Here is a 111,400-nt window from a genome sequence, read left to right on the forward strand (position 1 = left end):
TCACCTTGCGGCCGTTGATGCCGCCCTTGTCGTTCAGCATCTGGAAATAGGCTTCGCCGACGCGGCCAAGCACGCCATAGAGCGAGCCCGGGCCGGAATGCGGCACGGTCTGGCCGAGCTTGATCTCGGTGTCGCTCGCGCCCGGATCGTACTTCTTGTCGGCGGCCCGGACGAACGGCGCGGGCAGCACGGACGCTGCGATGACGGACAATGCGGTGGCGCCGAATTCGCGCCGCGTATGCTTTTTCATTGTTTCTCTCCCTGAGGCGAAAAGCTCTCGCATTCCGTCCAGCGCCGGGCAAGCGCGAAGTCACGGCTGTGTGGCGCAATGCCGCGTCACGGCAAATGCGTAGCGTGTAGACTCAAGTTGGAGGGCGTCAGATGACCATGCACCCTCTCCCCTTGTGGGAGAGGGTGGCGAAATCGAGCGGAGCGAGATGTAGCCGGGTGAGGGGTCTGTCTCCGCGGATGCAGACCCCTCATCCGGCGCTTCGCGCCACCTTCACGGCTTGATGGCGACGGCGACGAGGCCGGGCGCCGGGATGTTGTCTTCATTGCGCGCGGAGAGATCGTCTAGCAGAGCCAGCGTCAGCCCCGCGGCCGCAACGGTCGCGCGCACGTAAGCCGCGCTGTGTGCGTAGCGCAGCCCATCGCCTAAAATGACGCCCTCGCCGTCATGGGTCTCCGTCGTGAAAGCGACCACGCCACCCGCGACCAGCACGCGCGCAGCCTCGGCAAGCACAGGCGCGAGATCGGCGACATAGACCATCGCATCGGCGGCGAGGATCAGTTCGGCGCTGGCGTCCGGTTTGCCCGCAATGCCCTGCAGCATGTCGTCGACCTCGAGCTCGGCATAGAGTCCGGTGGCACGCGCCTTGTCGATCATGCGCGGCGACAGGTCGATGCCGATGAAGCGGTCGACATGCTGCGCGAATGCGCCGGCTGCCAATCCGGTGCCGCAACCGAGATCGATCGCGCGCTTGAAGAAGGCCGGCTTCTTCGCAGACGCGCGCACCGACAGCACCGCCTTGAACAGCAGCGCCGGGCCGCGATAGCCGAGATCGCCGACCAGCGCAGCCTCGAAGCGCGGCGCATATTGATCGAACAGCGTCTGCACATAGCCCGGCGGCATCGCGCTGACCGCCTCGACACCGAGCTGCATCAGATGCAGGCCGGCGCCATGACGGTCCTCGGGATCGGCATCGCGCGCGGCACGAAAGGCTGCGATCGCGGCTTCGCGCTGGTCGAGCTCGAGGCGGATCTTGCCCAGCGTGTACCAGGCCGACGGGAATGTCGGCACCAGCTCGATCGCCTGTTCGAGCAGCTCGGCGGCAGCCGGCAGATCGCCCTTCAATTGCAGGTCGCGCGCGAACTCGTAGCGGCGGTCGGCAACGAGGTCACCGGAGGATAGAAACAGGCGCGGGGCCATTCTCTTTAAGGAACCAATCTCGGCCGGGTCAGGCCATCCAGAAAGCACGAACTTTTTCCGGAGATGGATGCGCCGGTCAAGCCCGCGCATGACGATTAGATATCGCGGAATCAATGCCTATATGTGCGGCATGCGCCCGCAAGACATCCTGATGCCCGTCCCGGCCGGGCTTTGCTGCAAGCCCGGCGGCTTCCACATCGATCCTGTCAGGCCGGTCGAGCGGGCCCTGATCACGCACGGGCATTCCGACCATGCGCGCCCCGGCCACGGCGCGGTGCTCGCGACCCAGGAAACCCTCGACATGATGCGGCTGCGCTACGGCGAGAATTTCGCCGGCTCCGTGCAGGGGGTCGCCTATGGCGAGGAGATCAGGCTCGGCGACGTCACGGTGTCCTTTCATCCCGCTGGCCACGTGCTCGGCTCGGCCCAGGTCTCGGTCACCTGCAAGGATACGCGCATCGTTGCCTCCGGCGACTACAAGGACGCGCGCGATCCGACCTGCGCGCCGTTCGAGCTGGTGCCGTGCGACGTGTTCATCACGGAAGCAACCTTCGGCCTGCCAGTGTTCCGCCATGGCGACGCCGCCGGCGAAGTGAACAAGCTGCTTGCGTCCGCAAAACTGTTTCCGGAGCGCGCGCATCTGGTCGGCGCCTATTCGCTCGGCAAGGCACAGCGCGTGATCGCGCTGCTGCGCGAGGCCGGCTACGACGCGCCGATCTACCTGCACGGCGCGATGGAGAAGATCACCTACTATTATCAGGAGCGCGGCATTGCGCTCGGTGAGCTCAGGCCGGTACGCGGCATGAAGAAGGCCGAGCTTGCCGGCACCATCACGCTGGCGCCGCCGAGCGCGACTTCGGATGTCTGGACGCGGCGCTTTCCCGACCCGGTCACCGCCTTTGCGTCGGGCTGGATGCGGGTGCGCGCCCGCGCCCGGCAGGGCGGCGTCGAGCTGCCGCTGGTGATCTCGGACCATGCCGATTGGGACGGGCTGACGGCGACGATCGTCGCCACTGGCGCCGGCGAGATCTGGGTCACCCACGGCCAGGAAGACGCGCTGGTGCATTGGTGCAAGACCAAGGGCCTTGCCGCGCGACCGCTCGATCTGGTCGGCTATGGCGACGAGGACGAGGGCGAGACGGCGGCCACCGGCGACGCTCCGCCCGACGGTGAGGCAAAAGCATGAACCGCTTTGCCGAGCTGCTCGACCGCCTCGCCTACGAGCCCGGTCGCAATAACAAGATCAAGCTGCTGGTCGGCTATTTCCGCGAGACCGAAGATCCCGACCGCGGCTACGCGCTGGCGGCACTCACCGGCGCGCTGTCGTTCAAGCACGCCAAGCCGGGCCTGATCCGCGACCTGATCACCGAACGCGCTGACCCCGTACTGTTCAGCTACTCCTACGACTATGTCGGCGATCTCTCCGAGACCGTCGCTCTGATGTGGCCGAAGGCCGAACTGCCGCCCGGCCACAACAACCCACCTCCCCCAACCCTGACCGACGTGGTCACCACGCTGCGCACGCTGGGCAAGGCCGAGCTGCCGGCGCAGCTGGCGCGCTGGTTGGACGAGCTCGACGAGACGGGGCGCTGGGCGCTCTTGAAGCTCGTCACCGGCGCGATGCGGATCGGGATCTCCGCGCGACTGGCGAAGACCGCGGCGGCGGCGCTCGGCGATAAAGACCCGCATGAGATCGAGCTGATGTGGCCCGGCCTGTCGCCGCCCTATCTCGACCTGTTCGCATGGCTCGAAGGCCGCGGCGACAAGCCGGTCAACAGCGACCCGACACCGTTCCGCCCAGTGATGCTGGCACATGCGATCGAGGACGCGGACTTCGCCAATCTCGATGCCGCGGATTTCAGCGCGGAATGGAAGTGGGACGGCATCCGCGTGCAGGCTGTCGCCGGCCGTGACGCGCGCGGCCACATCCAGGCGCGGCTCTATTCGCGCACCGGCGAGGATATCACCGGCAGCTTCCCCGACCTCGTGCCGTCGCTGCATCTGCCCGGCGCGATCGACGGCGAATTGCTGGTGCTGCGCGACGGCCGCGTGCAGACCTTCAACGTCTTGCAGCAGCGGCTGAACCGAAAGGTCGTCTCGCCAAAGCTGATCAAGGAATTCCCGATCCACTTACGCGCCTACGATTTGCTCGGCGACGACGAGAACGATCTGCGCGAACTGCCCTTCACCGAACGGCGCGCGCATCTCGAAGCCTTCGTCGCCAAGCTCAGCGATCCGCGCATCGACCTGTCGCCGACCGTCCCGTTCGCGAGCTGGGAACAACTGGCCGCCGCGCGGGCCGATCCGAAGAGCGCGGGCGCCGGCGACGATGCCGACGCGGTCGAGGGCGTGATGCTGAAACGGCGCGACGCACCCTATCTGCCCGGGCGGCCGAAGGGCCCGTGGTGGAAATGGAAGCGCGATCCGCACATCATCGACGCGGTGTTGATGTATGCCCAGCGCGGCCACGGCAAGCGCTCGTCCTATTACTCCGATTACACGTTCGGCGTCTGGACCCGTGGCGAGGCCGGCGGCGATGAGCTGGTGCCGGTCGGCAAGGCCTATTTCGGCTTCACCGACGAGGAACTGTTGCAGATCGACCGCTTCGTCCGCCGCAACACCACCGAGAAATTCGGCCCGGTGCGGCATGTCGTGCATGAGCCGGATCAGGGGCTGGTGCTGGAAGTCGCCTTCGAGGGCTTGCAGCGCTCACCACGGCACAAATCCGGCGTCGCGATGCGGTTTCCCCGGATCAGCCGGCTGCGCTGGGACAAGCCGCCGCGCGAGGCCGACCGGCTGGAGACACTTGAACGGATGTTAATCTCCATGACAGGAAGTTAAACTCGCAAGCCGCATGGCAGCCATTGATCGCCGCTCACGGGTTTCCCATGTGCATCGCCGTGACTTATAATGCGGGCGATTCCGCAAGGAGAGTACGATGCCAGACAACATCCGGGACTTGCCGGCCGGCGGCCAGAGCGACGGCCTGTACCGCTTTCTCGGCGGCTCGCCGCTCTCGGTGGCGTTCCGGCTGATCCTGCTCTCGATCCTGGTCGGCGTCGTGCTCGCCGCGATCGGCCTCGATCCCTGGAACATTCTCACCAGCATCCGCAGGCTGTTCCAGAGCCTCTGGGATCTCGGCTTCGACGCGATCAGCTGGGCCTGGCGCTACTTCCTGCTCGGCGCCGTGATCGTGATCCCGATCTGGCTGCTGTCGCGGCTGTTCGGCGCGCCGCGCGGCCGCTGATCAAAGGAAAGCTCGCAGCCGATGCAATTGCAATTTGTCGGCTGCGGCGATGCGTTCGGCTCCGGCGGCCGCTTCAACACCTGCTTCCATGTCAGCGGCGAACACGCCAATTTCCTGATCGATTGCGGCGCCTCGTCGCTTCCCGCATTGAAGCGGCTCGATATCGACCGCGACGCGATCGAGCTGATCCTGATCACACATTTCCACGGCGATCATTTTGCCGGCCTGCCGTTCTTCCTGCTCGACGCGCAATTCTCCCGCCGCACAAGGCCGCTGGTGATCGCTGGCCCCGAAGGCATCGAGACCAAACTGCCCGAAGTGATGGAGGTGATGTTCGAACATTCCTCCAAGACCAAACAGCGCTTCGATCTGTCGGTCGTCACGCTGGCGCTGCGAGAGCAGCGCAGCTTCGGCGAGGTGACCGTGACACCCTACCCGGTGGTGCATGGCGAATCGGGCGGGCCGTTCCTCGCCTATCGCATCGAGGCGGAAGGCCGCGTCGTCTGCTACAGCGCCGATACCGAGTGGACCGACACGCTGATCCCGGCTGCGCACAAGGCCGACCTCTTCATCGCCGAGGCCTATACCTGCGACAAGATGGTCAAGAACCATCTCAGCCTGACAACGCTGGAAGCGCATTTGCCGGCCATCAACGCGAAACGCGTGGTGCTGACCCATATGAGCGACGACATGCTCGGCCGCATCGACGGCCTGCCCTACACGGCCGCAAGCGACGGCATGGTGATCGCATTCTGACCATGCTCGCACCCGTTCGGCTGCCGAGCCCCCTTGCCACCGCATTGCTCTGAGAACATTTCCAGCATGGCCGCGCGGCGGATGACGCGATAGAAGCGTACATTCATCACAATTGTAGCCATGCACGCCCCCGTTCACCAGAAGATCACGACCCGCCAGGTGTTCGCCATCGCCGGCCCCGCGATGGTCGCCAACCTGACCACTCCACTGATCGGGATCGTCTCGACCACCGCGATCGGCCGCCTCGACGACGCCGCGCTGCTCGGCGGCGTGGCTATGGCCTCGGTGATCTTCGACTGCCTGTTCTGGCTGTTCGCCTTCCTGCGCATGAGCACGCTGGCCTTCACCGCGCAGGCGCAGGGCGCCGGCGAGCCGCAGGAGTATGCCGCGATCCTGGTGCGCGGCTTCATCGTCGCCGGGCTGATCGGCACGGCGCTGATCGCGCTGCAGGTGCCGCTCGCCGCAGTCACCTTCCAGCTGATGGGCGGCAGCGAGGGCGTGACGCGCGCCGCGAAATCCTATTTCATGATCCGGATCTGGTCGGCGCCGCTGGCGCTCGCCAACTACGTCATCCTGGGCTGGCTGGTCGGGCAAGCGCGCGCCAATCTGGCGCTGGCGCTGCAGATCGTGATCAACATCATCAACATGATCGCAACCGTGCTGCTGGTGCAGACCTATGGCGCCGGCATCGCCGGCGCCGCGATTGCCGCCGTGCTTGCCGAGACCAGCGGCTTCGTCGTCGGCATCGTGGTGGCGTGGCGGATCTCGCAGGGCGGCTTCGCGGTGCCCGCGGCGACACTGTTCGATCGCGCCAAGCTGATGCGCATGCTGGCCGTCAACCGCGACATCATGGTCCGCACCGCAGCGCTGATCGTCGTGTTCCTGTTCTTCACCGCCAAGGGCGCGCGCGAAGGCGACGTGACGCTGGCGGCGAATTCGGTGCTGAACAATTTCCTCTTGGTCAGCGCCTTCTTCCTCGATGGCCTCGCCAACGCCGCCCAGCAGCTGTGCGGCCGCGCCTTCGGCGCGCGCGACGGACGCGGTTTTGCCGATTCGACCCGGCTGGTGCTGCTGTGGGGCATCGGCTTTGCGCTGGTCGTCTCGGTGCTGTTCGCGCTGTTCGGACCGGCGCTGATCAAAGTGATGACGACCAGCGAGGACGTGCGCCGCTATGCACGCGAGTTCCTGCCGTTCGTGATCCTGGCGCCGCTGCCCGGCGTGTTCGCCTTCGGCTTCGACGGCATCTATGTCGGCGCGACCTGGGCCCGCGAGATGCGCAATCTGATGCTGGCCTCGCTCGCGATCTTCCTCGCCGCCTGGTGGGTGCTCAGCGGCTACGGCAACACCGGCCTGTGGATCGCCTTGATCGGCTTCTACGTCGCACGCGGCGGCCTGCAAGGCCTGCGCTATCCGGCGATGTTGCGGAAGACGTTCGCTACCTCACCGGCCAATCCTCGGCAGTGATGGTCGCGGCATCCGCGCCGACGATCTCCGACAATGAGTCCCGCCCCGTCCGCAGCAGGGTCGAGGACAGGTCGCGCTTGATGTCGTCGACCAGGCCGATGCCCTTGTAGACCAGCGAGGAATAGAGCTGGATCAGGCTGGCCCCGGCGCGGATCTTGGTCAGCGCAGCGCCGCCGCTGTCGATGCCGCCGACGCCGACCAGCGGAAACGCGCCTTCGACGCGGACGTAGGTCTCAGCCACCATCCGCGTCGACAGCCGGAACAGCGGACGGCCAGACAGGCCGCCCTGCTCCTTGGCGCGGTTCTCCTCGCGCAAGGTCGAGGGACGCGCCAGCGTGGTGTTGGCGACGATCATGCCGTCGACGCGGCGCGAGCGGGCGATGTGCACGACGTCGTCGAGCTCGGCGAGGCTCAGATCCGGTGCGATCTTCAGCAGGACCGGCGAGTCGCCGGCGTTCTTGCGGACGCGCTCGCGGGTGTCGATCACCCGCGCCAGCAGATCGTCGAGTGCCGCCGATTGCTGCAGATTGCGCAGGCCCGGCGTGTTCGGCGAGGAGACGTTGACGGTGAAATAGCTCGCGACCGGGGCGAAGGTCTCGATCAGCTTCACATAATCAGCGACGCGGTCGGCAGAATCCTTGTTGGCCCCGACATTGACGCCAACGATGCCGGCTGCGCCGCCGCGCGCGGCGAGACGGCGCAGCACGGCGTCTGCGCCGTCATTGTTGAAGCCCATGCGGTTGATCACGGCCTCGTCGCGCTCCAGGCGAAACAGCCGCGGCCGCGGGTTGCCACCTTGCGGCTTCGGCGTCACCGAGCCGATCTCGACAAAGCCGAAGCCGAGCCGCAGCAGCGCGTCGGGCACTTCGGCGCTCTTGTCGAAACCCGCCGCCATGCCGATCGGATTCGGGAAGTTCAGCCCGAAGGCGCGCACCGCGAGCTTGGGATCATCCGCCCGCTGCCGGATCGGCGGCAGCAGCTTCAGGCCCTGGATCGCCATGCGATGGGCGTCTTCCGCATCGAACCAGCGCAGCAGCGGCAACGAGAAGGCATCAAAGGCACGGATCACGGCTTGAGCTCCGGAACGTCGTGGCCGCCGTCGGAGCGCGCGCGCAGGTCGAGGATCTCGGTGACCGCGCCGAGGTCGAGTTCGCCATAGAGATGCGGGAACAATTCGTCATTGCGCGAGCGCTCCCAGCGCAGGGCGTCGCCAAGCACATCGGCATCGACTGCGACTAGGAACAGGCCGGTTTGACCGTGATAGTGCTTGCGCGCGGTCTCGGCCACCTGGGCGGCGGTCGAAAAATGGATGAAGCCGTCGCGATTGTCGTCCGCACTGCCCCGGTACACGCCCTGCCGCTCAGCCTCGCGCCAGGCCGAAGCGGGGGTGATTTTGTAGATCATAGGCACGGCCCGGCCTTCCCTTTTGTCCTTGAGTCTCTTGGGGTTTTATCCGGATTTGAGGGGAAAGGCCCCAATCACCATCTGGCGAGCGACGGACCGTATCGGCGGCGGCGGCGCAACTCAAGCGGTGTCGGGTCACATCCGCCGGTAGATTTGCGAAAATCGAAGTTTCAGGCAATAATTCCTACCATCCGGGATGTCCTCGATGGCCAAACAGCCCAAAGCCGCGCGACCGCTGACCCACGCTCAGGTCTGGGCCGCGCTCGACCGGCTTGCTGAACGCGCCGGCCTGTCGCCATCAGGCCTTGCCAAGCAGTCCGGCCTCGATCCCACCACCTTCAACAAGTCCAAGCGCGTCACCGGCGACGGGCGCGAGCGCTGGCCGTCGACCGAATCGCTCTCCAAGGCGCTCGCCGCGAGCAATGCCAGCATGGAGACCTTCGTGCAGCTGCTCGGCGATGGCGCGCGCGGCGGCCAGTCGGTGCCGCTGATCGGCTTCGCGCAAGCCGGTGCCGGCGGCTATTTCGACGACAGCGGTTTCCCCGCCGGCAAGGGCTGGGATGAAGTGGCGCTGCCGGGGACGTCAGACGAGCACGCCTATGCGCTGGAGATCGAGGGCGACTCGATGAAGCCGGCCTATCGCGAAGGCGACATCATCGTGGTCTCACCGGCGACCGCGATCCGCCGCGGCGACCGCGTCGTGGTGCGCACCACCAGCGGCGAGGTGATGGTGAAGGAATTGAAACGCCGCACCGGCAAGGTGCTTGAGCTCGCCTCGCTCAATCCGGAGCATCCGGACCGCATGCTCGATACTGAGGAGGTCGCCTGGATCGCGCGCGTGGTGTGGGCGAGCCAGTAGCTGGGCGTCGCAAGCCGCCACACCAACGGTGTCGTCCCGGGCAAGCGCAGCGCGACCCGGGACCCATAACCACCGATGATTATTGGTTCACCACGCTGGGGCCACAGCTCGCTTCAACAACATGACCCTGTGGTTATGGGTCCCTGCTTTCGCAGGGACGACGGCGGAGTTTGACGCGAACTACGTCGCGAAAAAACTACGTCGCGTAGTCCGGTTCCTTGCGGTCCAGCATCCGCTTCAGCGCATCGAAATGCCGCTGCGCCGGGGATGGGCCGTTGTAGAGATGGTCGTCGCGGAAATCGCGCTTGGTCTTCTCCACCACATGCTGCGGCAATTGCTTCAGCGGCTGCTGGGTCCACATCGCGTAGATCTGCACCTGCGCGGCGCGCTCGATGTAATAGAGCCGGTCATAGGCATCGGCGACGGTCTCGCCGACGGTCGAGATGCCGTGGTTGGCCATGAACAAAATGGTCTTGTTGCCGATCACCTTGGCGAGGCGCGTGCCTTCCTCGGGATCGAGCGCAGGGCCGGTGTAGAGATCGTCATAGGCAATCGCCTCCGACAGCCCGACCTCGGTCTGGCCGATCTCCTTGATGCGCGGATCCTCGAGCCGGGTCAGCGCGCTGGCATACGGCATATGGGTGTGGAACACGGCCTTGGCCTGCGGCAGCGCCTTGTGGATCGGCGCATGGATGCAGAAGCAGGAGCGCTCGACCTCACCCTCGCCACGCTTCACCGCGGCATCGTCGATGCCGACCTCCATGAATGACGACGCGGTCACCTCCGACCAGTGCATGCCGAACGGAATCTGGTAGTAGCGATCGGTGCGGCCGGGAACCACGAAGGTGAGATGGTTGAAGATGCCTTCGGAAAAGCCGTGGATGTAGGCCAGACGATGCGCAGCCGCGAGGTCGACCCGCGCCTGCCATTCCTCGGCGCTCAAACTGTCCTGCAGCGATGTCGGCGAAACCCTGAACTGCATGCGCATGCTCCCATCTGTGCCGGCCTCTCTGCGGAGGCCGTGCTGATTTTATGGGAGCGAGTGTAGCGCAATCCGGCGTCAGCCCCCGCTGAAATTGCGGCAGGACTGCTATCTGGTTTTGCGGCTCTTTGTCTCTCCCCTTGCGGGGAGGGATCGAAGCCTATGACGAACGCGCCAATGCGCCGTCGATCATGTTGACGGCGTTCTGCACGCCGTAGACCGCGACGAAGGAGCCGAAGCGCGGGCCCTTCTCCTGGCCGAGCAGCACCTGGTAGAGCATGTTGAACCAGTCGAGCGAGACGCCGGGACGGCCGTCCTTGCCCTTCTTGACCATGTCGAGGAACGGCTCGCGGCGGCCGATCTCGTAGACCACGTTCTGGATGTCTTCCGCGGTCGCGTCCGCCGGCATGTTGGCGAGCGCATCGCGCAGATCCTTCAGCGCGGCGCGCTCAGCGTCAGTCGGTTCGCGGAACTGCTTGGTCGGCGCCACGAAGTCACGATAGTAGTTGATGGCGTAGCCGACCATCGCATCCAACTTCGGATGGGTCTGCGGCGTGACACCCGGCCGATAGCGGCCGATGAAGCCCCACAGCGTCTCGGCATTCTCCGCATTCGACGACGACACCAGCGTCAGCAAGAGCTGGAAGGTGACAGGCATGTCGGCCTGCGGCGGCTTGCCGGAATGGATGTGCCAGACCGGATTTTGCAGCTGCTGCCGCGCCTCCTGCCGCGTGAAACCGTCGAGGAACTGCTGGTAGTCGTCGACATTGCGCGGGATGACGTCGAAATAGAGCCGTTTCGCCGCCTTGGGCTCGCGATACATGAACAGCGAGAGCGATTCCGGTGAGGCGTAGCGCAGCCACTCGTCGATGGTCAGGCCGTTGCCCTTCGACTTCGAGATCTTCTGGCCCTTCTCGTCGAGGAACAGTTCGTAGTTGAAGCCCTCCGGCGGCGTGCCGCCGAGCGCCGCGCAGATCTTGGCGGACAGCTTCACCGAATCGATCAGGTCCTTGCCGGCCATTTCATAGTCGACACCGAGCGCGTACCAGCGCATCGCCCAGTCCGGCTTCCATTGCAGCTTGCAGCGGCCGCCGGTGACGGGAACGGTGACGGTCTCCTTGGTCTCGGGATCCTCGTAGGAAATCGTGCCGGCCTTGGCGTCGTGCGCTGTCACCGGCACGTAGAGCACGAGGCCGGTGCGCGGACAGATCGGCAGGAACGGCGAGTAGCTCGCCGCCCGCTCCTCGCGCAGCGACGGCAGCATGATCGCCATCACCTTCTCGATCCGCTCCAGCATGCGCAGCAGCGCGGCGTCGAATCGGCCGGAGGTGTAGTACTCGGTCGAGCTCGCGAATTCGTAGTCGAAGCCGAACTGATCGAGGAAGGTGCGCAGCCGCGCATTGTTGTGCTGGCCGAAGCTCGGATGGGTGCCGAACGGATCGGGCACCTTGGTCAGCGGCATGCCGAGATGCTGTTCCAGCAGCTCCTTGTTCGGCACGTTGTCCGGCACCTTGCGCAGGCCGTCCATGTCGTCGGAGAACGCGAGCAGGCGGGTCTTGATCTTGTCCTCGGTCAACACGCGGAAGGCGTGGCGCACCATCGTGGTGCGCGCGACCTCACCGAAGGTGCCGATATGCGGCAGGCCCGAGGGGCCGTAGCCGGTCTCGAACAGCACCTCGTCCTTGGGATTTTTCTTCAGCCGCGCCACAATCGCTTTCGCCTGCTCGAACGGCCAGGCGTTGGATTGTTCGGCGAGCGCCCGCAGGTCGCTCGGGCTGGCAGCAAGATCAATCACGGACATTTCTTCAGGCTTTCTCCAAAAAGGCCGCGAAACCTAACGCTTTCGCGGCAAAATGCAAAACGACGGCAGCGGCGCCTGCTCCCTCGCCCCGCCCTTGCGGGGAGAGGGTTGGGGTGAGGGGCTCGATCCGCATCAACGGCAAGAGCCGGAATCGCGGTGAGTCCCCCTCACCCGGAATTCAAGCTGCGCTTGAATTCCGACCTCTCCCCGCAAGCGGGGCGAGGTGAAGACATTCGTGGCTCAAAACGGGCTGATCGAGAAATAGCGCAGCCACAGGTCGGTGAAGCGGCCTTTTTCCCAGATCCGGAACAGCGCCCAGTTCAGCGACTGCCGCAGCAGGTCGTTGCCCTTGCGCACCGCGATGCCGACGCCCTCGCCGAAATAGCGGCTCTCGACAAAGGGGCCGCCGGAGAACGCGCAGCATTCGGCGGAATCGGTGCCGTTGATCCAGAACGCGAGCGAGATCGCATCGCCGAAGATGAAGTCGACCTCGCCGCGGCGCAGAGCCGCGCGGAGCGCGTCGTTATCCGGATAGGAATGGATCTCGGCGTCGGTGAACATCGCCTTGAGATAGGCCTCGTGCGAGGTGCCAGCGATCACGCCGACCTTCTTGCCCTCGAGATATTCGGGACGGATTTCCGGCATCACGTTGTCGCGGCGCGACACGAAGCGCGCCGGCGCGCGGTAATATGGATCGGTGAAATCGACCTTGGCGCGCAGCTGCGGCGTCACCGCCATCGACGCGATGATGGCGTCGCCCCGGTTGGTGGCCAGCGCATCGATCAGGGTCTCGAAGCGGCGCATCTGGATGGTACAGGTGACCTTGATCTCGTCGCACAGCGCACGCGCGAGGTCGACATTGAAGCCGGCCGGATTGCCGTCCGGTCCGGTGAAGTTGAACGGCGGATAATCGGTCTCGGTCAGGAAGCGGATCACGGTGAGGCGCGACAGGTCCGGACGGTCCGGACGGCGCCGCGGGTCCCAGAAGCCCGGCACCGCCTGCGGCGCGGCCTCAGTGGCTTTGGGTGGCTGGGTTGGCGGCAACGGAGCGGCAGCTGCCGGGGGCGATGCGGGTGCCGGTTGTACAGGGGCCGCCTTGGTGGACGGGGCCGGAGCGTTCTTGGCTGCCGGGGCCTGTGCCGGCGGCGTCTGCCCGGCCGCGGGCCCCACGATCGCCAGCACGGCAGCCGCCAGCATCCCCGCGGCCAGGCGAGACTGGCGCGAGCGGACGGCAAATGGCTGGACAGACAGATTGGGCATAACCGGCAATATCAGGAAATTGAGCGGCTTATAGCCCATCCGGCGCCTGATTCGAGCGCCGATTGGGTTAATTCCGAACCGGAAAAACCGGTCAGAGATACCGTTTGAGATCGGCTGCCGCCGCTTCCGGCGTCTGTTTGAGATTGAACGGCGCGACGAAATGGCCGTCGCGGTCCATCAGGTAGATCAGCGCGGTGTGGTCCATCGTGTAGTCGCCATCCTTCAGCGGCACCTTCTTGGCGTAGACACGGTAGCTCGACAGCACCTTGGCGATCGCCGCGGGATCGCCGGTCAGGCCCTTGAGGTGCGGATCGAAGCTCGACAGGTAATCCTTCATCGCCGCGGCGGTGTCGCGCTCCGGATCGACCGAGACGAAATAGGCATTCACGCGGTCGGCGTCCTTGCCCATCGCCTTCAGGACCTCGGAGATCTCGAACAGCGAAGTCGGGCAGATGTCCGGGCAATGGGTGAAGCCGAAGAAGATCAGCGTCGGCTTGCCCTGGAGACTCTTGTCGGTGACGGTCTGGCCGGCCTGGTCGGTGAGCTGGAACGGGCCGCCGATCGCGGCCGGTGCGGCGACGGTGCGCAAGCCGCCGACCGCCCACAGCATAAGGAACAAGCCGACCGCCAGGCTGCCCGCGAAGGCAGCGAAAATCACCAATGGGCGCGTGGTCCGGGGCATGATGTGAGGGCGTCCTTGTCAGAAGCAGGCGGCGATGCCGGCCGTGATCATTTCGAAAAACACCGCGGTCCCGTAGTGGAACCAGAGCGCGGCGGCGGCAAGCAAGGCCAATCCGCCGATGCCGGCAGCGCCCCACAGGATCGCAGACGCCACCCGGCCCTGTGGAGCCGCGACGAGCTCGGATCGGGTGGAGGTCGGCTGAACCATGGGGTTGAGATAAGCCGGGTTCCGGCAGGCAGCAAGCGCAATGGCGGTCGCAGGCCGTCAAATGATAGCGAGGCGATTTCCGGTGCTTATCCCGTCATGCCCCGGGTTACCGGGCATAGCGAGAGAAAGGCCGCCAAACCGAGATCAGCCGTTCAGTGCGCGGGTTTGGCCGCCGAGGCCTGGGCGTTGAGATAACACGGCTTGTACAGCGCCTGCAGTTGCTTGCCTTGCAGGAAGATCATGCGCCGGGTCAGGCCGCCGCGGTCCATGATCCATTTGCGCACCGCCGGCGGGTACATCAGGTACAGCATATGGGTGGCTTCGGGATTGGGCACCGGACGGCCGTCGTCGCCGTAGTCCCAGGCCGCATGGAAGCCGAGACTGGCGTGCGAGGTCACACAGATCCGATCGTGAGGAACCTTGCCGAGCACGATGGTGCAGGCCGAGGCGCACAGCCCGTCGATGATCACGGTCTCACCCGAGGTGCGCAGGTCCTGATATTTGTCGACATAGACGCCGATCTTGCCGCCGCGATCGTCGGCGATCCTGACCACTGCCTGCGACGCCCCCATTCCCGCCAGCAGGAGAACCGCAGCGAGCAACCCCGTCATCAACTTCATTTTGGCCAGCCCCAGTCGAAACCGAATCTGTTTGGTCTGTGATGCAAGACAATCGTGAGCGTGTTGCGGCCGCAGATTTTTGTCCAGACGAGCGAAGCCGGTCAAAACAAATTCAAATTGGGTGTTGCGCCCACGCTGCAGTGAGGCGTGGAAAAGGTCCCAAACTGGAACAGCTTGCAGCAACCATTTGGTGCCTCGCCGCCACAGGCAAGGTCCATTTGGCGTTGACCGCGCATAACGAGGCGGTTTTGAATCCGACCGGGACGGGGGAATCAAACATGGCTGACGATGCAGATGTGATCGTGATCGGCGCCGGACTTGCCGGTCTGGTCGCCGCGACCGAGATCGCCGATTCGGGCAAACGCGTCATCGTGCTCGACCAGGAAGGGGAACAGAGCATTGGCGGCCAGGCGTTCTGGTCGTTCGGTGGATTGTTCCTGGTCGATTCGCCGGAACAGCGCCGGCTCGGCATCAAGGATTCCGCCGACCTCGCGTTGCAGGACTGGATGGGCACCGCGGGTTTCGATCGCGAGGAGGATCATTGGCCGCGCAAATGGGCCGAAGCCTATGTCGCGTTCGCAGCCGGCGAGAAGCGCGACTGGCTGCGCGCGATGGGCCACCGCATCTTCCCGGTGGTCGGCTGGGCCGAGCGCGGCGGCTACGACGCCATGGGCCACGGCAATTCGGTGCCGCGCTTCCACGTCACCTGGGGCACCGGCCCTGGCATCGTCGAACCATTCGAGCGCCGCGCGCGCGAGGCTGCGAAAAGCGGACGGCTCGTGTTCAAGTTCCGCCATCGCGTCGATGCGCTCAGCGTCACCAACGGCACGATCGATGGCGTCAGCGGTGTGATCCTGGAACCATCCAGCGTGGAACGCGGCAAGAGTTCCTCGCGCAATGTCGTCGGCGATTTTTCGCTGCGCGCGCAGGCGGTGATCGTCGCCTCCGGCGGCATCGGCGGCAATCATGATCTGGTGCGGCAGAACTGGCCGAAACGGCTCGGCGAGCCGCCGAAGTTCATGATCTCCGGCGTGCCGGAACATGTCGACGGCCGCATGATCGGGATCACCGAGCAAGCGGGCGGCCGGCTGATCAACCGCGACCGCATGTGGCACTATGTCGAGGGCATCCAGAACTGGAACCCGATCTGGCCGCGTCACGGCATCCGTATTCTTCCGGGGCCATCGTCGATGTGGTTCGACGCCACAGGCAAACGATTGCCGGCGCCGCTGTTCCCGGGCTCCGACACGCTCGGGCAACTGCATTACATCATGGGCACCGGCTACGATTATTCGTGGTTCATCCTGACCCAGAGCATCATAAAAAAAGAATTCGCGCTGTCGGGTTCGGAGCAGAATCCCGACCTCACGGGCAAGAGCTGGCGCATGACGATCAAGCGCGCCACCAACAAGGGCGCGCCGGCGCCCGTGGAAGCCTTCAAGCAGCACGGCGCCGACTTCATCGTGCGCGACAATCTCGCCGACCTCGTTGCCGCCATGAACAAGCTCACCGGCAATGACCTGTTGCAGCTCGACGCCATCACGGCGCAGATCGAGGCGCGCGACCGCGTGATCACCAATCCCTATGTGAAGGATGCGCAGGTGATGAACCTGCACAATGCGCGGCGCTATATCGGCGACCGGCTAATCCGAACCGCGAAGCCGCATCGGATTCTCGATCCCGAACACGGCCCGCTGATCGCGGTGAAGCTCAACATCCTGACCCGCAAGACGCTGGGCGGCTTCGAGACCGACCTGGATTCCCGCGTATTCGGCAGAGATCACCAGATCATTCGCGGGCTCTACGCGGCCGGCGAAGCCGCCGGCTTCGGCGGCGGCGGCGTGCACGGCTATCGCTCGCTGGAGGGAACGTTCCTCGGCGGCTGCCTGTTCTCGGGCCGTAACGCAGGCCGCGCGGCGGCGAAGGCGGTGAATTAAAGCCCGCCGGGTTTGAACCGGCGGGCTCTTATCATTGAGTCCGAATTTCCTTAGCTAGGCGCTCACGCCAACTTGGTGAAGAGCGTGAGGATGCCGTTGCTGAGATTGACAGCGACCACCTGCGCCGAGCTCAGTCCCTTCGCCTTCAGCGCGGATGTCGCCTCCGTGGACGCGTCGATGGAACCCCGCAGGCTCTTCAGGTCTTCTTCGGTTGCCTTTGCGATGACAGCCTCGACCCTTGACCGGACTTCGGGCTTCAGCTCCTTCACGTCCACCACCTGGATGGTCTTGATCGTGGCGGGCTGTTCGGATTGGGCCTGCGGCATCGCCTTCGGTTGCGTTCCCTGCACTTGCGCCCAGGCAGGAGTTCCAAGCGAGAGTGCCGCAACGATGATGGACGCCGTAGAGATGCGGATGCGCATGAGCATTCCTTGTGTTGATTGCCCCCAACACATCCCGCGACAACGAGCTTTCCTCGCTGATGGTTCCGGCCGGAAATCCACTCTCCAGACTGGTTCCGTGCGAAAGTTATGGAACCGTCGCAGGCGGCGCGGCCAAAACCTCGAAAACAACCCCATGCAAAGTAGCCGGCGGTGACCGGCGTTCGACCAAGCGACTTGACACGTCGGGCAACTCAGGGGCACACTTCTAATATTCCGAAATCACAGTCTCACCCCTACTCCGCCTCCGCGCTGAGGAAGCGAACACCGAACGTGTCAGCGTTGGCCTCGCCCCAATCGTAGAGCGCCTGCAGCATCGGCTTCAGCATCTCGCCGCGTTTGGTCAGGCAATAGCGCGAGGAGCCGCCGCCGCGCTCCTGCTTGACGAAACCTGAATTGCAGAGATCGCGCAGCCGCTCGGTCAACACCTTGTCGCTGAGCTGCGGGATGTCGTGGCGCAATTCGCCATAGCGCATCGGCCGCACCTTCAGCCGGCTCAGGATCACGGTTTTCCATTTGCCGCTGAGCTGATCGATCGAGAACTCGACCGGGCAACCATATTTGCGCTTGGTCTTGCGGATCATCGCAACTCTCCCGCGGCACTTTCCATCTGGTTCGTTGAGCGCCGCCATCGATCCATCTAAGCACGCTTCGCACGGGTGGACGAGTTCAGGGATCATTGCAAGGCATGACAGACGACAATTCCGCCCAAGGCCCACACGACAAGCAATTTCAGCGTAAGCGCATCATCGTCAGACGCAACGGGCCGTATGAACCCGAGCCCGGCATTGCGATCGTCGATCATCTCGGCGTGCCAATCGCAGCCGAGGTGCCGGTACGGCTCTGCCGCTGCAGGCAATCGCAGACAAAACCGTTCTGCGACGACAGCCATGTCGCGCGCGGCTTCACCGACGGCAAGGATCCGCGGCGCGTACCCGACAAGCTCGACGTCTATGCGGGGCAGCAGGCCTATGTGTTCGACAATCGCGGGACCTGCGCGCATTCCGGTCTCTGCACCGACCGGCTCAACTCGGTGTTTCATCTCGGCGAGGAGCCGTTCGTCGCACCGAGCGGCGCGCGCCTCGACGATCTCATCAATGCGGTGCGCAGATGCCCGTCGGGCGCGCTCGGCATCGGCATGGGCTCGGAGCGCGACGCCAATTTGTCCGACGTCAGTCGGCCGCCGCAGATCGAGGTGTCGAAGGACGGGCCCTATCGCGTCACCGGGCATGTCGACCTGGTCGATGAGGACGACACGCCGATCGCGCAGAACGCGGGCGCATCACAGGAGCATCTCAGCCTGTGCCGCTGCGGCTCGTCGCTGAACAAGCCGTTCTGCAGCGGCATGCACTGGCATGTCGGGTTTCACGACCCGGTCCCCGATCCGCTGCGCGAGCCGACGCTGTTCGAATGGGCCGGCGGCTATCCGGCGCTGCTCGACATGACGCGGATCTTCTACAGCCGCTATGTGCCGGAGGATCCGCTGCTCGGACCGCTGTTCGCCGAGATGTCGCCGGATCATCCCGAACGGGTGGCGGCCTGGCTCAGCGAGGTGTTCGGCGGGCCGAGATTCTACACCGAGCGCTATGGCGGCTATCGGCGGATGGTGTCGCAGCACATCGGCAAGCAGATCAGGCCCGAGCAGCGCGCGCTGTGGGCCACCTACATGGTGCAGAGCGCCGACGATGCCGGACTGCCGTCCGACCCGGAATTCCGCGCCGCCTTCGTCGCCTATATCGAATGGGGCTCGCGCATCGCGGTGGAGAATTCCGGCCCCGGCGCGCAGCCGCCACCGAACATGCCGGTGCCGCGATGGTGGTGGGTCTGCAACGCAACGCCGGCCGCGCGGCCGTCCGCAACCGCCGGCGATGCGCCTGCCGCGAGCGAGACCACCGCGGCCCCGCCCGGTCCCGGCGAGGCCGTGCAGTTCGACCAGCACATCCGGCCGCTGTTCCGGTCGATGGACCGCAACTCGATGCTGTTCGCGTTCGATCTCTGGAAAGAGGAGGATGTTGCCAGGCACGGTCAGCAGATATTGGCTCGCCTCGAGGCCGGCACCATGCCCTGCGACGGCGCCTGGCCGCCCGAACGTATCGCGCTGTTCGCGCGCTGGGCGAATGGGCTGAATCCGCAGGTTTGATTGCGCCGAGGCGATCTCGGAGCAATTTCGAGCGATTTCGGTGAACGGTGCTGCAAATTGTGCAGTAGCGGTGGCCACATTGACGGGCTAGAGGTTTGGTTCTGATCAAATCAGAACCAAACCTGTCGATCTCTTGTTTTGACGCGTTTTCTTCACGCGAACCGGTAGCCACTTCGCTCGAAAACGCTATAGACATGCCCGCCATTCAAGTGGAGACCCAAATGAGCATTCAGCGTTTCGAAACCGGCCCGCGCATGAGCCAGGTCGTCGTGCACGGCAACACCGTCTATCTCGCCGGCGTCGTTGCCGGCAAGGCCGCGGGCGGCAGCGTCACCGACCAGACCAAGGATATCCTGTCGATCATCGACGGCCACCTCGCCAAGGCCGGCACCGACAAGTCGAAGCTGCTCAGCGCGACGATCTACATCACCGACATGAAGACGTTCCCGGAGATGAACGCGGCGTGGGATTCGTGGGTCTCGGAAGGTAACACCCCGGCCCGCGCCACCGTCGAGGCCAAGCTCGCGGCGCCGCAGTACAATGTCGAGATCATGGTCGTCGCGGCCAAGTAAGCGCGCGCACGCCGATCGAGTAAGAGTTCTCGAAGCCCCGGATTGCAAGCCGCAATCCGGGGCTTGTTTTATCCACAGCCTTACGCACCGATCCGTGGTCGTTGAGCCGAGGCATCACCGATGTCGGACTGAAGCCAGCGCGCGATCCGGCGCCATGAGCTGGTCAGCGCCTTGCAGCCCATGAACAGGCCGAGGTGCCCGCACGGTTCGGTGCTACGCTCCAGCCACATCGGCGGCGTGCCCAACAGTCGCGCGGTCGCAAACGCCTGATCGCGCGGAACAACAATGTCATCGTCAGCGGCCAGCAGGAAGGCCGGCGTCTTCACCTCGGCGAGATCGATCCTGCGGCCGAGCGCGACGAAGTCTCCGCGAGCGATCCGGTTGTGACGAAAAATCCAGTTGATCACCTCGAGATAGTAGGCACCCGGCAGATCAAGCGTCTCGCGATTCCAGCGCTGGAAGCGATCGAGCAGCGAGCCGGCATCGTCCGATCCGTCGCGCAGGCCCCGTTGCAGCACGGCTTCGACATCCTGCAGGCCAAAGGGAATGCTCCAGCATTGCAGCATGTGCGTGCCGCTGATGACGCCGGCGCCCTGATGCACCAGCGCCGTGAAGCTCTGCTCGGGTAGCGCGGCCACCATCCCGGAGAGCTGCGATGGCACCGAGACATCGATCGGGCTGCTCGCCAGCACGAGCCGCCGCACCTTGCCGGGGAAACGCGCGGCATAGAGCAGCGACAGCCATCCGCCCTGGCAGAGACCGACAAGATCGACCGGCGGTCCGATCGTGTCGACGGCGACGTTGAGATCGGAGAGATAGCTGTCGATCGAGAAGTAGCGCATTTCAGGCGTGGCCGAGCGCCAATCGGTGAGATACAGGCGCGCGATGCCTGACTGTTCGAGCGTCCCGATCAGGCTGTGGCCGGGCGCGAAATCCGCAATCAGCGCGCGGTGCAGCGCGTAGGGCGCACAGATCAACAGCGGCTGGCCATCGGCGCTGCGCGAAAAATCCAGCAGATGCATCGACGGCAATTCGAGCGCGATCCTGTTTGGCGTCGTCCAGGCGAGCTGCGCGTCACCCGGGTCTGCATGCCCGGGTGCGTGGTCGGCGTACCACTGCCAATAAGCGTCAAGCACCAACCTCGTGGCTTCAAACGGCCACAGCCAAGCGTGCTGCGCACCGACAGCGCCCGTCACCCGTTCCGGTAACTTCGCGTTTTCGGTCAAAATCATTCACCGATTGATCGCCGCCGAGATAGTCCGGCCAGCACGGGTCGAAACCTTGACCCCTATCAAGAACCGACGAATTCAGATCGCAAGTTCTACGCCAAATCAAAGGGAGGAGCGGCCATGCCGGGGTTCACGATCTCGCGACCCCAGGATGACGTTCCGGCCAGGGAGAGGGCCACCGGCCGCGCCAACTAGGCGGCGCGCGCCGCGCTTTTCTCGGCATCGAGCCTGCGGGCGAACAGCCAGCGGAAATAGGTCAGCGGCGCGTCGGCACCGATCGCGAGCAGCTGATAGTCCGGATCGGCGTCGAGCACCTTCTGCTGCGCCTCGATGAAATCCTTGTCCTCGTTGAAGGCTTCCTCCAGGGAATGCCGCAGCGACAGCGATATGTTCGGATTGTCGGTGTCGAAATCGTGCAGATAGTTCCAGAAGAAGTGCGTCGAGGATCGCGTCTCCGGCGTCATGAACTGCGCGTTGCGATATGACCGCGTGCCCGGAACCTGGACACCCTTCTCGACGCCCTGCCCGGCCGGCGCAAAGGTGGTATCGAGCGTGAAGATGCCCGGCACGATCATGCGGCCGATATTGCGGCGGTCGACCGGATCGGCTTTGTTCGCGATCACCTTCTTGTGGTAGGGCGGCGCATCGGCGCCCATATGCCAGCGCTCGACGCGGAAACCGTCGTCGAGCTTCTCGATCGCGACCGGCTTTGTCTTGTAGGCGTATTCCTCGGATCCGCCGAGCGTGTTGGTGTGCACGAAGGCGAGATGCGCGAAGTCGCTGAGGTTGTCGACGATCAACAGCCAGTTGGCCTTGTAGTGCATGTAACCCGGCAAGCCGCGCCACTTCGGGTCCTCGAGCGGCGGATAGTCGAGGATCAGCTTCGGATCGGCCTGCTCGGGATCGCCGGTCCAGATGAAGATCATGTTGTAGCGCTCGACCACCGGATAGCTGCGCACGCCGAGCTTGGCCGGGATCGCGTCCTGTCCCGGGATCTGGATGCACTTGCCGTCGGCCGCGAACTTCATGCCGTGATACATGCACCTGATATCGTCGCCCTCGACGCGCCCCATCGAGAGCGGCGCGGCGCGATGGCAGCAACGGTCGTCGAGCGCGACCACCTTTCCGCTGGCGCCGCGATAGATCACGATCGGCCGCTCCAGGATGGTGCGCGCCAGTTTCTTGCCGTCGATCAGCTCGTGGTTCAGCGCCGCCACATACCAGGCGTTGCGCAGGAAAATTCCGTCGTCGTTAGCCAAGTCACGTGCCATGTCACCCTCCCGATGCAATGTTGCTTGCAACGAGGTTTAAGTGATCCCGACCGCCGGGATAATCCGATTTGGCTGGACACACTGTACCGCTGGATGGACAATCGGCCATGGAGTGGCGCGATTGGGAGCTGTTTTGCGAGGTTGTCGAGCATGGCGGATTCACCGCGGCCGCGCGCGTGCTCGGACATCCCAAATCGAGCCTCAGTGCTGCGGTGCAGCGCCTGGAAGCCAATCTCGGGCTGCGCCTGATCGAGCGGACCACCCGGCATCTGCGGCTGACCGATTCCGGCGAGACCATCTATCGCAAGGTGCGCCCGCTGTTCACCGCACTGCACGACACCCACAGCGAGGCGCTGGCGATGTCCAGCGCGGTCGCGGGCACGCTGCGGATCAAGGCGCCGTACGAATTCGGCGCGCATCACGCGGGGCCGGTCGCCTGCGCGGTGATGGGCCGCTATCCTGAGCTTTCGATCCGGATCGACGTCGAGCACGACATCGTCAATCCGATCGCCGAGAACTACGACATTGTGTTCGCGATGCTGGAGGCGCCGCTACCGTCGGCCGGCATCGTGATCCGCCGCGTCTTCACCCTCGAACGCGGCCTGTTCGCGGCACCAGCGCTGCTTGAGAAGATCGGCGAGCCGCGCACGCTGGATGAGTTGAGAAAGCTGCCGCTCTTGACCGGCCCGAGCGATCCGCCGTGGGCGATTACCGCACCTAGCGGTGCCGTCGAGCACCTTGCGGTCGATCGCGCGCGGCTCACCAGCTCGAATGCCCATGTCCGGCTGCAGGCGGCGCTCGCCGGCCACGGCGTGCTGCGGGTCACCGCGAGCTACACCCGCGCCGCGGTCGCCGCCGGCGAATTGCGGCGGGTTTTGCCCGACCATGCCTGCGAGCCGCTCAACGTACACGCGCTGTTGCCGGCGCGGCAATTTGTCCCGGCGAAAGTGCGCTGCTTCCTCGATGCGATGGAGGCGCATGCGCACGGCGATCCCGAGGCCTACATCAAGCCGTAACCGCTGATCGGTCTTTTTGGCCAATCGCCATTTTGTCGGGAACCTGTGCGTCCGGTCGGCATCCAATGGTATTATTCCGCCAATAGTGAGGGCGAACCCGCCATGCGCCAGGCCCATGTCACGTCGCTGCTGCCGATCCGCGCGGCCGATGCCGAGCTCGTGCAGCGCGCGCTAGCCCGCGACGAAGCGGCGATCCGGACCATCATGCAGGCGAACAATCGCCGGCTGTTCCGGCTGGCGCGCGGCATCCTCCGCAACGACAGCGAAGCCGAGGATGTGGTCCAGGACGCCTATATGCGCGCCTTCACCCATCTGGACCAGTTCCGCGGCGACTCCAGCCTCTCGACCTGGCTATCGCGGATCGCGATGAACGAGGCACTCGGCCGCCTGCGTAGCAAGCACACAAACGTGGAGTGGTCCGAGCTGCCGAAAGGCGCCCTAGAGGCAGAGATCATCCAGTTTCCCCTGTCGTCAACGGACGATCCGGAAAAATCCATGGCCCAACGCGAGATTCAACATGTCGTCGAGCACGCGATCGACGAACTGCCCGAAGCGTTCCGCCTCGTCTTCATCACCCGCGTGATCGAGGGCATGAATGTCGAGGAGACCGCAGACATCCTCGGCCTGAAGCCGGAGACCGTGAAGACCCGCCTGCACCGCGCCCGGACCATGCTGCGCGACAATGTCGAGCGGAAGATCGGCCCCATCGTGATGGAGGCCTTTCCCTTTGCGGGCAGGCGCTGCGAGCGATTGACCGAGGCGATCCTGAAACGGCTTGGCATCACGGCATAGATTTTTTGGGAACCTCTGCCGGTCCGCGCCATCCAACTCCTGTGCAAGCAACGACGTGCCGCGCGCTACGCCGGCGCAACAGGAGTGTCAAACCATGTTCGTTCGATTGAGCATCGCGGTCGCCGCGCTCAGCGTTCTCAGCGGAGCAGCGCTGGCGCAGGGCGCAAAGCTGACCGATCCGCAGATCGCGCACATCGCCTATACGGCTGGCGTGATCGACATCAATGCCGCCAAACAAGCCGAGGCGAAAGGCTCCAACAAGGAGGTCAAGGCGTTCGCCAAGGACATGGCGCGCGATCATGAGGCGGTGAACAAGCAGGCACTCGATCTCGTCAAGAAGCTGAAGGTGACGCCGGAGGACAACGACACCAGCAAGGCGCTGTCGAAACAGGCGGCCGACAAGCTCGCCGAGCTCGGCAAGCTGAAGGGGGCCGCCTACGACAAGGCCTATATCGACAACGAGGTCGCCTACCACAAGACCGTCAACACCGCGCTGGAGACGCAGCTGATCCCCTCGGCCAGCAATCCCGAGCTGAAGAGCCTGCTGCAGACCGGTCTGAAGATCTTCCAGGGCCATCAGCAGCATGCCGAGCATGTCGCGGCCAGCCTGAAGTAAGGAGGCGCGCGATGTTGCCAGGACGCTATCTCGCGACGCTCGCATTATTCGCGCTCGGCGCGATGGCCGTCCCGGCGCACGCGGCCACCATCCAGATCGTGATGGAGAATCTGGTGATCTCGCCGGCCGAGGCATCGGCCAAGGTCGGCGACACCATCGAATGGGTCAACAAGGACGTATTGGCCCACACCGCGACCGCGAAGAACGGCGACTTCGACGTGACGATCGCGCCGAAGAAGACGGTCAAGTCGGTGCTGACCAAGGCGGGCACGATCGACTATTACTGCCGCTACCATCCCAACATGAAGGCCGTTCTGAAGATCGCGCCGTAGCTCGCGCGATGACCTCCGAGGTAATCGATCGGCGCAAGCAAACCTTCGATAGTCCGGACAGCCGCACAGTCCGGCCCATCAGAAGGAGAGCACCATGACCGACCACGCCACCGTCGCCCGCCGCTACATCGAGCTCTGGAACGAGCGCACGCCGAGCCGGCGCCGCGAAATGCTGAGCCAGAACTGGACCGCCGATGCGCGCTACATCGATCCGCTGATGAGCGGCGACGGCCATGAGGGCGTCGACGCGCTGATTGCCGGCGTGCAGCAGAAGTTTCCGGACTTCTCGTTCAAGCTGATCGGCGAGCCGAACGGGTTCGGCGACCATGTCCGCTTCTCCTGGGGGCTTGGGCCCGACGGCGTCGACAGCCCGATCAAGGGCACCGACTTCGCCATGCTGAAGGACGGCCGGATCAGGAGCATCACCGGGTTCCTCGACCAGGTGCCGGGCACCTGAGGCGATTTCCCCACGGCCGTCATTCCGGGACGGCGCGCAGCGTCGAGCCCGGAATGACGAGGGGATGGGACGCGGCCGCTTCCACCCCCGCAATGTCGCTGCTAGTCTTCCCGAAACACAGGGAGGACGCCATGAAGGCCGATTACGCCTTCAAGACTTCTGTCATCAGCGACATCACGCCGGCATTGCTGGCGATCGGCCGCGACGGCTTTGCGCAGGCGCTGATCGGCACGTTACGCCGCGTCGCCGGCGTCGGTCACTGCATGGTGTTTTCGTTCACGGGCCCGCGCTCCGCCGCATGCCTGCTCGACGTCGGCAACATCCCGACCGGGCGCGATCTCGGCATCGCCTATTCCGAACATTTCCATCAGGCCGACCCGAACCGCGATGCGGTGTTCGAGGGTCAGGCGCAGGCCGCGCCGATCCTGCTGCCGACCTTCGCCCGCCGCATGTACAGCGACGGCTACCGCAAGATCTTCTTCGACGATTCCGACATCGTCGACAAATTCGCCTCCGCGATATGGACCGGCGATACCTGCTTCTACGTCAATTTCTACCAGATCACCGAGCAAGGCCGCTTCAGCCGCGAGCAGATCGCGCGCCTCGCCGCGGTCGCGCCCGCATTGACCGCAGCCGTGGCGCGGCACTTCCAGCGCGATACGGCGGCAGAGACCGATCCGGTCGCGCGGCTGAAGACCCTGTTTGCGACCAGTGAGCCGCTCGCCAGATTGACCGGGCGCGAGAAGGACGTCTGCCTGCGCATCCTGACGGGCCTCAGCTCGGAAGCAATCGCGGCCGAGCTCGGCATCGGGCTGCACTCCGCCCTCACCTATCGCAAGCGTGCCTATGACAAGCTCGGCATCTCCTCGCAGAACGAGCTGTTCGCGATCGCATTGCGGCTGATGGCATCGGGACGCCGGCTGAACTGAGGGTGCCCTAACGGTGGCCTGTCCCAAACGGTAGGGACAGACCGGCAACGACCGGGCGCCTATGCTTGGTCCGAAACCTGAGGCCAACCCCGAGACCGCGCCGTGAGCACCGCCCCCCATTTCGACATCGACGTCACAGCCTTCTGGCAGGATCCCTATCCGGCGCTGGCGCGCATGCGCAAGGAGGCGCCGATCGCCTTCGTGCCGCAGCTCGGCAGCACGCTGCTGTGCAATCGCGACGATATCTTCGTCTCGGAGAAGCAGATCGACGTGTTCTCGTCGCACCAGCCCGAAGGGCTGATGAACAAATTGATGGGCCACAACATGATGCGCAAGGACGGCGATGCGCACATGAACGAGCGCAAGGCGATCTTTCCGACGATCTCGCCGAAGACAGTGCGATCACACTGGACCGCGCAATTCGCAGGCCACGCAAAGCGCATCCTCGACGAACTGGAGCCTGACGCCGTGGTCGATTTCGTGCAGGCCTTCGCGCTGCCGTTCTCGGCCGAATGCCTGAAATCGATCACCGGCCTCACCAACATGCGCTTCCAGGACATGAATGCCTGGTCGCAGGGCATGATCGACGGGGTGGCCAATTATATCGGCGATGCCGCGATCGAGGCGCGCTGCCATGCGGCGACCGCGGGCATCGACGCCGCGATCGACGACATGGTCCCCAGGCTGCGCAAGACGCCCGACCTCAGCCTGCTCGGCGTGCTGCTGCAGACCGACATGCCGATGGAGAGCGTGCGTGCCAACATCAAGCTCGCGATCTCGGGCGGACAGAACGAGCCGCGCGACGCGATCGCCGGCACGGTGTGGGCGCTGTTGACCCATCCGGACCAGCTGGCGCTGGCGATCAGCGGCGCGATCCCGTGGTTGCAGGTGTTCGAGGAATATGCCCGCTGGATCTCGCCGATCGGGATGTCGCCGCGGCGGATCGCAAAGCCCTGGACGATCCGGGACGTCGCCTTCGAACCCAATGAGCGGGTGTTCCTGATGTTCGGCTCGGCGAACCGCGACGAGAAGCATTTCGACCGGCCTGACGCGTTCGACGTGCGCCGCGATGCCGGCAAGAGCATCGCGTTCGGCGCCGGTCCGCATTTCTGCGCCGGCGCCTGGGCCTCGCGCGCCATGGTCGCCGACGTCGCGCTGCCCGCGATCTTCGAGCGGCTCAGGAATCTGCGCCTGATCGAGAACAAGCCGCCGCGGATCGGCGGCTGGGCCTTCCGCGGCCTGCTGGATTTGCCTGTGACGTGGGACCGCTAGGACAAAGCGTGGTGGCCGGTACCCGGCCTGGCGCCGCGTTTGTATAAAACCGGTAACACAGACATCTACAAGCATTGATAGATGGGCCCTCGGAGCGGCCTGCGGAGCCATTCGGACGCGGCCTCGGCCTGCAAAATCACCTCCTGCTGCGATGCGACACCATGCCGCCAGAACCGGTCGGACGGCTGTAATGAAAGTGTCACGAATCCATTTCAATCCGCCGTTATTGGTGAAACTGCAGTCAGTTGAGCGGTCACAAGGGATTTCCGATGAACCCGAACCACAATGGTAGCAGTCACGACGCCGGCCTCCACCATGACGCCCCCGAGCAGGATTCCGAGGAAGGCGGCGGCATCAACAAGACGGTCGCGGTTGTCGCGGTGGTGGCCGTGGGTGCAGCCGTGTTCGAAGCTGCTTTGCTCCCGGGACTTGCACTCGGCGTTGCTGCGGTCGCGGCGCCGAAATATCTGCCGAAACTGGCCGGCGCGCTCAATCCGCTGTTCAAATCCACCGTTCGCGGCACCTACAAGTTCGCGCAGAAATCACGCGAGATGTTTGCCGAGGCCCACGAGCAGGTGAACGACATCGTCGCGGAAGTGAAAGCCGAAGGCCAGGCGCAGGAAAAGGCGGCGGCGACAGAGGGCCGGGCGCACTCCGCGGCCTGAGCCGGGCGCCCAACGCTCCGGATACGACGCGACGAGGTGCGCCGGTGACCGTCCTTGCGATGGCGAGACCGGCGCTGCAGGCAATCGTGTTTGACGACGGCTTCATTCACGTCCCGCGCCGGCGCTCGAATGCTGTTAGAGGACGACGATGACCAAGATGAAGCTGCAGATTGCGCATCAGGTTCCCGGCCGGATTCGCATGAAGGTGCCGTCGGCGAAGGAAAACCCCGAGCTTCTTGAGCAGATCAAGCAGACCTTCAGCGTCATTCCCGGCATCGAGGAGGTCATCGTCAATCCGGCAACCGGAAGCATCGTGCTGCACTACGACACCGAACGGCACGACGAATTTCACGGCCGGCTCGAGCACCATACCGGCGGCCATTACAAGCCGCCGACCAACGAGATCGACGCGCTCGCCACCAAGATCGAGCAGGAAGCCGAGTACCTCGCCGAGCATTCGCATACGGCAAGGGTGATCGTCGATTTCTTCAAGGACTTCGACAACGGCATCAAGGTCGCCACCGGAAACGTCGTCGATCTGAAGATCCTGCTCGCCACCGGCATTGCCGGCTTCACCATCTTCGAGGTCGGCGCCAACGCCGCGACCCCGGTTTGGGTCACGCTGGCGATCTTTGCACTCAACCACATGATTCAGGCCAACATGGGCGCCGCGGAAGAGGCGGAGCCGGCAGGCGCGAAGGCCTGACCGCCAAGGGCGAGAGTGCGAATTCATGGATTTCCGCTTCTGCCACTCGATGCCAGGCCGCATTCGTCTCAGCATTCCCGCGCTCGGCCAAAATCGCAAGCTGGGTGAGAGCTGCCTTGGCTGGCTGCGGGCGCAGGACGGCATCAGGACCGCGCGGATCAACTACGACTGCGCGAGCCTCGTGCTGGAATATGATCCGGCGCACGAGCAGAGGCTGCTCGCGCTGCTGAACGGCTTCAAGGCGATGAGCCTGGCCGACGTCAAGGCGCTCTGCGCCAGCGCCGCGCCGGAAGTGGCTTCGGCGCGCGCCAGCGTGCCGGAAGTCTCCAAGCGCTCGCCGCTGACGCTGCCGACGCTGTCCTTGTTCATGGCCTTCAGCGCCAATCCGGTGATCGCGGCGGTCAACATGCCGCTGATGCTGTGGAATGCGATCCCGATCGCCAAGCGCGCCTGGAAGGTCTGGGCCAACGAGAACCGGCTGAACATCGATGTGCTCGACACGCTCGCGATCAGCGCCTCGGTGCTGCAAGGCAACCCGCTGGCGGGCTGCATCGTCACCTGGCTGATCAAGCTCGGCGACTGGATCCGCGACCTCACCGCCGCGGGTTCGCGGCGCGCGATCAACGAGCTGCTCGAATTCCAGTCGAAGACCGCCTGGCTGCTGCGCGACGGCGAGGTGGTGTCGATCCCCGCTGCCGAGCTCAAGAACGGCGACATCGTCGTGGTGTATCCCGGCGAGATGATCCCGGTCGACGGCGAGATCATCGACGGCTCCGCCACCATCGACCAGAAGACGATCACCGGCGAGGGCCTGCCGGTGCATCGCGGCAAGGGCGAAGCCGCCTTTGCCGCCACCGTGATCCGCGAGGGCCAGATCACGCTGCGGGCGCTGCGGGTCGGAACCGCGACCACCGCCGGCCAGATCGTGCGCTTGATCGAATCCGCGCCGATCGGCGACACCCGCATGCAGAACCATGCCGAGCGCTTCGCCGACCGGCTGGTGACCCCGACGCTGGCGCTCGCCACCGGCACCGCCATGGTCTCGGGCGACTTCAACCGCTTCCTGTCGCTCGTGATCGTCGACTACGGCACCGGCATCCGCGTCGCCGCGCCCACATCGGTGCTGTCCTCGATGACCTTGGCCGCGCGCACCGGCATGATCATCAAGAGCGGCGGTCACATGGAGAAGCTCGCCGGGATCGACACCATGGTGTTCGACAAGACCGGCACCCTCACCCACGGCACGCCCGCCGTGATCGACGTGATCTCCTATCAGAAGCAGATCACGCCGAACCATTTGCTCGGGCTCGCCGCGGCCGCCGAAACCAAGCTGCAGCATCCGGTCGCCGAAGCGTTGCGCACCCGCGCCCGGCAGCTCGCGGTGAACATTCCGCCGTGCAACGAGACCACCTACCGCCTCGGCCTCGGCGTCGAGGGCCAGGTCAACGGCTATTACGTCCATGTCGGCAACCAGCGCTTCATGCGCCAGAGCGAGATCGCGGTCGATGCCTCGGTGCTCGATCGCGCGGCACTCGACGAGCGCGGCTATTCGAGCCTCTATATCGCTGTCGACGGCAAGCTCGCGGGCCTCGTGCCCTATTCCGACGAAATCCGCGAGGAGAGCCGCTCGGTGATCCAGCGGCTGCATGCGCTGGGCGTCAAGAACAGCATCATGCTGACCGGCGACAATGCGGTGGTGGCGCGCGCCGTCTGCGAGAATCTCGGGCTGACCGAGCACTTCGCGGACATGCTGCCCGCCGACAAGGCCGGCGTGATCCAGGAGCTGCAGCGCCAGGGCCGCAGGGTCGCCATGGTCGGCGACGGCATCAACGATTCCCCGGCGCTCAGCTTCGCCGATGTCGGAATCGCGATGAAGCATGGCGCCGAGGTCACCCACGAATCCGCCGACGTCATCCTGATGGAGGATTCGCTCTGGAAGCTGGTCAAGGCGGTCGAGATCTCGCAAGGCGCCGTCAGCCTGATCAAGCAGAACTATGCCATCGTCGCCGCGCTCAACACGCTGGCGCTTGGCCTTGCTTTGCCCGGCGGCCTGATCACGCCCGAGATGACCGCGCTGATCAGCAATGGCTCGGCGATCCTCGCGAGCGTCAACGGCATACGGCCAATTCTCAGGTATCAATGAGCCAGGATGTCGCCCAGCTCGTTGTGCTTCCTCCCGGCGATCACGCCGCACTCCAAGCCGCGGTCAAGATACTGGAAAGCCCGAACCTGGCGGCGCGGATCGCTGACTATGCCGGCGTCCCTGTCAATCGCGTCCTGAACCTGCTGCCGAAAACCGCCAACCGCCAGCTCAGCGGGCTGGTGCGCACGGCGGTCATGAAGGGGCTGGAAGTGGCCGTCGACACGCTCGACGAAAAGCCGCCGCCCTCACCCGCGGTGACCTTCTCGTCGTTTCTCGCCGGCGTGACCGGAGGCGTCAGCGGCCTGTTCGGCTTCGGCGCACTCGCGGTCGAACTTCCCCTGACGACGACCTTGATGCTGCGCGCGATTGCCGAGATCGCACGGCACCAGGGCGAAGATCTCTCCAACATCGAGGCAAGGCTCGCCTGTCTCGAAGTGTTCGCCTACGGCACCAAGCGCACCGACGAGACTGTCGACATCGGCTACTATGCCGCCCGCGCCCTGATCAGCAAATACACCAGCGACGCCGCCGCCTACATCCTGGAGCGCGGCGCGGTCGATGCGTCCGCCCCGGTGATCTCCAACCTGGTCAGCGAGATCGTCTCAAGGTTCGGGCTGGTGGTCTCGGACAAGGCCGCGGCCGGCGCGGTCCCGATCATCGGCGCGGCGTTCGGCGCGACCGTCAATGTCATCTTCATGGACCATTTCCAGAAGATCGCGAAGGGGCACTTCACCGTGCGCCGGCTGGAGCGGATCCATGGCAGCACCGGCGTTCGGCAACATTATGCGGCGATTGCGGCCGGGCTCGCACCGCGGCGCGGCATCGCGACGGCATGAGGCGTTTGGCAGCAATTGGACATCGGCGCCGTGCTTCCGCCTGAGGACACCAGGCTGCGCGACCTTCGTCGCATGCGCTCGCTCGCCACGGCCCTGCTAGTGCTCATGCTGCTGGCGTTTGTGGCGACCTCGATGGCGCAGGCGCATTGGCCGTGGCTGGCCTATCCGCGTGCCTTTGCGGAGGCCGCCATGATCGGCGCCTGCGCCGACTGGTTCGCCGTCGTCGCGCTGTTTCGCCATCCGCTCGGGATCCCGATTCCGCACACCGCGATCGTTCCGCAGAGCAAGCAGCGCATCGCGGTCGCGCTCGGCCGCTTCATCGCCAACAACTTCCTGTCGCCGCGCGTGATCGGCGATCGCATTCGCGACGTCGACATCGCCGGCTGGACCGCGCAATGGATCGAGCGGCCGTCGCATGCCCGCAGCGCGGCACAGCGCACGGTCTCGGCGGTGCATCAGGCCTTGCAGGCGACGCCGAGCGCCGACATCAACGCCTTCCTGACCCGCCGGACACGGCAGGGGATCGCGGCGGTTCCGGTGGCGCCGCTCGCTTCGCGCCTGCTGGCGCTGTTGTGGGCGCATGGCGACGCGCAGGCGCTGGTCGAGCGCCTGATCACATCGGCCAGCGTCGCGCTCGCCAACAACAAGGAGACGATCCGCAAGAAAGTCTCACAGCGTTCCTACCGCTTCGTGCCGAAATGGGTCGATGGCATCGTCGCCGACCGCGTCATCTCCGGCATCGGCCAGACCCTCGACGAGATGCGCGAGCCGGACCATCCCTGGCGTGTCGAGCTCAAGGCCGAGATCGAGCGCCTGATCGACCGGCTCGCCACCGATCCCGACTACCTCGCCAAGGGCGAGGAGCTGAAGCAGAACATGCTGGATAATCCCGCCGTGATCCGGCAGATCGACGCGATGTGGCACGCCATCGAGGCGCGACTGAACTCCGCCGCGACCTCGGCTGCGATCGCCGACGCGATCGAAACCGCCCTGATCTCGGTTGCGGTGCGGATGCGTGACGATGCCGAGATGCGCGACCGCATCAACCGCTGGCTTCGCGTCGCCGCGCTGCGCGCCGTAGCATCGCGGCGCCAGGAGATCGCGGCCTTCATCCGCAAGGTGGTCGAGAACTGGGACACCGAGACGCTGATTATGCGGATCGAATTGCAGGTCGGACGCGATTTACAGTTCATCCGGATCAACGGCACCGTCGTCGGCGGGCTCGTCGGTCTGGTGATCTTCTCTGTGTCACGCTGGCTGTAACGCGTTCAGATTCTTGTATTGACGCGTTTTCTTCACGCGAACCGGTGTCCACTTCGCTCGAAAACGCTTTGGGTCAGGGAAAACGAATCCGAAGCAGCGGCAATTGCTGCAACCTGTCGAGCAGGCGCACGATCTGGCTTGCGGCCATGCCGAGGCAGCCGAGGATGAAGTGGCGGCGGGTCAAGCCTGGCTCACGGACCACCAATTCCAGTCGCTGGAGGTGTGGTTCGGGCGGGGTGTGCGCACGCAAGGCAGGAAGCGTCGTCATCTGCATCAGCCGATCGGAATGCGGATTTCCGGCGCCGCGGTCATCTGCTCGATCGTCGTGTCGAACGACAGGCAGTCCGGATTCTCGCCCGGCATCCGGCGCAACGTCTCGACCAGTTGCTCCTGCTCCAGCAGGAACGAGCGGCCGTCGCGCAGCCGGGCATAGGCCGCCCACGGCACGAATTTGGTGAACGGAAACCGGAATCCCTCGCGCGGCGACACGTCGATGTTCATGCCGGAAACGAACAGCAAGTTCTTGGTCGCAAACGCCGGCTCGCGCAAAATGCTGCGGTAGGTGCGGTCGAACTCGGCCTGGGTGACGAAGCGGGCGGCATCCAATGCGGGATGCGGCGAGGTCACCAGCGCCGGCATCACCGGAGCCAGCGCCGCCTCGAGAATGTCGTGACCCTCGGGACCTTCGGCCAGCGCGCGGCGGAAGTGGAACAGATCGGGCGACAGCGCCGCGCCGATCGGTTCCGGCGTCTCGCCAAAGCAGACCTCGCCGAGCCGCGCGCGGATCACCGGGTTCGCGCGAAACACCTTCGAGGTGCTCAGCACGGTCAGCGGCTGCACCGGCATCTCGACCATCCGCTCGAGCGCCAGGAAGAGACCGTCGCTGCGGCTGTCGTCGAGATACTGGTTGTCGATCTGGAACACCGGCACGCCATTGAGGCGGCCGCATTGCACCTGCTGGCAGGCGAGCGCGTAGTCATCCTCATACCAGCGCAGCACGCCGCAGAGCTTGCCGCAGCAATCCCCGAACCTGCAATCTTCGGTGCGGTGGCGCTGATAGACGCCAAAGCGGCCGTCATCGGGATTGTAGCCGACATGGCTGGCCTGGATCAGCACCAGGTCTTCGCCATGATGCGCATAAGGTCCGTGGCGGTTGATCGCAACCTTGCCGCCGACCCGCCCATGATCGAACGGAAACGTCCCGAAATGCTGGGCCAGCAGCATCACCGGATAGCCCTGGCTCTCATCCGAGCAAAAGGCGCGCGACGGCAGCATATGCTGGCGCTCGAAGCCGAGCGAACGGCAGTAGTTGTAGAGCCGGGGCACGAAATGCCCGTAGCGCATCGCGAAACGACCAACCCGGAAGGTTTCGATCATCTGCTTCCGCCTGACCAGTCCGACATATCCAGCGCGCGCGGGAAACGTCCCCGCTCCCGCTACCGGCGGGAACGGTAGATGCCGTTGTTGACGGTTATGTGAATGCGGCAGCCGGGTGGAGAGCTCAGCGCCCCCAGCGCAGCACGACCGGGTCGAGCGTGCGCGCGATCTCGATCAGGCCTGCGCGCGTCGCCGGATGCAGCGGCTGCAACGGGTGACGCACCGCGTCCGACTTGATGACGCCGCCCTCGCGCATCAGCACCTTGCAGGCTTGCAGCCCGCATTGCCGGTTCTCGTAATTGATCAGCGGCAGCCAGCGCGCATAGGCCTGCACGGCTTCGTCGCGGCGGCCGGCGAAGAACGGATCCATGATCTGGCGGATGCCGTCGGGATAGCCGCCGCCGGTCATCGCGCCGGTGGCGCCGGCATCGAGGTCGGCCATCAGCGTGATCGCCTCCTCGCCGTCCCACGGCCCCTCAATCACGCTGCCGCCCTTCTCGATCAGGCCGCGCAGCTTGTTGGCGGCCATCGGCACCTCGATCTTGAAATACCTGACATTGCCGAGTTCCTTCGCCATCCGTGCCAGGAAATCGATCGAGAGCGGCGTGCCGGCGACCGGCGCGTCCTGGATCATGATCGGAATGCCGATCGCATCCGAGACCACCCGATAGAAGTCATAGATCGCCGGTTCGCCGACGCGGAAGGTCGCGCCGTGATAGGGCGGCATGATCATGACCATCGCAGCACCGGCGGCCTCCGCCTGGCGGCTGCGCTCGGCACACACCGCGGAGGAGAAATGCGTGGTGGTGACGATGACGGGGATGCGGCCCGCAACATGTTCGAGCACCGCATGCATGACGGTCTCGCGCTCGGCATCGGTCAGCACGAACTGCTCGGAGAAGTTGGCCAGGATACAGATGCCGTGGGAGCCGGCGTCGATCATGAAATCGATGCAACGGCGCTGTCCGTCGAGGTCAAGGTTGCCGTTCGCGTCGAAGATGGTCGGCGCGACCGGGAAGACGCCGCGATAGGGACGCTTTGCGATTGTTGTCATATGACGACCTCCCAAGTTTCTGTCAGCTGTTCTTATTAGACGCTACGGAACGGCAGCGGCGGGCCTTCGAGCCGGCGCAGACCGGGCTCGCGACGCTCCAGCCACCAACCATACTGCTTCGGCCAGGATGCGAACACTTCACCGCTTCCGCCGCCGAGCGCAAGCTCGGCATGCAGCGGCCAGTTCGGATCGAACAGCGCCTCGCGGCCGATCGCAATCAGATCGGCCTGGCCGTTGGCCAGAACGTCTTCGGCCTGTTGCGGATGCAGGATCAGGCCGACCGCGATGGTAGCGACCTCGGCGGCGCGGCGGATTTCATCCGCATAAGGCACCTGGAAGCCGTAACCGCGCGGAATCCGTGCCGCGGTCGCCGAGCCGAGCAGGCCGCCCGACGAGCAATCGATCAAATCGGCGCCGCGCGCCTTGGCGGCCTTGGCGAACGCGACCTGGTCCTCGAGCGTCAGGCCGCCATCGACGCCATCGACCGAGGAGATCCGCACCGACAGCGGCCGCTCCGCGGGCCAGGCGGCGCGCACGGTCTCGATGATCTCGAGCGGATAGCGCATCCGCCCGGTGCGGTCGCCGCCGTAGGCGTCGCTTCTGTGGTTCGACAATGGCGAGAGGAATTCATGCAGCAGATAGCCATGGGCGCAATGCACCTCGACGAATTCGAAGCCGGCCTCCACCGCACGCAGCGTGGCGCGTCGCCATTGCTCGCGTAGCGCCGCGAGTTCCTCGATCTCGAGCGCGTGCGGCATCAGCCAGCCTTCCTCCATCGGGATCGCGCTCGGCGCCACCGTCTGCCACGGCAGATCGCCGCGGGCGTGGTCGGCGTCATCGAGCGCCGCATTGCCGTACCAGGGTCGTTGCATGCTGGCCTTGCGGCCGGCATGTGCGAGCTGGATCGCCGGCACCGCGCCGTTGTCCTTCAGGAAGGCCGCGATGCGCTCCAGCGGCGCGATCTGCTCGTCGTTCCAGATGCCGACATCACCATGGGTGATGCGGCCCTCGGCGGCCACCGCCGCGGCCTCGACCATCACGATGCCGGCGCCGCCCTGGGCAAATTTACCGAGATGAACAAGGTGCCAATCATTGGCGACGCCGTCGATCGCCGAATACTGGCACATCGGCGAAATCAGGATGCGGTTTCGGGAGGTTACGCCGCGAAGCGTGATCGGCTGAAACAGAAGCGGCTGCGGCATCGGGACCTGCGGGAACGTGGTGGCGGGAGAAATCGTGGCGGAAAGCTAGGCGGCGCGTCTCCAGATCGCAAGTCACGCTGTGGCGCGGGCGGCAAGACCTGCACGCATGCGCAGTTGCGCAGCGGCGCGAACCGCGCAACCCGCAACATCTGCTGCAGAAAGATTTCCCGGCCGGTAAACACTTTTCGTCATGCGGGGGATGATTTCCGTCACCCCAGCGGCCGCCACCGATCGCAATTCGCGCCTGATATGCCTACATTGCCGACATGAAGAAAATCGGATTCCTCTCGTTCGGGCACTGGACGCCCTCGCCGCAATCCCAGGCCCGCTCGGCCGCGGATGTGCTCCTGCAATCCATCGACCTTGCGGTCGCCGCCGAAGAGCTCGGCGCGGACGGCGCGTATTTTCGCGTCCATCATTTCGCCCGCCAGCTGGCCTCGCCCTTCCCGCTGCTGGCGGCGGTGGGCGCGAAGACCAGCCGGATCGAGATCGGCACCGCCGTGATCGATATGCGCTACGAAAATCCGATGTACATGATCGAGGACGCCGGCGCGGCCGACCTGATCGCGCAGGGACGCCTGCAACTCGGCATCAGCCGCGGCTCGCCCGAGCAGGTGATCGATGGCTGGCGCTATTTCGGCTATCAGCCGGGCGAGGGCCAGACCGACGCCGACATGGGCCGGCGTCATGCCGAGATCTTCCTCGAGCTGCTGCACGGCGAAGGATTCGCGCAACCGAATCCGCGGCCGATGTTTCCCAATCCGCCCGGCCTGCTGCGGCTCGAACCGATCGCGGAAGGTCTGCGCGAGCGGATCTGGTGGGGCGCCGGCTCGAACGCCACCGCGGTCTGGGCGGCGAAGCTCGGCATGAACCTGCAGAGCTCGACGCTGAAGAACGACGAGACCGGAGAGGCCTTCCACATCCAGCAGGCCGCGCAGATTCGCGCCTACCGCGCCGCCTGGAAGGAGGCCGGTCACAGCCGCGAGCCGCGGGTCTCGGTGAGCCGCAGCATCTTCGCGCTGGTCGACGATCGCGACCGCGCCTATTTCGGCAGCGGGCAGGAGGAAGATCAGATCGGCTTCATCGACGAGCGGACGCGCGCGATCTTCGGCCGCGGCTATGCCGCCGAGCCGGACAAGCTAATCGAGCAGCTCAAGACCGACGAGGCGATCGCCGAGGCCGACACCCTGCTGCTGACCGTCCCCAATCAGCTCGGCGTCGCCTACAACGCGCATGTGATCGAGAGCATTTTGACACACGTCGCACCCGCGATGGGATGGCGCTGAGTGTGTGCGGTCTGGACCCGCGGCGGCCGTCCTTCTAGGGGGTGTGGTTGAAAGCGGACGACCGGCCGCGGGCTTGAACCGACCGTTCTCTGCCGGAGGCTGGCCGGTTCTACAGGGCCAATGCCGGAACCCGCGAGATCGTTCCGGCGGAACTCCGTTCTCAAACGCGGAGAACTACGGAAACATAACTGCGCGTTGTGAGAAGAACAGGTTGAGTACGGTTCGTTAGTTGCGCACGTTGCGTGAACAAACTGCCGTAATATCCCGGGACAATCGCGGCGCGCCTGCCCGCGGGTGTGCCCGCCTCAGGAATCCTGATCGCGATCGCGATCACGCTCGGCGAGATCGTGGCGAAGGCGATCGACGCGCTCGTCGAGTCGCCGGTTCAGTTCCTCGTCCTCGTTCGACGAGCTGCCGCGACGGGCGCGAAGGACAAATACGCATCCGATCAAAACGATCGCAACCAGCGCGTAGAACCACCATCCCATGCATCGATCTCAAATGGACGCTCGCAAGGACGAGCGGAAAAAATCATCGTTCACGGCGCGCCGATCTCGGCGCAGAGGCCGGCGCGTAAAAGGGGTTGACCAGACAGGAGGCCGGAAGTCCCGCCGCGCCGGCCTGGCACTGAGCGAATGACGTGAAGTCGCAGTCCATTCGGTCGCCGAGCAACACACCATACACGTGCATGCAGATCGGATAGCGAGGATCGTACATTTGTGCGGATGCCGGCCTTGTCATCCAAAGCGCGCCTAGCGCAAGCAGTAGCGCTCCAAGCAACCTCACATCAGATCTCCTGCGAATGCAGCGAAACATAACCGTTCCGCGAAATCTTGCCCAAGGGCTGGAGCGGGCGAAGGGAATCGAACCCTCGTATGCAGCTTGGGAAGCTGCCGTTCTACCATTGAACTACGCCCGCAATCTCAAGAGGTCACCCCACTCGGAAGTGACCTGCCGGACCATAGCCCGGCCGGAGGCGGAGGATCAAGCGCGCATTCAAGCCCGTGGTTAGTGGCCCATCCTCACGAGCGCGTCATTGATGACAAACGGCTTGGCGGCCGTCGCATCGCAGGTCCCGCTGCGCGCATAGATGCAGGCATCGGCGATGCCGACATGGGCACAGCTTTGCCGCGAAAAATCTGCCGGCAGATCGCCGGCCGCATCGGGACGCGCGAGGATGCGGTTGAAGGCCGGCTTGGTGGTCTGCAACAGCAGCGGCAGGACCGGCTCGGCGAGCGGATCGGCGGGCGCCAGCACATAGAGTGGCACCGGGCCGACCAATCGCTCCCGTCCCGGCAACAGCTGGAAACGGACATTGTAGAGCGCGAGGCCGCACATCTGCGGATCGCTGCGCAATTCGGCCGCGAGCTGCGCCGCGCCGACGCCGCGCGTCCAGTATTCGCGCATCCCTTCACTGGCGCCGGCCAGCGCCACCGAGAGCAGCGCCCAGCCACCCATGACGATCGGCAATGCAGAGCGGCGCCATTTGTCCTTCGTGCGCAGCCATTGCACCCAATCGGCCGAGCCGAGCGCGGCGACGATGATGAACAGCACCACCGACAGGAAGACGAAGCGGTATTCCTTGTGCGCGATCAGGCTGTGGAAGACGAGGTTGGCGAGCGCTGTGGCGAGCAGCAGCGGCGCATGCCGCCAGCCGCGCCAGATCGCCGCAAGCGGCAGCACGATCGCCGCCGACCACACGATCAGGAAGTTGACGAGAAACGCCGCGGGCGGAGTCACACCGAACTCGGTGGCGCGATCGTGTACGAGGTTTTCCTTGATGTTGCCGATCAGCCAGGCAAACGGCATGGCGCCATGCGCGAGATCGATCGCGGCGGTGAACATCAGTGCGGCGAGGCCGCCGGCAACCAGCGGAACGAGGTTACGCCAGCGCATCCAGCAGGCGCCGAGCGCAAGCACCGCGACGGCCGGCGCATATTGGAAGCGGCAGACAAAGGCGAAAGCGAGCAAGGCGCCGCCGATCGCAAGACGCTGCCGAGACGGATGATCGGTCACCAGCAGCGCCGCCGGCACGATCAGCGCCGTCGCCAACGGCTCGCCCAATGTGTGCGGCGCGAGCAGAATCAACTCGAACCAGACCGCGGCGGCGAATGCCGCGACGACGGCATGGGTTCGCGAGACCCGCGCGCCGAAGAACCAGGCGCTGACCACGATCGACAACGACGCACATGCCGCAACCAGGCGCGGCACCAGGAAGGCGCCGGCGCCGCCGGGCGCAATCGCGTCACCGAGCGCAACCGGCCCGGCCAGCAATGTCGGCAGGAACCAGCCGCGAATGCCTTCGCGCCATTCCCATGTCAGGATGCCGTCATGGCCGAGCATGCGCCATGCCGGCTCGAGATACTGGAAGATCTCATCGGGATACATCACGTTGGGCCAGACCGCGGCCGCAAGGCGGATCACCAGCGCCAGCAACAGCACCACGAAGAGCGGGAGAAGGCGCCCGCGCGCGCCCTCGACTGTGCCCGCGCTGCCGGGCGCAGCATCGGCGCTCGTGCTCGTCATCGTTCCGCCGATCGTATCGAGGAGCAGCATGCTGGCGTCCAGATAGCGGGCAAAGCCTTTAAGATGCGTGACCGGAAGATGCGTGACTGGACGTTGTCGAGGTCACACAGCGCCGGCCACAACATGCTTAACTAAACGTGAAGATTCCGGATGCGCCTGCGGCTACCGATGTTATGATCGCGCCTGGGGGTTGTGGCGTCATGGCGGGGCGTGGGTACACCATTTTCGACACGGCAATCGGCCGATGCGGAATCGCATGGGGCGAAGCCGGCATCGCCGGCGTGCAGCTTCCCGAGCAGCGCGAGATCGAAACCCGCAGGCGGCTGTTCAAGCTCTATCCCGATGCACGCGAGATGCGGCCGCCCGAGGAGGTCGAGGTCGCGATCGAGGGCATCGCCGCGATCATGCGCAGCGGCGATGGCGACCTCTCGGGCGTTGCGCTCGATATCAGCGGGATCCCGGCGTTCGATCAGCGCGTCTACCAGATTGTCCGCGCCATTCCCCGCGGCGAGACCCGGACCTATGACGAGGTGGCGAGCGCCTTGCGCGCCTCCGGCGCGGTCTATTCAGTGGCGCAGGCGCTCGGCCGCAATCCGTTCATGATCATCGTGCCCTGCCATCGCGTGCTCGAGGCGGGGCAAAATGCCGACCGGATATCGCCGAACGGCGGTAGCGTCTCGAAGCGGCGCCTGCTCTCGATCGAGGGCGCCCAATTGAACGCCAGCAAGACCCTGTTCGACGTGTTGCTGCCCGTTGCGCGACCCCGGCCGCAAGCCTAAATCTGGGGTATGACCGATACCACGCTGCTGCAGCGCGATCGCATCAAGGTGAACGAGTTTCGCTGCACGGCGGAGCCCGGCGACAAGCCGTTCGTCGAGCAGTTCGCCTGCCATTCAGTGTCCTATGTGCGCAGCGGCAGCTTCGGCTGCCATTGCCGCGGCCGCTTCCACGAGCTGGTGGCGGGCTCGATCCTGGTCGGCCATCCCGGCGACGAATACACCTGCACCCACGACCATGTGGTCGGTGACGAATGCCTGTCGTTCTTCCTGGATCCGGAGCTGGTTGAGACGATCGGCGACCAGACCTCAGTCTGGCAGGTCGGCGCGGTGCCGCCGCTGCCGGAATTGATGGTGATCGGCGAGCTCGCCCAAACGGCGGCAGCTGGCAACAGCGACGTCGGCCTCGACGAGGTCGGTCACCTCTTCGCCAGCCGCCTTGTTGAGCTCGTCTCGGACCGCAAAGCAAAGCCCCTCACCGCAGCCCTGCGCGATCGCCGCCGCGCCGTTGAAACCGCGCTGTGGATCGACGCCAATTCGCACCATCAAATCGATCTCGACGATGCCGCGGAGCAGGCCGGCTTAAGCACCTTCCATTTCCTGCGGCTGTTCTCCGCGGTGCTCGGCGTCACCCCGCATCAATATCTTGTGCGCTCGCGGCTGCGCCATGCGGCGCGGCGGCTGGTCGATGACGACAGTCCGGTCACCGACATCGCCTATGACGTCGGCTTCGGCGATCTCTCCAATTTCGTGCGCAGCTTCCACCGCGCCGCCGGCGCCTCGCCGCTGAAATTCCGCCAGGCCTCCCGCGGCGACCGCAAGATTCTCCAAGAACGCCTTGCGCTGCAATAGCTAGGTTCCTCCGGTCCGCGCGTCCGTCGACGCGCCCAACGACCGGAGACCTCATCATGTACGACCATATCGGATTGCGCGTCGCCGACCTCGACGCCAGCGTGCGCTTCTACACCGCGGTGCTGGCGCCGCTCGGCTTCGTGCTGTGCTCGCGCGACGACAGCGGCGCCGGCTTCGGCCCCAAGGGCGAGCCCGCGCTCTGGCTGCATCTGCACAAGGGCAAAGCCCAGGGCGGCGCGCACATCGCGTTCCGCGCCCCGAGCCACGATGCGATCAAGACATTCCACAGCGCGGGCCTGAAGGCCGGCGGCAAGGACAATGGCGCGGCGGGCCACCGCAAGGATTACAGCCCGACCTATTACGCGGCGTTCCTGCTCGATCCCGATGGCAACAATGTCGAGGCGGTGTCGACTTGAGGCTCAACCGTCATTGCGATGAGCGAAGCGACGAAGCAATCCACGCATTTCATTCCGCTGTGAGATGGATTGCTTCGCTTCGCTCGCAATGACCAATTTTCAAACTCAAAATAGCAAGGACCGAATCCCATGGCTTCCATTCAAAAGGACATCCCGATCGACGCCCCGGCCGACCACGTCTGGGACGCGCTGCGCGATTTCGGCGCGCTGCATACGCGGCTGGTGCCGGGCTTCGTCACCGGCACGCAACTCGACGGCGACGTTCGCACCGTGACTTTCAGCAACGGCACCGTGGCGCGCGAGACGCTGGTCGATTGCGACGACAAGCGACGACGTCTGGTCTATGCGATCACCAGCGAGCGGCTGACGCAGCATTCCGCCTCGGTGCAGGTGTTCGCCGATGGCGACACGCGCTGCCGGGTGGTGTGGATCGCCGACGTGCTACCGCACGAGGTCGCGCCCTACATGGACACGCAGATGGACCTCGGAGCGGCGGCGATGCAGGCGGCGCAGGCGAAATCGGCCAGGGAGAAGAACGCGGCGTGAAGTATCTTTGACCGTCACCCTGAGGAGGCCGCGAAGCGGCCTTCTCGAAGGGCGACAGCCCAGCTGGTTTCCAGGAGTGCACGCCGAAGCACCGGGGCCGTCGATCCTTCGAGACGCGCTGCGCGCTCCTCAGGATGACGGTCTGATAGACTAAGACAGCGCCGGTTGCGCCGCGCCGACCGGCGCTGATTTGCCCCAGCGCGTCAGGATCACGCTGAGGCAGGAGAGCACGCCGAGCACGCCCATCGAGGCGGCGGCGAGTGCGAAGAAGTTCTGTGCACTCGCCTCATGCGTCGACAGCCACCAGCCGCCGGTGCCGATGAAGATCAGCCGCGCGGTCTGCGCCAGTACCGGGCCCAGCACCTTCGCCGCCCCCTGCGAGGAGAAATACATCGACATCGCAAGCCCGATGAAGGCGTACATCGGCGCGGCGGTCGAGAGATATTGATGGCTGGTCGCCCGCACATGCGGATCGCTGGTGAACAGATTGACCCAGAGATCGGGGAAGACGGCGATGAAGCTGCCGACCACACCGACCGCGAGGAACGACAGCGTGCCGGCAGTCCAGGCGATGCGCCGCGCCCGCGCGACGCGCTCGGCGCCAACTGCCATGCCGATCATCGGCACCGAGGCGATGCCGACCGCGAAGGCGACCGAGGTCAGCATGAATTCGAGCCGCGCGCCGATGCCGTAGCCGGCGAGCACCGCGGTGCCGAACTGCGCCAGCATATGGGTGAAGATCGAGATCGTCAGAACCGATTGCAGCGGTGAGAAGCAGGAAACGGCGCCGACCCTGAGGATGTCGATGAACATCGCCCATTGCACGCGCAGTCCCCTCAGCTTCGGCTTTACCCGGGCGCGGCCCGAGAACAGATACCAGCCCATCACGCTGATGCTGATCGAATAGGCGATCAGCGAACCCGCCGCGACGCCGCGCATACCGAATTGCGGCACCGGACCGAGGCCGAGCCCGAGCGTGCCGCCGAGGATGATCTGGCATACCGCCGACGACAGGATCATGGTCGACGGCAGCTTCATGTTGCCGGTGCCGCGCAGGATGCCGGCCATCGTGTTCATCAGCCAGGGCAGGATCGCGCCGCCGAAGAAGATCTGCGAATAGGCGATCGCCTGCGCCAGCACGTTGCCGCGGCCGCCGAGCAGTTCGAGCAAACGCGGGCCGAAGATCAGCATGCCCAGCATGAAGGTGAGACCAAACGTCAGTCCGATCATCAGCGCATGCATGGCGAGCGTCGAGGCGCGATCGATCTCGCCGGCGCCGAGCGCGCGTGCGATCGCGGATGCAACGCCGCCGCCCATCGCGCCGCCGGACATCGTCATGGTCAGGATCACGCAGGGAAACAGCAGCGCCATCGCCGCCAACGACTCGACGCCGAGCCGGCCGATATAGGAGGTCTCGGCAATGACAACGCAGGTGCCGGCGGAGAGCGCGATCACGTTGGGCCATGCAAGCCACAACAGCGTGCGCAGAATCGGCCCGTCGAGCAGCGCATTGCGCGCCGGCCTGGTCACTGGCGGCGGCAGCGGCCGTTCTTGTTCGTCGACAGGAATTTCGGCGAGGCCGAGATCGGACATTTCCACTCCCACGCGCGATCTGGGGAGCCGCGCCATGGTGTTTCCCTACCATGGCAGCAGCGGAATCCACGTGCGCGGGACGCAAGGGGGGCCTGCGCGATTGCAGGTGAACCCAGATGAACCTCTGATCTAGCCGATCGACCAGACGAACGGCGCGGCGGCGGTGCTGTTCGGCCTCAGATGCACCGGAATGTGCCGTCCGCAGCCGGCCGCCAGGCCTTCGAACAGGCCAGTCAATACGCTGGCGCAGGCCGGATGATAGTCGGCCACATCGGCCATCAGCTTCCAGCCCTGCTGGCGGATCTCGAACTGGCCCTCGGACTCGCTGATGTCTGCGATATCATCCTGCGACTCGAACAGCGTGCGCAAGAATGCGGCAAATTCCGTGGCACGGCCACGGCTGCCGCCGAGCGCCTGCGCGACCTCGTCGAAATACTGCATGCCAATCAGTTTGCCGGTGAGATGCAGCAGATAGCTCGCATCCTCGGGCCCGAACACCTGCACGATCACGGGCGCGGCCGTCTTCACATATTCCATCGCGTAGTTGCGATACGCCTTCTCCAACCGCGGCTTCGGCCAGCTGTCGACCGGCAACGCCGGCGCGGTCATCGGATCGAACGCCGGCGCCTCGAGATGGCGCGCGAACACCAGGCGCTGGTCGAGCTCGAGCGGATGATCATATTCGCAGTAATAGCCTTCGAGCCCGTCCTGGCCGTCGACGCTCTGCTTGGTGCAGACGAAGCCGAGCCTGAGATCGCCGAGCGCGACACCGTTGTTGGCGTGCCAGCCGCGCAGCATCGCGCGCGAGACCTCGCCGGGCACGCCGCAGATCGCGGTGCCCTTCCAGATCCAGCGCGGCGGCGGATAGCGTATCCAGGCCTTGCGGTCGGTCTCATGCATGTATTCGACATGTACGCCGCCGATCCAGTTGGAGAGATAGTGATACTGCGCGGCCGCGACCGCCGGCGGCAGGCCGTCGAGGCCGAGCTTCTTCAGGCCGGGCAGGAAGCGCTCCTGCTGCTGGCGGCGAAACACGCGGAAGACGAACTCGGCGGCATCAGCGGTGCCGCGGCGCGTGACAACTGTGAGGATCAGCCCGGTGAAGAAGGCGTGATAGAGATCGGCGACGCTGCGCCACTTCCGCCATTGCGCCTCGCGCGCGTCCTGCTCTCCGATCATGCTTACTCCCGCTGTTCTTGTTGGCGAGATCAAGCCTCGCGCGCATGATCGTAGCCCGGATGCAGCGAAGCGCAATCCGGGGCAGCTCAATCCGCGTATGCACCATCCCGGATTTCGCTGCGCTTCATCCGGGCTACGGAATTCCGCGCGCGCGAAACGGAATTACACCCGGAAATGCTTGGAGAGCTTCAAGCCCTGCGCCTGATAGTTCGAGCCGATGCGCTGGCCATAGAGCGCATCGGGGCGCTCCAGCATGCGTTCATAGACCAGGCGGCCGACGATCTGGCCATGCTCGAGAATGAACGGCACCTCGCGCGAGCGTACTTCGAGCACGGCGCGCGCGCCCTTGCCGCCGGCGCCGGCATAGCCGAAGCCGGGATCGAAGAAGCCGGCGTAGTGAACACGGAATTCGCCGACCAGAGGATCGAACGGCACCATCTCCGCGGCGTAGTCCGGCGGCACCTGCACCGCCTCTTTCGAAGCCAGGATGTAGAACTCGCCGGGATCGAGGATGAGGCTGCCGTCGGAGCGCGCCTTGATCGGCTCCCAGAACTCGTCGACCGAATAGCCGCCACGGCGATCGATATCGACCACGCCGGTGTGGCGCTTGGCGCGATAGCCGACGAAACCGCCCGAGCTCTCGCCGGAGAGATCGACCGAGAGCGCGACGCCATGGGTGAGATCGGCATTGTCGGCGTCGACCAGCCGCTCGGCGGCATGCAGCGCATCGAGCTCGTCGGCGGTCAAGGTCGCCTCGCCGATCCGGAAGCGGACCTGGCTGAGCCGCGAGCCCTCGCGCAGCAGCACGGGAAACGTCTTCGGCGAGATCTCGGCATAGAGTGGGCCGTGATAGCCGGCGCCGATCATGTCGAAGCGGCGGGTGCCGTCGGCGATCACGCGGGTGAAGACGTCGAGCCGTCCGGTCGAGCTCTTCGGGTTGGCCGCGGCCACGATCTCCGGCGGCAACGCCAGGCTCTCCAGCAGCGGGACGATGTAGACGCAATTGGTCTCCAGCACCGCGCCGTCCGACAGGTCGATCTCGTGCAGCTTGAGCTGGTCGATCCGCTCGGCGACGGTGGCATCGGGCCCCGGCAAGAAGCTGGCGCGGACCCGGTAGGCGATGTCGCCAAGCCGCAGGTCGAGGCTCGCCGGCTGGATCTGGCTCTCGACGAAATCATAGGCGGGCAGAATGAGGCCGGCCTCCGCCATCTCCGCGATCATGCGGTCGGGCAGGATTCCGTTGGATTCATCTTCCAGCGTGAACGACACGGCACGGTCCCTCGGGATGGCCTAAAATCATACTCCAGGCGGCCATCAAGCCCCAAAACATGGGCTTTTACGGGTTATCCGATGACCGTCTTGACGGAAAGGGCGCGAGGGAATATCAGCTGCACTTATCCCGTGGTGATTTGAGCCGGCCGGCTTGCAGCCACGTTAAATAAGTCGCTAAACAGGCCGGGGACAGTGTGATCCCGGCTTGTGGAGGTTTCTCCAGGCCGGTTTTTTTGTGGCCATTTTCGAAAGGAAAATGGCCACTTCGGAGGTCACATGTCTGAATCGAAGGATACCGCCCGCTTTCGTCCCGAAACCCGCCTGGTCCATGGCGGCACGCTCCGCTCGCAGTTCGGCGAGACGTCGGAAGGGCTATTTCTCACCCAGGGCTACGTCTACGACAGCGCCGAGCAATGCGAGGCGCGTTTCAAGGGCCAGGATCCCGGCTTCATCTATTCGCGCTATTCCAACCCGACCATTGCGATGTTCGAGCGCCGCATGATCGAGCTCGAGGGCGCGGAAGCCGCGCGCTCGACCGCGACCGGCATGGCCGCGGTGACCACCGCGATCCTCGCGCCGCTGAAGGCCGGCGATCATGTGGTGGCGTCCAAGGCGCTGTTCGGCTCCTGCCTTTACGTGGTACAGGATCTGCTGCCGCGCTACGGCATCGAGACCACGCTGGTCGACGGTCTCGATCTCGACCAATGGCAGCGCGCGTTGCGGCCGAACACCAAGACCTTCTTCCTCGAGAGCCCGACCAATCCGACGCTCGACGTGCTCGATATCGGCGCGATCGCCAAGATCGCCCACAGCGGCGGTGCCCGGCTGATCGTCGACAACGTGTTCGCGACGCCGATCTGGCAGAGCCCGCTGTCGCTCGGCGCCGACGTCGTGGTCTATTCCGCGACCAAGCATATCGACGGCCAGGGCCGCTGTCTCGGCGGCGTCATCCTGTCGTCGGAGGCCTTCATCGCCGAGCACATCCACAATTTCATGCGCCAGACCGGCCCGTCGCTGTCGCCGTTCAACGCCTGGGTGCTGCTGAAGGGGCTGGAGACGCTCGGCGTCCGCGTCCGCGCGCAGACGGAGAACGCGGCGAAGATCGCCGAGGCGCTGGCCAACCATCCGAAGATCACGCGGCTGGTCTATCCCGGCCGCGCGGATCATCCGCAGGCCGCGACGGTGAAGAAGCAGATGGGCGCCGGCTCGACGCTGGTTGGCTTCGAGGTGAAGGACGGCAAGGCCGGCGCGTTCCGCTGCCTCAACGCGCTGAAGATCTCGCGCATCTCCAACAATCTCGGCGATGCCAAGAGCCTGGTCACGCATCCCGCGACCACGACGCATCAGCGTCTGGCGCCGGAGGCCCGCGCCGAGCTCGGCATCAGCGAAGGCTTTATTCGCTTCTCGGCGGGGCTGGAGCATCCCGACGATCTGATCGAGGATTTCGAGCGGGCGCTGGCGCAGGTCTGAGGCAGAGCTGGAAGCCCCAGGTGGGCTGCGCTCCCTCTCCCGCTTGCGGGGGAGGGCTGGGGTGGGGGTTTCTCCACGAGTCACGTCGCGGAGAGACCCCCACCCGCCGCGCTACGCGCGTCGGCCTCCCCCGCAAGCGGGAGAGGCAAGGACAAGCAAGCGGCTACGTCGCCGCCGTCGTCACACCACCGTCGACCACGATGGTCTGGCCAGTCATGAAGGTCGAGGCGTCGGAGGCGAGATAGGCGACCGCGCCCGCGATCTCGTCGGGCTCGCCGATACGACGCAGCGGCGTCGACGCGGTGCGGCGCTTCAGATTGTCCGGATCCTCCCACAGCGCGCGGGCGAAATCGGTCTTCACCAGGCCCGGCGCCACGCAATTGACCCGCACGCCCTTCGGCCCCCATTCGCCGGCGAGGCTGCGGCACAGCGCAAAATCCGCCGCCTTGGAGATGCCGTAGGCGCCGATCACGGTCGAGCCGCGCAAGCCACCGATCGACGAGATGATCACGACCGAGCCCTTGCCGCGCTCGGCCATCTGCGGGATCGCCAGCGCGGAGAGCCAGATGTTGCTCTTGACGTTCGAGCCCATGATCTTGTCGAAGGCTTCGTCCGTGATGTCGAGCAGCGGCCCGTAATACGGATTCACCGCGGCGTTGCAGACCAGGATGTCGATCTTGCCGTAGTGCTTGATCGTGCCCGAGACCAGCGCCTCGACCTCGTTGCGACGCGCGATGTTGCAGGGAATGACGAGCGCGTCGCCGCCGGCCTTCTTGATGCCGTCGGCGACCTCCTGGCAGGCATCCGCCTTGCGCGAGGAGACCACGACCTTGGCGCCGAGTTTTGCCAAGAGCTCCGCCGAGGAGCGGCCGATGCCACGGCTCGAGCCGGTGATGACGGCGACCTGGCCGGTGAGATCGAACGGGGTGTTTTTCATTGTTGTTGTTTCCCTGACTTCTAGGAAGGCTCGTCATGCGCGGGCTTGACCCGCGCATCCATCTTTTCAAGAGCGATGGGTTGCCGGGTCAAGCCCGGCAACGACATCTCAGGCCAACAGCCCGCCGCCCTCGCTGACGCGACGGAGGTGGTAGTCGGTGTCGCCGAGCGTGTTCTCGATCATGGTCAGCCGCTTGAAGTAGTGGCCGATCTTGGCCTCCATGGTCATGCCGATGCCGCCATGAAGCTGGATCGACTGCTGACCGACGAACTTCAAGGACTTGCCGACCTGCACCTTGGCGGCCGCGACCGCGGAGGAACGCTCCTTGGCATCGCTAAAGTCCGACGCCATGGTCGCGAACATCGACATGCTGCGGGCCTGCTCCAGCGCCACGAACATGTCGGCGGCGCGGTGCTGCAGACTCTGGAACGAGCCGATCGCAACGCCGAACTGCTTGCGGGTCTTGATGTACTCGACGGTCTCCTTGAGCGACTCGTCCATCGCGCCGACCGCTTCCGCACACAGCGCGGTGCGGGCTTCGTCCGCGACGCGCTCGATCAGCGGCAGGCCATTCTCGGGATCGCCAATCGCCGCATCAGCACCGACCTCGACATTGGTGAAGGTGATGTCGGCCGCATGCAGGCCGTCCTGGGTCGGATAGCCCTTCTTGGTGACGCCCTTGGCATCCGCCGGAACCAGGAACACGCCGATGCCGGCCTTGTCGCGCTGACCGCCCTTGGTGCGCGCGGTCACGATCAAGGTGTCGGCGTTCTCGCCGTTGAGCACGACGAACTTCTCGCCGTCGATCACCCAGCCACTGCCCTTCTTCTTGGCCGTGGTCACGACGTCGAACAGGTCGTAGCGCGAATTCTTCTCAAGCTGCGCAAAGCCGAAGGTCTTGCTGCCGTCGATGATGCCGGGGATGTACTTGGCCTTCTGCTCGGCCGAGCCGCCATGGCGCAGGAAGCCGCCGGCGACCACGACGGTGGCGAGATAAGGCTCGACCACCAGCGCCTTGCCGAGCGCTTCCATCACGATCATGGTCTCGACCGCGCCGGCGCCGAAGCCGCCGTCGGTCTCGGCGAAGGGCAGACCAAGCAGGCCCTGCTCGGCGAGCTTGCCCCAGAGCGCTTTGCTCCAGCCGCCCTTCTCCTTCATGTACTTCTTGCGCGCATCGAAGTCGTAGGCATCGGTGAGCAGCCCGTCGATGCTTTCCTTGAGAAGCCGCTGCTCCTCGGACAGATCAAAATCCATGTTCGTTCCCTTAAACTGAAAGTCGTTACCGAAACCGGGAGCTCTTCACCTCTCCCCGCGAAGCGCAGGGAGAGGGAGAGAAATCAAAGTCCCAGCACGGCCTTGCTGATGATGTTGCGCTGGATCTCGTTGGAGCCGCCGTAGATCGAAACCTTGCGGTTGTTGAAGTAGCTCGGCGCGATCTGCGCGGTCCAATCCATGCTCTCGTTCGAGCCGGCGTCGCCGTGCTCGTCATAGGGCGCGGCAAACGGACCGATGATCTCCATCAGCAGCTCGGTGGTGGTCTGCTGGATTTCCGAGCCCTTGATCTTGAGCACCGAGGATGCCGGATTGGGCTTGCCCTTGCCGTGCTTGCCTTCGTCGGCGACGACGCGGAGCTGGGTCAGCTCGAGCGCCTTCAGCTCGATCTCGCAGGCCGTGAGCTTCTCGCGGAACGCCGGATCCTCGATCACAGGACGGCCGCCGGACTCGACCTTGGAGGCCAGCGCGCGAATGCGGCGCAGCCGCTCCTTCGACACGCCGACCCGGGCGATGCCGGTCCGCTCATTGCCGAGCAGGAATTTGGCGTAATCCCAGCCTTTGTTCTCCTCGCCGATCAGGTTCTCGTAGGGCACCTCGACGTCGTCGAAGAACACTTCGTTGACCTCGTGGCCGCCGTCGATGGTCTGGATCGGACGCACGGTGACGCCCTTCGACTTCATGCTGAACACGATGAAGGAGATGCCCATCTGCTTCTTCGCATTGTTGTCGGTGCGGCAGAGGCAGAAGATCATGTCGGCGTGCTGGGCGAGCGTGGTCCAGGTCTTCTGGCCGTTGATGATCCACTTGTCGCCACGGCGCTCGGCCTTGGTCTTCAGCGAGGCGAGGTCCGACCCCGAGCCTGGCTCCGAGAAGCCCTGGCACCACCAGTCGTCGACACTGGCGATGCGCGGCAGATATTCCTTCTTCTGCTTCTCATTGCCGAAAGTGTAGATGACCGGACCGACCATGCTGACGCCGAAGGCGAGCGGCTGCGGCGCCGGATAGGACTGCAGCTCTTCATTGAAGATGTAGTGCTGCACGGTGCTCCAGCCGGTGCCGCCATATTCCTTCGGCCAATGGGTGACGCCCCAGCCCTTCTTGTTGAGAATGCGCCACCAGGTGACCATCTCGTCCTTCGACAGATGGCGGCCTTCCTGCAGCTTGCGCCTTGTCTCCGGCGGCACGTTGTTCTTGAAGAACTCCCGCACCTCCTCGCGAAACGCTATCTCTTCCTTGGTGAAAGCGAGATCCATCGGATCCTCCTTTTGAAGTTCAATAAGTTCACAACTCGCTCGCCGTCGTCCCTGCGAAAGCAGGGACCCATAACCACCGGCCATCGCAACTGGCAAAGCCGGCTGCCGCATGTGCCTTTTGCAGAGGCCGCGGCGTATGGGTCCCGGCTCGCGCTTCGCTTGGCCGGGACGACGGAATGACTGCAACAGCTCGAACAGGCCCGGTCATGAGCGCGATCCCGATGCGGTCTGTTGCTGCGATTGCGATGTCTTCGGCTGCTGCTGACGCAATTCGTGACGCGACAGCTTGCCGACCGGCGTGCGCGGAAGTTCGTCGACGAATTCGACCGCCGCCGGCAATTCATGCTTGCCGACCTTGCCGGTGAGGAACGCACGCAGCTCGTCGACCGAGAATGTCTTCTCGCCGTCGCGCAGCTTGATGAAGGCCTTTGCGGCCTCGCCGCGGTAATCGTCAGGAATACCGATCACGATCACTTCCTGCACGGCGGGATGGGTGTAGATCGCCTGCTCGATCATCTGCGGATAGACGTTGAAGCCGCCGGAGATGATCATGTCCTTCTTGCGGTCGACCAAATAGAAATAGCCGTCGGTGTCCATATAGCCGATGTCACCGGTGAGGAAGCGGTCGCCGACGAAGGCCTCGGCGGTTTCCGCCGGCCTATTCCAGTAACCCTTGGTGACGTTCGGGCCGCGGATGCGGATCTCGCCGACCTCGCCGACCGGCATCACCTTGGTGGAATCCTCCAGCGACACCACGTCCATCTCGATGCCGGGCAGCATCAGCCCGATCGAGCCCGGCTTCTCCGGTCCTTCCTTGGGATGGCCGGTGCCGGGCGAGCAGGTCTCGGTCATGCCCCAACCGCTCTTCAGCTTCATGCCGACGCGGCGCTCGAAGACCTTCGCGACCTCGACCGGCAGCGGCGCGCCGCCGGAACCGGCGACCACCAGCGAGGAGAGATCGCGCTTGTCGAGATCGGGCAGCGAGGCGATCGCGATCCACATCGTCGGCACGCCCGGAAACACCGTCGCGCGCTTGACCTCGATGTCGCGCATTACGGCCTCGACGTCGAAGCGCTGGTGCAGCGAGATCAGATGGCCGCGCCGGATCGCCGACAGCAGCACCACGGTCAGCGCATAGATATGAAACAGCGGCAGCACGCAGATCACGCGCTCGACCGCATTGCGTTCGAGCCGCGCGGGCTTGCCCCAGACATCATAGATCGAGACCGCCGCGGTGAGATTGCCATGGCTGAGCATAGCGCCCTTGGGCAGGCCCGTGGTGCCGCCGGTATATTGCAGCAGCGCGACGTCCTCGACGTCGACCGCGGGCCATTGCGCCGGCTTGGTCGCGCCGTCGATGAACTGCTTGTGGGTGATGATGGCGGGATTGTCGGGCAGCGCCGTCTGCGGCGTGCCGGCCTTGCCCCAATTGTCATCCTCGCAAACGATCAGACGATCGAGCAGACCCTTGGCGAGAAACTTCAGCGCGGTCGGCAGCAGCGCCGAGAGATTGCTGGTGACCAGCACCCGCGCGCCGGAATCGGACAGCTTGTGCGACAACGCGATCTCGCCGTCGAGCGGCGACAGATGCACGACGCGGGCGCCGGCCTTCAGCGCGCCAAAGAAATTGATCGGATGATCCGGCGAGTTGCCGAGGAACAGCGCGACCGAAGTGCCCTTGCCGTAGCCGGCGCGCATGAAGGCGGCGGCCGCAGTCTCGACCAGGGATTCCAGATCACTGTAGCTGATCTGCCGGTCGCGGAATTCGAGCACCGGGCGCCCGCCATACTCGGCGGCCGCAGTCGCAAGCAGGTCCGGCAGCGTGCCACGCGTGACCTCGTCGCTCCACTGCACGCCGCTCGGATAATATTGTTCGCCGGGATAGGTCATGGATGCCTTCGCAGGGACTCTATGAAGTCGTCATTCCGGAATGGCCCAGAGGGCCAGACCCGGAATCCATCAGGCCGCATGCGCCGAGGCGCAATGGGTTCCGGGTTCATCGCTTTCGCGATGCCCCGGAACGACACATGGTTGGGCCGTCGCCCGATCACGCCGCCTTCGACGGCGCTGCGAGCGAGGCGAAGGTCTTGCCTTCGTCGGCGAGCTTCCTGAGCAGCGGCGCCGGCTCGAGCGAGGGATCGTTGGTCTCCTTGGCGTAGAAGGCCAGGCGATCGGCGATGTGCTTGAGGCCGACCGTGTCGGCCCAGAACATCGGACCGCCGCGATAGATCGGCCAGCCATAGCCATAGAGCCAGACCACGTCGATATCAGACGGACGCGCCGCGATGCCCTCGGCGAGGATCTTCGCGCCCTCGTTGATCATCGGGTACATCATGCGCTCGAGGATCTCGTCGTCGCTGACGACGCGCTTCTTGCGGCCGAGGCGCGCCAGCGTCTCGTCGATCAGCTTCTCGACCTCCGGATCGGGCAGCGCCGCGCGCGAGCCCTGCTCGTACTTGTAGTAGCCCTTGCCGGTCTTCTGGCCGAAGCGGCCGGCTTCGCATAGCGCATCGGCGATCTCAGACTTGATGCCGCGGTCCTTGCGCGAGCGCCAGCCGATATCGAGACCGGCGAGATCGCCCATCGCGAACGGGCCCATCGGCATGCCGAACTTGGTGACGACCGCGTCGACCTGCTGCGGCAGCGCGCCTTCGAACAGCAGCTTCTCGGACTGCTTGCCGCGCTGCGCCAGCATGCGGTTGCCGACGAAGCCGTCGCAGACGCCGACCACGGCCGGCACCTTGGCGATCTTGCGGGCGATCGACACCGCAGTCACCAGCGCGTCCGGCGCGGTCTTGTCGGCACGAACGATCTCGCACAGCTTCATGACGTTGGCCGGCGAGAAGAAGTGCATGCCGAGCACGTCCTGCGGACGCTTGGTCGACTGCGCGATCTCGTCGATGTTGAGATAGGAGGTGTTGGAGGCGAGTACCGCGCCCGGCTTGGCATACTGGTCGAGCTTGCCGAACACTTCCTTCTTGATCGCCATGGTCTCGAACACCGCCTCGATCACGAGGTCGGCGTCACCGACGTTCTCGATGCCGACGACGCCGTTGATCAGCGCCATCCGCTTGGCGGGCGCGTCCGCCGGGATGCCGCCGCGCGCAGCGGTTGCCTCGTAGTTCTTCTGCATGATGCCCATGCCGCGCTTGAGCTGCTCCTCGCCGGTCTCGATCAAGGTGACCGGGATGCCGGCATTGACGAACGACATCGCGATGCCGCCGCCCATGGTGCCGGCGCCGAGGATGGCGACCCGCGCCACGTTGCGACCCTTGGTGCCCTCGGGGACGCCCGAGATCTTGGCGGCTTCGCGCTCGGCGAAGAAGGCGTAACGCTGCGCCTTGGACTGGTCGCCGTTCATCAGCTTGAGGAAGCCCTCGCGCTCCTTCTTCAGGCCTTCCTCGAACGGCAGGTCGATCGCGGCGCCGACGGCATCGGCAGCGGCGAACGGCGCTTCCAGCCCGCGCGACTTCTTGGTCAGCGCGGCGACCGCGTTGGTGAAGATCGAACGATCCGCCTTGGCCGCGGCGAGCTTGCTGTCGTCATCGCGCAACTTGCGCAGCGGACGCTTCTCGGCGACCACCTTGCGCGCAAATGCCTCACCGCCCGAGGCCGGCCCCTCGACGATCTCCTCGATCAGGCCGGCCTTCAGCGCGGCGTCGGCGCCGATCGGGTCGCCGCCGACGATCATCTTGACCGCGAGTTCGGGACCGACCGCGCGCGGCAGACGCTGGGTACCGCCGGCGCCCGGCAGCAGGCCGAGCTTCACCTCGGGCAGACCGAGCTTGGCATCCTTGGTGGCGACGCGATAGTGGCAGGCCAGCGCGACCTCGAGGCCGCCGCCGAGCGCGGTGCCGTGGATCGCGGCAACGATCGGCTTCGGCGAGCTCTCCATCAGGCTCAGCACCTCGGCGAGGCCGGGCGGCTTCGGCGGCTTGCCGAATTCGGTGATGTCGGCGCCGGCGATGAAGGTGCGGCCGGCGCAGGTCAACACAATGCCCTGGACCTGCGCGTCATCGATAGCGCTCTTGATGCACTCGAAGATGCCGCCGCGCACGGCCGCGCTCAGCGCGTTCACTGGCGGACTGTTAACCGTGACGACGGCAATGTTGTCATGACGTTCGAGCTTGACGACTTCACTCACCGGGACTCTCCCTGGATGCTTGTTCTTGAACTTGTGTTGAGTAGCTGCACGACTTGCGTTGAGCCGCTACGATTAGACCAATTTCGCACTGCGAAATTTAATTCCACATCTTGACACGGAGGGTTATTTTGAAGCACGAGCCTTGTCAACGAGCATGACAAGGGCAGGACAAGGATAGGGATGAAGCGCGCCAGCAAGAAAGCAGCGACCGATCGCAATTTCGTCGTCGCGCTTTCCCGCGGACTAGACGTCCTGCGCGCATTTCAACCCAATGACGGGCTGCTCGGCAATCAGGAGATTGCAGCCCGCACCAAATTACCGAAGCCAACCATTTCCCGGCTGACTTACACGCTGACCAAGCTGGGATACCTTACACCTGTACCGAAATTCGAGAAGTATCAGCTCGCACCGTCGGCGATGGCGCTCGGCTATGCCGCGCTCGCCAATCTCGGCGTTCGGCATTTGTCCGAGCCGTATCGAGAAGAAGTGATGCGCGCGACCGGCGGTGCCGTCGCGGTCGGCGGCCGCGATCGTCACAGCATGATCTATTTCGGGCAGAGCCGGAACGGCCTGGCGCTCGGCGTGCAACTCGACGTCGGCTCGCGGGTGCCGATCGCAACCACGGCGATGGGGCGTGCCTATATTTGGGCGTTGCCACCTGACGATCGCGCCGCTTTACTGCGTGAGCTGCGGGATCACTATGGCAGCCGCTGGGCCAAGATGCGTGACGGCATCGAACGCTCCGGCGAGACGGTGGCGAAGCACGGCTTCACCATGTCGACCGGCGATTGGCAGAACGACGTCGCCGCGGTTGGCGTTGCATTGAGATTGAATGACGGAACCGGTCCTTACGCCTTCAATTGCGGCGCGCCGGCATTCCGTTTCACGGAAGATAGATTGCTCAACGACATTGGACCTCGTCTTGTCGCGATGGTAAGGAACATCGAGCAGGCGCTCGGTGGGATGGCGCCGCAATCCAAAAAAGAACAAAGCAAAAAGTCTAGAGTAGGAGGGAAAGTTGCACGTTTGGCCGAGGGGATCAGATAGCCTCCATCACGTCCGGCGAAGCACATCGCAGGATAGCTCGCACCGCTCGAAGACGGCGGGCGAGACGAGATGACGCAGGCACAGCTCGCGCAAGGGAATGATCCCTTGCTCGCGGTTCGCGACGTCAGCGTCGTGTTCGGCGGCATCATCGCACTCAATGGCGTGTCGTTCGACATGCGCCATGGACAGATTCTCGGCCTGATCGGACCGAACGGCGCCGGCAAGACCACGCTGTTCAATTGCCTGTCGCGGCTCTACCAGCCGTCGTCCGGCGACATCCTGATGGAAGGCAAGAGCATCCTGTCGCGCCCGCCGCACCGGATCGCCGAGATCGGCATCGGCCGCACCTTCCAGAACGTCGCGCTGTTTCCCAATCTGTCCGTGATCGACAATGTGCGCGTCGGCGCGCATGCGCGCACCTCGAGCGACATCGTCAGCGACTCGCTGCGCCTCGCCTGGGTCCGCCGCGGCGAGAACGACATGAACAAGAAGGTGCACGACATTCTCGGCTATCTCGATCTCGAGGACGTCGCCCACACCGTGGTTTCGGGGCTTCCCTTCGGCACCCAGAAGCGCGTCGAGCTGGCGCGCGCTTTGGCCGCAGATCCGAAGATCCTGCTGCTCGACGAGCCGGCCGGCGGCCTCAATCACGAGGAAGTCTATGTGCTCGGCGATTTGATCCGCAAAATCCGCGATGACCGTAAAATTACGGTGCTGCTGGTCGAGCATCACATGGGTCTCGTGATGTCGATCGCCGACCACGTCGTCGCGCTCAATTTCGGCCGCAAGCTGGCCGAAGGCACGCCGGCCCAGGTCCAGGCCGACCCTGATGTCATCAAGGCCTATCTGGGGAGCAAGGACCAATGACCGCGATGCTCAACGTCAAGGACCTGCGCGCCTATTACGGCCAGGTCCAGGCCCTGCACGGCCTCAGCTTTTCCCTCAACGAGGGCTCGCTGACCACGCTGCTCGGCGCCAACGGCGCCGGCAAGACCACCACGCTGCGGGCGATCTGCAACATGGTACGCTCGACCGGCGCGATCGAGTTCGAGGGCAAGCCGATCGGCACACGTTCCACTGAAAATGTGGTCCGTCTCGGCATCGCCCATGTGCCGCAGGGCCGCGGTACCTTCACCAACATGACGGTGGAGGAGAATTTGCAGCTCGGCGCCATCAGCCGCCCCGACAAGAAGGCGATCGGCTCCGACATCGAGCGGATGTACGACCATTTCCCGGTGCTGAAGCAGCGCTACACCCAGCAGGCCGGCACGCTGTCCGGCGGCGAGCAGCAGATGCTCGCGGTGGCGCGCGCGCTGATGCTGCGGCCGCGCCTGATGCTGCTCGACGAGCCGTCATTCGGCCTCGCGCCGCTGATCGTGCGCGACCTGTTCCGCATCCTCGGCAAGATCAATCGCGAGGAAAAAGTGACCATCCTGGTGGTCGAGCAGAACGCGCAGCTCGCGCTCGAGCTCGCCGACCAGGCCTATGTGATCGAAACCGGACGGATCGTGATGTCGGGCAATGCCAAGGACATCGCGAACAACGAAGACGTCCGCAAATCCTATCTCGGCTACTGAGGAGCTGGCACAATGGAGCTTTTTGCCAACCAGGTCCTGGCCGGCATCGCCACCGGCGCGATCTACGCCTGCATGGCGCTCGCGGTGGTGATGATCTACCAGGCCATCGACCATCTGAATTTCGCCCAGGGCGAAATGGCGATGTTCTCGACCTTCGTGTCCTGGCAGCTGATGCAGTGGGGTGTGCCGTATTGGGGCGCCTTCGTGCTCACGGTTGCCTTCTCGTTTGCCGCCGGCATCGTCATCGAGCGCTTGCTGTTCAAGCCGCTCGCCAAGGCCCCGATCCTGACCAACGTCGCCGGCTTCATCGCGCTCTATGCGATCATCAACTCGGTCGCCGGCCTGATCTGGGACTTCACCATCAAGCAGTATCCGACGCCGTTCGGCTCCTCGCCGTTCCTCGGCAGCCAGCTGATCTCGACCCACCAGGCCGGCATGATCGGCATCACGCTGCTGATGCTGCTCTTGCTGTTCTTCTTCTTCCGCTTCACCCGGGTCGGTCTTGCGATGCGCGCCGCCGCCTCGCTGCCTGAATCGGCCCGCCTCGTCGGCATCAACACCTCGTGGATGATCGCGCTGGGCTGGGGCATGGCATCGGCGATCGGCTCGATCGCCGGCATGATGATCGCCCCTGTTGTGTTCCTCGAACCGAACATGATGCTCGGCGTGCTGATCTACGGATTTGCCGCGGCCGTGCTCGGCGGCCTGAGCTCGCCGTTCGGCGCCGTGATGGGCGGCTTCCTGGTCGGCATCTTCGAGAACCTGGTCGGCACCTACATCCCCGGCGTCGGCAATGAACTGAAACTTCCGATCGCGCTTGCGCTGATCATCGTCGTCCTGGTCGTCAAACCGGCAGGCCTGTTCGGCCGCGCCATCGTCAAGCGAGTTTGATCATGAGCGCCGCTGAAGAAATCGTAACTGAAGCCCCCGCCGTCGAGGCCGTGCCCAAGCGCGCCATGACGCTCGGCTATGGCACCTCGCTCGTCGTGCTCGCCGCACTGATCATCATCCCGCTGTTCGTGAAGAACTTCATCATCTTCCAGATGACGATGCTTCTGATCTACGCGCTGGCGGTGATGGCGCTCAACATCCTGACCGGCGGAAGCGGCCAGTTCTCGCTCGGCCAGAGCGCGTTCTACGCCGTCGGCGCCTATACTTCGGCGATCCTGATGGAGCATGCGGGCATGAACTATGCCCTCACGCTGCCGATCGCCGGCATCGTCTGCTTCGGCTTCGGCTTCCTGTTCGGCCAGCCGGCGCTGCGGCTAAGCGGCGTCTATCTGGCGCTCGCGACCTTTGCGCTCGCTACCGCGATGCCGCAGCTGCTCAAGCTCGGCTATTTCGAGCAGTGGACCGGCGGCGTGCAGGGCCTCGTGGTCACCAAGCCGGACGCCCCGTTCGGCCTGCCGCTGTCGCAGGACATGTGGCTCTATTACTTCACCCTGGCGGTCTCGATCGCGATCTACCTCGCCTCGGTGAACCTGCTGCGCTCGCGTTCGGGGCGCGCCTTCATGGCGATCCGCGACAACGAGATCGCGGCCTCCGCGATGGGCGTCGACGTCGCGCTGTACAAGACGCTGGCGTTCGGCGTCTCGGCCGGCATCACCGGTGTCGCCGGCGGTCTCGGCGCCATCGCGGTGCAGTTCGTGGCGCCCGACGGCTACACGATCCAGCTCGCGATCTCGCTGTTCCTCGGCATGGTGGTCGGCGGCGTCGGCTGGCTGCCCGGCTCGATCGTCGGAAGCGCCTTCATCATCTTCGTGCCCAACATCGCGGAAGGCATTTCCAAGGGCCTTTCGGGCGCGGTGTTCGGCGTGCTGCTGTTCCTCGTCATCTTCCTCGTGCCGCACGGCGCCAGGCAGGTTGCGATCGTTGCCCAGCAACTGGCCGCAAAGCTCAAGAAAAACTAAGAATCTTTAGAACCAAACCAGGAGACATTATGCTTTCTACCGTTCGGATCGCCGCGATTTCCGCGGCGATCGTCGCTGTTGCCGCGACGTCCACTGCCGCATACGCCCAGAAGAAATACGACACCGGCGCGAGCGATACCGAGATCAAGGTCGGCAACATCATCCCCTATTCGGGACCCGCCTCCGCCTACGGCGTGATCGGCAAGACCGAAGAAGCCTATTTCAAGATGATCAACGACCGCGGTGGCATCAACGGCCGCAAGGTCAATTTCGTCAGCTATGACGACGCCTATTCGCCGCCCAAGGCAGTCGAGCAGGTGCGCAAGCTGGTCGAGAGCGACGAAGTGCTGCTGGTCTTCAACCCGCTCGGCACGCCGTCCAACACCGCGATCCAGAAGTACCTGAACTCCAAGAAGATTCCGCAGCTGTTCGTCGCCACCGGCGCGACCAAGTGGAACGACCCGAAGAACTTCCCGTGGACCATGGGATGGCAGCCGAGCTACCAGAGCGAGGCGCAGATCTATGCCAAATGGCTGATGAAGGAGAAGCCCGACGCCAAGGTCGCGATCCTCTATCAGAACGACGATTTCGGCAAAGACTACCTCAAGGGCACCAAGGACGGCTTCGGCGCCAAGGCGGCTTCCAGCATCATCATGGAGGAGAGCTACGAGATCTCCGAGCCGTCGATCGACAGCCACATCGTCAAGATCAAGGCCGCTAATCCGGACGTCCTGCTGATCTACACCACGCCGAAATTCGGCGCGCAGACCATCAAGAAGACTGCCGAGCTCGGCTGGAAGCCGCTGCAGATCATCACCAACGTGTCGGCCTCGGTCGGCAGCGTGATGCAGCCGGCCGGCTTCGAGAATTCGCAGGGCGTGCTGTCGGCCGCCTATGCCAAGGACGGCGCCGATCCGCAGTGGGCCAACGATCCGAACATGAAGAAGTGGGCCGAGTTTCTCGACAAGTACATGCCGGGCGCCGACAAGACCGACGGCGGCTACGTCTACGGCTACGGCGCCGCGCAGACGCTCGCCAAGGTGCTCGAAATGTGCGGCGACGATCTGACCCGTGCCAACGTCATGAAGCAGGCGGCGAGCCTGAAGGACTTTACGCCGGACACCCTGCTGCCCGGCGTCAAGATCAACACCTCGGCCACCGACTTCGCCCCGATCGCCCAGCTGCAGATGCAGCGCTTCAAGGGCCAGAAATGGGAACTGTTCGGTGACATCATTTCCGGCGACGTTCCCTCCGAATAACGTTGCACTGCGGAAATAAACAACGGGCCTCCGCGATATCCCTCGCGGGGGCTTTTTGTTGACGCCCCGCGCCGTTCGTATTGAATACTGCCCAACAAAGAACCCGAGGTGGGGAAACATGACTGCCGCACGTCCGTCCCTGACGGCGCTGTTGTCCGCATTCGCTCTGATCCTGACGAGCTGCAATGTCGCGCTGGCGCAGAAGACATACGACACCGGGGCCAGCGACACCGAGATCAAGATCGGCAACACCGTGCCCTATAGCGGCCCGGCCTCGGCCTATGGGGTGATCGGCAGGACCGAGGCGGCCTACTTCAAGATGATCAACGAGGCCGGCGGCATCCGCGGCCGCAAGATCACCTTCATCTCCTATGACGATAGCTACTCGCCGGCCAAGACCGTGGAGCAAACCCGCAAGCTGGTCGAGAACGACGAGGTGTTGCTGGTGTTCGGCTCGGTTGGTACCGCAACCAACGCGTCGGTCCGAAAGTACATGAACGAGAAGCAGGTGCCGCAGCTGTTCATCGCCTCCGGCGGCTCCAAGTGGAACGACCCCAAGAACTATCCATGGACCATGGGCTGGCAGCCGTCCTACCAGGACGAGGCGCGGGTCTACGCAAAATACATCATGAAGCACAAGCCCGATGCCAAGGTTGCCGTGCTCTACCAGAATGACGACTTCGGCAAGGACTACCTCAAGGGCCTGAAGGACGCCTTCGGCGACAAGGCCTCGATGATCGTCGCCGAGGAAGCCTATGAGACCTCCGAGCCCGCGATCGACAATCACATCGTCAAGCTGAAGGCCGCCGGCGCCGACACCTTCATCAGCATCACGTCACCGAAATTCGCGGCACAGGCGATCAAGAAGGCCGCCGAAATCGCCTGGACGCCATTGCAGATCGTCGCCAACGTCTCGGCCTCGGTCGGCGGCGTGATGCAGCCGGCCGGCTTCGAGAATTCGCAGGGCATCCTGTCGGCGTCCTATCTCAAGGACGGCGCCGATCCGCAGTGGGACAAGGATCCCGGCATGGAGAAATTCCTTGCCTTCCTCAAGAAGGATTATCCCGACGCCAACAAGCTCGACGGCGCCACCTCCTACGGTTACGCCGCCGCGCAGACCATGGTGAAGGTGCTGGAGATGTGCGGTGACGATCTGACCCGCGCCAATGTCATGAAGCAGGCCGCGAGCCTGAAGGATTATGTCCCCGACACGCTGCTGCCCGGCATCAGCATCAACACCTCGCCGACCGACTTCGCGCCGATCAAGCAACTGCGCTTGATGCGGTTCAAGGGCGAGAAGTGGGAGCTGTTCGGTGACATCATTTCGAGCAATCTGAGCAACTGACCGTCGCACTCAACTCAGCAGCGTTTGCTAAACGCAGCACAATCTCTGCGGATCGCGCGGCAAGACCATCAGCTCCTGAGATTGTCGACTAAAGATGCAGCCCCTGCGGTCACGCCGCGGGGGCTTTTCGTTGAGACGCCCCCGGCAAGATGATAGTTTTCACTGATAACAACGAGCCCTCGAAACAGGGGGCCACGACACATCATCTGCTATCAGGGAGAGAAACCGTATGTCTGCAACACGACATCTGGCGGCATTTGCCGTTGCGTTCGCGCTCGTCTCCGCATCCGGCAGCGCAGCGCTTGCCCAGAAGAAATACGACACCGGCGCCAGCGATACCGAGATCAAGATCGGCAACATCATGCCTTACAGCGGCCCCGCGTCCGCCTATGGCGTGATCGGCAAGACCGAGGAGGCCTATTTCCGCAAGATCAACGCCGAGGGCGGCATCAACGGCCGCAAGATCACCTTCATCAGCTATGACGACGCCTACACGCCGCCGAAGACCGTCGAGCAGGCGCGCAAGCTGGTCGAGAGCGACGAAGTGCTGATGATCTTCAATCCGCTGGGCACGCCGCCGAACTCGGCGATCCAGAGATACATGAACCAGAAGAAGGTGCCGCAGCTGTTCGTCGCCACCGGCGCCACCAAGTGGAACGATCCGAAGGATTTTCCCTGGACCATGGGCTGGCAGCCCAACTACCAGAGCGAGACCCAGATCTACGCAAAATACATCCTGAAGAACATGCCGAACGCCAAGATCGCCGTGCTCTACCAGAACGACGATTACGGCAAGGACTACCTGAAAGGCTTCAAGGATGGGCTCGGCGCGAAGGCGGCGTCGATGATCGTCGCGGAAGACGCTTACGAGGTCACTGAGCCGACCATCGACTCGCATATCGTGACGCTGAAGGCTTCGGGCGCCGACGTCTTCATGAACATCACCACACCGAAATTCGCGGCGCAGGCGATCAAGAAGAACGCCGAGCTCGGCTGGAAGCCGCTGCACTTCCTCAACAACGTCTCGGCATCGATCGGCAGCGTGATCGCGCCCGCAGGCATGGAGAACGCCCAGGGCATCATCTCCTCGGCCTATCTGAAGGATCCGACCGACCCGCAGTGGAAGACCGATCCTGCCATGATCGCCTGGAATCAGTTCCTGGATAAATACTATCCGGACGCCAACCGCGCCGACGCTTCGGTGATGTACGCTTACACCGTAGCCCAGGGGCTGGTGCATGTGCTGAAGGCGTGCGGCGATGATCTCACCCGCGCGAACATCATGAAGCAGGCGGCGAGCATCCAGAACCTCGAGCTCGGCGGTCTCTTGCCTGGCATCAAGGTCAACACCTCGGCGACCGACTTCGCACCCCTCTCGCAGCTGCAGCTTGAGCGCTTCAAAGGCCAGACCTGGGAGCGCTTTGGCGACATTTTGAGCAGCGACGTCGGCGGCTAGGCCGCACGCGACCCACCAAGGACGCAGCCCCTGCGGCAATGTCGCAGGGGCTTGTCGTTGAGGCGATCCGGCTAAAATGATAATCATATCGAACAACAACAGAGCCACCGAAACAGGGGGCCGCGACACATTCGTCCGACAACAGGGAGAGAGACATCTATGTCCGTTACTACAAGGCTTGCGGTCCTTGGGGCCGCGCTCGCGCTCGTCGCGACGTCCGGCAGCGCTGCGTTTGCCCAGAAGAAATACGACACCGGGGCCACCGACACCGAGATCAAGATCGGCAACATCATGCCTTACAGCGGCCCCGCGTCCGCCTATGGCGTGATCGGCAAGACCGAGGCCGCCTATTTCAAGAAGATCAACGACGCCGGCGGCATCAACGGCCGCAAGATCAACTTCATCTCCTATGACGACGCCTATTCGCCGCCGAAGGCCGTGGAGCAGGCCCGCAAGCTGGTCGAGAGCGACGAGGTGCTGCTGATCTTCAACTCGCTCGGCACGCCGTCGAACTCGGCGATCCAGAAATACATGAACTCCAAGAAGGTGCCGCAGCTGTTCGTCGCCACCGGCGCGACCAAGTGGAACGACCCGAAGGATTTCCCCTGGACCATGGGCTGGCAGCCCAACTACCAGAGCGAGACCCAGATCTACGCAAAGTACATCCTGAAGAACATGCCGAACGCCAAGATCGCGGTGCTCTACCAGAACGACGATTACGGCAAGGACTATCTGAAGGGGCTGAAGGACGGCCTCGGCCAGAAAGCCGCCAGCATGATCGTCGCCGAGGAGAGCTTCGAGACGTCGCAGCCGACCATCGACAGCAACATCGTCAAGCTGAAGGCCAGCAACGCCGACGTCTTCATCGACATCGCGACGCCGAAATTCGCGGCCCAGGCAATCAAGAAGGTTGCCGAGATCGGCTGGAAGCCGACCCACTTCCTCAACAACGTGTCAGCCTCGGTCGGCAGCGTGATCAAACCGGCCGGCTTCGAGAACGCGCAGGACATCATCTCCGCGGCCTATCTGAAGGATGCTTCCGACAAGCAGTGGGACAATGATCCCGGCATGAAGGAATTCTACGCCTTCATGGCCAAGGATTTCCCCGAGGGCGACAAGCTCGACGGCGGCACCGTGGTCGGCTTCGGCGTGGCGCAGACCCTGGTCCAGGTGCTCAAGCAGTGCGGCGACAACCTCACCCGCGAGAACATCATGAAGCAGGCGGCCAATCTGCAGGATTTCCGCACCGAAGTGCTGCTGCCGGGCATCAAGATCAACACCGCCGCGAACGACTTCGCTCCGATCAGCCAGCTGCAGCTGATGAAGTTCAAGGGCGAGAAATGGGAACTGTTCGGCGACATCATCAGCGCCGACGTCGGCGGCTGATTTTTCACGAATTGCCGACTGAAAATGGCCCTCTGCGATACCGTCGCAGGGGGCTTTTTCGTGAACCCTGTCATCTGCTCACCGACTCCGGGAGGCGATGCCCGCTTACACTTTGTCCGGCAATGCGCTAGGTAAACCGGCAAGACCCCGACAAAGAACCGGGCGCCCTTGCGCGCCGGCAACAACAAGGAGATTTCGGGACATGCCGATGCCGATCCGTCACCGTGTCGCAACCGCCCTGCTCGGCCTCGCCGTCGCCACCGCGACGGGACATGCCGCATGGGCGCAGAAAAAATACGACACCGGCGCGAGCGACACCGAGATCAAGATCGGCAACATCGTGCCCTATAGCGGTCCGGCCTCGGCCTATGGCGTGGTCGGCAAGGCGATGGCCGCGGTGTTCAAGAAGGTCAACGACGACGGCGGCATCAACGGGCGCAAGATCAACTTCATCTCCTACGATGATGCCTATTCGCCGCCGAAGGCCGTGGAGCAGGCGCGCAAGCTGGTCGAGAGCGACGAGGTGCTGTTCCTGTTCGGCACGCTCGGCACTGCCTCCAACACCGCGATCCAGAAATATCTCAACGCCAAGAAGGTGCCGCAGCTGTTCGTCGCCACCGGCGCCACCAAGTGGAACGACCCGAAGGCCTTCCCGTGGACCATGGGCTGGCTGCCGAGCTACCAGAGCGAGTCGCGGATCTACGCGAAATATCTGCTCAAGGAGAAGCCCGGAGCCAAGGTGGCGGTGCTCTATCAGAACGACGACATGGGCAAGGACTATCTGAAGGGCCTCGAAGACGGCTTTGCCAGCGATCCCGCGCGGATCGTCGCCAAGGAGAGCTACGAGGTCGCCGAGCCGACCATCGATTCCCATGTGGTGCGGCTGAAATCCTCCAATCCCGACGTCATCATCTTCTTCACCACGCCGAAGTTCGGCGCGCAGTCGATCAAGAAGCTCGGTGAGATGAATTGGAAGCCGGTGACGATCGTTTCCAACGTCTCGGCCTCCACCGCGACGGTGATGCGTCCGGCCGGGCTCGACAATGCGCAGGGCGTGATCTCGGCGGCTTATGCGAAGGACGCCAGCGATCCGCAGTGGAAGGACGATTCCGGCATGAAGGCGTTCGACGAGCTGCTCGCCAAATACATGCCGGACACCAACCGCGTCGATGCCTCGGCAATGACCGGCTACAACATGGCGACCACGATGGTCGAGGTGCTGCGCCGCTGCGGCGACGACCTCACCCGCGCCAATGTGATGAAGCAGGCGGCGAGCCTGAAGCAGTTTGCGCAGGGCGGCCTGCTGCCCGGCGTGACGCTGTCGACCGGGCCCGCCGACTTCCAGCCGATCGAGCAGTTGCAGCTGATGCAGTTCAAGGGCGAACGCTGGCAATTGTTCGGCGACGTCATCAGCGGCGAGATCGCCGGCAACTGACCACGTAACGAAAGCACAGCCATGACCGACCGTCGTCCTTTCCTGCGTTCGATCTTCGATGCCGCGGTGGCGGCTGCGCATCCCAATGTGGTGCTGGCGTCGCGGCTGCGGCCGGCGCCGAAAGGCCGCGTGATCTGCCTCGCCGCCGGCAAGGGCGCCGGCGCCATGGCCGCGGCGGCGGAGCGGCACTATCTCGACACGCTCGGCCTCGAACCGTCGCGGCTGGTCGGCATCGCCACCACCCGCCACGGCCACGGCGTGCCGACCCGCCGCATCAAGGTCGTCGAGGCGGGCCACCCCGTGCCCGACGAAGCCGGCCTGCGTGCGGCCGACGATACGCTGCGGCTGGCGGCGGAAGCCACGCCCGACGATCTGCTGCTGGTGCTGCTGACCGGCGGCGGCTCGGCGAACTGGATCGCGCCGGTCGAAGGCGTCAGCTTTGCCCAGAAGCAACAGGTCAACCGCGCGCTGCTGCGCTCCGGCGCGCCGATCGGCGAGATGAACATCGTCCGCAAGCACCTGTCGCGCATCAAGGGCGGGCGGCTGGCGCGCGCCGGCCAGCACGCCGCCGAGATCGTGACACTGGCGATCTCGGACGTGCCGCATGACGATCCCTCCGCGATCGCCTCGGGGCCAACCGTTCCGGATCCGACCACGCTGGCGGATGCCCGCGCGCTGGTCGCCAAATACAATCTCTCGGTCGATGACGCGGTTCGCCGCGCGCTCGACGATCCCAGGAACGAGAGCTGCAAGCCGGGCGATCCCGCCTTTGCGCATGCGACCTTCGAGCTGCTGGCAAAGCCCAAGGCGTCGATCGACGCGGCGGTGAAGGTCGCGCAGGATGCGGGTTACGAGACCATCGCGCTCGGCGCCGATCTCGAAGGCGAGGCCCGCGAGGTCGCGGCTGCACATGCCCAGCTTGCGCTCAAGGCGCGCGGTGAAGGCAAGCGCGTCGCAATCATCTCCGGCGGCGAACTGACCGTGACGGTGCGCGGCAATGGCCGCGGCGGCCCGAACCAGGAATACGCGCTGGCGCTGGCCGACCTGCTCAAGGACACGCCCGACATCGCAGCGCTTGCGGGTGACACCGACGGCGCCGATGGCGGCGCCGGCAGCGCGACCGATCCCGCCGGCGCCGTGATCGACCATGCGACCTTCGCGAAGATGAAATCGCTCGGCCTCGATCCACGGGCCTATCTCGAAAACAACGACGCCACGGGCTTCTTCGCGCAAACCGGGGACTTGCTGCTGACCGGGCCGACGCTGACCAATGTCAACGACGTGCGCGTGATTTTGGTGGATTGACGCATCCGTCATTGCGGGGCGGCGCGAAAGCGACGAGCTCAGATGCGCAATTGCGCATCGGGCAATCCATACTCACGATCGTGGTTATGAATTCCGGGCCTGCGCCTTGCGGCGCATCCCGGAATGACGACGTGTCAAAACTCCTGCGCGAGCTTCGCCAGCATCTCCAGCAGCGCGGCGTGGTTGGCCGGGCCGAGCACCTCGATCAGCCGCGCCTCGTGCTTGTTGGCGACCAGCTTCTTGGCCCGCGCCAGCACGGCACGGCCCCTGTCGGTCAGCACCAGGATGTGGGAGCGGCGGTCGTTGGTCGAGCGCATCCGCGCGCAAAGGTCGCGGCTCTCCAGCGCGTCGAGCATCGCGACGAAATTCGGCCTGAGGATGCCGAGCGTGTTGGCGATCTCGGTCTGGTTGCGGCCCGGATTCTTGTCGAGCAGCAGCAGCACCGAAAACTGCGCAGGCGTCAGCTGCAGCGGTGCCACACAGCGCAGGAAGTCCTCGAATACCCTGAGCTGCGCGCGCTTCAGCGAATAGCCGAGCAGTCCGGACAGTTCGCCCAGTTGCAGCATGCTGTCGTCCCCGGCAGGATCGACCGGTTCCCTGCGCAGGGCACGCGACGATCGGACGGCATCAGAGGCGGTCTTGGAAACAGTCATCGCTCCAGGCTCGCAATCCCGGTACAAAAACCCCGCGGGACGATCGGGGACCTTGAGATTATATCTAATAATTGTTATCCGCTATATCTAATATCGGCTTCTATCAACAGCCGACATCGGCCGACCCGACCGGCACAGCCGGCTGCGGCGGCCCGACGCTTAAGGGGGAGCGCTCGGCCTTGAACACAACAATCATGCTGTTCCTGCTGCAGGACGGCATCACCAATGGCGCGATCTACGCACTGCTCGGGCTGGCCCTGGTGCTGGTGTTCGCGGTAACGCGGGTGATCCTGATCCCGCAGGGCGAATTCGTCACCTACGGCGCGCTGAGCTACGCGATGCTGGCGACCGGCCAGGTGCCCGGCACCGTGCGGCTCGCCGTCGCGATGGGCCTCGTCGCTTTCGCGCTCGACCTGTTCTTCGCCCGCAAGGCGCTGCACGCCCGGCTGGTGCTGCGCTCGATCGCGCTCAACATCGTCTTCCCGTTCGCACTGCTCGGCCTGGTCTATGCGCTGGTTGGTCCCAACACGCCGATCGCCGTCAACATCGCGCTGGCGCTCCTGATCGTGGCGGCGATCGGGCTGTTCCTCTACCGCATCGCGTTCCAGCCGATCGCACACACCTCGGTGCTGGTGCTGCTGATCGCCTCGGTCGGCTGCCACCTGGCGCTGCAGGGCCTCGGCCTGGTGTTCTTCGGCGCCGAAGGCCTGCGCGGCCCGGCGCTGTCGAGCGCCGCGGTGACCGCCGGTCCGCTGCGCTTCACCGGCCAGAGCCTTGCGGTCTACGGCCTGACGGTCGGCTTCATCGTCGCGCTGTGGCTGTTCTTCGGCTACACCAGAACCGGCAAGGCGCTGCGCGCCACCGCGGTCAATCGCCTCGGCGCCCGCCTGGTCGGCATCCGCACCACGCTGTCGGGCCAGATCGCATTCCTGCTCGCTTCCGTCATCGGCGCGATCTCCGGCATCCTGATCGTGCCGATCACCACGCTCTATTACGACACCGGCTTCCTGATCGGCCTGAAAGGCTTCATCGCCGCCATCATCGGCGGCCTGGTCAGCTATCCCCTGACCGCGGTTGCGGCCATCCTGGTCGGCATCGTCGAGGCCTTCTCGTCGTTCTATGCCAGCAATTTCAAGGAAGTCATCGTGTTCACGCTGATCCTTCCCGTCCTGGTGCTGCGCTCGCTCGCAGCGCCCCAGGTCGAAGAAGAGAAGGATTGAGCGCGATGACGCAGCGGCTGCCTCTCATCATCTTCGCGCTCGTGCTGGCGGTGATCCCGCTTGTCCCGGGGATCCCGCCGTTCTGGATCGTGCTGCTCGACAATATCGGCCTCGCCGCGCTGGTCGCGATGGGGCTGGTGCTGCTCACCGGCGTCGGCGGCCTCACCTCGTTCGGACAGGCCGCGTTCTGCGGCTTCGGCGCCTACACCACGGCGGTGCTGACCACCGCTTATGGCGTCTCGCCGTGGCTGACGCTGCCGGCTTCGCTGCTGGTCAGCGGCATCGCCGCCGTGCTGCTCGGCCTCGTCACGGTGCGGCTGTCAGGCCATTATTTGCCGCTCGGCACCATCGCCTGGGGCATCGGCCTGTTCTATCTGTTCAGCAAGCTCGAATTCCTCGGCCGCAACGACGGCATTTCGGGCATTCCGCCGCTCTCGATCGGCTCGTTCAAGATGCTGAGCCCGGATGCGATCTATTACGCGATCTGGGTCGCGGTACTGCTGGCGGCGCTGCTGACCATGAACCTGCTGGATTCCCGCACCGGGCGCGCGATCCGCGCGCTGCGGCGCGGCCATATCGCGGCCGAGGCGTTCGGCGTGCAGACGCCGCGCGCCAAGCTCCTGGTGTTCATTTACGCCGCGGTGCTGGCCGGCCTGTCCGGCTGGCTCTATGCGCATTTCCAGCGCGCCGCCAACCCGACCCCGTTCGGCGCGCAGGCCGGTATCGAATATCTGTTCATCGCCGTCGTCGGCGGTGCCGGCTACGTCTGGGGCGGCGTGCTCGGCGCCGGGATCGTCGTCATCCTGAAAGAGGTGCTGCAGAGCTATTTGCCCTACATCTTCGGCGGCCAGAGCCAGCTCGAGACCATCGTGTTCGGCATCATGCTGGTGCTGCTGTTGCAGCTCGCACCGCAGGGCGTCTGGCCCTGGCTGATGTCAAAGCTGCCGTTCAAGCCCGCCCGCAAGGTACCGGACACATCGGTGAAGCTGGAGCACCGCGAGCGCGCGCCGGGAACGTCATCAGTGCTGCTGCACATCGAGAAAGCGCGAAAGCAGTTCGGCGGCGTGCTGGCGGTGAACGACGTCTCGTTCGACGTCAACGCCCGCGAGATCGTCGCGCTGATCGGGCCGAACGGCGCCGGCAAGAGCACGACCTTCAACCTGATCACCGGCGTGCTGGCCGCAACCAGCGGCAAGATCGCGGTGCTCGGCAACGAGGTCGCGAATGCGCCGCCGCAGGAGGTAGTCAAGCTCGGCGTTTCCAGAACCTTCCAGCACGTCAAGCTGGTGCCTGACATGACCGTGCTGGAGAACGTCGCGATCGGCGCGCATCTGCGCGGCAATTCCGGCGCAATCTCCAGTATGCTGCGGCTCGATCGCACCGACGAGGCGAAACTACTGGCGGAGGCCGCGCGGCAGATCGCGCGCGTCGGCCTGTCCGACCAGATCGACCAGCTCGCGGGCTCGCTGTCGCTCGGGCAGCAGCGCATCGTCGAGATCGCGCGTGCGCTGTGCGTCGATCCGATGCTGCTGTTGCTCGATGAGCCGGCCGCCGGGCTGCGCCACATGGAGAAGCAGCGGCTGGCCGCGCTGCTCCGGCAATTGCGCGACGGCGGCATGTCGGTGCTCTTGGTCGAGCACGACATGGGGTTCGTGATGGATCTCGCCGACCGCATCGTGGTGCTCGATTTCGGCACCAAGATCGCCGAGGGCACGCCGGCCGCGATCAAGCGCAATCCCGACGTGATCAAGGCCTATCTCGGAGCCGCCGCATGAGCGCGCTGCTATCGGTAACCGACGTCCACATCTCCTACGGCAAGGTCGAAGCCGTGCGCGGCGTCTCGCTGGACGTCGCGGACAACGAGATCGTCACCATCATCGGCGCCAACGGCGCCGGCAAGACCACGCTGCTCAACGCCATCATGGGCGTGCTGCCGCTGAAGGGCCGCACCAGCTTCGCCGGCGTCGACATGGCGCCGCTCGATATCGAGGACCGCGTCGCCACCGGCCTGAGCCTGGTGCCCGAGCATCGCGAATTGTTCGGCACCATGAATGTCGAGGACAATCTCGAGCTCGGCGCCTTCCGGATCGCGAAGGCTATCGCGGCGACCTCGCTGGAGCGGGTCTACACGCTGTTTCCGCGGCTCAAGGAGCGGCGCAAGCAGCTCGCCGGCACGCTGTCCGGCGGCGAGCAGCAGATGCTGGCGATGGGCCGCGCGCTGATGGGCGCACCGAAACTCCTGATGCTGGACGAGCCGAGCCTCGGCCTCGCCCCGATCATCGTCGCCGACATCTTCCGCATCGTCGGTGAGCTCCGCGCAGCCGGCGTCTCGGTGCTGCTGGTCGAGCAGAACGCCCAGGCCGCGCTGCAGATCGCCGACCGCGCCTATGTGATGGAGCTCGGCGAATTCGTGCTGTCGGGCACCGCCAAGGACATCGCCGCCAACAAGGGCGTCGCCGCGAGCTATCTCGGCTTCCAGCACGAGGGCGAAAGCGCGATTTGAGAGGAGAACGTGGGTTGGGCAAAGGCGCGTAGCGCCGTGCCCACCTTCGACACACCGCTCGTGATGGTGGGCACGCTAATCGCTTTGCCCACCCTACGAAGCTCCCTCTCCAGGGAAGGACAAGAAAAAAGCCGGCCCCATCGGGACCGGCTTCTTCATTTCGCTGATCGTGGCCAGCTCACATCGCCGGGACGTATTTGCCGTCCTTGACCGTCAGCAGGATGCGCGAGCGGTCGTCGAGACCATAGCGGTCCTTTTCGGTCCAGTTGTAGACGCCCTGGGTCGCGACGATCTCCTTCTCGGAGATCAGCGCCTTGCGGATCGCCTCGCGGAATTCCACCGTGCCGGGCTTGGCGGTCTTCAGCGCCACCGGGATGACGCGCTTCAATACCTGGAACGCGTCGTAGGAGTGACCGGCGAACTGGCTGCGGCTGTTAGCGCCGTATTTCGCTTCATAGGCCGTGTTCAGCTCGAGGCCCGGCTTCTTGGTCAGCGCGCTGTCGGCTTGCGTTTCCGGCGACATGATCGGGCCGGCCGACATGATGACGCCTTCCGCCGACGCCCCTGCGATGCGGATGAAGTCCATGCTGGCGGCGCCGTGGGTCTGGTAGATCAGGCCCTTGTAGCCGCGCTCGCGCAGCGCGGTCTGCGGCAGCGCCGCGGCGGTGCCGGATGCACCGATCAGGATGGCGTCGGGATTGGCCGCGACGAGCTTCAGCACCTGGCCCGCGACCGACGTATCCGGACGCGCGAAGCGCTCCTCATCGGTCATGGTCAGGCCCATCGGCACGGCCTGCGCCTTGAAGTCGTTGACCCAGAGGTCGCCGTAGGAATCCGAGTAGCCGATATAGCCGACGGTCTTGATGTTGTGCGCCTTCATGTGCTCGTAGAGCACCTTGCCCATGATCGGAATCGATTGCGGCAGGTCGACCGACCATCTTGCCCGAGCATCGTTGATCGGGAACGGCGCGAGGCCGAGATGCGGGATGCCGGCCTCGTTGGCGACCGTTGACACCGCGATCGTCGTCGGCGTGATGCAGGAGCCCATGATGATGTCGGCCTTGGACTCGGTGACGAAGCGCCGCGCGTTGGTGGTCGCAGCGGTCGGATCGCCGCCGTCGTCGAGCACGATCAGCTTCAGCGGCACGCCGGCGATCTCCTTCGGCACGAAATCGAGCGCGTTGCGCTCGGGGATGCCGAGCGCCGCGGCGGGGCCCGTGGTCGAGAGCGAGATGCCTATGGTGATCTCATTGGTCTGCGCCAGTGCGGGCGCGCCCGGCAGCGCGATGGCTGCTGCGAGCGCCGCTGCGGCGAGAGTGGCCTTCTTCATTCATTCCTCCCTGCGATCAAGTTTTTTGGGTTTAAACCAGTTTTGCCGGCCAATTCAGCCCCTTCTTTAGGTCATGAAGGACGGCAAGTCAGCCCTTCAGGAAGCGGTCGATGACCTCCTGCGGGAATGGCGCCGATTTCAGCTTGTTGGGGTCGTCCGGGTGACGGCCGACCAGCACCCTGGTCTCGAACGCCTCGATCGCCAAAGCCTCGCCCTTGAACACGCGGTGCACCACCTCGAAGCTCGAGCGCTTGATGCTCTCGATCCGGCTCTCGATGGTAATCCAATCGCCATGGGTCGACGGGATGTGGAATTTTGCTCGCGTGTCGACCATGGGAATACCGACCAGGCCGTATTTGTGGACGAGGTCCTGCTTCGAGCAGCCGGCGGCCTCGAACATGATCGAAGTCGAATCGTCGAACATCGCGAAGTAGCGCGGGTAATAGACGATGTTGGCGGGGTCGCAATCGCCCCACTGGATCTGCACGTCGCGCCGATTGACGAACATGGTTTGTCCTCGATTGAGCATGGGCGATCCGGAAGAGCGTTCATGCTCTTCCGGATCATGCGTCAGCGCGGCGCCATCCGGAGCGCGGCATCGAGCCGCACCACTTCGCCGTTCAGATAGGGATTGTCGATCATGTGCAGCGCCAGCGAGGCGAACTCGTCGGCCTGGCCGAGCCGGCGCGGGAACGGGATCGCGGCGGCGAGCGAATCCTGCGCATCCTGCGGCAGGCCGGCCAGCAGCGGCGTCATGAACAGGCCCGGCGCGATGGTCAGCACGCGGATGCCGAATTGCGCGAGCTCGCGCGCGATCGGCAAGGTCATCGCAACGATGCCACCTTTTGAGGCCGAATAGGCCGCCTGCCCGATCTGGCCGTCATAGGCCGCAACCGACGCCGTCGAGATCACGACGCCGCGCTCGCCGGTCGCGAGCGGCTCGAGCTTCGCCATCTCCGCGGTCGCAAGCCGCAGCATGTTGAAGGAGCCGAGCAGATTGACCCTGATCACCTTATCGAAATCGGCGAGTGCCATCGGCCCCTCGCGACCGATCACCCGTTTTGCCACCCCGATGCCGGCGCAATTCACCAGCACGCGCGCCGGACCATGCGCCTTGGCAGCGGCAGCGACCGCGGCTTCGGCGGCCGCCGCATCGGCGACGTCGCAGACCACGGGAATGCCGCCGATCTCGGCCGCGACGCTCTCGGCGAGCTTGGCGTTGAGATCGCAGACCGCGACCTTGGCGCCCTGCGCGGCCAGACGGCGCGCGGTCGCAGCTCCCAATCCCGATGCGCCGCCGGTGACGATGGCGGCCTGGTCCTTCAACTGCATGGCTTTCTCCTCTTCGAAACTAGACTGACGTGATCACCGATGCCGGTGGCACCGGCGCATAGAGCGCTTCGATGATGTCGGTGCGATGCTCCAGCACCGCGCGCTGGTTGATCGAGCCCTTGTCGGTGACCTCGCCGCGATCGATCGACAGCGGTGTGTCGAGCAGGATTGCCCGTGCGATCCGTGTCGACGATCCGGTGGCGCCGGCCAGGACCCGCGCGAAACGTTCGCGGAAGGCTGCACGCACCAGCGGATCATTGGCAGCGGCCGCGATGTCGTTGGCCGCAAGCTGCGGATTGATCAGGCGGCAGCCATCGAGATCGAGGATCACGATCGCAGCAAGCTCGTCGCGGTTGAGGCCCGCGATCACGACGTCGCGCACCAGCGGCGCGCAGGTGCCGACGAAGCGCGCCCGCAATGGACCAACGCTGACCCAGGTGCCGCTCGCCAGCTTGAAATCCTCGGCGATACGGCCGTCGAAATCGAAACCGGCGTCGAGATCGCTGGCGTTGGCAGGCTTCAACGCGTCACCGAACTTGTAGAAGCCCTCCTCATCGAATGCCTTGGCCGTCAACTCGGGCTGCCGCCAGTAGCCCGGCGTTACATTCGGCCCTTTGGCGCGCACCTCGAGCTTGCCGTTGTTGGGGACCAGCTTCGCGTCATTGCCCGACACCGGAAGCCCGACATGGCCGGAGCGGCTGGTATCGGGCCGCACCGACATGAAGAACGGCGAGGTCTCGGTGGCGCCGAGGCCGGTCAGCATGGGCACACGATAGCCCTTCTCCTGCACGGCGAGCGCATCGAGGCTGTTCCAGACGAACGGCGACAGCGCGGCGCCGGAGAAGAACATCGCGTGCAGCCGGTGGAAGAATTTCGTCCGCAAGGCGCCGTCCTCGCGCAGATAGGGCAACAGCGCTTCATAGCCCTTGGGCACGTTGAAATAGACCGTCGGCGAGATCTCGCGCAGGTTTCGCACGGTCTCCTCGATGCCGCCGGGCATCGGCTTGCCCTCGTCGAGATACATCGAGCCGCCGTTGAACAGCGTCAGTCCGACATTGTGGTTACCACCAAACGTGTGATTCCACGGCAGCCAGTCGACGATGACGGGCGGCTCGTCCTTGAGGAACGCCAGCGTCTCGCGCAGCATCACCTGGTTGGCGCAGATCATGCGCTGGGTGTTGATGACGGCCTTGGGATTGCCGGTCGAGCCTGAGGTCAGCAGGAATTTCGCGATCGTGTCCGGACCGATTGCCGCGTTGATCGCGTCGAGACGCGGGTCTTCCGGCGTCGCCATCAGGCCGGCGAGCCGCGTCACGTCGCGGCTGGGCACCGTGCCGCGGCTTGCCGCGATCTCGACATCGGGGCCGACATTGGCGCGCAGCGCGTCGGCGAATTTGTCGGCATCGTCGACGAAAACAAGCCCGGGTGTCAGCAGCTTGATGACAAAGCTGAGCTTGCCGTAGTCGCGCGACACCAGCGAATAGGCCGGCGACACCGGACAGAACGGAATGCCGGCATAGAGCGCGGCGAGTGCGATCAGCGCGTGATCGATCGAATTGCCGGACAGGATGACGATCGGCCGCTCGGCCGACAATCCGCGTGCGATCAGCGCCGAGGCAATGCACCGCACAGCTTCATGCAATTGCGCGTAGGTGATCTGCCGCCAGCCGCCGCCGGCAGCACGCTCGGCCATGAACACGCGGTTCGGCTCGGCCTTCGCCCAGTGATGCAGGCGGTCGGTGAGGCGAACCGGAAAGTCGACGAGGCCGACTTTCGGACGGAGATAGATGGTGCCGTCGTCGCGGCGCTCGACGGTAACGTCGGGATTGCCGAACGAGATCGGGCGCAACGGATGCGCGCTCGCAGTGGACGCAGGCGACGTGGCATTCATGTCGGCTTCACCTTGGCGGTCTTGCGATCCAGAAACGCGCGGATCCGCTTCTTGGCTTCCTTGTCGCTCTGCGCCACCGTCGCCATCAGCGATTCCATCAGGAGGCCGGTCTGCGGATTGGCCTCGGCGATCATCGGCAGCGCCTGCAACACGGCAAAGTTGGTCAGCGGCGCATTGGCGGCGACGCGCTCGGCAAGCTCCAGCGCCTTCGGCAACGCCCCGTCGGCCTCGGTCAGATATTGCGAGAAGCCGTAGGCGGCGCCCTCGGTCGCCGAATAGACGCGGCCGGTCAGCATCATGTCCGCCATCCGGGGCACGCCGATCAGGCGCGGCAGCCGCACCGATCCACCACCGCCGACGAAGATGCCGCGCTGGCCCTCGGGTAGCGCGAAATAGGCCGACGGCTCGGCGACCCGGATATGCGCGGCGCAGGCCAACTCCAGCCCGCCGCCGATCACCGCGCCCTTCAGCGCGGCGATGACAGGTACGCGGCAATACTGGATGCGGTCGAACACGCGATGCCACATCTGGGAATGCACCAGGCCCTCGGTGGCGTCGCGCTCGGTCAGTTCGGAGAGATCGAGGCCGGACGAGAAGTGGTCACCGACGCCGTGGATGACGATAGCGCCGACATCGTCGGGGATCGCGGAAAAGCAGTCCCGCAGCGCCAGGATGATGCCGTCATTGAGCGCATTGCGCTTGGCAGGCCGGTTGAGCCCGACCGTCAACACCGCCCCGCGCGTCTCGATCCTGAGCAGCGAGGCGTCACCCGCGTCGGCAGCGTTTCCCATGGCGTTATTGTTTCCTGGTTAGAATAGTTATGTTTTATAACTATCATCGCAGGAGTCAAGACGGGTGCGGCGGCAGAGTACGCGACACACTTTCACCCTCCCCTGGAGGGGGAGGGTCGGTTCGCATGGATCGAAAGCGGAATGTGAACCGGGGTGGGGTGACAGTCCCACCGCCCGAACAGTGCCCGTGTGGAGAGATCACCCCACCTCGCCGCGCATTTCATGCGCGTCGATCCTCCCCCTCCAGGGGAGGATGGCAGCGCAAGCTCACAGCACCTGATGCACGTCGATCACGACGCGGTCGGCGTGGCGGGCGGCGGAGGCGATGAAGATGTGCTCCATCAGCCAGCGGTACTTCTCGGCGCCGGTTTCGAATTTCGGCACGGTGCGGAAATAGATCAGCTTCGGATCGACCGGCTCGCCGCGCTTGAGCTTCTGCAACAGCTCGACCGGCCCGAACCGGATGCCCTTGTTCTCGACATAGACGACGGCGCCGTCGTCGGTCTCGAAGGCATATTTCGCCTCCAGCTCGATCAGCTCGTTGGGCCGGATGATCTGGAAGTCGGCACCGAAGGCAAGCACCTTGCCATTGATCCCCTCGCCTTTCACCTCGCCGCCGATGATCGGAATGATGCGGCGGACGCCGGTGCCGATATCGCCGGCGGACGTCACCTCGGCGATTCGGGCTGTGATGGTGAAGACGTATTTGGTCTGGATTTCGGGGTTCATATGCCTAACCTATCATGCGCTGCGGCAGCCATGTCGCGAGCAGCGGGAACAGGATCAGGATCACCAGCCGGATCAGATCGGTGATCACGAACGGCAGCACGCCGACAAAGATTGTCGACATGTTGACGTCCTTGATCACGCTCTTGATCACGAACACGTTCATGCCAACCGGCGGATGGATCAGGCCAAGCTCGACCGTCATGACGATGATGATGCCGAACCAGATCGGATCGAAGCCGAGCGCGGTGACCACCGGAAACACGATCGGCACGGTGAGGATCACCATCGCCATCGCATCCATCAGGCAACCGAGCACGAGATACATCAGCAGGATCAGCGCCAGCACGCCATAGGGACCGATACCGAGCCCGGTGAGAAATTCGGTGACGTGCTGCGGCGTCTGGGTGATGGTGAGGAAATAGCCGAAGCAGAGCGCGCCGATCAGCACGGTGAACACGGCAGCCGCGGTGCGCGTCGCCTGCAGCAGCGATTGCAGGATGCCGTCCTTGGTCAGCTTGCCGCGGAGGATGCCGATGATGAAGGCACCGACCGCGCCGACCGCGCCGGCTTCGGTGGGGACGAAGAAGCCGCCATAGAGGCCGCCGATCACGAACAGGAACAGCAGCAGCGGCGACCAGACGTCGCGCATCGCCATTGCGCGCTCGCCCCACGACGCCTTCTTGCCCGCCGGCAGGAAGCCCGGCCGGGTCACGCCGATGATGCCGATCGTGATCATGTGCATCATGATCGCGAGCAGGCCCGGCACCACGCCCGCGATGAACAGCTTGCCGATGTCCTGCTGGGTGATGATGCCGTAGACCGCGAGCACCGTCGACGGCGGCAGCATTGCGCCAAGCGTGCCGCCGACCGCGATCACGCCGGTCGAGAACGATTGCGGATAGCCGAAGCGGCGCATCTCGGGATAGGCCACCGCCGAGAAGGTTGCGGCGGTCGCGACCGACGAGCCTGAAATAGCGGCGAACCCGCCGCAAGCTGCAATGGTCGCGATGCCGAGCCCGCCCTTCCAATGGCCGACGAAGGTATTGGCGGCGCGGAACAGCTCGCGGCTGATGCCCGAGACGGACACGAAAGCGCCCATCAACAGGAACATCGGGATCACGCCGAAGGAATAATCCGTCACCGTACGCATCGTGGTCTGGCCGACCAGCTTCAGCGCCGGCGCAAAGCCGGTGAGGTAGCCGAAGCCGGTGATGCCGACGAGGCCCATCGCCATGCCGACGGGAACACGCAACAACATCAGCACGAACAGGCTGACAAAGCCGATGACGGCAACGGCCTCGGGACTCAGATCCATGGTCGTCTACTCCGCCGTCTTGATCTTGGCATCGTGGATATCTTCCGGATGGAAGATCAGGCGGTAGGTGCGGATCGCGATCAGCAGCACGGCGGAGACGTCGCCGATCCACGACACCAGGAAGAACGGCCAGACCGGCACGCCGAGATCCATGGTGACGATGTGGCTGTTCCTGGTGTCGATCACCTTGTCGACCAGCGTGTAGGTCTGCACGCTCACCACGAACAGCAGCACCAACGTTGCGAAGATGTCGATCCAGCGCTGGTGGCGCGGCGAGGCATTGGCCCAGACCAGATCCACCGTGATGTGGGTGCCACGATAGCTGGTCGCGGCGATGCCCCAGAAGATCAGGATGCCGAGCAGGAACTGGCCGAAATTATAATAGTCGGGGATGGTCACCGAGAAGAACTTGCGCATGAACACCGCGGTGAAGGTGTTGAGCGCGACGACGCCGACGAAGAAGGCCGCCACCCATTCGATCGAATCGATGAAGCGGTCCATGACATTCTTGCGCGCCGGCTCGGGTGGACCGGTGATCGCGCCGTCTTGGGAAACTTCGGAATTGGCAGCCATGGCTCGATATCCCACCCCGCGTCATGGCCGGGCTTGTCCCGGCCATCCACGTCTTCGTTACCGTTTGGCAGTAAGGCGTGGATGCCCGGGACAAGCCCGGGCATGACGACCTCGTTTGCCTCGGCAGCGCCTTAAATCCCCGCCCCGTACTTCTTCAGCGTGGCCTGCAGATCGGCGTCGATCTTTTCCGCATCGCCGCCAGCCTTCTTCACGGCCTCGGCCCAGCTGTCGTGCAGCGGCTTGACCGCCTTCTTCCACTCGGCGAGCTGATCCGGGGTCAATGGATAGACCTCGTGGCCTTGCAGCGCCTTCATCTTGGTGCGGCCGTTGGCTTCGAAATCGGTCCAGGGATCGGTGACCTTGGACGCCCATTCCGGCGTGCAGTGATCGTCGATCACCTTCTTCTGGGCATCCGACATCGAATTATATTTGGCGAGGTTCATGTTGTAGGTAAACACCGTCGTATAGAGCGGCACGTCCATGTGATACTTCACCACTTTGTCGATGCCGAACAGGAAGATCGAGCCCCAGGGGAAGGTGATCTCGTCGGCCACGCCACGCTCGATCGCGTCGCGCGATTCCGGCGCGGAGGCCTGCACGTTGGTGCCGCCGAACATCTTGACCATCTCGCCGATCGTGCTCTGCGCGGGACGCACCTTGACGCCGGAGAGGTCGCTCGGCAGCACGATCTTCTTCTTGCCGTGCAGCGCGCCCGGATCGTGGATGAAGGCGAAGCACAGCTTGGTGTCCTTCATCTCGGTCGGCGCATATTTGTGGTACCATTCGTTTAGCGCCAGCGTGCCCTTCTTGCCGTCGGAGAACACGAATGGCAGCTGGCCGGCGGCGGCGATCGGGAAGCGGCCGGGCTGATAGCCGGGATTGACGTAGGTGACGTCGGCGATGCCGTCGCGCGCCATGTCGTAATGGTCGAATGCCTTGCCGAGCTGCTCGGACGGAAACACGGTGACCTTGATGGTGCCGCCCGATGCCTTCTCGATGTCGGCAGCCCAGGCCTGCGTCGCCGGCACCAGCGGATGCGCCGGCGGCACCCACAGCGACACTTTGAGATTGACGGTCTTGTCCTGCGCCACGGCAGGTACTGCGGCCGGCACGATGGCGGCTGCCATCAGCAGCGCCAACACACTTTTCCTCATCACGTCTCCTCCTCTCCAGGACGGCGGGCTTCGTGCCCGGTCTCATTACTTAACATGTTATCTAATTCGCGGACGTTTTCAAGACGAAATCCGCGTGGCGGACGCTGCGTCGCACCCGCCCCTCCTCCATCTCGCGCTGCGGCGAAGGACCTTTCCCCCGCAAATCCGCCTTGCCAAAACTGTTATATGATATAGTTGCCTTGGCAAGTTGACGGCGTTCGCCGAGTGCGGGCGCCCGGATAAAGCCTATCCGATCGGGAGGACGAGGTATTGCGGACAAAAGTAGCAATCATAGGCGCAGGTCCGGCCGGACTGTTGCTTGGGCAACTACTTCATACTTTCGGCGTAGACAACGTCATTCTGGAACGGCAGACCCCGGACTACGTGCTGGGGCGGATTCGTGCCGGGCTGCTCGAGGAAGGCACGGTGTCGCTGCTCGAGAGCGTCGGCGCCGCGGCGCGGCTGCACCGGGAGGGCCTGGTCCATCATGGCCTGGAGCTGGCATTCGGTGGCGCACGGCACCGCATCGACCTGCATGGCTCGACCGGCAAGACCGTGACCATCTATGGTCAAACCGAGGTCACGCTCGACCTGATGAACGCCCGCCAGGCCGCCGGCTTGACCACGATCTACTCGGCCGCCGACGTCAAGCCGCATGATTTCGACACCGATCATCCGCGCGTCAGCTACGTCAAGGACGGCGTCAGCCACGACATCGCCTGCGATTTCATCGCCGGCTGCGACGGCTTCCACGGCATCAGCCGTGCCAGCGTGCCGGCGTCGGCAATCACCAGCTACGAGCGGGTGTATCCGTTCGGCTGGCTCGGCATCCTCTCGGAGACGCCGCCGGTCTCGCCGGAATTGATCTACAACAACCACGAGCGCGGCTTTGCGCTGTGCACGATGCGCTCGAGCCACCGCAGCCGCTACTATGTGCAGTGCTCACTTGACGATCATGTCGATCAATGGTCGGACGCGCGGTTCTGGGATGAATTGAAGCGGCGGCTCGACCAGAAGGCGGCCGACGAGATCGTCACCGGCCCGTCGATCGAGAAGAGCATCGCGCCGCTGCGCAGCTTCGTCGCCGAACCGATGCGCTTCGGCCGCATGTTCCTGGCCGGCGACGCCTCGCACATCGTGCCGCCGACCGGCGCCAAGGGCCTCAACCTCGCGGTCAGCGATGTGCATTATCTGTCGCAGGCGCTGCGCGAATATTACGACGAGAAGTCCTCCGCCGGGATCGACGGTTACTCGGCCAAGGCGCTGGCGCGGGTCTGGAAGGCAGTGCGGTTCTCGTGGTGGATGACCTCGATGCTGCACAAATTCCCCGACGAGGGCGACTTCGCCGCGCGTATCCAGATCGCCGAGCTCGACTACCTCGTCAGCTCGAAGGCGGCGTCGACCTCGCTGTCGGAGAACTATGTGGGGCTGCCGTTCTAGGCAGGATCCGAGCCACGTAGGGTGGGCAAAGCAACAGCGTGCCCACCATCACGGGCACAGCGCTTGATGGTGGGCACGGGCGCAAACGCGCCTTTGCGCAGCTCGCCGCGCATTAAGAGAAACCGACGTCGGCTACGAACTACCGGCGTGACCGGCCGGCGCATTGGTGCTTTCAAACACGTCAGCAAATACCGTTTAAAACTTTGTAGGTGGTGAAACCGTCGTCGACATCGCGTTCAATGGCGTCAACCCAACGCCATAAGCGAGATTCAGATGACCACCGATACGCAAGTCGCTCCCGACATTCCCCAGGACATCCCTCACGGTTTCGAGCCGCTGTTCCGCAAGAGCCCGCTGACCGAGCCCTGGGAGCCGCTCTACCAGAAGAAGACCGAAAGGTCCGTCATCATCGGTCTCCGCTTGGCGAGGCCGCACACCAACGGCCGTGGCCTGATCCATGGCGGGCTGATTGCGGCCCTTTCCGACAACGCGATGGGCTATAGCTGCGGTCAGGCGACCGGCTGGACCACCTCGTATGTGACGATCTCGCTGACAGTCGATTTCGTCGGCTCCGCGAATGTCGGGCAGTGGCTCACGATCGAGAGCGATGTGATCAAGACCGGCAGCACGATCTGCTTCGCGCAGAGCCTGATCAAGGCCGACGGCGTCACGATCGCGCGCGCCAGCGGCACCTTCCGCGTGGTGCCGAAGAAGCCGCCCGCGGCTTGAGGTGCTCTCGAGTGGATCGCACGGCTTGCCGCGGCAAACAGAAAGGCAAATCCCGCAACATCTCTTCACATCGCCGCCACATCTCGACGACCGAGCGTAGGTAGGGTCAGCCGCATTTGCGATTCGGAGACCGACCTAATGTCTTGGAAGTTGTCTTGGAAATGGCCTTGGAAATTTTCGATCGTGCGAAACAGCATGGCGGCGTGCTTCGCACTGATGAGTTCGAACCCGTCGTTTGCGGCGACCAATCTGGACAATCTGGCGGGTGGTTGGTCCGGATCCGGCTCGATGAAGCCCTCGAACGGGACCTGGGAGAAGGTCCGCTGCAAGGTCGCCTACAACGTCACCAAGCCGGGCAAGTCGATCAGCCTGGATCTCCGCTGCGCTAGCGATGCCTACAAGATGTCGCTGTCCGCAAACATCGATCAGAACGGCACCCAGCTTTCCGGCAACTGGTTCGAGAGCGAGTACCGGCAGGGCGGCAAAATCTCCGGGACCAACTCCGACGGCCTGATCGAGGCGCGCATCGAGGGCGAGACCGTGGCCGCGCTGGTGACGATCCGAACCAAGGGCGACCATCAGTCGTTTGTGATGGAGGCGCCCGGCTCCTGGTTGTCTCAGGTCACGATCGAACTGAACAAGGACGCCAAATGACGGGCCGCTTGAACTAAAGCGCGATGAGATTGGGTTGAATCGTCATCACGCTTTAGCTCGTTGTTTGAGCATGATCTCTTCGAAAAAGCCGCTTCGCACTTTTCCGGATCATGCTTTAGCTGAAATGCCAGTCGGTGATCTCGGTGACGAGATCGATGAAGGTCCGCACCTTGGCCGACAACAACCGGGATGTCGGGTAGACGACATGGATCGGCACCGGCGGCTGCTCGAACGCGGCGAGTACGATTCGGACCCGCTTGGCTTTCAGCGATTCGGCGGCCTGGTAAGCCATCACCCGGGTCAGTCCGCCGTCCTGCTCGGCGAACTGGATGGCGGCATCCGAGCTGTTGCTGGTGAAGCGCGGCGTCGGCGTAATGCGGATTTCCTGGCCATCCTCCATGAAGCGCCAATCTGGCGTCGCGGTCATGGCGCCGAACTGGATGGTGTCATGGGAGGTCAAGTCCGACGGCCGTTTCGGCTCGCCGCGGAGCTTGAGATAGCCGGCCGAGGCCACCACGATGCGGCGCATCTGGCCGACATGTCGGGCCACCAGGGTCGACTCCGGCAGGTGGCCGAGCCTGACCGCGAGGTCGACACCGTCCTCGACGAGATTGATCCGGCGGTCCGACAGCCGCAGGTCGACGCCGACGTCGGGAAAACGCTTCAAATAGGCTGACACGACCGGGCTGACATGCAGCCGCCCGAAGCCGAACGGCGCCGAGATCACGAGGCGGCCTTCGGGGCGGGTGCGCTCGCTCTCCACGGCGTCTTCTGCCTCCTCGACATCGGCGAGGATGCGGCGCGCCCGCTCCAGGTAGCGCGAGCCGGCATCGGTCAGGGTCACCTGCCGCGTCGTCCGTTGCAGCAGCCGCGCGCCGAGCCGCTCCTCCAGCGCCGCGATCAGCCGCGTGATGGCGGATGGCGACAGGCCGAGCTTGCGCGCGGCGGGCGCAAACCCCTCGAGGTCCGCCACCGCGACGAAGGCCTGCATGGCGTCGATCCGGTCCATGAACTATTGCATAATCGGCAACAGTGAAGTGTCAATTCACAAGATTGCTTACGATCCGGAAACACCCATTTTAGCGTGTAAGGACGGCCGCTTTGTCGCCCGTGGCGGGAGGCTCAGATGTCAGGGGTTCGCAGCTATTCGAGCGACGTCGGATTCACCCCGGCGGTGAAGGAGATCCAGGCTCGCAAGGGCTCGCGCGCAACCTATGCCGAGGTCGAGGCCCATGGCGGCTGGCAGACCGAGGTCGACGAGAACCTTGCGGCCTTCCTCGCCAACACCAACAGCTTCTATCTCGCGACCGCCTCGGCGGACGGACAGCCCTACATCCAGCATCGCGGCGGTCCGAAGGGCTTCATCAAGGTGCTCGACAAGCACACCATCGCGTTCGCCGATTACAGCGGCAACCGGCAGTTTATCACCCAGGGCAATCTCTCGGAGAACTCGAAGGCCTATATCTTCGTGATGAACTACGCCTACCGGCAGCGCGTGAAGATCTGGGGCGAGGCGCGCGTGGTCGAGGACGATCCGGCGCTGACACGTTCGCTGATGCCGCAAGGCTATCGCGCGCGGCCCGAGCAGGTGATCCTGTTCAAGGTCGCGGCGTGGGACACCAACTGCCCGCAGCACATTCCGCAGAAATTCGACGCCGCCGATGTGGCGCAAGCTCTCGCATCGCGCGATCAGCGCATCGCCGAGCTCGAAGCGGAGCTCGCCGCATTGAAGGGCGAACCCGCTCCTGCTGCCACCTAAGCCGCCTGCTGCTGCAGCGGCGCCCAGGCGAACTCAGGGTAATATTGCTGCATCATCCGGCCGACATAGGCGGTGAGATTGTCGAACTTCTCGGTGCGCTCGCGCAGCGGCGAATCGAAGAACGGCGTCAGGATTCCCGCCAGCGCGCCGAACGCGGTGGCATCGGTGCCGCAGGGAGCATTGCCCATCAGATAAGGCTTGTCGCCGAGCTGCACCGACAGCGCAAACAGCGAGCGTAGCGCGAGATCGACGTCCTCGTCGGGACCGTGGCGGCCAAGCCCGCTCAACAGATAGTTCTCGGCAACGCGAAACTGGGCGTCCTCGCGCATCTTGTCGCGCAGATGATCGGGCGCGCCGTCGAAGAAATGCGCCGGCCCCTTGGCGAAATTGGTGTCATCGACCCAGCGCGCGCCGACCAGCGCCCAGTAGACGTGATGCTCGATCATGCGCTCATAGGCCCAGGCTTGGGCGCGCGCCTGCAGGCTCAGCGGCGCATCGAAATCGAAGCCGTATTTGCCCTCGATATGGGCGCGGATGAAGGTTGAGTCGGCGATCGTCTCGCCGTCATCGGCGATGAACGGCAGCTGGCCCTTGGGAGAGGCCGGCGGCATCGCCTTTTCCTTGGTGTAGGCAAGCCCGGCCATCTTGAGCTGGACCTCGGTCTTGGTCACGAAGGGGCTGATTTCCGGCAAGCCGAAGCCCGGACCAAAGCCAAAAAGCGTAATCATATGAAGCTCCCGATCGCCTGTGGACGTGAATTGAAGCTAGCGGCCCCCTGCTGCCAGCATGGTGTCAGCAGTAGTGGCATTCACTGTCGAGCGGGCCGACCGGTGCGAGGCGGCGAACCGCCTCGCGAACCCGCTTGACCAGCCGGGCCCGCCCGTAGGACCAGATCGTGCTGATCGACTGTGCGATCAGCGCGACCAGAGCCCAGCGCAAGTCGCCGGAGGTGGAGTAGACCGTGACCATTTGTTCCAGCGTGAAGCTCTGCGCCTGGCGGAAACCGAGTTCATCAAGATTCGTCATGGACAAATTCCCTTCACTTGAGGTGTTGTCCTGATATAGCCCCCACCTGCTGCCAACATGCTGTCAGCAGCAGTGACCGGGGGCGCGAAAAGGCGACGCGTCGAGACACCACGAAGCCCGTCAAGACACTCGTCAAGACAGCTGCAAAAGAGCGATCAGAGAACTGCCATGAGACGCGCCGACCGGCTGTTTCAAATCATCCAGGTGCTCCGCCGCACCCGTAAGCCTTTGACCGCGGATGCGATCGCAGCCGAGCTCGAGACCTCGAAGCGGACCATCTATCGCGACATCGCCAGCCTGATCGAGCAGCGGGTGCCGATCCGCGGCGAGGCCGGCATGGGCTACATCCTGGAGAAGGGTTTCGACCTGCCGCCCTTGATGCTGACACCGGACGAGATCGAAGCCTGCGTGCTCGGCGCGCAATGGGTGGTCGGCCACGCCGATCCGGCGCTGGCGCGCGCGGCCGAAGACCTGATGGCCAAGATCGCCGAGACCGTGCCCGACCGGCTGCGGCCCTTCGTGCTGGAGCCGGCGAGCCGCGCCCGCTCCGCCTGGAACCGGGAGCCCGACCGCATCGACATGGTCAGGACCCGCAGCCAGATCCACGAGGGCAAGAAGATCACGTTGAACTATCGCGACGAGCACGGCCGTGACTCCGAGCGCACCATCTGGCCGATCGCGGTCGGCTATCACGAGGCAGTGCGCCTGCTCGCCGCGTGGTGCGAGCTGCGCAAGGATTTCCGCAGCTTCCGCACCGACCGCGTGGTCACCGCCGTCTATCACGATGAGAAATATCCGGAGCGGCGCGACCTGCTCAGGGCGCGCTGGCGGCGCAGCCTGGTCTGGGAAGCACCGAGGGACACCTGATGGCTGGCGACGCAATCAATGCGGCGGACGCGAGCCCGTGCCAGTCCTGCGGTGCTTGCTGCAGCTATTCGGAGAACTGGCCGCGCTTCACGATCGAGGACGATGCGCAGCTCGATCTGATCCCGCGGCAATACGTCAACGCGCGACAGTCAGGGATGCGCTGCGACGGCGACCGCTGCTCGGCGCTGTCGGGCAAGATCGGAGAGGCAACGCGCTGCGTGATCTATGCGGTGCGGCCGGACGTGTGCCGGACCTGCCAGCCGGGCGACGCCGAATGCGCGATGGCGCGGCGCCGGCATGGGCTGCCGCTCATCGCGAGCGCGCAGCCGGATTGAGCGTGCTTTAGGCCGTAACGACGGTCTCGCTGACGTCCTCGTCGTCGAGCTCGTCATCGACAACAGGCGCGAAGGTCGACAGCGGCTTGGTCGACAGCGTGATCGGCTTGCGGCCGCCATGCGACACGGTCGCGGCGCGAACCGGCTCACGCGACAGCGCGTACAGCGTCGACCCGACACGGCCACCGGAATTGACCAGCTCCCATTCGCTGCAGCTCGACGCAATCGCCACCGCGAGTGCGTGCAGATGGCTGCGGCGATAGCAGAACAGCGCCAGCCTCGCCCTGACGTCGGGCGCGACATTGGCAACCAGCAGCGAAAGCCCGTTCGGATTGGCGCGGTACATCTGGCCGAGCAGGTCGTCCGCAACCGGGCAGGCATCGTTCTCAAAGGCGTCGCGGCTTGAAAACATTTGCAAATCCCCCTCGATCGGGAAGATGCCGCGCAATCCTCTAACGAAAGGTTAACCACGGCTCCCGGTCGTCTCCGGAGTGGCTTGCCCGTTGCACGCGAATCACATCCGCCCGCCGCGGGCGGGTGGTCCGTTACTTCGAAATGAAGGAAGGGGCGTCCGTCAGCCGCTCAGTTCGCCGCCATGTAGATCGACAGCCCGAAGCCGGTGAGGTGGTGCAGCGCCTGGTCGACCCCGATCAGGGTCCAGAACCAGGGATGGCCGGATTCCAGCGTCACGCCGAAATGGGAGGCGCAGATGCCTTTGCAGCGATCGACGATGATGTGGATCACGAAGTCGATGAAGGCGACGTACCAGAACCGCGGCGCGACCACCAGGATCAGCGCCAGCGCGACCGCGAGATGGACCAGGCAATGCGCCAGCAGCGGCATCGCCCAGCCGGTCTTCTGGTCCTTGCCGATCGCCATCCAGGCATTCTGCAGCATGAAGTCGGCGATGATGTGCTTCACGGTGAGAAGCAACATCCATCCCACCAGGGCACCAACCGACACCGACGATGACATGGCAGGAAACAACAAGCTGACGCCCTTTTACTTCGATGAATGTGATTGCAAGAAAATCCGGGTCAGGCCGTCAGCACACTTCCGCAAACCGATGCGTGTCTCATTTATGACATCTCCGGCGACGGAATGCACCTCGCCTCGCTCGAAAATCACATCCCGGTTCAGCGGTCGATAGTGGCGATGGTCATGTCGCATCGCGGCGCAGGTCAGTGGCAGTTAAGGTTACGGCCGCCGGCCGGTTTGCAATCCGGTCGGGGAGGTATATCGTCGACCACACCGGAAATTTTCTTTCTTTTATAGTCATTTACGGTTTCACCGGGCACCGCCGATCCGGTTGCGGGTGGCGGGCCGTCCCGGACGGGTGATGAGCCAGGTGATCAGCCATGAGTGCCGAAGCCCCCTCGCCTGCGCCAATACGGACACGCCCGCCACTCGCCAAGAGCAACCGCGCGCAGATCATCGTCTTCACCCTGCTGACGCTGTTCTTGAGCGCGCTCACCGTGGTCGGCGGCCGGCTCTGGCTGCGCAATTCGGAGACGCTGGTGTTCGCGGTCGGCGACGCCGGCGGCCCGGAGACCAGGTTCGCCGCCCGCCTTGCCACCGTGCTGAAGACCAATTCGTCGAAGCTGCGGCTGAAGATCGCGCCGAACCCCGACAACGCCAAGGCGCTGGCACAGTTCGAGCGCCGCGACGCCGCGCTTGCGGTCCTGCGCACCGATGCAAAGGTGCCGCCGCGCGCCCGCGCCATCGCGATCCTCGAACATGATGTGGTGCTGGTGCTGAGCCCCGGCGGCAAGAAGATCAAGTCGCTGTCCGAGCTCAAGAAGAAGCGGATCGCGGTGGTCGGCGACGGCGACAACAGCGTGAATTTCGTCCGCAGCGCGCTCGAGATTTCCGACAGCCCGGACGCAGCGCAGCGGGTCCAGCAGGCGCCGCCCAACACGCCCTTCGACAAGCTGTTCGCTTCGGGCTTCAGCGCCGTGGTCGCGATCGAGCATGCCTCGAAGATCGTGAAGGACAAGACCTACGAGCAATATGCCAAGCGCTCCGGCGGCTTCACGCTGAACGCGATCGATTCCGCCAAGGCGCTGGCGCGCAAATATCCGGCAATATCGGAGGAAACCGTCTCGACCGGCATGCTATCGTCCTCGCCGGCGATCCCCGATGACGACGTCGACACCATCGGGCTGGAATGGCTGCTGGTGGCGCAATCCTCGATGTCCACGACCACGGCCGCCGAGCTCGCGCGCATCGTCTACGAGAACAAGTCCGAACTCGCACTCGACAACGGCTTCGCCTCCAAGATCGAACCGGCGGCGACCGACAAGGACGCCTTCATCATCGCTCATCAGGGCGCCGCCGAATACATCAACGACGACACCAAATCGTTCATGGATCGCTACAGCGACGTGATGTACCTCGGCGCTGCCGCGCTCAGCATCATCGGCTCGATCTTCGCCGCGATCTACACCAAGATCACCCGCATCGCGCCGGAGAAGGCCAGCGAACTGGCGGGCCGGATCCTCGATATCGGCGAGCGCGTCGCGCACACCACCTGCGCCGACGATCTCGACCAATTGCAGGACGAGCTCGAAGCGATCCTGCGCGGCGCGGTGATCGGCCTGCGCGACGGCACCGTTTCCGGCGACGGGATGGAAACGTTCAAGCTCGGCTACGAACTGGTCCGCGACGAGATCGCGCTGCGCCGCGATCACCTCAAGCGCCATCCGGCGGCGGCGGACGACAATCTCGTCGTGGTGAAGACCGCGAACGGGTGAAGCAACTTGTTCGGTGTCATCACCCGCGCGTGCGGGTACGGGTGATCCAGTATTCCAGACACGCCAGTGCTTGAGCCGAGAGGCCGCGGCGTACTGGATCGGCCGGTCGCGCCGGGCGATGACAGCGGTGACCCCTCACCCCGCCACCGCGTCCGGCGACACCGGGACTGCATCGAGCTGCCGTCCCTCGTGATCCATGTGCAGGTAGTTCGGATTGAACAAACCTGCGCGCATCAGCCGGTCGAGATTGGGCACCGCAAGGGTCTTGCCCTTGAGCACGATCAGGCCCTCGGCGCGCAGCTCCTGCAGCGTGCGGTTGACGTGGACCTTGGAGAGCCCGGTGGCGTCGGCGAGATCGCCTTGGGTCAGCGGGAAGTCACAGCTGTCGCGCTGGGTCAGACCGGCCAGGCGCAGGCGGAGCCAGATCTCACAGAGCAGGTGAGCCATCCGCTCCAGCGCCGTGCGCTGGCCGAGGCTCATGGTCCATTCGCGCTGGATCGCTGCGTTGACCAGGGTCTCCCACCAGAACGCGGTGACGACCCGCGGATGTCCGGCTGCGACCTTTTCGAAGAATTCGCGCGAAAGGTCGGCGACCGACACGGCGGTAATGGTGCCGATCGAATGATCCATCTCGCGCAGGATGAAGACGTTCACGTCGCAGATGTCGCCGGGCAGGAAGAACGACACCACCTGGCGCCTGCCGTCCTCGAGCTGCTTGTAGCGGTAGGCCCAGCCCGACAAGATCAGATGCACGTCCTTCGGCTTCTCGCCTTCTCGGACGATATCGACGCGCGGACCGAAATGCCGGACGCGCTCGGTCGACGCGCGATTGAGGATGGCGTGATCCACCGGCGAAAGCCGTACGAACCGTTCCAATTTCCGGACTAGCGACGCCAACGACATAGGTCTCCCCGGATGTTTAATCGGGTAACCGCCGGGCCGATTTCAATAACGTATGTTACATTGCACAGCTAATGACGTATGTTCACTAGTGTACAGACGCCAGATGATGCGACGGTTACATCAGGCGCCGTACAACTTGGTTTCCGGTGGACATCACCGGTGACATGCCGGTCCTATGGCCCGGCGCCGCTCAGACAAGCGGCACGCCGTAGTAGTCATTCACCGCGCGCGTGGTGCCGATATCGGCCCAATTCCAATCCCGCTCGCTGCCGTATTTCGGCGCACCGCGCAGCTGGGCCTCGGTCACGCCGGTGACGTAGCCGCCCAGCCCGGTGTCGTATTTGAGCGACTGCCAGGGCAGCGGATAATGATCGTTGCCAAGACCGAGAATGCCGCCGAATCCGAGTACGGCATAGGATACCCGGCCGCTCTTCTTGTCGATCATCACCCGCTCGATCGAACCGATCTTGCGTTCGTCCGATCCATAGACCGCGGTGCCCTCGACCTTATCGCTGCCGATCAGATTTCCGAGCTCTTTCTCGTCCATCGCCGAGTCAAACGCCATGTTAGCTCTCCGTTGATCTCCTCTGGAGGCCAACACGAGCGCAGGGTCATCGTTCCTGCCGCATTGCCACAGTTGCTGCACAGCGAAACGGACGTTCAGTCCGCTACTTCCGATGACGGACGGTATGCGGGCCCCGGCGATGAAATTCGCCGAGGCCCTGCACCGGAGTGGTCCACCGCCTTTCGGGGAGCAAGACAGCAAACACACGGGCCTTACGCATGGTGCCGGAGATCGTTCCTGCGATCCGGACGACGATTTCGTTCAACCCGATGTCATGGGTTAACGACGGCCTCCGGGGAACATGCCTAGTATCCCTGGTTCCAGCTCGGAGGCGGCATGATCAAGAAGAAACGCAACAGATCACGGCCTCCCGGCTCGTTCGAAGACCGCCTGCAGAAATTCGCTGAGGATTCGCGGATTGCCGCGCGCAAGCTGCCGCCGGGACGAGAACGCGACACGCTGATGAAGAAGGCAAGACAGAGCGAGGCCGTGATGGAGATCAGCGAGTCGCTGACACTTCGTAAATAGCTGCGAGCCTCAAGGGAGAGCTGCGATGATCGGGGAACGATTTGATTCACGTACGCTCGCGGCCATGAACTACGCGCTTGACCGGGTCTGCGCCGGCGCGCTTCACGGCGAGGAACATGGCACCCGCCGGCGCGTTGCCCGATACATCATCAAATGCGCCAAGAACGGCAGGACAACGCTTTCCGAGCTCACCGAAGCCGGGCAGCAGGCGTTGACCAAGGTCACCGCCGCAGCGGGATGATCAGCGTAAGCTGCCTTAGCTGCAACCTGCCCTTCTCTTGGCCTTCAGAAGGCAGATATCCATGCGCGTCGCAATCAGCATCGCCCTGCTGGCGCTTCTGGCCGCCGTCGGCGCCTACGCCTATGAGGGTCTCACGGTAGACGCTCCGGTGCCGGCCTATGGCATCGCCCTGTTCACCATCGGAATTGCGGTTCTGGCCGCGGTCTGCGTCGGCCTGATGGGCTTGCTGTTCTATTCCAGCCGCCACGGCTACGACGAGCCGCCGCATGTGGAGCGGTAGGCTGAGTTCGGAAAGCCGCGAGTAACGTCGCCAAACCCGTCATCCCCGCGCAAAGGCTTCGCCTTTGTCGCTGGAGGAGCCGCAAAGCGGCGTCTCGAAGGATGCACGGTCCCGGCTGGTGGCCGTCGACCCTTCGAGGGCCGCTGAAGAAGCGGCCACCTCAGGGTGACGGTGATGGAGTGGTTTTCAAGGATCAGGACGCCGCCGGCACGCGGGCGCGGATCTCGGCGATCTTGCGCTTCAGCGCGGCTTGCCGCGGATCCGGCATGATGGCGGCGCGGGCTTCGGTGATGGCAGCGGCCAGATCGGGCAGCGCGAGCGTCCCGTCGAAGGTCGGCTTGACGAGCCCGTCGATGATCACATGCCAGTCCGCAATGCCCTGGCGATAGGGATCGCCATAGCCCTGGATCATGGTCGCGGTCTCGGCCACCACCTGGGCCGCGCTCGGCTGCTTGGTCAGGCTGCGGTCGATCATGTGCAGCCAGCGCTCGACCCAGATCCGTTCCTTGGCGTAGCGGCCCGAGAACAGCCGCCAGCGCTTCAGGCCGGCCTCGATCCTGAGCCGGCGCACGCTGAAGCGGTTGTTGGCGCTGAAGCGGATCGAGACCCGGCGACGGCGCCAGCCGAGCTGATCGAGCACGCCAAGCACCGGATCGGCGACCATCGCCGGCAAGGCATCGATCAACTCGTCAAGACGGAGCTTCTTGACGTCGTCGGCCGAGCGTGCCGCAAGGCCGCCCGCCGCATGGACTTCGCCGAGCTTGAGCTGCGCAATGCGGATCGCATCCTCATAGGCCATCCGCTCGGCCATCAGCCGCGCGATCTCGGCAAGCAGCGCGTCGTCGACGCCGCGGCGGCCGACGAAGCGCTTCAGCCGGTCGATATAGAGCTGGGCGTAGCTCGTGCTCTGATAGGCGATCAGCAGGTGGATGGCCTCGGTGACCGCGGGCCCGAGATGGTCCGGGCAGGCGTCAGGCAGCACCGGCGGCCCCTCGTCCTCGTCGCCGATGATGTCGGCGAACAGGTAACGGAGCGAAGCCAGCAGACTGTCGTCATCCGGCACTGCGGCGCCTCCAGAACTCGTCACGGGGCTCATGCAGGTTTGGGCTCCGCAACCGGTGGGGTGGCGTGCTGCGCGAGCCGCTGCTCGAGCGTCGCGATATTCTCGAACAGGCGGGCGCTGGCCAGGCGCAGGAAGTAGAAGCCGAACGCCGGGTTCTGGACGTAGAGTTGCTCGACCTGGTCATAGGTCACTGACAGTATCATGCCGGTTTCGACGCATTCCAGCGTCTGGGTGCGGGTGTTCGACGGCGACAACATGCCGAACTCGCCGACCAGGGCGCCGACCGGCAGCTCGATGCCGGACTCGACCAGGCGGAAGCGGCCGCTGACGATGTAGAACATGCTGTCGGCCTTCTCGTCCTTGTAGAACAGGACTTCGCCCGCCGTGACTTTGCGCTCCGTCGTGAACGGCCTGAGCCAGTCCATCGACAAATCGCTGTTAACCGATCTCTTCACGTTACGGACCAGCTGCAGCATCTGGTGCAGGCGATAGGTGTTCACCGGCAGCAGCACGGCATGCAGGATCAGCGTCGCGTAATTGTGGGTCGGGACCGCGGTCGCGATCAGGATGATGTTGGTCAGGATGGCGAACACGCGCAACGGGATCATGGTCCGCATCGACAGCGTGGCGACCACGAAGATCGATGCGAAAAAACTGCCGGCAGCGCCGGCGTGCTGCGCGAGATGTGAGGTATCCATCGGAAACCAGCCAATTCTCAAGAAGTGAATAAGATCGCCTTATTAGTCGCTTCATTCCTGGCCGGGTTGCCTGCCCGGGCCGCATAGCTCTCGCGTCGCCCAGCATCCCTGATATACGGTGAAAAGGCGACGATTTGTCTGATTTCTCACATTCGCGGGCGCAAAATCGGGCCAACATGGTTAGGCCATTCGTCCAACATATCGGACTTTCGCCGCGATCATCCCGCCCCAGCCTGCGCGTTGACGACCTCAGCCGGGAGAGGCAGTTTGTGATGTCGGCCCCGCCATTCGCAGGGCCTCGATTCCAGCAGTTCAGCGACAGGCAAATTCCGTCCCGATGTCCAAGCCGCTCGTCCTTCCGGCCTTGACGCGCTTCGTTTCCGCCACCGCCGGCCGCAACATGACCACGGCAGCCTATGTCGCGGTCACGGTCGGCGTCGCCATGATGACGCTGCTGACGGTCGCGCCGGCCTATGACGTGGTCCCGCACTGGGTCGATGCGTTGCTGTGGGCCTGCCTCGCCTATTTCGTGTTCGAATGGCTGGTGCGGCTGCGCCACATGCGGCGGCAGGACAAGCTCTGGTTCTACGCGCTGTCCAGCGCCGGCATCGTCGATGCGATCGGCGCGCTGGCGGTGCCCCTGGCGCTGCTCGCCGGCGTCGAGCCGAAGACCGCATGGCTTCTCGGCGTGCTCTGGGTGCTCAAGGTGGTGCCGGGCATTCCCGGCCTGCGCCAGCTCCGCCGCGTGCTGGTGGTAGAATCCGGACCACTGCTCAGCGTGCTGGTGATTTTCCTGATGGTGGTGTTCCTGGCCTCTGTCGCCGAATACTATCTGGAGCGGGACGTACAACCGCAGACCTTCGGCAGCGTGCCGGCAGCGCTGTGGTGGGCGGTGGTGACCCTGACCACGACCGGCTACGGCGACGTGGTGCCGATCACCCCGCTCGGCCGCGTGGTCGCGGCCATGGTGATGATCTCGGGCCTCGGCGTGTTCGGGCTGTGGACCGGTATTCTGGCGACCGGCTTTGCCAACGAAACCCGCCGCGACAATTTTCTGAAGACCTGGGAGACGGTCAGCAAGGTGCCGTTCTTCGCGCATCTCGGCCCGGCGGCGATCGCCGACGTCACCCAGATGCTGCGAACCATGGACCTGCCGCCGCGCACCATGATCATCCGCAAGGACACCAATGGCGACTGCATGTATTTCGTCGCCGCCGGCGAGGTCGAGGTCGACCTGCCCGGGCGCAAGGTGAAGCTCGGCGAAGGCGCGTTCTTCGGCGAGATGGCGCTGCTCGGCAACGCCAAGCGCGGCGCCAGCGTCTCGACCAGCAAGGTGACCCGGCTGCTGGTGCTTGACCTGGTCGATTTCCGCCTGTTGATGGCACGGCACCCCGAGCTCGCCGAGACCATCGACGCCGAGGCGAAGCGGCGGGAACGTGAAAACCAATGATGGAGACCAAGATGGCTGACGCGGCCGACACCGCCAGCGGACCCGTGCTCGAAATCGCGGGCGCGCGCGCCACGATCCGCCTCAACCGGCCGAAGCACCTCAACCGCCTGCAGGCCGAGGATCTCGGCGAGCTGGTCAGACTGTTCGACCGGATCGAGGCCGATCCTGCGATCCGCGTGCTGGTGCTGACCGGAACCGGCCGCGCCTTCTCGGCCGGCTATGACCTCAACTCGGTGGCCGAGCGCGCGGTGAGCGCCAATGAACAGCAGAGCGCGGGCTCGGCATTCGAGGTCGTGGTCAACCGCCTCGAGGATTTGAGCGTGCCGACGATCTGCCGGCTCAATGGCGGTGTCTATGGCGGCTCGACCGACCTGGCACTGGCCTGCGACTTCCGCATCGGCGTCGATACCGCTGAAATGTTCATGCCGGCGGCGCGGCTCGGGCTGCACTATTACAAGAGCGGCATCCAGCGCTATGTCACCCGGCTCGGCGTCGACAACGCCAAGATGCTGTTCCTGACCGCGCAGAAGATATCGGCGCCGGAGATGCTGCGGATCGGCTACCTTACCGCGATGGTACCGCCCGATGTGCTCGACGAGGAGGTCGACAAGCTTGCGGCGATCCTGGCCGGCAACGCGCCCAAGGCGATGGCCGGCATGAAGCGCGCGATCAACGAATTCGCCCGCGGCGAACTCGACGCCGCCGCCGCCGACCAGCGTCACCGCGACAGCATGCGCGGCGACGAGATCAAGGAAGGCATCAAGGCGTTTGGCGAGAAACGGGCTCCGAGGTTTTAGGCCGAGAGCCCGAAACATTGAAAACAACCCCATGCAAAGTAGCTGGCGCCGTGCCGGCATTCGGCACGGCAACTTGACACGTCGGGCAACTCAGCGGCATTATTCTATAATTCAGAAAATGCGCAGGCGCGCTTCACCCCGCGCGATGGCACGCGGCCGTAGCCATAGGCGATTGCTCTGCCCTGCGGCGGGGTGGGGTGATCTCTCAACACGGGCGCTGCCCGAGTGGAGGGATCACCCCACCTCGCCGCGCATTTCATTCGCGTCGATCCTGCCCCTCCAGGGGAGGATGAAAAGAGGTCCTCACGTCCGCTTCGACCGCATCGCGCGCGTCTGCGCGATCTCAGGGTCACTCGCGAGCGCCTGGTAGCGCTTGCTGTCGACGGCGTAGATTGCGATGCGGCCTTCGGCGTCGGCGTGAACGCCCCAGCCGAAGCGTTTGCCCAGCGGCGAGGCGCGCATGCAGGCCTGGCCTTTCGAGAAGAACGTCTCGCGGGCCGCACTGCGTTCCTTCTTCGTCGCCTTCGCTCCGAGCGCGCGGCCGGCCGCCGACGTCGCGAACACCACGTCGTCGGACGTATATATGTAGGGCGCGCCGGCAAGCATGGCGTATTGCAGCGTGCCCACCGTCGGCTTGCCGCGATGAGGCTGCGGCTCCTCGCCGACGCGCGCGGGGCAATCCTCCGCGACACGGACGAAGGTGTTGACGACGTTGGTGGTGTAGAGCTCCTTGACCATGGCCGATCGTATCACACGCCGGCCGCTGCGGCATGCGCTGCCGCCATGTCCTGGTCGGCGGCCGTGATGCGCTGGAACGCCGGGCGCGCGGTGATGCGTTCGACGTAGCGGACGAAGACGTCCCGCTTGGGCACGATGCCGAACATCATGGTCCAGGAGAGCGCGATGCCCCAGAGGATGTCGGCCGCCGTGATCTGTTCGCCGAGCAGATAGGGCCCCTTCGCGAGCTGCGCTTCCAGCGCGCCCAGCATGGTGTCGTAGTCGGCATAGGGCGACTGCGTGATCGGCGCCGGCTCGCGCTTCATGAAATGGTCGATCACGGCCGGCTCGAACGACGAGCCGTAATAGGCGATCCAGCGCAGATAGGGACCGCGGCGCGGATCGTTCAACGCGGGCGTCAGGCCGGCCTGCGGAAACAGATCGGCGAGATAGATGAAGATCGCGACCTGCTCGGTCACCAGCGCGCCGCCGTGGCGGATCGCCGGCACCTTGCCGAGCGGATTGATGGCGAGATAGGCGGCCTTGCGCTGCTCGGCCGCCTTCATGTTGAGGATGTGCAGATCGTAGGGCGCGCCGAGCTCCTCGAGCAGCACGCGGGTGCCGGTGGCGCGGCTCTGCGGCGAGTAATACAGCGTGACGCGGTCGATGGGGGCAGCGGTGGTCATGGGCAGGTCTCCTTGCGCCGTCGGGGCGGTCCCTTTATGTCCGCCTATACCTGACATCTTGTGTCAGGTATGATCCGGACCATGCGCGCGAGCCGGCTGTTTTCCATCCTCACCACCCTCCAGGCGCGGGGACAGGTCACCGCCCCAGAGCTAGCCGAGGCCTGCGAGGTCTCGGTGCGCACGATCTATCGCGACATCGACGCGCTCGCCGCTGCGGGCGTGCCCGTCTATGCCGACCGCGGCGCCGAGGGCGGCTATCGGCTGCTCGACGGCTATCGGGTGCGGCTCAACGGGCTGTCGCAGGGCGAGGCCGAGGCGCTGTTCATGGCCGGCCTGCCCGGCCCCGCCGCCGCGCTTGGCCTCGATGCGGCGATGTCGGCGGCACAGACCAAATTGATGGCGGCGCTGCCGGAGAATTTACGACCCAACGCACGGGGGATACAGCAGCGCTTCCATCTCGACGCGCCCGGCTGGTTCGGCCAAACCGAGGAGCCGAAGCATCTGCGCGCTATTGCCGGCGCCGTGCTGCGCGAAAACCTGATCGAGATCCGCTACCAGAGCTGGAAGGCGGAGAAGCGGCGCCGCGTGGCGCCACTCGGCCTCGTGCTGAAAGGCGGCAGCTGGTACCTCGCCGGCCTCGTCGACGGCAGCGTGCGCAGCTATCGCGTTGCGCGCGTGCTGGACTGCACGGCACTGGAGACGCCGTTCGCGCGGCCGGCGGATTTCGACCTCGCCGGCTATTGGCGCGCCTCGATCGAACGGCTCGAGGCCGAGCTGCATCCGAACCAGGCCACGGTGCGGCTGTCCCCGCTCGGGCTGAAGCTGTTCGATGCGCTGGCCCATCCCTATGTGAGGGCGCGGCTGCGGCTGGCCGATGGCACCGATGCCGACGGCTGGCGGGTCGCCACGCTGCCGGTCGGCAAGACGGTGTGGCACGCGGCGACCGAATTGTTGCGGCTCGGCGCCGAAGTCGAGGTGATCGCACCCGAAGGGCTGCGCGAGAAGATGGCCGAGCTCACGGGCGCGATGGCCGCGCGCTATGTCGAGGCACCGCCGCGCCGCGCGGTGGCGGGACGCAAACGCTAGTACCGGCTGTCCGAGCTGATCACGAAGCGGTCCAGAATATTGACCGGCAGGATCTCGAACTTGTCCAGCGTGAGCGTCGTCCCGGTCACGAAATCGACGCCCTTGATGGTACCGACGAGGTCGATCCGCCGGCCGCGGCGCAGGCCACGTGTTTCCGGATGTTGCTCGATGTCGATATAGGCATAGATCGGATTGTCGAGCCGGGAATGCCGGTGCCAGCCGCGCTGCAGGAAACTGAATTGCAGCACCGAGCCCGCGCCCCAGTCGATCGCGTCGAAGAAGCGGGTCTTCCAGGCAACGGGCTGTCCGAGATAATGCGCGGCGATGTACGCATCGCGCTCGAGCGCAGGCAGACGGTGCAGTTGCCAGCTGATCTCAGCCGGCGTCAGAGAGGCGTTATTCGCCATTGTTGTTCTTGTCGTGCCTTATCGCGTCTTCTTGTCCTCGGCGGGAGGAAGAGCCTCGCCTTGCGGAAATTATACATCCACAAATGTGACAGTATCCGCCACGGTCGCGCGCGACGTGCGGTAGCCGTTCACCTTGTGCGCATGATCCGCATAGCCGAACGAGATGCCGCAGACAACCCGGCGGTCGTCGTCCAGGTTGAAATGGCGGCGGATCAAGCCGGAATGACGCGCGATCGCGGCCTGCGGAATGGTGCCGAGCCCGAGCGCCTGCGCGGCCAGCATGAAGTTCGAGACGTAGCCGCCGCAATCGACCGCGCCATAGATGCCGAGCGGCTCATTGGTGTGGATCACAGCAATGTGTGGCGCGCCGAAGAAATTGTAGTTTTCTAGCGCCTGCTTGGCATATGCCGCTCTGTCGCCGCGCGCGATGCCGAGCGTGTTGTAAAGCTGGAAGCCGCTTTCGCGGCGACGCTCCAGATACACCCCGACATATTCGCGCGGCGGCGTGAAGTCGTAGTCATCGCCAAGGCCGCGCGAGGCCTCGGCATAGATAGCCTTTCGGAAGCGTTCCTTGGCCTCGCCGGACACGATCAGGACTTGCCAGGGCTGGCTGTTGCACCAGGACGCGGTGCGCTGCGCGGTGCCGAGGATCTGTTCGATCGTCTCGCGCGGCACCTCGCGCGGCTGGAACGCGCGCACCGAGTAGCGCTCATTGAGCAAGCTTTGCAAAACGTCGATGCGATCTTGTGGCTCTACTGCGGCGTCCATGACGTCCTCGTCTTCGTAGGGTGGATTAGCGAAGCGTAACCCACCTCTTCTCGCGCGTCGGGTGAAATGGCGGGTTAGGCTGCGCTAACCCGCACTACGATCATCTGCCCTTGGTCGGGATCTTGTTGTAGGGCACGTCCTTGTCGACGCGGATATCACCGGGCAGGCCCAGCACGCGCTCGGCGATGATGTTGCGCAGGATCTCGTCGGTGCCACCGGCGATGCGCATCGAAGGCGATGACAACAGCATTTGCTGGAACTGACCGTTGGCCTGCTCTTCATCGGCGCCGGTGAGGCTGCCGGCCGCGCCCTCGAGATCCATCGCATAGGTCGCGATGTCCTGCAGCATCAGGCCGGAGACCAGCTTGCCGATGGAGTTTTCCGGACCCGGGCGTTCGCCCTTCGACAGCGCCGAGATCGCGCGATAGCTGGTGTATTTCAGCCCGCTCGCCTTCACCGCCCAGCTCGCAAGCTTGGAGCGCACCGCCGGATCGTCGATCGCGAGACCGTCTTCCAGCATCAGATTGGAGCAGAACTCGAACATCTCGGGTACGCCGGTGGCGAGCCGCGACCCGATCGACATGCGCTCGTTCATCAGCGTGGTCAGCGACACGCTCCAGCCCTCGCCGACGGCGCCGAGGCGCTGGCTGTCCGGGATCACGACGTCGGTGAAATAGACCTCGTTGAACTCCTGCATGCCGTTGGCCTGCTTGATCGGTCTGACCTCGACGCCGGGGCTCTTCATGTCGAGGAAGAACATCGTGAGGCCCTTGTGCTTGGGCACATTGGGATCAGTGCGCGCGATCAACAGGCCGTAGTCGGAGTAATGCGCGCCCGAGGTCCAGATCTTCTGGCCGTTGACGACCCAATTGTCGCCCTTCTTCTCGGCGCGGGTGCGCAGTCCCGCGACGTCGGAGCCGGCCGACGGTTCGGAGAACAACTGACACCAGATCTCTTCGCCGGAAGCGAGCTTCGGCAGATAGCGGCGCTTGGCGTCTTCGCTGCCCCACGCCATCACGGTCGGGCCGCACATGCCCTCGCCGATCTGGAACGGCTGGGTCAATTTGCCGTAGACGCCCTCTTCCTGCTGCCAGATCACGCGCTCGATCGGCGTCGCGCCGCGGCCGCCATATTCCTTCGGCCAATGCAGGCAGGCCCAGCCGCCCTCGGCCTTCTTCTTCTGCCAGGCCTTGCCGACCTCGACCATGTCGTGCTTGGCGAGCCGGATGCGGCCGAGCGAGGATTTTGACAGTTCCTCCTCGAACTCCTTCGGCGCATTGGCGGCGATCCACTTGCGGGCGATGGCGCGGAATTCGGCTTCCTGCGGCGTGTCATCGAAATTCATGGCGAACCTCTCTCGCTGTTCCGGCGCTGTTACGCGCGGCCCTTGGTCGGGATCTTGTTGAAGGGAACGTCCTTGTCGACCCTGATGTCGCCGGGCAGGCCCAGCACGCGCTCGGCGATGATGTTGCGCATGATCTCGTCGGTGCCGCCTTCGACGCGGGTGCCCGGCGCACGCAGCAGCATCGCCTGGAATTTGCCGGCGACCTCGGCGTCCTCGGGTCCGCTCAGCGCACCGGCGGCGCCTTGCAGGTCGAGCGCGTAGGTCGCGACGTCCTGGATCATCGAACCGGCGACCAGCTTGCCGATCGAGTTCTCCGGTCCCGGACGCTCGCCCTTCGACAGCGCGGAGATCGCGCGCATGCTGGTGTACTTCAGCCCGCTCGCCTTCACCGCCCAGTTCGCAAGCCTGGAGCGCACCGCGCGGTTTTCGATCGCCGGGCCGTCCTCCAGCATCAGGCTGTTGCAGAAGTCGAACAGCTCGGGGAAGCCGGTGGCGACACCGGCGCCGATCGACATCCGCTCGTTCATCAGCGTGGTCAGCGACACGTTCCAGCCGTCGTTGACATTACCAAGCCGCTGCGAGTCCGGAATCCGCACTTCGGTGAAATAGACCTCGTTGAAGTCGGAGGCGCCGCTCGCCTGCTTGATCGGCCTGACCTCAACGCCCGGGCTCTTCATGTCCAGGAAGAACATGGTGAGACCCTTGTGCTTCGCGACCGTCGGATCCGTGCGGGTCAACAGGATGCCGTAGTCGGAATAATGCGCGCCCGAGGTCCAGATCTTCTGGCCGTTGATCACCCATTCGTCGCCATGCTTCTCGGCGCGGGTGCGCAGACCTGCGACGTCGGAGCCGCCGGCCGGCTCGGAGAACAACTGGCACCAGACTTTCTCGCCGGAGGCGAGCGGCGGCAGATATTTGCGCTTCTGCTCCTCGCCGGCGAACGCCATCATGGTCGGACCGCACATGCCGTGGCCGATGATGAACATCGAGCTGAGGCGGCCGAACGGGCCCTCCTCCTGCTGCCAGATCACGCGCTCGATCGGCGACGAACCGCGGCCGCCATACTCCTTCGGCCAGTGCAGGCAGGCCCAGCCGGCATCGGCTTTCTTCTTCTGCCAGGCCTTGGCGACCTCGAGAATGTTGGCGCCCTTGAGCGCAACGCGGCCGAGCGAGGCCTTGCGCAACTCGTCTTCATATTGCTTGGGCGCATTGGCCGCGATCCAGGCTTTCGCCTCGGCGCGGAATGCGGCCTCCTGCGGGGTGTCATCGAAATTCATGACGGTCCCTCGCTTACGCCGCGTTCTTCTTGCGCATGCGATCGATCAGGGCGTCTTCCCAGTAGGACAGGCTGCCGAGACCGAGCGCCACCGCATTGGCGCGGCGGTAGTACATGTGGCAGTCGAACTCCCAGGTGAAGCCCATGCCGCCATGAACCTGGATGTTGTTCTTGGCGCAATGCTGGAACGCCTGCGTCGCGCTGATGCGCGCGGCGGCAGCGGCTTCCGGCAACTCGCCGGCATTGGTCGAAAGCGCCCAGGCGCCGTAGTAGCAGTTCGAGCGCGCCAGCGTCGCCGAGACGTACATGTCGGCCAGCATGTGCTTGACCGCCTGGAACGAGCCGATCGGACGGCCGAACGCGATACGGTCGAGCGCATAGTCGCGGCCCATCTCCAGCGCGCGGTCAGCGCCGCCGACCTGCTCGAACGCGGTCAACACAGCCGCGCGATCCAGCACCTGGGTGATGACGCCCCAGCCCTCGCCGGCCGCGCCGAGCGGCTCGGCCTTGGCGTCCTTGAAAGTGAACTCGGCCTGGCCGCGGGTGAGATCGATGTTGGTCAGCGACTTGACCTCGACACCGCCGGCCTTGAGATCGACGATGAACAGAGAAATGTCGGACTCACGTCCGCTCGAACCGGTGCGCGCGGCAACGACAGCGAAGTCGGCGATCGCGCCATCCGGCACCGGCTTCTTGACGCCGTTCAGCACGCCGCCATTGGCCGTGACCTTGACCGCCTTCGGCGACGGATTGCCCTTGCCCTCGAACAGCGCCAGCGTGCCGATGGCGTCGCCCGAGGCGATCTTCGGCAGCCACTTCTGCTTCTGCGCGTCACTGCCTGCGATCAGGATCGCTTCGGCAGCGAGATAGACGGTCGAAGAGAACGGCACCGGCGCCAGCGCGCGGCCCATTTCCTCCGCGATCACGCAGAGCTCCAGATGGCCGGCACCCGCGCCGCCGAACTGTTCCGGGATCGCAACGCCAAGGAAACCCATCTCGGCGAGGCCCTTCCACAACGACTTGTCGTAGGGCGCCTTGCCGTCGAGCACTTCACGCACGGCCTTCGGCGGACATTGTTCGCTCAGGAATTTCCGCGCCTCGTCGCGCATCTGCTTCTGTTCGTCGGAGAAATCGAAATTCATGGCGCTACCTTCTCGGTTCTTGTCGTTTCAATTGGCCGTCATTCCGGGGCGCGCCTTCCGCGCATCCCGGAATGACGAATGGAGAGAGCGTCGGCTTCATCACAACACGATCACGTCGTCGCCGGGCTTGCCGGCATAAAGCCTCTCCACCAACGCGGCACGGCGTTCGAGGCCGGCGCGCTGGTTGATGTAGCCCTTGTCGGTGAGCTCGTTGCCGTCGATCGAGGGCGGCTCGACCATCAGCATCGCGCGCGCGATCCGCATGCTGCTGCCGGTGGTGGATGCGTTGTGGGCCTGCAAGCCCTTCCTGAGGCAGGCAACCACCTCGGGATGCCGGATCACGTCCTCATAGCTCGCCTCAGCATTGCCGACGAGTTGGCGGCACGCATGCAGGTTCGGCCAGCACAGCAGGCCGATGAACTCGCGATCCTGCCCGGCGACCAGTGCGTCGTGCACAACCGGTGTCGCGGCTGCGATCGCGTCGGTGCGCAGCGAGCCGACATGGACGAAGGTACCGGTGGTCAGCTTGAAATCCTCGACCACGCGGCCGGCGAAGATGATGCCTTGCAGCGCGTCTTCGGGATCGACGAACACGCCGGCATCGCCGATGCAGTAGTAGCCTTCCTCGTCGAACATCTTTGCGGTCAGCTCAGGCTGGCCGAAATAGCCCGGCGTGACATTGACGCCACGCAGCCGCAATTCGTACTTCGCGCCGCACGGCACCATCTTCAGCTCGACGCCGGGGAACGGCAGGCCGATCAGGCCGACGCGCTCGGTGTCCCAATAGGTGCCGGTCGAGGTCGGTGCGGTCTCGGTCGAGCCCCAGCCGGTGTAGAACACGATGCGCTCGCCGGTGGTCTTCACCGCCAGGGCCTGCATGCGGTCATAGAGATCGTCAGGCAGCCGCGCGCCGCCGTAGCCCATGATCGAAAGGTTCTTGAAGAAGCTCGCGCACAGCGCCTCGTCCTTCTCCATGACGGCCGCGAGCGCGGCATAGCCCGCCGGCACGTTGGCGTAGTAGGTCGGCGACACTTCGCGCAGGTTCCTGATGGTCTCGTCGAGCTGGCCCGGCATCGGCCGACCGTCGTCGATATAGAGCGTGCCGCCATCGACCAGCACCGGATTGAACGCGGCGTTGCCGCCCATTGTGTGATTCCACGGCATCCAGTCGAGCACGGTCGGGATCGGGCCATCGGATTCCCGCGGACGCACCTGCATCATCATCGCCGCGTTGGCGCACATCATCTGCTGGGTGTTGATGACGGCCTTGGGCATGCCGGTCGAGCCCGAGGTGAACAACAGCTTGCCGACGGTATCCGGCGTGATCTTCGCGATGGATTCGCCGACCGCAGCCGTCACTGGTGTCGCCGCGAGCTCGGCGAAAGCCACGCTCTTGATACCCTCGCAGGGGCGCAGGACGTGAACCACCGTGATGCCGGTGAGGTCGATCGCCCTGAGCGCCTTCTCGAAGGCAGGGCCATCCTGCACCATCACGACCGCGGGCTTGATCAGGTTGAACAGGTATTTGAGCTTCAGATGATCCTGGCTCATCAGCGAATAGGCCGGCGACACCGGCGCGGCCGGCAGCCGTGCCTGCATCGCCGCCTGCGTCATCAGCGCGTGCTCGATCGAATTGCCGGACAGGATCGCGACCGGTCGGCCATCGGTCACGCCGAGATCGAGCAGACCTTGCGTCAGCGCATCGACGGTGCGCTTGGCTTCACCATAGGAGAGCTTGCGCCACTGCCGATCCGGACCGCCGCGCTGCGCCAGCCAGATCCGCGCCGGCGCTTGCGCTGCCCATTTGGCGAGATAGGCCGGAATATGCGTCTCGTAGGCCTGCAGCGGAATCCGCGACTTCAGGACGACGGTGCCATCTGCACGCCGCTCGACTGCGATGTCACGTGCGAGCCATTCCACCTTGCGAAAGGCAGGTTTCGTCAGCATCGCGCGTCTCCATCCATTTTGCGTCTCCCGGAATTCTTGTCCTTTGCGGACTTTTTATCAGCGCCTGATATAGACAGGCTTTCGTTTCTCAAGGAAGGCCTTGATGCCTTCCTGGAAATCTTCGGAGCGACTGCACAGCACCTGGTTGCGATCCTCCATCGCAATCACGGCCTCGATCGAGCCGGCGTCGACGCTCATGTTGATGCATTCCTTCGAGAGGCGGAGCCCGACCGGTGAGGCCGTCATCATCGCGTCGACATAAGGATTGGCCGCGGCATCAAGGTCGGCGGGCTCGACCACCTCGGACACCAACCCGACGGCAAGCGCGCGATCGGCGTTGATGAAGCGCCCGGTAAGGATCAGTTCGGAGGCCACCGACACGCCGACGAGGCGCGGCAGGAAATAGCTGGTGCCGATGTCGCAGCCGCCAAGCCCGAGCTTGATGAAGGCGCAATTCATCCGCGCGTTCTTCGCCGCGATGCGGATGTCGGCGGCGAGCGCCAGCGCAAAACCGCCGCCGGCGGCCGCCCCCTGCACCAGCGCGATGATCGGCTGCGGACAACGCCGCATCAGCATCACGATGTCGGCAATGCGGCGCTGCGAGTCCAGCGACTCGGTGACCCCAGGCGGCTCGGTCTGCCCACCGCGGCGCGCCATCGCGTGCTTGAGGTCGAGCCCGGCGCAGAAATTCGCACCGGCACCCTTGAGCACTACGACGCGGGTGTCGCGGTTGCGCTGCAAGCCCTGGAAGTAGGTGTTGAGCGCATCGATCAGCGAGGGATCGAGCGCGTTGAGGCTGTCGGGACGATTGAGCGTGACCCAATCGACCCCGTCGTGATGTTCGATCAGCAGCGGATTTGTCACATCTTGCTCCCGCCCGTTCAGCGAACGCGATGCTCGTTGCTACGCCCTCTCCCCTTGTGGGAGAGGGCATGTTCGCTGTCAGCTTTGCATTCGATTGGGTGAGGGGTCTGTCTCCGCGGAGAGCCCCTCATCCGTCGCGGACTGCGTCCGCGCCACCTTCTCCCACAAGGGGAGAAGGGAAGTACGGCGGAATTCGCCGTTAGCGCGGGGCCATGCGGATGGCGCCGTCGAGGCGGATGGTTTCGCCGTTGAGCATCGGGTTCTCGACGATGTGGACGGCGAGGTTGCCGTACTCCGAAGCATCGCCGAGGCGGGCCGGATGCGGCACCTGGGCACCGAGGCTCTTGCGCGCTTCCTCGTTGAGACCCATCAGCAGCGGCGTCAGGAACAGGCCGGGTGCGATGGTGTTGACGCGGATCTTCAGGCTGGCGAGGTCGCGCGCGGCCGGCAGCGTGAGACCGACGACGCCGCCCTTCGAGGCCGCATAGGCGATCTGGCCGATCTGGCCTTCATAGGCCGCGACGGATGCGGTGTTGATCACGACGCCGCGCTCCTCGCCGATCGTCTCGGCGGTGGCGAGACGCTCGGCGAACAGGCGGAGCACGTTGAAGGTACCGATTAGATTGACATTGATGATGCGGACGAATTTCGCCAGCGGGTACGTTCCGTCCTTGCCGATAATGCGCTGCGAGCCGCCGATGCCGGCGCAGTTCATCAGCACGCGCGCGATGCCGTGCGCGGCCTCGGCCTTGGCGATCGCCGCCTTGATCGCTTCCTCGTCGGTGACGTCGGCATGCAGGGCGACGCCCTTCACTTCGGCGGCGACCTTCTCGGCATTTTCCTTGTTCTGGTCGATCACGCCGATCTTGGCGCCCTTCGCAGCCATGGCGCGCGCGGTTGCGGCACCGAGGCCGGAACCACCACCGGTGATGAGAACGGCAACGTCTTTCAACTGCATGAGAACAACCTTTCCTTGGGCGTTTCTTCTCTAGACTTGAACTTGTTATCCGGCGGCGACCGCTGCCGTTTCCTGATCGGGATTGAGCACGCCGCCGAAGATCAAGGCTTCCATGTGCTTGATGTATTCGCGGCAGACCTCGTCGGTGACCGGACCGACGCCGACCGCGCGCGACATCGCGTGGCGGCCGAAGAACAGGTGATCGCAGGCGCCGATCAGGCTGGTGTAGAACAGCACCGGATCGATCTTGCGGAATTCGCCGGCCTTGATGCCTTCGGCGAGCAGGCGGCGGTGAAAATCCAGCAGCGGCGCGACGAAGAATTTCGACACTTCGTTGGCGGCGGCCGGCGAGCTCTCATGCAGGAGATAATGGATCAGCCGGTTCATATAGGGGAACTGGTGATAGGCACGGATGATGCCGCCGATATGCAGCCGCAGCTTCGCCGACGGCGAGATCGGCTGGCTGATCAGATATTCGAGCTGCGACATCTCGGTGGCGGCGTCGCGCGCCAAGAGCGCCAGCAACAGCCCGTCCTTGTTGCCGAAATGATATTTCACCAGCGCGGCGTTGACGCCCGACTTCTGCGCGATGTCGGACAGCGAGACCTCGATCGAGGCGCGCTCGATCATCAGCTCGCTGGCTGCGACCAATAGCTTGTCGGCGGTGGCATTTTTGCCGGCCTGAAGTTTCGTCGGTACGCTGGTATTCAACTGCGCTCTGGTCCCGCTCTGTTTTGGGGCTCGACGGTAAATCGAGGCCGCACATAAGCCCATGGCGGGGCTGCACTCAAGAGTTAATTGATTGATTGACTAAATGCTGAGCCGCCCCTTAAATCTGGCCCAACATACAAACCCCAATCCAGAAACATCAGGGAGATCAGACATGGCCGAGGCCTATATCGTCGCCGCCGCTCGCACCGCGGGCGGCCGCAAGGGAGGGCGTCTCGCCGGCTGGCATCCGGCCGATCTCGCCGCCACCGTGCTCGATGCACTGGTCGAACGGTCGGGTGCCGACCCGGCGCAGGTCGAGGACGTCATCATGGGCTGTGTGATGCAGACCGGCGAACAATCCACCAATATCGCGCGCAATGCCGTGATGGCCTCGAAGCTGCCGGAGAGCGTGCCCGCGACCTCGATCGACCGCCAGTGCGGCTCCTCGCAGCAGGCGCTGCACTTCGCGGCGCAGGCCGTGATGTCTGGCACCATGGACTGCGTGATCGCGGCCGGCGTGGAATCGATGACTCGCGTGCCGATGGGCCTCGCCTCCTCGCTGCCCGCCAAGAACGGCTTCGGCCACTACAAGAGCCCGGGCATCGAGGCGAAATATCCCAACATCGTCTTCAGCCAGTTCACCGGCGCGGAGATGATGGCCGAGAAGTACGGCCTGTCGAAAGATGAGCTCGACGAATATTCCTACAAC

The 111,400-nt window shown here is 64.6% G+C and carries 114 protein-coding genes, 1 tRNA gene and 1 riboswitch (2 of these 116 only partly in view); of the genes, 56 read left to right on the forward strand and 59 right to left on the reverse strand.

Translation table 11 applies throughout. The annotated features are described in order from the left end of the window. Both JQ616_RS04365 and JQ616_RS04370 read right to left on the reverse strand, forming a co-directional pair. On the reverse strand, positions 1-250 hold the 5' end (the start) of the coding sequence (locus tag JQ616_RS04365; protein WP_146988917.1) for an ABC transporter substrate-binding protein. The gene continues 977 nt to the left of window position 1, outside the view; the window shows 250 of its 1,227 coding nt (coding positions 1-250); its start codon is at positions 248-250; its stop codon lies off the left edge, out of view. Positions 251-502: 252 nt separating this feature from the next. Beyond that, entirely contained in the window at positions 503-1,429 is a 927-nt protein-coding gene (locus tag JQ616_RS04370; RefSeq protein WP_212012479.1) for a methyltransferase domain-containing protein, read from the reverse strand. Between the two features lie 130 nt (positions 1,430-1,559). Here JQ616_RS04370 and JQ616_RS04375 point away from each other — a divergent pair, with 130 nt between their 5' ends. The 5 genes from JQ616_RS04375 to JQ616_RS04395 all read left to right on the forward strand — a co-directional run bounded on the left by JQ616_RS04375 (position 1,560) and on the right by JQ616_RS04395 (position 6,896). Further along, positions 1,560-2,615 (forward strand): ligase-associated DNA damage response exonuclease, encoded by a 1,056-nt coding sequence (locus tag JQ616_RS04375; protein WP_212013142.1) that lies wholly within the window; start codon positions 1,560-1,562, stop codon positions 2,613-2,615. Continuing rightward, positions 2,612-4,270: a cisplatin damage response ATP-dependent DNA ligase gene (locus tag JQ616_RS04380; RefSeq protein WP_212012481.1), complete on the forward strand. Its 1,659-nt coding sequence runs from the start codon at positions 2,612-2,614 to the stop codon at positions 4,268-4,270. Before JQ616_RS04375 ends, JQ616_RS04380 begins: the two co-directional genes overlap by 4 nt. A gap of 97 nt (positions 4,271-4,367) precedes the next feature. Then, the gene (locus tag JQ616_RS04385; RefSeq protein WP_212012483.1) at positions 4,368-4,676 is read left to right on the forward strand and encodes a DUF6460 domain-containing protein; all 309 of its coding nucleotides are present in this window, start codon (positions 4,368-4,370) and stop codon (positions 4,674-4,676) included. A 21-nt stretch (positions 4,677-4,697) separates the two neighbouring features. Continuing rightward, the gene (locus JQ616_RS04390; protein WP_212012485.1) at positions 4,698-5,432 is read left to right on the forward strand and encodes an MBL fold metallo-hydrolase; all 735 of its coding nucleotides are present in this window, start codon (positions 4,698-4,700) and stop codon (positions 5,430-5,432) included. Between the two features lie 120 nt (positions 5,433-5,552). Further along, entirely contained in the window at positions 5,553-6,896 is a 1,344-nt protein-coding gene (locus tag JQ616_RS04395) for an MATE family efflux transporter (RefSeq protein WP_212012487.1), read from the forward strand. On the opposite strand, the gene JQ616_RS04400 is transcribed toward JQ616_RS04395, so the two are convergent. Together JQ616_RS04400 and JQ616_RS04405 are read right to left on the reverse strand one after the other, a co-directional pair. Further along, the gene (locus JQ616_RS04400; protein ID WP_212012489.1) at positions 6,868-7,965 is read right to left on the reverse strand and encodes a quinone-dependent dihydroorotate dehydrogenase; all 1,098 of its coding nucleotides are present in this window, start codon (positions 7,963-7,965) and stop codon (positions 6,868-6,870) included. The two genes, JQ616_RS04395 and JQ616_RS04400, sit on opposite strands and share 29 nt — an antisense overlap. Further along, positions 7,962-8,306 carry a DUF952 domain-containing protein gene (locus JQ616_RS04405; RefSeq protein WP_212012491.1) on the reverse strand — a complete coding sequence of 115 codons (345 nt, stop codon included), beginning with the start codon at positions 8,304-8,306 and terminating at the stop codon, positions 7,962-7,964. Before JQ616_RS04405 ends, JQ616_RS04400 begins: the two co-directional genes overlap by 4 nt. A gap of 199 nt (positions 8,307-8,505) precedes the next feature. Between JQ616_RS04405 and JQ616_RS04410 the strand changes: the two genes are divergently transcribed. Further along, positions 8,506-9,159, forward strand: a complete 654-nt coding sequence (locus tag JQ616_RS04410) for a S24 family peptidase (protein ID WP_212012493.1) — start codon at positions 8,506-8,508, stop codon at positions 9,157-9,159. A gap of 196 nt (positions 9,160-9,355) precedes the next feature. Here JQ616_RS04410 and JQ616_RS04415 read toward each other — a convergent pair whose 3' ends face one another. The 6 genes from JQ616_RS04415 to JQ616_RS04440 form a co-directional block, all read right to left on the reverse strand. Then, entirely contained in the window at positions 9,356-10,141 is a 786-nt protein-coding gene (locus tag JQ616_RS04415) for a class II aldolase/adducin family protein (RefSeq protein ID WP_249136384.1), read from the reverse strand. Positions 10,142-10,301: 160 nt separating this feature from the next. After that, on the reverse strand, positions 10,302-11,942 hold the full coding sequence (locus JQ616_RS04420; protein ID WP_212012497.1) for a lysine--tRNA ligase: 1,641 nt from the start codon (positions 11,940-11,942) through the stop codon (positions 10,302-10,304). Positions 11,943-12,182: 240 nt separating this feature from the next. Further along, a complete protein-coding gene (locus tag JQ616_RS04425) occupies positions 12,183-13,202 on the reverse strand; it encodes a transporter substrate-binding domain-containing protein (protein ID WP_212012499.1) in 1,020 nt (339 codons plus the stop codon). Positions 13,203-13,293: 91 nt separating this feature from the next. After that, on the reverse strand, positions 13,294-13,884 hold the full coding sequence (locus JQ616_RS04430; protein ID WP_212012501.1) for an SCO family protein: 591 nt from the start codon (positions 13,882-13,884) through the stop codon (positions 13,294-13,296). Between the two features lie 18 nt (positions 13,885-13,902). After that, the gene (locus tag JQ616_RS04435; protein WP_212012503.1) at positions 13,903-14,091 is read right to left on the reverse strand and encodes a hypothetical protein; all 189 of its coding nucleotides are present in this window, start codon (positions 14,089-14,091) and stop codon (positions 13,903-13,905) included. Positions 14,092-14,243: 152 nt separating this feature from the next. Continuing rightward, complete coding sequence (locus JQ616_RS04440; RefSeq protein ID WP_212012505.1) at positions 14,244-14,711, reverse strand: hypothetical protein; 468 nt, start codon at positions 14,709-14,711, stop codon at positions 14,244-14,246. 278 nt (positions 14,712-14,989) lie between these two features. On the opposite strand from JQ616_RS04440, the gene JQ616_RS04445 reads away from it, so the two are divergent. Beyond that, positions 14,990-16,648 carry an FAD-binding dehydrogenase gene (locus JQ616_RS04445; RefSeq protein WP_212012507.1) on the forward strand — a complete coding sequence of 553 codons (1,659 nt, stop codon included), beginning with the start codon at positions 14,990-14,992 and terminating at the stop codon, positions 16,646-16,648. A 62-nt stretch (positions 16,649-16,710) separates the two neighbouring features. On the opposite strand, the gene JQ616_RS04450 is transcribed toward JQ616_RS04445, so the two are convergent. Beyond that, positions 16,711-17,070, reverse strand: a complete 360-nt coding sequence (locus tag JQ616_RS04450) for a hypothetical protein (protein WP_212012509.1) — start codon at positions 17,068-17,070, stop codon at positions 16,711-16,713. A 254-nt stretch (positions 17,071-17,324) separates the two neighbouring features. Then, a complete protein-coding gene (locus tag JQ616_RS04455) occupies positions 17,325-17,672 on the reverse strand; it encodes a winged helix-turn-helix transcriptional regulator (protein WP_212012511.1) in 348 nt (115 codons plus the stop codon). Between the two features lie 104 nt (positions 17,673-17,776). Between JQ616_RS04455 and JQ616_RS04460 the strand changes: the two genes are divergently transcribed. Both JQ616_RS04460 and JQ616_RS04465 read left to right on the forward strand, forming a co-directional pair. Further along, positions 17,777-19,228 (forward strand): CDGSH iron-sulfur domain-containing protein, encoded by a 1,452-nt coding sequence (locus JQ616_RS04460; protein ID WP_212012513.1) that lies wholly within the window; start codon positions 17,777-17,779, stop codon positions 19,226-19,228. A gap of 221 nt (positions 19,229-19,449) precedes the next feature. Next, the gene (locus JQ616_RS04465) at positions 19,450-19,800 is read left to right on the forward strand and encodes a RidA family protein (protein WP_097676765.1); all 351 of its coding nucleotides are present in this window, start codon (positions 19,450-19,452) and stop codon (positions 19,798-19,800) included. Between the two features lie 80 nt (positions 19,801-19,880). Here JQ616_RS04465 and JQ616_RS04470 read toward each other — a convergent pair whose 3' ends face one another. Both JQ616_RS04470 and JQ616_RS04475 read right to left on the reverse strand, forming a co-directional pair. Further along, on the reverse strand, positions 19,881-20,936 hold the full coding sequence (locus tag JQ616_RS04470; protein ID WP_349629948.1) for an alpha/beta fold hydrolase: 1,056 nt from the start codon (positions 20,934-20,936) through the stop codon (positions 19,881-19,883). Positions 20,937-21,220: 284 nt separating this feature from the next. Then, positions 21,221-22,300: an aromatic ring-hydroxylating dioxygenase subunit alpha gene (locus tag JQ616_RS04475; RefSeq protein ID WP_212012517.1), complete on the reverse strand. Its 1,080-nt coding sequence runs from the start codon at positions 22,298-22,300 to the stop codon at positions 21,221-21,223. Between the two features lie 107 nt (positions 22,301-22,407). Here JQ616_RS04475 and JQ616_RS04480 point away from each other — a divergent pair, with 107 nt between their 5' ends. The 12 genes from JQ616_RS04480 to JQ616_RS04535 all read left to right on the forward strand — a co-directional run bounded on the left by JQ616_RS04480 (position 22,408) and on the right by JQ616_RS04535 (position 33,327). Beyond that, positions 22,408-23,316, forward strand: coding sequence for a LysR family transcriptional regulator (locus JQ616_RS04480; RefSeq protein ID WP_212012519.1), 909 nt, complete (start codon positions 22,408-22,410; stop codon positions 23,314-23,316). 102 nt (positions 23,317-23,418) lie between these two features. Further along, entirely contained in the window at positions 23,419-24,108 is a 690-nt protein-coding gene (locus JQ616_RS04485; protein ID WP_212012521.1) for an RNA polymerase sigma factor, read from the forward strand. A 94-nt stretch (positions 24,109-24,202) separates the two neighbouring features. Continuing rightward, positions 24,203-24,724, forward strand: a complete 522-nt coding sequence (locus JQ616_RS04490; protein WP_212012522.1) for a DUF4142 domain-containing protein — start codon at positions 24,203-24,205, stop codon at positions 24,722-24,724. 11 nt (positions 24,725-24,735) lie between these two features. Beyond that, the gene (locus JQ616_RS04495) at positions 24,736-25,056 is read left to right on the forward strand and encodes a cupredoxin domain-containing protein (protein ID WP_212012523.1); all 321 of its coding nucleotides are present in this window, start codon (positions 24,736-24,738) and stop codon (positions 25,054-25,056) included. A gap of 94 nt (positions 25,057-25,150) precedes the next feature. Continuing rightward, a complete protein-coding gene (locus JQ616_RS04500; RefSeq protein ID WP_212012524.1) occupies positions 25,151-25,513 on the forward strand; it encodes a nuclear transport factor 2 family protein in 363 nt (120 codons plus the stop codon). A 131-nt stretch (positions 25,514-25,644) separates the two neighbouring features. Further along, the gene (locus JQ616_RS04505; RefSeq protein WP_212012525.1) at positions 25,645-26,442 is read left to right on the forward strand and encodes a helix-turn-helix transcriptional regulator; all 798 of its coding nucleotides are present in this window, start codon (positions 25,645-25,647) and stop codon (positions 26,440-26,442) included. Positions 26,443-26,544: 102 nt separating this feature from the next. Further along, entirely contained in the window at positions 26,545-27,714 is a 1,170-nt protein-coding gene (locus JQ616_RS04510) for a cytochrome P450 (RefSeq protein ID WP_212012526.1), read from the forward strand. A 269-nt stretch (positions 27,715-27,983) separates the two neighbouring features. Next, on the forward strand, positions 27,984-28,379 hold the full coding sequence (locus tag JQ616_RS04515) for a DUF5132 domain-containing protein (RefSeq protein ID WP_212012527.1): 396 nt from the start codon (positions 27,984-27,986) through the stop codon (positions 28,377-28,379). Positions 28,380-28,527: 148 nt separating this feature from the next. Further along, a complete protein-coding gene (locus tag JQ616_RS04520; protein WP_212012529.1) occupies positions 28,528-29,085 on the forward strand; it encodes an HMA2 domain-containing protein in 558 nt (185 codons plus the stop codon). Between the two features lie 25 nt (positions 29,086-29,110). After that, on the forward strand, positions 29,111-31,228 hold the full coding sequence (locus JQ616_RS04525) for a heavy metal translocating P-type ATPase (RefSeq protein WP_212012531.1): 2,118 nt from the start codon (positions 29,111-29,113) through the stop codon (positions 31,226-31,228). After that, positions 31,225-32,064, forward strand: coding sequence for an EcsC family protein (locus tag JQ616_RS04530; protein ID WP_212012533.1), 840 nt, complete (start codon positions 31,225-31,227; stop codon positions 32,062-32,064). Before JQ616_RS04525 ends, JQ616_RS04530 begins: the two co-directional genes overlap by 4 nt. Positions 32,065-32,094: 30 nt before the next feature. Then, positions 32,095-33,327 (forward strand): DUF445 domain-containing protein, encoded by a 1,233-nt coding sequence (locus JQ616_RS04535; protein WP_212012535.1) that lies wholly within the window; start codon positions 32,095-32,097, stop codon positions 33,325-33,327. 73 nt (positions 33,328-33,400) lie between these two features. Here the strand turns inward: JQ616_RS04535 and JQ616_RS04540 are convergent, their stop codons facing one another. The 4 genes from JQ616_RS04540 to JQ616_RS04555 all read right to left on the reverse strand — a co-directional run bounded on the left by JQ616_RS04540 (position 33,401) and on the right by JQ616_RS04555 (position 36,960). Further along, entirely contained in the window at positions 33,401-33,601 is a 201-nt protein-coding gene (locus tag JQ616_RS04540) for a hypothetical protein (protein WP_212012537.1), read from the reverse strand. Beyond that, positions 33,601-34,704: a hypothetical protein gene (locus JQ616_RS04545; protein ID WP_212012538.1), complete on the reverse strand. Its 1,104-nt coding sequence runs from the start codon at positions 34,702-34,704 to the stop codon at positions 33,601-33,603. Before JQ616_RS04545 ends, JQ616_RS04540 begins: the two co-directional genes overlap by 1 nt. A 124-nt stretch (positions 34,705-34,828) precedes the next feature. After that, positions 34,829-35,758, reverse strand: a complete 930-nt coding sequence (locus tag JQ616_RS04550) for a dihydrodipicolinate synthase family protein (RefSeq protein ID WP_212012540.1) — start codon at positions 35,756-35,758, stop codon at positions 34,829-34,831. A 35-nt stretch (positions 35,759-35,793) separates the two neighbouring features. Then, on the reverse strand, positions 35,794-36,960 hold the full coding sequence (locus JQ616_RS04555; protein ID WP_212012542.1) for an NADH:flavin oxidoreductase/NADH oxidase: 1,167 nt from the start codon (positions 36,958-36,960) through the stop codon (positions 35,794-35,796). A 266-nt stretch (positions 36,961-37,226) separates the two neighbouring features. On the opposite strand from JQ616_RS04555, the gene JQ616_RS04560 reads away from it, so the two are divergent. Further along, positions 37,227-38,246, forward strand: a complete 1,020-nt coding sequence (locus tag JQ616_RS04560; protein WP_212012544.1) for an LLM class flavin-dependent oxidoreductase — start codon at positions 37,227-37,229, stop codon at positions 38,244-38,246. Positions 38,247-38,542: 296 nt separating this feature from the next. Next, positions 38,543-38,833 carry a hypothetical protein gene (locus tag JQ616_RS04565; RefSeq protein WP_212013173.1) on the forward strand — a complete coding sequence of 97 codons (291 nt, stop codon included), beginning with the start codon at positions 38,543-38,545 and terminating at the stop codon, positions 38,831-38,833. Here JQ616_RS04565 and JQ616_RS04570 read toward each other — a convergent pair. The 3 genes from JQ616_RS04570 to JQ616_RS04580 form a co-directional block, all read right to left on the reverse strand. Continuing rightward, entirely contained in the window at positions 38,778-39,062 is a 285-nt protein-coding gene (locus JQ616_RS04570) for a DUF3551 domain-containing protein (RefSeq protein WP_212012546.1), read from the reverse strand. The genes JQ616_RS04565 and JQ616_RS04570 overlap by 56 nt on opposite strands. A 29-nt stretch (positions 39,063-39,091) precedes the next feature. After that, positions 39,092-39,165 (reverse strand) — tRNA-Gly (locus JQ616_RS04575). Positions 39,166-39,254: 89 nt separating this feature from the next. After that, on the reverse strand, positions 39,255-40,802 hold the full coding sequence (locus JQ616_RS04580; protein ID WP_212012547.1) for a 4-amino-4-deoxy-L-arabinose transferase: 1,548 nt from the start codon (positions 40,800-40,802) through the stop codon (positions 39,255-39,257). 170 nt (positions 40,803-40,972) lie between these two features. On the opposite strand from JQ616_RS04580, the gene JQ616_RS04585 reads away from it, so the two are divergent. The 4 genes from JQ616_RS04585 to JQ616_RS04600 all read left to right on the forward strand — a co-directional run bounded on the left by JQ616_RS04585 (position 40,973) and on the right by JQ616_RS04600 (position 43,362). After that, the gene (locus JQ616_RS04585) at positions 40,973-41,551 is read left to right on the forward strand and encodes a methylated-DNA--[protein]-cysteine S-methyltransferase (RefSeq protein WP_212012548.1); all 579 of its coding nucleotides are present in this window, start codon (positions 40,973-40,975) and stop codon (positions 41,549-41,551) included. Between the two features lie 9 nt (positions 41,552-41,560). After that, on the forward strand, positions 41,561-42,400 hold the full coding sequence (locus JQ616_RS04590) for a helix-turn-helix domain-containing protein (protein WP_212012549.1): 840 nt from the start codon (positions 41,561-41,563) through the stop codon (positions 42,398-42,400). Positions 42,401-42,456: 56 nt separating this feature from the next. Further along, positions 42,457-42,816, forward strand: a complete 360-nt coding sequence (locus JQ616_RS04595; protein WP_212012550.1) for a VOC family protein — start codon at positions 42,457-42,459, stop codon at positions 42,814-42,816. Between the two features lie 129 nt (positions 42,817-42,945). Then, the gene (locus JQ616_RS04600; RefSeq protein WP_212012551.1) at positions 42,946-43,362 is read left to right on the forward strand and encodes an SRPBCC family protein; all 417 of its coding nucleotides are present in this window, start codon (positions 42,946-42,948) and stop codon (positions 43,360-43,362) included. Between the two features lie 150 nt (positions 43,363-43,512). Here the strand turns inward: JQ616_RS04600 and JQ616_RS04605 are convergent, their stop codons facing one another. The 3 genes from JQ616_RS04605 to JQ616_RS04615 form a co-directional block, all read right to left on the reverse strand. Beyond that, positions 43,513-44,955: an MATE family efflux transporter gene (locus JQ616_RS04605; RefSeq protein WP_212012552.1), complete on the reverse strand. Its 1,443-nt coding sequence runs from the start codon at positions 44,953-44,955 to the stop codon at positions 43,513-43,515. 129 nt (positions 44,956-45,084) lie between these two features. Then, positions 45,085-46,134 (reverse strand): hypothetical protein, encoded by a 1,050-nt coding sequence (locus tag JQ616_RS04610; protein ID WP_212012554.1) that lies wholly within the window; start codon positions 46,132-46,134, stop codon positions 45,085-45,087. A 162-nt stretch (positions 46,135-46,296) separates the two neighbouring features. Continuing rightward, positions 46,297-47,403 (reverse strand): 2'-deoxycytidine 5'-triphosphate deaminase, encoded by a 1,107-nt coding sequence (locus JQ616_RS04615; protein WP_212012556.1) that lies wholly within the window; start codon positions 47,401-47,403, stop codon positions 46,297-46,299. A gap of 122 nt (positions 47,404-47,525) precedes the next feature. Next, a riboswitch (SAM riboswitch) is annotated at positions 47,526-47,605 on the forward strand. Between the two features lie 77 nt (positions 47,606-47,682). Between JQ616_RS04615 and JQ616_RS04620 the strand changes: the two genes are divergently transcribed. Then, on the forward strand, positions 47,683-48,876 hold the full coding sequence (locus JQ616_RS04620; RefSeq protein ID WP_212012558.1) for an O-succinylhomoserine sulfhydrylase: 1,194 nt from the start codon (positions 47,683-47,685) through the stop codon (positions 48,874-48,876). A 163-nt stretch (positions 48,877-49,039) separates the two neighbouring features. On the opposite strand, the gene JQ616_RS04625 is transcribed toward JQ616_RS04620, so the two are convergent. From JQ616_RS04625 to JQ616_RS04645, 5 genes are all read right to left on the reverse strand, one after another. Continuing rightward, positions 49,040-49,813: an SDR family NAD(P)-dependent oxidoreductase gene (locus JQ616_RS04625; protein WP_024581738.1), complete on the reverse strand. Its 774-nt coding sequence runs from the start codon at positions 49,811-49,813 to the stop codon at positions 49,040-49,042. A gap of 108 nt (positions 49,814-49,921) precedes the next feature. Beyond that, positions 49,922-51,067, reverse strand: a complete 1,146-nt coding sequence (gene pimD, locus JQ616_RS04630; RefSeq protein WP_212012561.1) for a pimeloyl-CoA dehydrogenase small subunit — start codon at positions 51,065-51,067, stop codon at positions 49,922-49,924. A gap of 83 nt (positions 51,068-51,150) precedes the next feature. Further along, the gene (gene pimC, locus JQ616_RS04635; protein WP_212012563.1) at positions 51,151-52,341 is read right to left on the reverse strand and encodes a pimeloyl-CoA dehydrogenase large subunit; all 1,191 of its coding nucleotides are present in this window, start codon (positions 52,339-52,341) and stop codon (positions 51,151-51,153) included. A 204-nt stretch (positions 52,342-52,545) separates the two neighbouring features. Further along, the gene (gene pimA, locus JQ616_RS04640; protein ID WP_212012565.1) at positions 52,546-54,231 is read right to left on the reverse strand and encodes a dicarboxylate--CoA ligase PimA; all 1,686 of its coding nucleotides are present in this window, start codon (positions 54,229-54,231) and stop codon (positions 52,546-52,548) included. 157 nt (positions 54,232-54,388) lie between these two features. After that, positions 54,389-56,485, reverse strand: a complete 2,097-nt coding sequence (locus JQ616_RS04645; RefSeq protein ID WP_212012567.1) for a 3-hydroxyacyl-CoA dehydrogenase NAD-binding domain-containing protein — start codon at positions 56,483-56,485, stop codon at positions 54,389-54,391. A gap of 180 nt (positions 56,486-56,665) precedes the next feature. Between JQ616_RS04645 and JQ616_RS04650 the strand changes: the two genes are divergently transcribed. The 11 genes from JQ616_RS04650 (at position 56,666) to JQ616_RS04700 (ending at position 69,205) form a co-directional block, all read left to right on the forward strand. Beyond that, positions 56,666-57,532, forward strand: coding sequence for an IclR family transcriptional regulator (locus JQ616_RS04650; RefSeq protein WP_212012569.1), 867 nt, complete (start codon positions 56,666-56,668; stop codon positions 57,530-57,532). Positions 57,533-57,601: 69 nt separating this feature from the next. Next, on the forward strand, positions 57,602-58,399 hold the full coding sequence (locus JQ616_RS04655) for an ABC transporter ATP-binding protein (protein WP_095731499.1): 798 nt from the start codon (positions 57,602-57,604) through the stop codon (positions 58,397-58,399). Continuing rightward, on the forward strand, positions 58,396-59,109 hold the full coding sequence (locus JQ616_RS04660; protein ID WP_212012571.1) for an ABC transporter ATP-binding protein: 714 nt from the start codon (positions 58,396-58,398) through the stop codon (positions 59,107-59,109). Before JQ616_RS04655 ends, JQ616_RS04660 begins: the two co-directional genes overlap by 4 nt. A gap of 12 nt (positions 59,110-59,121) precedes the next feature. Further along, positions 59,122-60,000 (forward strand): branched-chain amino acid ABC transporter permease, encoded by an 879-nt coding sequence (locus JQ616_RS04665; RefSeq protein ID WP_024581729.1) that lies wholly within the window; start codon positions 59,122-59,124, stop codon positions 59,998-60,000. A gap of 2 nt (positions 60,001-60,002) precedes the next feature. Further along, positions 60,003-61,019: a branched-chain amino acid ABC transporter permease gene (locus JQ616_RS04670; protein ID WP_212012573.1), complete on the forward strand. Its 1,017-nt coding sequence runs from the start codon at positions 60,003-60,005 to the stop codon at positions 61,017-61,019. Positions 61,020-61,048: 29 nt separating this feature from the next. Then, a complete protein-coding gene (locus JQ616_RS04675) occupies positions 61,049-62,278 on the forward strand; it encodes an ABC transporter substrate-binding protein (RefSeq protein ID WP_212012575.1) in 1,230 nt (409 codons plus the stop codon). A 118-nt stretch (positions 62,279-62,396) separates the two neighbouring features. After that, positions 62,397-63,623: an ABC transporter substrate-binding protein gene (locus JQ616_RS04680; protein WP_212012577.1), complete on the forward strand. Its 1,227-nt coding sequence runs from the start codon at positions 62,397-62,399 to the stop codon at positions 63,621-63,623. Between the two features lie 229 nt (positions 63,624-63,852). Continuing rightward, positions 63,853-65,079 (forward strand): ABC transporter substrate-binding protein, encoded by a 1,227-nt coding sequence (locus JQ616_RS04685; protein WP_212012579.1) that lies wholly within the window; start codon positions 63,853-63,855, stop codon positions 65,077-65,079. Between the two features lie 159 nt (positions 65,080-65,238). After that, complete coding sequence (locus JQ616_RS04690) at positions 65,239-66,465, forward strand: ABC transporter substrate-binding protein (protein WP_212012581.1); 1,227 nt, start codon at positions 65,239-65,241, stop codon at positions 66,463-66,465. A gap of 202 nt (positions 66,466-66,667) precedes the next feature. After that, positions 66,668-67,900, forward strand: coding sequence for an ABC transporter substrate-binding protein (locus tag JQ616_RS04695; protein WP_212012583.1), 1,233 nt, complete (start codon positions 66,668-66,670; stop codon positions 67,898-67,900). 21 nt (positions 67,901-67,921) lie between these two features. Then, positions 67,922-69,205, forward strand: a complete 1,284-nt coding sequence (locus tag JQ616_RS04700; RefSeq protein ID WP_212012585.1) for a glycerate kinase type-2 family protein — start codon at positions 67,922-67,924, stop codon at positions 69,203-69,205. Positions 69,206-69,339: 134 nt separating this feature from the next. On the opposite strand, the gene JQ616_RS04705 is transcribed toward JQ616_RS04700, so the two are convergent. Further along, on the reverse strand, positions 69,340-69,858 hold the full coding sequence (locus tag JQ616_RS04705) for a MarR family winged helix-turn-helix transcriptional regulator (protein ID WP_050629571.1): 519 nt from the start codon (positions 69,856-69,858) through the stop codon (positions 69,340-69,342). 179 nt (positions 69,859-70,037) lie between these two features. On the opposite strand from JQ616_RS04705, the gene JQ616_RS04710 reads away from it, so the two are divergent. From JQ616_RS04710 to JQ616_RS04720, 3 genes are read left to right on the forward strand one after another with little or no spacing between them, the layout of a single operon-like run. After that, positions 70,038-71,078 (forward strand): branched-chain amino acid ABC transporter permease, encoded by a 1,041-nt coding sequence (locus JQ616_RS04710; protein ID WP_212012586.1) that lies wholly within the window; start codon positions 70,038-70,040, stop codon positions 71,076-71,078. Positions 71,079-71,083: 5 nt separating this feature from the next. Beyond that, complete coding sequence (locus JQ616_RS04715) at positions 71,084-72,853, forward strand: branched-chain amino acid ABC transporter ATP-binding protein/permease (RefSeq protein ID WP_212012587.1); 1,770 nt, start codon at positions 71,084-71,086, stop codon at positions 72,851-72,853. Beyond that, a complete protein-coding gene (locus JQ616_RS04720; protein WP_212012588.1) occupies positions 72,850-73,581 on the forward strand; it encodes an ABC transporter ATP-binding protein in 732 nt (243 codons plus the stop codon). Before JQ616_RS04715 ends, JQ616_RS04720 begins: the two co-directional genes overlap by 4 nt. Positions 73,582-73,759: 178 nt before the next feature. On the opposite strand, the gene JQ616_RS04725 is transcribed toward JQ616_RS04720, so the two are convergent. The 9 genes from JQ616_RS04725 to JQ616_RS04765 all read right to left on the reverse strand — a co-directional run bounded on the left by JQ616_RS04725 (position 73,760) and on the right by JQ616_RS04765 (position 82,696). Then, positions 73,760-74,911: an ABC transporter substrate-binding protein gene (locus JQ616_RS04725; RefSeq protein ID WP_212012589.1), complete on the reverse strand. Its 1,152-nt coding sequence runs from the start codon at positions 74,909-74,911 to the stop codon at positions 73,760-73,762. Between the two features lie 88 nt (positions 74,912-74,999). Then, a complete protein-coding gene (locus JQ616_RS04730) occupies positions 75,000-75,419 on the reverse strand; it encodes an acyl-CoA thioesterase (protein WP_212012590.1) in 420 nt (139 codons plus the stop codon). Between the two features lie 62 nt (positions 75,420-75,481). Further along, a complete protein-coding gene (locus JQ616_RS04735) occupies positions 75,482-76,243 on the reverse strand; it encodes an SDR family NAD(P)-dependent oxidoreductase (protein WP_212012591.1) in 762 nt (253 codons plus the stop codon). 19 nt (positions 76,244-76,262) lie between these two features. Continuing rightward, positions 76,263-78,134 carry a feruloyl-CoA synthase gene (locus tag JQ616_RS04740; RefSeq protein ID WP_212012592.1) on the reverse strand — a complete coding sequence of 624 codons (1,872 nt, stop codon included), beginning with the start codon at positions 78,132-78,134 and terminating at the stop codon, positions 76,263-76,265. Next, complete coding sequence (locus JQ616_RS04745; RefSeq protein ID WP_212012594.1) at positions 78,131-78,925, reverse strand: crotonase/enoyl-CoA hydratase family protein; 795 nt, start codon at positions 78,923-78,925, stop codon at positions 78,131-78,133. The genes JQ616_RS04740 and JQ616_RS04745 overlap by 4 nt, the downstream gene beginning before the upstream one ends. Before the next feature lie 267 nt (positions 78,926-79,192). Beyond that, positions 79,193-79,654 carry a DUF3237 domain-containing protein gene (locus JQ616_RS04750; protein WP_212012596.1) on the reverse strand — a complete coding sequence of 154 codons (462 nt, stop codon included), beginning with the start codon at positions 79,652-79,654 and terminating at the stop codon, positions 79,193-79,195. Between the two features lie 4 nt (positions 79,655-79,658). Continuing rightward, entirely contained in the window at positions 79,659-80,963 is a 1,305-nt protein-coding gene (locus tag JQ616_RS04755) for a TRAP transporter large permease (RefSeq protein WP_212013143.1), read from the reverse strand. A gap of 12 nt (positions 80,964-80,975) precedes the next feature. Next, the gene (locus tag JQ616_RS04760; RefSeq protein ID WP_433995952.1) at positions 80,976-81,470 is read right to left on the reverse strand and encodes a TRAP transporter small permease; all 495 of its coding nucleotides are present in this window, start codon (positions 81,468-81,470) and stop codon (positions 80,976-80,978) included. Positions 81,471-81,673: 203 nt separating this feature from the next. Further along, positions 81,674-82,696, reverse strand: coding sequence for a TRAP transporter substrate-binding protein (locus JQ616_RS04765; protein ID WP_212012599.1), 1,023 nt, complete (start codon positions 82,694-82,696; stop codon positions 81,674-81,676). Positions 82,697-82,966: 270 nt separating this feature from the next. Between JQ616_RS04765 and pobA the strand changes: the two genes are divergently transcribed. From pobA to JQ616_RS04780, 3 genes are all read left to right on the forward strand, one after another. Next, positions 82,967-84,136, forward strand: coding sequence for a 4-hydroxybenzoate 3-monooxygenase (pobA, locus tag JQ616_RS04770; protein WP_212012600.1), 1,170 nt, complete (start codon positions 82,967-82,969; stop codon positions 84,134-84,136). 273 nt (positions 84,137-84,409) lie between these two features. Further along, entirely contained in the window at positions 84,410-84,865 is a 456-nt protein-coding gene (locus JQ616_RS04775) for a PaaI family thioesterase (RefSeq protein ID WP_212012601.1), read from the forward strand. 183 nt (positions 84,866-85,048) lie between these two features. Then, entirely contained in the window at positions 85,049-85,519 is a 471-nt protein-coding gene (locus tag JQ616_RS04780) for a hypothetical protein (RefSeq protein WP_349629952.1), read from the forward strand. A 115-nt stretch (positions 85,520-85,634) separates the two neighbouring features. On the opposite strand, the gene JQ616_RS04785 is transcribed toward JQ616_RS04780, so the two are convergent. Then, complete coding sequence (locus JQ616_RS04785) at positions 85,635-86,528, reverse strand: LysR family transcriptional regulator (RefSeq protein ID WP_212012603.1); 894 nt, start codon at positions 86,526-86,528, stop codon at positions 85,635-85,637. Between the two features lie 117 nt (positions 86,529-86,645). Between JQ616_RS04785 and JQ616_RS04790 the strand changes: the two genes are divergently transcribed. Beyond that, positions 86,646-87,278 (forward strand): pyridoxamine 5'-phosphate oxidase family protein, encoded by a 633-nt coding sequence (locus JQ616_RS04790; protein ID WP_212012604.1) that lies wholly within the window; start codon positions 86,646-86,648, stop codon positions 87,276-87,278. Here the strand turns inward: JQ616_RS04790 and JQ616_RS04795 are convergent. Together JQ616_RS04795 and JQ616_RS04800 are read right to left on the reverse strand one after the other, a co-directional pair. Continuing rightward, positions 87,275-88,006 carry a glutathione S-transferase family protein gene (locus tag JQ616_RS04795; protein ID WP_212012605.1) on the reverse strand — a complete coding sequence of 244 codons (732 nt, stop codon included), beginning with the start codon at positions 88,004-88,006 and terminating at the stop codon, positions 87,275-87,277. The genes JQ616_RS04790 and JQ616_RS04795 overlap by 4 nt on opposite strands. Positions 88,007-88,070: 64 nt before the next feature. Next, positions 88,071-88,304 carry a hypothetical protein gene (locus tag JQ616_RS04800; protein ID WP_212012607.1) on the reverse strand — a complete coding sequence of 78 codons (234 nt, stop codon included), beginning with the start codon at positions 88,302-88,304 and terminating at the stop codon, positions 88,071-88,073. Positions 88,305-88,472: 168 nt separating this feature from the next. Here JQ616_RS04800 and JQ616_RS04805 point away from each other — a divergent pair, with 168 nt between their 5' ends. Together JQ616_RS04805 and JQ616_RS04810 are read left to right on the forward strand one after the other, a co-directional pair. Then, on the forward strand, positions 88,473-89,171 hold the full coding sequence (locus JQ616_RS04805; protein ID WP_028336549.1) for a helix-turn-helix transcriptional regulator: 699 nt from the start codon (positions 88,473-88,475) through the stop codon (positions 89,169-89,171). After that, positions 89,171-89,506 carry a YkgJ family cysteine cluster protein gene (locus JQ616_RS04810; protein ID WP_212012609.1) on the forward strand — a complete coding sequence of 112 codons (336 nt, stop codon included), beginning with the start codon at positions 89,171-89,173 and terminating at the stop codon, positions 89,504-89,506. The genes JQ616_RS04805 and JQ616_RS04810 overlap by 1 nt, the downstream gene beginning before the upstream one ends. A 7-nt stretch (positions 89,507-89,513) precedes the next feature. Here the strand turns inward: JQ616_RS04810 and JQ616_RS04815 are convergent, their stop codons facing one another. Further along, the gene (locus JQ616_RS04815) at positions 89,514-89,918 is read right to left on the reverse strand and encodes a hypothetical protein (RefSeq protein ID WP_212012610.1); all 405 of its coding nucleotides are present in this window, start codon (positions 89,916-89,918) and stop codon (positions 89,514-89,516) included. A 170-nt stretch (positions 89,919-90,088) separates the two neighbouring features. Beyond that, positions 90,089-90,442, reverse strand: coding sequence for a DUF3307 domain-containing protein (locus JQ616_RS04820; RefSeq protein WP_212012611.1), 354 nt, complete (start codon positions 90,440-90,442; stop codon positions 90,089-90,091). Positions 90,443-90,864: 422 nt separating this feature from the next. On the opposite strand from JQ616_RS04820, the gene JQ616_RS04825 reads away from it, so the two are divergent. Continuing rightward, positions 90,865-92,259, forward strand: coding sequence for a TAXI family TRAP transporter solute-binding subunit (locus tag JQ616_RS04825; protein WP_249136389.1), 1,395 nt, complete (start codon positions 90,865-90,867; stop codon positions 92,257-92,259). Between the two features lie 135 nt (positions 92,260-92,394). Here JQ616_RS04825 and JQ616_RS04830 read toward each other — a convergent pair whose 3' ends face one another. After that, complete coding sequence (locus JQ616_RS04830) at positions 92,395-93,156, reverse strand: Crp/Fnr family transcriptional regulator (protein ID WP_212012613.1); 762 nt, start codon at positions 93,154-93,156, stop codon at positions 92,395-92,397. Positions 93,157-93,352: 196 nt separating this feature from the next. After that, positions 93,353-93,727, reverse strand: coding sequence for a PRC-barrel domain-containing protein (locus JQ616_RS04835; protein ID WP_212012615.1), 375 nt, complete (start codon positions 93,725-93,727; stop codon positions 93,353-93,355). A gap of 336 nt (positions 93,728-94,063) precedes the next feature. Here JQ616_RS04835 and JQ616_RS04840 point away from each other — a divergent pair, with 336 nt between their 5' ends. From JQ616_RS04840 to JQ616_RS04850, 3 genes are all read left to right on the forward strand, one after another. Then, the gene (locus JQ616_RS04840; RefSeq protein ID WP_212012617.1) at positions 94,064-94,255 is read left to right on the forward strand and encodes a hypothetical protein; all 192 of its coding nucleotides are present in this window, start codon (positions 94,064-94,066) and stop codon (positions 94,253-94,255) included. 25 nt (positions 94,256-94,280) lie between these two features. After that, complete coding sequence (locus tag JQ616_RS04845) at positions 94,281-94,496, forward strand: hypothetical protein (RefSeq protein WP_212012619.1); 216 nt, start codon at positions 94,281-94,283, stop codon at positions 94,494-94,496. Positions 94,497-94,557: 61 nt separating this feature from the next. Continuing rightward, positions 94,558-94,776: a hypothetical protein gene (locus JQ616_RS04850; RefSeq protein ID WP_212012621.1), complete on the forward strand. Its 219-nt coding sequence runs from the start codon at positions 94,558-94,560 to the stop codon at positions 94,774-94,776. Between the two features lie 193 nt (positions 94,777-94,969). Here the strand turns inward: JQ616_RS04850 and JQ616_RS04855 are convergent, their stop codons facing one another. Both JQ616_RS04855 and JQ616_RS04860 read right to left on the reverse strand, forming a co-directional pair. Then, on the reverse strand, positions 94,970-95,839 hold the full coding sequence (locus tag JQ616_RS04855; RefSeq protein WP_349629965.1) for a DUF6537 domain-containing protein: 870 nt from the start codon (positions 95,837-95,839) through the stop codon (positions 94,970-94,972). A 29-nt stretch (positions 95,840-95,868) separates the two neighbouring features. Next, positions 95,869-96,537, reverse strand: coding sequence for a Crp/Fnr family transcriptional regulator (locus JQ616_RS04860; protein ID WP_212012624.1), 669 nt, complete (start codon positions 96,535-96,537; stop codon positions 95,869-95,871). 337 nt (positions 96,538-96,874) lie between these two features. Between JQ616_RS04860 and JQ616_RS04865 the strand changes: the two genes are divergently transcribed. Together JQ616_RS04865 and JQ616_RS04870 are read left to right on the forward strand one after the other, a co-directional pair. Further along, positions 96,875-97,987 (forward strand): cyclic nucleotide-gated ion channel, encoded by a 1,113-nt coding sequence (locus JQ616_RS04865; RefSeq protein WP_212012625.1) that lies wholly within the window; start codon positions 96,875-96,877, stop codon positions 97,985-97,987. An 11-nt stretch (positions 97,988-97,998) separates the two neighbouring features. Beyond that, positions 97,999-98,784 (forward strand): enoyl-CoA hydratase/isomerase family protein, encoded by a 786-nt coding sequence (locus JQ616_RS04870; protein ID WP_212012626.1) that lies wholly within the window; start codon positions 97,999-98,001, stop codon positions 98,782-98,784. A gap of 303 nt (positions 98,785-99,087) precedes the next feature. On the opposite strand, the gene JQ616_RS04875 is transcribed toward JQ616_RS04870, so the two are convergent. Further along, complete coding sequence (locus JQ616_RS04875; RefSeq protein WP_212012627.1) at positions 99,088-99,522, reverse strand: DUF6157 family protein; 435 nt, start codon at positions 99,520-99,522, stop codon at positions 99,088-99,090. A gap of 11 nt (positions 99,523-99,533) precedes the next feature. Next, a complete protein-coding gene (locus JQ616_RS04880) occupies positions 99,534-100,187 on the reverse strand; it encodes a glutathione S-transferase family protein (RefSeq protein ID WP_212012628.1) in 654 nt (217 codons plus the stop codon). Between the two features lie 81 nt (positions 100,188-100,268). Here JQ616_RS04880 and JQ616_RS04885 point away from each other — a divergent pair, with 81 nt between their 5' ends. Next, positions 100,269-101,273 carry a helix-turn-helix transcriptional regulator gene (locus JQ616_RS04885; protein WP_212012629.1) on the forward strand — a complete coding sequence of 335 codons (1,005 nt, stop codon included), beginning with the start codon at positions 100,269-100,271 and terminating at the stop codon, positions 101,271-101,273. Here the strand turns inward: JQ616_RS04885 and JQ616_RS04890 are convergent. From JQ616_RS04890 to JQ616_RS04930, 9 genes are all read right to left on the reverse strand, one after another. Beyond that, positions 101,270-101,680, reverse strand: a complete 411-nt coding sequence (locus JQ616_RS04890; protein ID WP_212012630.1) for a hypothetical protein — start codon at positions 101,678-101,680, stop codon at positions 101,270-101,272. The genes JQ616_RS04885 and JQ616_RS04890 overlap by 4 nt on opposite strands. A 69-nt stretch (positions 101,681-101,749) precedes the next feature. Beyond that, positions 101,750-102,448 (reverse strand): nitroreductase, encoded by a 699-nt coding sequence (locus tag JQ616_RS04895; protein WP_212012632.1) that lies wholly within the window; start codon positions 102,446-102,448, stop codon positions 101,750-101,752. Between the two features lie 100 nt (positions 102,449-102,548). Next, on the reverse strand, positions 102,549-103,793 hold the full coding sequence (locus tag JQ616_RS04900) for an acyl-CoA dehydrogenase (RefSeq protein WP_212012633.1): 1,245 nt from the start codon (positions 103,791-103,793) through the stop codon (positions 102,549-102,551). 29 nt (positions 103,794-103,822) lie between these two features. Beyond that, on the reverse strand, positions 103,823-105,070 hold the full coding sequence (locus JQ616_RS04905; RefSeq protein ID WP_212012634.1) for an acyl-CoA dehydrogenase: 1,248 nt from the start codon (positions 105,068-105,070) through the stop codon (positions 103,823-103,825). A 13-nt stretch (positions 105,071-105,083) separates the two neighbouring features. After that, positions 105,084-106,211 carry an acyl-CoA dehydrogenase family protein gene (locus JQ616_RS04910; protein ID WP_212012635.1) on the reverse strand — a complete coding sequence of 376 codons (1,128 nt, stop codon included), beginning with the start codon at positions 106,209-106,211 and terminating at the stop codon, positions 105,084-105,086. A 99-nt stretch (positions 106,212-106,310) separates the two neighbouring features. Continuing rightward, a complete protein-coding gene (locus JQ616_RS04915) occupies positions 106,311-108,158 on the reverse strand; it encodes an AMP-binding protein (RefSeq protein ID WP_212012636.1) in 1,848 nt (615 codons plus the stop codon). Positions 108,159-108,215: 57 nt separating this feature from the next. Then, entirely contained in the window at positions 108,216-109,022 is an 807-nt protein-coding gene (locus tag JQ616_RS04920; RefSeq protein ID WP_212012637.1) for an enoyl-CoA hydratase/isomerase family protein, read from the reverse strand. A gap of 199 nt (positions 109,023-109,221) precedes the next feature. After that, positions 109,222-109,980 carry an SDR family NAD(P)-dependent oxidoreductase gene (locus JQ616_RS04925; RefSeq protein WP_212012638.1) on the reverse strand — a complete coding sequence of 253 codons (759 nt, stop codon included), beginning with the start codon at positions 109,978-109,980 and terminating at the stop codon, positions 109,222-109,224. A gap of 45 nt (positions 109,981-110,025) precedes the next feature. Further along, positions 110,026-110,754, reverse strand: a complete 729-nt coding sequence (locus tag JQ616_RS04930; protein ID WP_433995945.1) for a TetR family transcriptional regulator — start codon at positions 110,752-110,754, stop codon at positions 110,026-110,028. Positions 110,755-110,863: 109 nt separating this feature from the next. Between JQ616_RS04930 and JQ616_RS04935 the strand changes: the two genes are divergently transcribed. Then, positions 110,864-111,400 carry the beginning of an acetyl-CoA C-acetyltransferase gene (locus JQ616_RS04935; protein WP_212012641.1) on the forward strand. The gene runs 636 nt beyond the window's last position, so only the first 537 of its 1,173 coding nucleotides appear in the window; it begins with the start codon at positions 110,864-110,866; its stop codon lies beyond the right edge, outside the window.

Origin of the sequence: Bradyrhizobium tropiciagri (assembly GCF_018130545.1) — a bacterium.
In the GTDB taxonomy this organism is placed as follows: domain Bacteria; phylum Pseudomonadota; class Alphaproteobacteria; order Rhizobiales; family Xanthobacteraceae; genus Bradyrhizobium; species Bradyrhizobium tropiciagri_A.

What these genes read in the sequence shown, in the direction of transcription:
- JQ616_RS04880 (WP_212012628.1), bottom strand. Translation starts at nt 100,187, where the DNA reads ATGACCACCGCTGCCCCCATCGACCGCGTCACGCTGTATTACTCGCCG.
- JQ616_RS04840 (WP_212012617.1), top strand. Translation starts at nt 94,064, where the DNA reads ATGATCAAGAAGAAACGCAACAGATCACGGCCTCCCGGCTCGTTCGAA.
- JQ616_RS04925 (WP_212012638.1), bottom strand. Translation starts at nt 109,980, where the DNA reads ATGCAGTTGAAAGACGTTGCCGTTCTCATCACCGGTGGTGGTTCCGGC.
- JQ616_RS04805 (WP_028336549.1), top strand. Translation starts at nt 88,473, where the DNA reads ATGAGACGCGCCGACCGGCTGTTTCAAATCATCCAGGTGCTCCGCCGC.
- JQ616_RS04790 (WP_212012604.1), top strand. Translation starts at nt 86,646, where the DNA reads ATGTCAGGGGTTCGCAGCTATTCGAGCGACGTCGGATTCACCCCGGCG.
- JQ616_RS04845 (WP_212012619.1), top strand. Translation starts at nt 94,281, where the DNA reads ATGATCGGGGAACGATTTGATTCACGTACGCTCGCGGCCATGAACTAC.
- JQ616_RS04485 (WP_212012521.1), top strand. Translation starts at nt 23,419, where the DNA reads ATGCGCCAGGCCCATGTCACGTCGCTGCTGCCGATCCGCGCGGCCGAT.
- JQ616_RS04570 (WP_212012546.1), bottom strand. Translation starts at nt 39,062, where the DNA reads ATGTTTCGCTGCATTCGCAGGAGATCTGATGTGAGGTTGCTTGGAGCG.
- JQ616_RS04695 (WP_212012583.1), top strand. Translation starts at nt 66,668, where the DNA reads ATGCCGATGCCGATCCGTCACCGTGTCGCAACCGCCCTGCTCGGCCTC.
- JQ616_RS04480 (WP_212012519.1), top strand. Translation starts at nt 22,408, where the DNA reads ATGGAGTGGCGCGATTGGGAGCTGTTTTGCGAGGTTGTCGAGCATGGC.
- JQ616_RS04415 (WP_249136384.1), bottom strand. Translation starts at nt 10,141, where the DNA reads ATGCAGTTCAGGGTTTCGCCGACATCGCTGCAGGACAGTTTGAGCGCC.
- JQ616_RS04820 (WP_212012611.1), bottom strand. Translation starts at nt 90,442, where the DNA reads ATGTTGCTTCTCACCGTGAAGCACATCATCGCCGACTTCATGCTGCAG.
- JQ616_RS04600 (WP_212012551.1), top strand. Translation starts at nt 42,946, where the DNA reads ATGGCTTCCATTCAAAAGGACATCCCGATCGACGCCCCGGCCGACCAC.
- JQ616_RS04900 (WP_212012633.1), bottom strand. Translation starts at nt 103,793, where the DNA reads ATGAATTTCGATGACACGCCGCAGGAAGCCGAATTCCGCGCCATCGCC.
- JQ616_RS04460 (WP_212012513.1), top strand. Translation starts at nt 17,777, where the DNA reads ATGACAGACGACAATTCCGCCCAAGGCCCACACGACAAGCAATTTCAG.
- JQ616_RS04505 (WP_212012525.1), top strand. Translation starts at nt 25,645, where the DNA reads ATGAAGGCCGATTACGCCTTCAAGACTTCTGTCATCAGCGACATCACG.
- JQ616_RS04700 (WP_212012585.1), top strand. Translation starts at nt 67,922, where the DNA reads ATGACCGACCGTCGTCCTTTCCTGCGTTCGATCTTCGATGCCGCGGTG.
- JQ616_RS04705 (WP_050629571.1), bottom strand. Translation starts at nt 69,858, where the DNA reads ATGACTGTTTCCAAGACCGCCTCTGATGCCGTCCGATCGTCGCGTGCC.
- JQ616_RS04740 (WP_212012592.1), bottom strand. Translation starts at nt 78,134, where the DNA reads ATGAATGCCACGTCGCCTGCGTCCACTGCGAGCGCGCATCCGTTGCGC.
- JQ616_RS04515 (WP_212012527.1), top strand. Translation starts at nt 27,984, where the DNA reads ATGAACCCGAACCACAATGGTAGCAGTCACGACGCCGGCCTCCACCAT.
- JQ616_RS04525 (WP_212012531.1), top strand. Translation starts at nt 29,111, where the DNA reads ATGGATTTCCGCTTCTGCCACTCGATGCCAGGCCGCATTCGTCTCAGC.
- JQ616_RS04410 (WP_212012493.1), top strand. Translation starts at nt 8,506, where the DNA reads ATGGCCAAACAGCCCAAAGCCGCGCGACCGCTGACCCACGCTCAGGTC.
- JQ616_RS04670 (WP_212012573.1), top strand. Translation starts at nt 60,003, where the DNA reads ATGAGCGCCGCTGAAGAAATCGTAACTGAAGCCCCCGCCGTCGAGGCC.
- JQ616_RS04520 (WP_212012529.1), top strand. Translation starts at nt 28,528, where the DNA reads ATGACCAAGATGAAGCTGCAGATTGCGCATCAGGTTCCCGGCCGGATT.
- JQ616_RS04685 (WP_212012579.1), top strand. Translation starts at nt 63,853, where the DNA reads ATGTCTGCAACACGACATCTGGCGGCATTTGCCGTTGCGTTCGCGCTC.
- JQ616_RS04870 (WP_212012626.1), top strand. Translation starts at nt 97,999, where the DNA reads ATGGCTGACGCGGCCGACACCGCCAGCGGACCCGTGCTCGAAATCGCG.
- JQ616_RS04580 (WP_212012547.1), bottom strand. Translation starts at nt 40,802, where the DNA reads ATGCTGCTCCTCGATACGATCGGCGGAACGATGACGAGCACGAGCGCC.
- pimA (WP_212012565.1), bottom strand. Translation starts at nt 54,231, where the DNA reads ATGACCTATCCCGGCGAACAATATTATCCGAGCGGCGTGCAGTGGAGC.
- JQ616_RS04545 (WP_212012538.1), bottom strand. Translation starts at nt 34,704, where the DNA reads ATGATCGAAACCTTCCGGGTTGGTCGTTTCGCGATGCGCTACGGGCAT.
- JQ616_RS04450 (WP_212012509.1), bottom strand. Translation starts at nt 17,070, where the DNA reads ATGCGCATCCGCATCTCTACGGCGTCCATCATCGTTGCGGCACTCTCG.
- JQ616_RS04475 (WP_212012517.1), bottom strand. Translation starts at nt 22,300, where the DNA reads ATGGCACGTGACTTGGCTAACGACGACGGAATTTTCCTGCGCAACGCC.
- JQ616_RS04680 (WP_212012577.1), top strand. Translation starts at nt 62,397, where the DNA reads ATGACTGCCGCACGTCCGTCCCTGACGGCGCTGTTGTCCGCATTCGCT.
- JQ616_RS04370 (WP_212012479.1), bottom strand. Translation starts at nt 1,429, where the DNA reads ATGGCCCCGCGCCTGTTTCTATCCTCCGGTGACCTCGTTGCCGACCGC.
- JQ616_RS04655 (WP_095731499.1), top strand. Translation starts at nt 57,602, where the DNA reads ATGACGCAGGCACAGCTCGCGCAAGGGAATGATCCCTTGCTCGCGGTT.
- JQ616_RS04540 (WP_212012537.1), bottom strand. Translation starts at nt 33,601, where the DNA reads ATGCAGATGACGACGCTTCCTGCCTTGCGTGCGCACACCCCGCCCGAA.
- JQ616_RS04720 (WP_212012588.1), top strand. Translation starts at nt 72,850, where the DNA reads ATGAGCGCGCTGCTATCGGTAACCGACGTCCACATCTCCTACGGCAAG.
- JQ616_RS04725 (WP_212012589.1), bottom strand. Translation starts at nt 74,911, where the DNA reads ATGAAGAAGGCCACTCTCGCCGCAGCGGCGCTCGCAGCAGCCATCGCG.
- JQ616_RS04810 (WP_212012609.1), top strand. Translation starts at nt 89,171, where the DNA reads ATGGCTGGCGACGCAATCAATGCGGCGGACGCGAGCCCGTGCCAGTCC.
- JQ616_RS04915 (WP_212012636.1), bottom strand. Translation starts at nt 108,158, where the DNA reads ATGCTGACGAAACCTGCCTTTCGCAAGGTGGAATGGCTCGCACGTGAC.
- JQ616_RS04530 (WP_212012533.1), top strand. Translation starts at nt 31,225, where the DNA reads ATGAGCCAGGATGTCGCCCAGCTCGTTGTGCTTCCTCCCGGCGATCAC.
- JQ616_RS04800 (WP_212012607.1), bottom strand. Translation starts at nt 88,304, where the DNA reads ATGACGAATCTTGATGAACTCGGTTTCCGCCAGGCGCAGAGCTTCACG.
- JQ616_RS04380 (WP_212012481.1), top strand. Translation starts at nt 2,612, where the DNA reads ATGAACCGCTTTGCCGAGCTGCTCGACCGCCTCGCCTACGAGCCCGGT.
- JQ616_RS04555 (WP_212012542.1), bottom strand. Translation starts at nt 36,960, where the DNA reads ATGCCGCAGCCGCTTCTGTTTCAGCCGATCACGCTTCGCGGCGTAACC.
- pimD (WP_212012561.1), bottom strand. Translation starts at nt 51,067, where the DNA reads ATGGATTTTGATCTGTCCGAGGAGCAGCGGCTTCTCAAGGAAAGCATC.
- JQ616_RS04500 (WP_212012524.1), top strand. Translation starts at nt 25,151, where the DNA reads ATGACCGACCACGCCACCGTCGCCCGCCGCTACATCGAGCTCTGGAAC.
- JQ616_RS04785 (WP_212012603.1), bottom strand. Translation starts at nt 86,528, where the DNA reads ATGGACCGGATCGACGCCATGCAGGCCTTCGTCGCGGTGGCGGACCTC.
- JQ616_RS04930 (WP_433995945.1), bottom strand. Translation starts at nt 110,754, where the DNA reads ATGGGCTTATGTGCGGCCTCGATTTACCGTCGAGCCCCAAAACAGAGC.
- JQ616_RS04550 (WP_212012540.1), bottom strand. Translation starts at nt 35,758, where the DNA reads ATGACAACAATCGCAAAGCGTCCCTATCGCGGCGTCTTCCCGGTCGCG.
- JQ616_RS04605 (WP_212012552.1), bottom strand. Translation starts at nt 44,955, where the DNA reads ATGTCCGATCTCGGCCTCGCCGAAATTCCTGTCGACGAACAAGAACGG.
- JQ616_RS04590 (WP_212012549.1), top strand. Translation starts at nt 41,561, where the DNA reads ATGACCGATACCACGCTGCTGCAGCGCGATCGCATCAAGGTGAACGAG.
- JQ616_RS04750 (WP_212012596.1), bottom strand. Translation starts at nt 79,654, where the DNA reads ATGAACCCCGAAATCCAGACCAAATACGTCTTCACCATCACAGCCCGA.
- JQ616_RS04390 (WP_212012485.1), top strand. Translation starts at nt 4,698, where the DNA reads ATGCAATTGCAATTTGTCGGCTGCGGCGATGCGTTCGGCTCCGGCGGC.
- JQ616_RS04490 (WP_212012522.1), top strand. Translation starts at nt 24,203, where the DNA reads ATGTTCGTTCGATTGAGCATCGCGGTCGCCGCGCTCAGCGTTCTCAGC.
- JQ616_RS04560 (WP_212012544.1), top strand. Translation starts at nt 37,227, where the DNA reads ATGAAGAAAATCGGATTCCTCTCGTTCGGGCACTGGACGCCCTCGCCG.
- JQ616_RS04465 (WP_097676765.1), top strand. Translation starts at nt 19,450, where the DNA reads ATGAGCATTCAGCGTTTCGAAACCGGCCCGCGCATGAGCCAGGTCGTC.
- JQ616_RS04665 (WP_024581729.1), top strand. Translation starts at nt 59,122, where the DNA reads ATGGAGCTTTTTGCCAACCAGGTCCTGGCCGGCATCGCCACCGGCGCG.
- JQ616_RS04885 (WP_212012629.1), top strand. Translation starts at nt 100,269, where the DNA reads ATGCGCGCGAGCCGGCTGTTTTCCATCCTCACCACCCTCCAGGCGCGG.
- JQ616_RS04690 (WP_212012581.1), top strand. Translation starts at nt 65,239, where the DNA reads ATGTCCGTTACTACAAGGCTTGCGGTCCTTGGGGCCGCGCTCGCGCTC.
- JQ616_RS04620 (WP_212012558.1), top strand. Translation starts at nt 47,683, where the DNA reads ATGTCTGAATCGAAGGATACCGCCCGCTTTCGTCCCGAAACCCGCCTG.
- JQ616_RS04625 (WP_024581738.1), bottom strand. Translation starts at nt 49,813, where the DNA reads ATGAAAAACACCCCGTTCGATCTCACCGGCCAGGTCGCCGTCATCACC.
- JQ616_RS04675 (WP_212012575.1), top strand. Translation starts at nt 61,049, where the DNA reads ATGCTTTCTACCGTTCGGATCGCCGCGATTTCCGCGGCGATCGTCGCT.
- JQ616_RS04910 (WP_212012635.1), bottom strand. Translation starts at nt 106,211, where the DNA reads ATGAATTTCGATTTCTCCGACGAACAGAAGCAGATGCGCGACGAGGCG.
- JQ616_RS04440 (WP_212012505.1), bottom strand. Translation starts at nt 14,711, where the DNA reads ATGAAGTTGATGACGGGGTTGCTCGCTGCGGTTCTCCTGCTGGCGGGA.
- JQ616_RS04865 (WP_212012625.1), top strand. Translation starts at nt 96,875, where the DNA reads ATGTCCAAGCCGCTCGTCCTTCCGGCCTTGACGCGCTTCGTTTCCGCC.
- JQ616_RS04375 (WP_212013142.1), top strand. Translation starts at nt 1,560, where the DNA reads ATGCGCCCGCAAGACATCCTGATGCCCGTCCCGGCCGGGCTTTGCTGC.
- JQ616_RS04825 (WP_249136389.1), top strand. Translation starts at nt 90,865, where the DNA reads ATGAGTGCCGAAGCCCCCTCGCCTGCGCCAATACGGACACGCCCGCCA.
- JQ616_RS04660 (WP_212012571.1), top strand. Translation starts at nt 58,396, where the DNA reads ATGACCGCGATGCTCAACGTCAAGGACCTGCGCGCCTATTACGGCCAG.
- JQ616_RS04425 (WP_212012499.1), bottom strand. Translation starts at nt 13,202, where the DNA reads ATGCCCAATCTGTCTGTCCAGCCATTTGCCGTCCGCTCGCGCCAGTCT.
- JQ616_RS04795 (WP_212012605.1), bottom strand. Translation starts at nt 88,006, where the DNA reads ATGATTACGCTTTTTGGCTTTGGTCCGGGCTTCGGCTTGCCGGAAATC.
- JQ616_RS04420 (WP_212012497.1), bottom strand. Translation starts at nt 11,942, where the DNA reads ATGTCCGTGATTGATCTTGCTGCCAGCCCGAGCGACCTGCGGGCGCTC.
- JQ616_RS04455 (WP_212012511.1), bottom strand. Translation starts at nt 17,672, where the DNA reads ATGATCCGCAAGACCAAGCGCAAATATGGTTGCCCGGTCGAGTTCTCG.
- JQ616_RS04860 (WP_212012624.1), bottom strand. Translation starts at nt 96,537, where the DNA reads ATGGATACCTCACATCTCGCGCAGCACGCCGGCGCTGCCGGCAGTTTT.
- JQ616_RS04430 (WP_212012501.1), bottom strand. Translation starts at nt 13,884, where the DNA reads ATGCCCCGGACCACGCGCCCATTGGTGATTTTCGCTGCCTTCGCGGGC.
- JQ616_RS04760 (WP_433995952.1), bottom strand. Translation starts at nt 81,470, where the DNA reads ATGGACCGCTTCATCGATTCGATCGAATGGGTGGCGGCCTTCTTCGTC.
- JQ616_RS04715 (WP_212012587.1), top strand. Translation starts at nt 71,084, where the DNA reads ATGACGCAGCGGCTGCCTCTCATCATCTTCGCGCTCGTGCTGGCGGTG.
- JQ616_RS04585 (WP_212012548.1), top strand. Translation starts at nt 40,973, where the DNA reads ATGGCGGGGCGTGGGTACACCATTTTCGACACGGCAATCGGCCGATGC.
- pimC (WP_212012563.1), bottom strand. Translation starts at nt 52,341, where the DNA reads ATGGATCTCGCTTTCACCAAGGAAGAGATAGCGTTTCGCGAGGAGGTG.
- JQ616_RS04850 (WP_212012621.1), top strand. Translation starts at nt 94,558, where the DNA reads ATGCGCGTCGCAATCAGCATCGCCCTGCTGGCGCTTCTGGCCGCCGTC.
- JQ616_RS04435 (WP_212012503.1), bottom strand. Translation starts at nt 14,091, where the DNA reads ATGGTTCAGCCGACCTCCACCCGATCCGAGCTCGTCGCGGCTCCACAG.
- JQ616_RS04730 (WP_212012590.1), bottom strand. Translation starts at nt 75,419, where the DNA reads ATGTTCGTCAATCGGCGCGACGTGCAGATCCAGTGGGGCGATTGCGAC.
- JQ616_RS04445 (WP_212012507.1), top strand. Translation starts at nt 14,990, where the DNA reads ATGGCTGACGATGCAGATGTGATCGTGATCGGCGCCGGACTTGCCGGT.
- JQ616_RS04890 (WP_212012630.1), bottom strand. Translation starts at nt 101,680, where the DNA reads ATGGCGAATAACGCCTCTCTGACGCCGGCTGAGATCAGCTGGCAACTG.
- JQ616_RS04735 (WP_212012591.1), bottom strand. Translation starts at nt 76,243, where the DNA reads ATGCAGTTGAAGGACCAGGCCGCCATCGTCACCGGCGGCGCATCGGGA.
- JQ616_RS04395 (WP_212012487.1), top strand. Translation starts at nt 5,553, where the DNA reads ATGCACGCCCCCGTTCACCAGAAGATCACGACCCGCCAGGTGTTCGCC.
- JQ616_RS04835 (WP_212012615.1), bottom strand. Translation starts at nt 93,727, where the DNA reads ATGGCGTTTGACTCGGCGATGGACGAGAAAGAGCTCGGAAATCTGATC.
- JQ616_RS04610 (WP_212012554.1), bottom strand. Translation starts at nt 46,134, where the DNA reads ATGATCGGAGAGCAGGACGCGCGCGAGGCGCAATGGCGGAAGTGGCGC.
- JQ616_RS04595 (WP_212012550.1), top strand. Translation starts at nt 42,457, where the DNA reads ATGTACGACCATATCGGATTGCGCGTCGCCGACCTCGACGCCAGCGTG.
- JQ616_RS04385 (WP_212012483.1), top strand. Translation starts at nt 4,368, where the DNA reads ATGCCAGACAACATCCGGGACTTGCCGGCCGGCGGCCAGAGCGACGGC.
- JQ616_RS04895 (WP_212012632.1), bottom strand. Translation starts at nt 102,448, where the DNA reads ATGGACGCCGCAGTAGAGCCACAAGATCGCATCGACGTTTTGCAAAGC.
- JQ616_RS04905 (WP_212012634.1), bottom strand. Translation starts at nt 105,070, where the DNA reads ATGAATTTCGATGACACCCCGCAGGAGGCCGCATTCCGCGCCGAGGCG.
- JQ616_RS04495 (WP_212012523.1), top strand. Translation starts at nt 24,736, where the DNA reads ATGTTGCCAGGACGCTATCTCGCGACGCTCGCATTATTCGCGCTCGGC.
- JQ616_RS04815 (WP_212012610.1), bottom strand. Translation starts at nt 89,918, where the DNA reads ATGTTTTCAAGCCGCGACGCCTTTGAGAACGATGCCTGCCCGGTTGCG.
- JQ616_RS04875 (WP_212012627.1), bottom strand. Translation starts at nt 99,522, where the DNA reads ATGGTCAAGGAGCTCTACACCACCAACGTCGTCAACACCTTCGTCCGT.
- JQ616_RS04775 (WP_212012601.1), top strand. Translation starts at nt 84,410, where the DNA reads ATGACCACCGATACGCAAGTCGCTCCCGACATTCCCCAGGACATCCCT.
- JQ616_RS04765 (WP_212012599.1), bottom strand. Translation starts at nt 82,696, where the DNA reads ATGAGGAAAAGTGTGTTGGCGCTGCTGATGGCAGCCGCCATCGTGCCG.
- JQ616_RS04650 (WP_212012569.1), top strand. Translation starts at nt 56,666, where the DNA reads ATGAAGCGCGCCAGCAAGAAAGCAGCGACCGATCGCAATTTCGTCGTC.
- JQ616_RS04745 (WP_212012594.1), bottom strand. Translation starts at nt 78,925, where the DNA reads ATGGGAAACGCTGCCGACGCGGGTGACGCCTCGCTGCTCAGGATCGAG.